110 protein-coding genes and 3 tRNA genes are annotated in these 110,716 nt (G+C 64.9%); 25 read left to right on the top strand and 88 right to left on the bottom strand.

The window, feature by feature from the left end:
• From VGM20_11185 to VGM20_11170, 4 genes are all read right to left on the bottom strand, one after another.
• A partial coding sequence (locus VGM20_11185; GenBank protein ID HEY4101424.1) for a hypothetical protein occupies positions 1-1,115 on the bottom strand: 1,115 nt, incomplete at its 3' end.
• The gene (locus VGM20_11180) at positions 1,115-1,942 is read right to left on the bottom strand and encodes a prepilin-type N-terminal cleavage/methylation domain-containing protein (GenBank protein HEY4101423.1); all 828 of its coding nucleotides are present in this window, start codon (positions 1,940-1,942) and stop codon (positions 1,115-1,117) included. The genes VGM20_11180 and VGM20_11185, both read right to left, overlap by 1 nt.
• The gene (locus VGM20_11175) at positions 1,942-2,334 is read right to left on the bottom strand and encodes a hypothetical protein (protein ID HEY4101422.1); all 393 of its coding nucleotides are present in this window, start codon (positions 2,332-2,334) and stop codon (positions 1,942-1,944) included. Before VGM20_11175 ends, VGM20_11180 begins: the two co-directional genes overlap by 1 nt.
• Positions 2,331-2,951, bottom strand: a complete 621-nt coding sequence (locus VGM20_11170; GenBank protein HEY4101421.1) for a hypothetical protein — start codon at positions 2,949-2,951, stop codon at positions 2,331-2,333. The genes VGM20_11175 and VGM20_11170 overlap by 4 nt, the downstream gene beginning before the upstream one ends.
• A gap of 260 nt (positions 2,952-3,211) precedes the next feature.
• On the opposite strand from VGM20_11170, the gene VGM20_11165 reads away from it, so the two are divergent.
• Positions 3,212-3,982, top strand: a complete 771-nt coding sequence (locus tag VGM20_11165) for a hypothetical protein (GenBank protein HEY4101420.1) — start codon at positions 3,212-3,214, stop codon at positions 3,980-3,982.
• Here VGM20_11165 and VGM20_11160 read toward each other — a convergent pair.
• The 6 genes from VGM20_11160 to VGM20_11135 all read right to left on the bottom strand — a co-directional run bounded on the left by VGM20_11160 (position 3,979) and on the right by VGM20_11135 (position 11,611).
• The gene (locus VGM20_11160; protein ID HEY4101419.1) at positions 3,979-4,236 is read right to left on the bottom strand and encodes a hypothetical protein; all 258 of its coding nucleotides are present in this window, start codon (positions 4,234-4,236) and stop codon (positions 3,979-3,981) included. The two genes, VGM20_11165 and VGM20_11160, sit on opposite strands and share 4 nt — an antisense overlap.
• A gap of 88 nt (positions 4,237-4,324) precedes the next feature.
• On the bottom strand, positions 4,325-6,100 hold the full coding sequence (locus tag VGM20_11155; GenBank protein HEY4101418.1) for an alpha-amylase family glycosyl hydrolase: 1,776 nt from the start codon (positions 6,098-6,100) through the stop codon (positions 4,325-4,327).
• Positions 6,101-6,119: 19 nt separating this feature from the next.
• On the bottom strand, positions 6,120-7,811 hold the full coding sequence (locus VGM20_11150; GenBank protein ID HEY4101417.1) for a M28 family peptidase: 1,692 nt from the start codon (positions 7,809-7,811) through the stop codon (positions 6,120-6,122).
• A gap of 26 nt (positions 7,812-7,837) precedes the next feature.
• Entirely contained in the window at positions 7,838-8,842 is a 1,005-nt protein-coding gene (locus VGM20_11145) for a transketolase C-terminal domain-containing protein (GenBank protein HEY4101416.1), read from the bottom strand.
• Positions 8,839-9,744 carry a transketolase gene (locus tag VGM20_11140; protein HEY4101415.1) on the bottom strand — a complete coding sequence of 302 codons (906 nt, stop codon included), beginning with the start codon at positions 9,742-9,744 and terminating at the stop codon, positions 8,839-8,841. The genes VGM20_11145 and VGM20_11140 overlap by 4 nt, the downstream gene beginning before the upstream one ends.
• Positions 9,745-9,790: 46 nt before the next feature.
• Positions 9,791-11,611, bottom strand: a complete 1,821-nt coding sequence (locus VGM20_11135) for an amidase family protein (GenBank protein ID HEY4101414.1) — start codon at positions 11,609-11,611, stop codon at positions 9,791-9,793.
• Between the two features lie 1,074 nt (positions 11,612-12,685).
• Between VGM20_11135 and VGM20_11130 the strand changes: the two genes are divergently transcribed.
• The gene (locus VGM20_11130; protein HEY4101413.1) at positions 12,686-13,435 is read left to right on the top strand and encodes a hypothetical protein; all 750 of its coding nucleotides are present in this window, start codon (positions 12,686-12,688) and stop codon (positions 13,433-13,435) included.
• Positions 13,436-13,706: 271 nt separating this feature from the next.
• On the opposite strand, the gene VGM20_11125 is transcribed toward VGM20_11130, so the two are convergent.
• Positions 13,707-14,276, bottom strand: a complete 570-nt coding sequence (locus VGM20_11125) for a hypothetical protein (GenBank protein ID HEY4101412.1) — start codon at positions 14,274-14,276, stop codon at positions 13,707-13,709.
• Positions 14,277-14,829: 553 nt separating this feature from the next.
• Positions 14,830-15,141: a hypothetical protein gene (locus VGM20_11120; GenBank protein HEY4101411.1), complete on the bottom strand. Its 312-nt coding sequence runs from the start codon at positions 15,139-15,141 to the stop codon at positions 14,830-14,832.
• Positions 15,142-15,360: 219 nt separating this feature from the next.
• On the opposite strand from VGM20_11120, the gene VGM20_11115 reads away from it, so the two are divergent.
• A complete protein-coding gene (locus VGM20_11115; GenBank protein HEY4101410.1) occupies positions 15,361-16,140 on the top strand; it encodes a PEP-CTERM sorting domain-containing protein in 780 nt (259 codons plus the stop codon).
• A 102-nt stretch (positions 16,141-16,242) separates the two neighbouring features.
• Here the strand turns inward: VGM20_11115 and VGM20_11110 are convergent, their stop codons facing one another.
• From VGM20_11110 to VGM20_11095, 4 genes are read right to left on the bottom strand one after another with little or no spacing between them, the layout of a single operon-like run.
• Positions 16,243-16,947, bottom strand: a complete 705-nt coding sequence (locus VGM20_11110; GenBank protein HEY4101409.1) for an amino acid racemase — start codon at positions 16,945-16,947, stop codon at positions 16,243-16,245.
• The gene (locus tag VGM20_11105) at positions 16,944-18,539 is read right to left on the bottom strand and encodes an amidase (GenBank protein HEY4101408.1); all 1,596 of its coding nucleotides are present in this window, start codon (positions 18,537-18,539) and stop codon (positions 16,944-16,946) included. The genes VGM20_11110 and VGM20_11105 overlap by 4 nt, the downstream gene beginning before the upstream one ends.
• Entirely contained in the window at positions 18,536-19,675 is a 1,140-nt protein-coding gene (locus VGM20_11100; protein HEY4101407.1) for a hypothetical protein, read from the bottom strand. Before VGM20_11100 ends, VGM20_11105 begins: the two co-directional genes overlap by 4 nt.
• A complete protein-coding gene (locus VGM20_11095; GenBank protein ID HEY4101406.1) occupies positions 19,672-20,139 on the bottom strand; it encodes a DUF1801 domain-containing protein in 468 nt (155 codons plus the stop codon). The genes VGM20_11100 and VGM20_11095 overlap by 4 nt, the downstream gene beginning before the upstream one ends.
• 204 nt (positions 20,140-20,343) lie before the next feature.
• Here VGM20_11095 and VGM20_11090 point away from each other — a divergent pair, with 204 nt between their 5' ends.
• Positions 20,344-20,703 (top strand): YciI family protein, encoded by a 360-nt coding sequence (locus VGM20_11090; GenBank protein HEY4101405.1) that lies wholly within the window; start codon positions 20,344-20,346, stop codon positions 20,701-20,703.
• A 6-nt stretch (positions 20,704-20,709) separates the two neighbouring features.
• Here the strand turns inward: VGM20_11090 and VGM20_11085 are convergent, their stop codons facing one another.
• From VGM20_11085 to VGM20_10975, 23 genes are all read right to left on the bottom strand, one after another.
• Positions 20,710-23,406: an ABC transporter permease gene (locus tag VGM20_11085; GenBank protein ID HEY4101404.1), complete on the bottom strand. Its 2,697-nt coding sequence runs from the start codon at positions 23,404-23,406 to the stop codon at positions 20,710-20,712.
• A gap of 2 nt (positions 23,407-23,408) precedes the next feature.
• On the bottom strand, positions 23,409-23,762 hold the full coding sequence (locus VGM20_11080) for a PadR family transcriptional regulator (protein ID HEY4101403.1): 354 nt from the start codon (positions 23,760-23,762) through the stop codon (positions 23,409-23,411).
• 53 nt (positions 23,763-23,815) lie between these two features.
• A complete protein-coding gene (locus VGM20_11075; protein HEY4101402.1) occupies positions 23,816-24,559 on the bottom strand; it encodes a thioredoxin domain-containing protein in 744 nt (247 codons plus the stop codon).
• Positions 24,556-24,984, bottom strand: a complete 429-nt coding sequence (locus VGM20_11070; protein ID HEY4101401.1) for a hypothetical protein — start codon at positions 24,982-24,984, stop codon at positions 24,556-24,558. The genes VGM20_11075 and VGM20_11070 overlap by 4 nt, the downstream gene beginning before the upstream one ends.
• Positions 24,985-25,012: 28 nt before the next feature.
• The gene (locus VGM20_11065) at positions 25,013-25,666 is read right to left on the bottom strand and encodes a dihydrofolate reductase family protein (GenBank protein HEY4101400.1); all 654 of its coding nucleotides are present in this window, start codon (positions 25,664-25,666) and stop codon (positions 25,013-25,015) included.
• A gap of 53 nt (positions 25,667-25,719) precedes the next feature.
• Positions 25,720-26,232, bottom strand: a complete 513-nt coding sequence (locus VGM20_11060) for a DinB family protein (protein HEY4101399.1) — start codon at positions 26,230-26,232, stop codon at positions 25,720-25,722.
• Positions 26,233-26,277: 45 nt separating this feature from the next.
• Positions 26,278-26,868: a GNAT family protein gene (locus VGM20_11055; GenBank protein HEY4101398.1), complete on the bottom strand. Its 591-nt coding sequence runs from the start codon at positions 26,866-26,868 to the stop codon at positions 26,278-26,280.
• Positions 26,869-26,910: 42 nt separating this feature from the next.
• Complete coding sequence (locus VGM20_11050; protein HEY4101397.1) at positions 26,911-27,426, bottom strand: hypothetical protein; 516 nt, start codon at positions 27,424-27,426, stop codon at positions 26,911-26,913.
• An 86-nt stretch (positions 27,427-27,512) separates the two neighbouring features.
• Positions 27,513-28,301 (bottom strand): hypothetical protein, encoded by a 789-nt coding sequence (locus VGM20_11045; protein ID HEY4101396.1) that lies wholly within the window; start codon positions 28,299-28,301, stop codon positions 27,513-27,515.
• Between the two features lie 721 nt (positions 28,302-29,022).
• A complete protein-coding gene (locus VGM20_11040) occupies positions 29,023-29,718 on the bottom strand; it encodes a hypothetical protein (protein ID HEY4101395.1) in 696 nt (231 codons plus the stop codon).
• Complete coding sequence (locus tag VGM20_11035) at positions 29,715-30,431, bottom strand: hypothetical protein (GenBank protein HEY4101394.1); 717 nt, start codon at positions 30,429-30,431, stop codon at positions 29,715-29,717. The genes VGM20_11040 and VGM20_11035 overlap by 4 nt, the downstream gene beginning before the upstream one ends.
• Before the next feature lie 581 nt (positions 30,432-31,012).
• Positions 31,013-32,179: a hypothetical protein gene (locus tag VGM20_11030; protein HEY4101393.1), complete on the bottom strand. Its 1,167-nt coding sequence runs from the start codon at positions 32,177-32,179 to the stop codon at positions 31,013-31,015.
• 457 nt (positions 32,180-32,636) lie between these two features.
• Positions 32,637-32,709 (bottom strand) — tRNA-Gln (locus VGM20_11025).
• A gap of 92 nt (positions 32,710-32,801) precedes the next feature.
• Positions 32,802-33,377, bottom strand: coding sequence for a PEMT/PEM2 methyltransferase family protein (locus tag VGM20_11020; protein ID HEY4101392.1), 576 nt, complete (start codon positions 33,375-33,377; stop codon positions 32,802-32,804).
• A gap of 4 nt (positions 33,378-33,381) precedes the next feature.
• Positions 33,382-33,957 (bottom strand): LysE family translocator, encoded by a 576-nt coding sequence (locus VGM20_11015; protein HEY4101391.1) that lies wholly within the window; start codon positions 33,955-33,957, stop codon positions 33,382-33,384.
• Positions 33,958-34,016: 59 nt separating this feature from the next.
• Positions 34,017-36,488, bottom strand: a complete 2,472-nt coding sequence (locus VGM20_11010; protein HEY4101390.1) for a hypothetical protein — start codon at positions 36,486-36,488, stop codon at positions 34,017-34,019.
• 368 nt (positions 36,489-36,856) lie between these two features.
• Complete coding sequence (locus VGM20_11005; protein HEY4101389.1) at positions 36,857-37,135, bottom strand: hypothetical protein; 279 nt, start codon at positions 37,133-37,135, stop codon at positions 36,857-36,859.
• A 101-nt stretch (positions 37,136-37,236) separates the two neighbouring features.
• Positions 37,237-37,309, bottom strand: a tRNA-Ala gene (locus VGM20_11000).
• Between the two features lie 59 nt (positions 37,310-37,368).
• The gene (gene rnz / locus VGM20_10995; protein ID HEY4101388.1) at positions 37,369-38,283 is read right to left on the bottom strand and encodes a ribonuclease Z; all 915 of its coding nucleotides are present in this window, start codon (positions 38,281-38,283) and stop codon (positions 37,369-37,371) included.
• Positions 38,280-38,834 carry a GTP cyclohydrolase I FolE gene (gene folE / locus VGM20_10990; protein HEY4101387.1) on the bottom strand — a complete coding sequence of 185 codons (555 nt, stop codon included), beginning with the start codon at positions 38,832-38,834 and terminating at the stop codon, positions 38,280-38,282. Before folE ends, rnz begins: the two co-directional genes overlap by 4 nt.
• A 9-nt stretch (positions 38,835-38,843) precedes the next feature.
• Complete coding sequence (locus VGM20_10985) at positions 38,844-39,725, bottom strand: MlaD family protein (protein ID HEY4101386.1); 882 nt, start codon at positions 39,723-39,725, stop codon at positions 38,844-38,846.
• A complete protein-coding gene (locus tag VGM20_10980) occupies positions 39,722-40,483 on the bottom strand; it encodes an ATP-binding cassette domain-containing protein (protein ID HEY4101385.1) in 762 nt (253 codons plus the stop codon). The genes VGM20_10985 and VGM20_10980 overlap by 4 nt, the downstream gene beginning before the upstream one ends.
• A complete protein-coding gene (locus VGM20_10975) occupies positions 40,480-41,271 on the bottom strand; it encodes an ABC transporter permease (GenBank protein HEY4101384.1) in 792 nt (263 codons plus the stop codon). Before VGM20_10975 ends, VGM20_10980 begins: the two co-directional genes overlap by 4 nt.
• 51 nt (positions 41,272-41,322) lie before the next feature.
• Here VGM20_10975 and VGM20_10970 point away from each other — a divergent pair, with 51 nt between their 5' ends.
• Positions 41,323-41,997 carry a hypothetical protein gene (locus VGM20_10970; GenBank protein ID HEY4101383.1) on the top strand — a complete coding sequence of 225 codons (675 nt, stop codon included), beginning with the start codon at positions 41,323-41,325 and terminating at the stop codon, positions 41,995-41,997.
• A gap of 6 nt (positions 41,998-42,003) precedes the next feature.
• Here VGM20_10970 and VGM20_10965 read toward each other — a convergent pair whose 3' ends face one another.
• The 6 genes from VGM20_10965 to VGM20_10940 are packed head-to-tail and all read right to left on the bottom strand — an operon-like array spanning position 42,004 to position 47,264.
• Positions 42,004-43,245, bottom strand: a complete 1,242-nt coding sequence (locus VGM20_10965) for an aminotransferase class V-fold PLP-dependent enzyme (protein HEY4101382.1) — start codon at positions 43,243-43,245, stop codon at positions 42,004-42,006.
• Positions 43,242-43,703: a hypothetical protein gene (locus VGM20_10960; protein ID HEY4101381.1), complete on the bottom strand. Its 462-nt coding sequence runs from the start codon at positions 43,701-43,703 to the stop codon at positions 43,242-43,244. Before VGM20_10960 ends, VGM20_10965 begins: the two co-directional genes overlap by 4 nt.
• Positions 43,703-44,131, bottom strand: coding sequence for a DUF2203 domain-containing protein (locus VGM20_10955; GenBank protein HEY4101380.1), 429 nt, complete (start codon positions 44,129-44,131; stop codon positions 43,703-43,705). Before VGM20_10955 ends, VGM20_10960 begins: the two co-directional genes overlap by 1 nt.
• Positions 44,128-44,946, bottom strand: coding sequence for a patatin-like phospholipase family protein (locus tag VGM20_10950; GenBank protein ID HEY4101379.1), 819 nt, complete (start codon positions 44,944-44,946; stop codon positions 44,128-44,130). Before VGM20_10950 ends, VGM20_10955 begins: the two co-directional genes overlap by 4 nt.
• A 5-nt stretch (positions 44,947-44,951) precedes the next feature.
• Positions 44,952-45,425 (bottom strand): acyl-CoA thioesterase, encoded by a 474-nt coding sequence (locus VGM20_10945; GenBank protein HEY4101378.1) that lies wholly within the window; start codon positions 45,423-45,425, stop codon positions 44,952-44,954.
• Positions 45,426-45,482: 57 nt separating this feature from the next.
• Positions 45,483-47,264, bottom strand: a complete 1,782-nt coding sequence (locus tag VGM20_10940) for an NAD+ synthase (protein ID HEY4101377.1) — start codon at positions 47,262-47,264, stop codon at positions 45,483-45,485.
• Between the two features lie 77 nt (positions 47,265-47,341).
• Here VGM20_10940 and VGM20_10935 point away from each other — a divergent pair, with 77 nt between their 5' ends.
• The gene (locus VGM20_10935; protein ID HEY4101376.1) at positions 47,342-47,818 is read left to right on the top strand and encodes a sulfur transferase domain-containing protein; all 477 of its coding nucleotides are present in this window, start codon (positions 47,342-47,344) and stop codon (positions 47,816-47,818) included.
• Positions 47,819-47,880: 62 nt separating this feature from the next.
• On the opposite strand, the gene VGM20_10930 is transcribed toward VGM20_10935, so the two are convergent.
• The 12 genes from VGM20_10930 to VGM20_10875 form a co-directional block, all read right to left on the bottom strand.
• Positions 47,881-49,134, bottom strand: a complete 1,254-nt coding sequence (locus VGM20_10930; GenBank protein ID HEY4101375.1) for a DUF4384 domain-containing protein — start codon at positions 49,132-49,134, stop codon at positions 47,881-47,883.
• Between the two features lie 161 nt (positions 49,135-49,295).
• On the bottom strand, positions 49,296-49,715 hold the full coding sequence (locus tag VGM20_10925; protein ID HEY4101374.1) for a nuclear transport factor 2 family protein: 420 nt from the start codon (positions 49,713-49,715) through the stop codon (positions 49,296-49,298).
• A gap of 69 nt (positions 49,716-49,784) precedes the next feature.
• On the bottom strand, positions 49,785-51,260 hold the full coding sequence (locus VGM20_10920; GenBank protein HEY4101373.1) for an ABC transporter permease: 1,476 nt from the start codon (positions 51,258-51,260) through the stop codon (positions 49,785-49,787).
• The gene (locus VGM20_10915) at positions 51,257-51,931 is read right to left on the bottom strand and encodes an ABC transporter ATP-binding protein (GenBank protein ID HEY4101372.1); all 675 of its coding nucleotides are present in this window, start codon (positions 51,929-51,931) and stop codon (positions 51,257-51,259) included. Before VGM20_10915 ends, VGM20_10920 begins: the two co-directional genes overlap by 4 nt.
• A complete protein-coding gene (locus VGM20_10910) occupies positions 51,928-53,118 on the bottom strand; it encodes an ABC transporter permease (protein HEY4101371.1) in 1,191 nt (396 codons plus the stop codon). The genes VGM20_10915 and VGM20_10910 overlap by 4 nt, the downstream gene beginning before the upstream one ends.
• The gene (locus VGM20_10905) at positions 53,115-53,978 is read right to left on the bottom strand and encodes an ABC transporter permease (GenBank protein HEY4101370.1); all 864 of its coding nucleotides are present in this window, start codon (positions 53,976-53,978) and stop codon (positions 53,115-53,117) included. The genes VGM20_10910 and VGM20_10905 overlap by 4 nt, the downstream gene beginning before the upstream one ends.
• Before the next feature lie 6 nt (positions 53,979-53,984).
• Positions 53,985-54,758: a transporter gene (locus VGM20_10900; GenBank protein ID HEY4101369.1), complete on the bottom strand. Its 774-nt coding sequence runs from the start codon at positions 54,756-54,758 to the stop codon at positions 53,985-53,987.
• Positions 54,755-56,143, bottom strand: coding sequence for an Nramp family divalent metal transporter (locus VGM20_10895; GenBank protein ID HEY4101368.1), 1,389 nt, complete (start codon positions 56,141-56,143; stop codon positions 54,755-54,757). The genes VGM20_10900 and VGM20_10895 overlap by 4 nt, the downstream gene beginning before the upstream one ends.
• Complete coding sequence (locus VGM20_10890; GenBank protein ID HEY4101367.1) at positions 56,143-56,820, bottom strand: metal-dependent transcriptional regulator; 678 nt, start codon at positions 56,818-56,820, stop codon at positions 56,143-56,145. Before VGM20_10890 ends, VGM20_10895 begins: the two co-directional genes overlap by 1 nt.
• A 46-nt stretch (positions 56,821-56,866) precedes the next feature.
• A complete protein-coding gene (locus VGM20_10885) occupies positions 56,867-57,451 on the bottom strand; it encodes a CoA pyrophosphatase (protein HEY4101366.1) in 585 nt (194 codons plus the stop codon).
• 2 nt (positions 57,452-57,453) lie between these two features.
• Entirely contained in the window at positions 57,454-58,290 is an 837-nt protein-coding gene (locus tag VGM20_10880; protein ID HEY4101365.1) for an alpha/beta hydrolase, read from the bottom strand.
• Positions 58,290-59,249 (bottom strand): LD-carboxypeptidase, encoded by a 960-nt coding sequence (locus VGM20_10875; protein ID HEY4101364.1) that lies wholly within the window; start codon positions 59,247-59,249, stop codon positions 58,290-58,292. Before VGM20_10875 ends, VGM20_10880 begins: the two co-directional genes overlap by 1 nt.
• A 46-nt stretch (positions 59,250-59,295) precedes the next feature.
• Between VGM20_10875 and VGM20_10870 the strand changes: the two genes are divergently transcribed.
• Positions 59,296-59,856, top strand: coding sequence for a hypothetical protein (locus VGM20_10870; protein HEY4101363.1), 561 nt, complete (start codon positions 59,296-59,298; stop codon positions 59,854-59,856).
• A 5-nt stretch (positions 59,857-59,861) separates the two neighbouring features.
• Here the strand turns inward: VGM20_10870 and VGM20_10865 are convergent, their stop codons facing one another.
• Positions 59,862-60,752, bottom strand: coding sequence for a hypothetical protein (locus VGM20_10865; protein ID HEY4101362.1), 891 nt, complete (start codon positions 60,750-60,752; stop codon positions 59,862-59,864).
• Positions 60,753-60,866: 114 nt separating this feature from the next.
• On the opposite strand from VGM20_10865, the gene VGM20_10860 reads away from it, so the two are divergent.
• From VGM20_10860 to ppaX, 3 genes are read left to right on the top strand one after another with little or no spacing between them, the layout of a single operon-like run.
• On the top strand, positions 60,867-63,809 hold the full coding sequence (locus VGM20_10860) for an N-6 DNA methylase (protein ID HEY4101361.1): 2,943 nt from the start codon (positions 60,867-60,869) through the stop codon (positions 63,807-63,809).
• Positions 63,784-65,895 carry a DEAD/DEAH box helicase gene (locus VGM20_10855; protein HEY4101360.1) on the top strand — a complete coding sequence of 704 codons (2,112 nt, stop codon included), beginning with the start codon at positions 63,784-63,786 and terminating at the stop codon, positions 65,893-65,895. Before VGM20_10860 ends, VGM20_10855 begins: the two co-directional genes overlap by 26 nt.
• Before the next feature lie 57 nt (positions 65,896-65,952).
• Positions 65,953-66,600 carry a pyrophosphatase PpaX gene (ppaX, locus tag VGM20_10850; GenBank protein HEY4101359.1) on the top strand — a complete coding sequence of 216 codons (648 nt, stop codon included), beginning with the start codon at positions 65,953-65,955 and terminating at the stop codon, positions 66,598-66,600.
• On the opposite strand, the gene VGM20_10845 is transcribed toward ppaX, so the two are convergent.
• The 9 genes from VGM20_10845 to VGM20_10805 are packed head-to-tail and all read right to left on the bottom strand — an operon-like array spanning position 66,597 to position 75,933.
• The gene (locus VGM20_10845) at positions 66,597-67,085 is read right to left on the bottom strand and encodes a hypothetical protein (GenBank protein HEY4101358.1); all 489 of its coding nucleotides are present in this window, start codon (positions 67,083-67,085) and stop codon (positions 66,597-66,599) included. The two genes, ppaX and VGM20_10845, sit on opposite strands and share 4 nt — an antisense overlap.
• The gene (locus VGM20_10840) at positions 67,082-68,458 is read right to left on the bottom strand and encodes a lyase family protein (protein HEY4101357.1); all 1,377 of its coding nucleotides are present in this window, start codon (positions 68,456-68,458) and stop codon (positions 67,082-67,084) included. The genes VGM20_10845 and VGM20_10840 overlap by 4 nt, the downstream gene beginning before the upstream one ends.
• Positions 68,455-69,516: a M20/M25/M40 family metallo-hydrolase gene (locus VGM20_10835; GenBank protein HEY4101356.1), complete on the bottom strand. Its 1,062-nt coding sequence runs from the start codon at positions 69,514-69,516 to the stop codon at positions 68,455-68,457. The genes VGM20_10840 and VGM20_10835 overlap by 4 nt, the downstream gene beginning before the upstream one ends.
• Positions 69,500-70,435: an acetylglutamate kinase gene (gene argB / locus VGM20_10830; GenBank protein HEY4101355.1), complete on the bottom strand. Its 936-nt coding sequence runs from the start codon at positions 70,433-70,435 to the stop codon at positions 69,500-69,502. The genes VGM20_10835 and argB overlap by 17 nt, the downstream gene beginning before the upstream one ends.
• Complete coding sequence (locus VGM20_10825; protein ID HEY4101354.1) at positions 70,432-71,475, bottom strand: N-acetylornithine carbamoyltransferase; 1,044 nt, start codon at positions 71,473-71,475, stop codon at positions 70,432-70,434. The genes argB and VGM20_10825 overlap by 4 nt, the downstream gene beginning before the upstream one ends.
• Positions 71,472-72,626 (bottom strand): aminotransferase class III-fold pyridoxal phosphate-dependent enzyme, encoded by a 1,155-nt coding sequence (locus VGM20_10820; GenBank protein HEY4101353.1) that lies wholly within the window; start codon positions 72,624-72,626, stop codon positions 71,472-71,474. The genes VGM20_10825 and VGM20_10820 overlap by 4 nt, the downstream gene beginning before the upstream one ends.
• Positions 72,620-73,645: an N-acetyl-gamma-glutamyl-phosphate reductase gene (gene argC / locus VGM20_10815; GenBank protein ID HEY4101352.1), complete on the bottom strand. Its 1,026-nt coding sequence runs from the start codon at positions 73,643-73,645 to the stop codon at positions 72,620-72,622. Before argC ends, VGM20_10820 begins: the two co-directional genes overlap by 7 nt.
• Positions 73,642-74,724, bottom strand: coding sequence for a hypothetical protein (locus tag VGM20_10810; GenBank protein HEY4101351.1), 1,083 nt, complete (start codon positions 74,722-74,724; stop codon positions 73,642-73,644). The genes argC and VGM20_10810 overlap by 4 nt, the downstream gene beginning before the upstream one ends.
• 6 nt (positions 74,725-74,730) lie before the next feature.
• Positions 74,731-75,933, bottom strand: coding sequence for an argininosuccinate synthase domain-containing protein (locus VGM20_10805; protein HEY4101350.1), 1,203 nt, complete (start codon positions 75,931-75,933; stop codon positions 74,731-74,733).
• A gap of 385 nt (positions 75,934-76,318) precedes the next feature.
• Here VGM20_10805 and VGM20_10800 point away from each other — a divergent pair, with 385 nt between their 5' ends.
• A complete protein-coding gene (locus tag VGM20_10800; GenBank protein HEY4101349.1) occupies positions 76,319-77,908 on the top strand; it encodes an AAA family ATPase in 1,590 nt (529 codons plus the stop codon).
• Positions 77,909-78,083: 175 nt separating this feature from the next.
• On the opposite strand, the gene VGM20_10795 is transcribed toward VGM20_10800, so the two are convergent.
• The 4 genes from VGM20_10795 to VGM20_10780 form a co-directional block, all read right to left on the bottom strand.
• A tRNA-Pro gene (locus tag VGM20_10795) sits at positions 78,084-78,166 on the bottom strand.
• Positions 78,167-78,206: 40 nt separating this feature from the next.
• Positions 78,207-78,740 (bottom strand): protein-export chaperone SecB, encoded by a 534-nt coding sequence (locus tag VGM20_10790; protein ID HEY4101348.1) that lies wholly within the window; start codon positions 78,738-78,740, stop codon positions 78,207-78,209.
• 16 nt (positions 78,741-78,756) lie between these two features.
• Positions 78,757-79,356 carry a type II toxin-antitoxin system MqsA family antitoxin gene (locus tag VGM20_10785; protein HEY4101347.1) on the bottom strand — a complete coding sequence of 200 codons (600 nt, stop codon included), beginning with the start codon at positions 79,354-79,356 and terminating at the stop codon, positions 78,757-78,759.
• Entirely contained in the window at positions 79,353-79,688 is a 336-nt protein-coding gene (locus VGM20_10780) for a type II toxin-antitoxin system MqsR family toxin (protein HEY4101346.1), read from the bottom strand. Before VGM20_10780 ends, VGM20_10785 begins: the two co-directional genes overlap by 4 nt.
• A gap of 108 nt (positions 79,689-79,796) precedes the next feature.
• On the opposite strand from VGM20_10780, the gene VGM20_10775 reads away from it, so the two are divergent.
• Together VGM20_10775 and VGM20_10770 are read left to right on the top strand one after the other, a co-directional pair.
• Positions 79,797-80,804 (top strand): IS1595 family transposase, encoded by a 1,008-nt coding sequence (locus VGM20_10775; GenBank protein HEY4101345.1) that lies wholly within the window; start codon positions 79,797-79,799, stop codon positions 80,802-80,804.
• A gap of 32 nt (positions 80,805-80,836) precedes the next feature.
• A complete protein-coding gene (locus VGM20_10770) occupies positions 80,837-81,229 on the top strand; it encodes a hypothetical protein (GenBank protein ID HEY4101344.1) in 393 nt (130 codons plus the stop codon).
• 137 nt (positions 81,230-81,366) lie between these two features.
• Here the strand turns inward: VGM20_10770 and VGM20_10765 are convergent, their stop codons facing one another.
• Positions 81,367-82,059: a hypothetical protein gene (locus tag VGM20_10765; GenBank protein ID HEY4101343.1), complete on the bottom strand. Its 693-nt coding sequence runs from the start codon at positions 82,057-82,059 to the stop codon at positions 81,367-81,369.
• Positions 82,060-82,267: 208 nt separating this feature from the next.
• Here VGM20_10765 and VGM20_10760 point away from each other — a divergent pair, with 208 nt between their 5' ends.
• Positions 82,268-83,530: an OmpA family protein gene (locus tag VGM20_10760; protein ID HEY4101342.1), complete on the top strand. Its 1,263-nt coding sequence runs from the start codon at positions 82,268-82,270 to the stop codon at positions 83,528-83,530.
• A gap of 102 nt (positions 83,531-83,632) precedes the next feature.
• Here VGM20_10760 and VGM20_10755 read toward each other — a convergent pair whose 3' ends face one another.
• Together VGM20_10755 and VGM20_10750 are read right to left on the bottom strand one after the other, a co-directional pair.
• A complete protein-coding gene (locus VGM20_10755; protein ID HEY4101341.1) occupies positions 83,633-84,637 on the bottom strand; it encodes an AI-2E family transporter in 1,005 nt (334 codons plus the stop codon).
• A complete protein-coding gene (locus VGM20_10750; protein HEY4101340.1) occupies positions 84,624-85,337 on the bottom strand; it encodes an arylesterase in 714 nt (237 codons plus the stop codon). The genes VGM20_10755 and VGM20_10750 overlap by 14 nt, the downstream gene beginning before the upstream one ends.
• An 86-nt stretch (positions 85,338-85,423) precedes the next feature.
• Here VGM20_10750 and VGM20_10745 point away from each other — a divergent pair, with 86 nt between their 5' ends.
• Genes VGM20_10745 through VGM20_10725 form a run of 5 tightly spaced genes read left to right on the top strand, consistent with a single transcriptional unit; the run spans position 85,424 to position 90,587 of the window.
• Positions 85,424-86,038, top strand: coding sequence for an ABC transporter ATP-binding protein (locus VGM20_10745; GenBank protein HEY4101339.1), 615 nt, complete (start codon positions 85,424-85,426; stop codon positions 86,036-86,038).
• Positions 86,035-88,629, top strand: coding sequence for an FtsX-like permease family protein (locus tag VGM20_10740; GenBank protein ID HEY4101338.1), 2,595 nt, complete (start codon positions 86,035-86,037; stop codon positions 88,627-88,629). Before VGM20_10745 ends, VGM20_10740 begins: the two co-directional genes overlap by 4 nt.
• A gap of 44 nt (positions 88,630-88,673) precedes the next feature.
• Entirely contained in the window at positions 88,674-89,582 is a 909-nt protein-coding gene (locus VGM20_10735) for an enoyl-[acyl-carrier-protein] reductase (protein ID HEY4101337.1), read from the top strand.
• A 19-nt stretch (positions 89,583-89,601) separates the two neighbouring features.
• On the top strand, positions 89,602-89,976 hold the full coding sequence (locus VGM20_10730; protein HEY4101336.1) for a DUF423 domain-containing protein: 375 nt from the start codon (positions 89,602-89,604) through the stop codon (positions 89,974-89,976).
• Positions 89,973-90,587 carry a YkgJ family cysteine cluster protein gene (locus tag VGM20_10725; GenBank protein ID HEY4101335.1) on the top strand — a complete coding sequence of 205 codons (615 nt, stop codon included), beginning with the start codon at positions 89,973-89,975 and terminating at the stop codon, positions 90,585-90,587. The genes VGM20_10730 and VGM20_10725 overlap by 4 nt, the downstream gene beginning before the upstream one ends.
• Before the next feature lie 36 nt (positions 90,588-90,623).
• Here VGM20_10725 and VGM20_10720 read toward each other — a convergent pair whose 3' ends face one another.
• The 5 genes from VGM20_10720 to VGM20_10700 all read right to left on the bottom strand — a co-directional run bounded on the left by VGM20_10720 (position 90,624) and on the right by VGM20_10700 (position 95,462).
• Positions 90,624-91,001 carry a cytochrome C oxidase subunit IV family protein gene (locus VGM20_10720; protein ID HEY4101334.1) on the bottom strand — a complete coding sequence of 126 codons (378 nt, stop codon included), beginning with the start codon at positions 90,999-91,001 and terminating at the stop codon, positions 90,624-90,626.
• A complete protein-coding gene (locus tag VGM20_10715; GenBank protein ID HEY4101333.1) occupies positions 90,998-91,621 on the bottom strand; it encodes a heme-copper oxidase subunit III in 624 nt (207 codons plus the stop codon). Before VGM20_10715 ends, VGM20_10720 begins: the two co-directional genes overlap by 4 nt.
• Before the next feature lie 13 nt (positions 91,622-91,634).
• Complete coding sequence (gene ctaD / locus VGM20_10710) at positions 91,635-93,506, bottom strand: cytochrome c oxidase subunit I (GenBank protein ID HEY4101332.1); 1,872 nt, start codon at positions 93,504-93,506, stop codon at positions 91,635-91,637.
• A gap of 22 nt (positions 93,507-93,528) precedes the next feature.
• Positions 93,529-94,638, bottom strand: a complete 1,110-nt coding sequence (gene coxB, locus VGM20_10705) for a cytochrome c oxidase subunit II (protein ID HEY4101331.1) — start codon at positions 94,636-94,638, stop codon at positions 93,529-93,531.
• A 131-nt stretch (positions 94,639-94,769) separates the two neighbouring features.
• Positions 94,770-95,462, bottom strand: a complete 693-nt coding sequence (locus VGM20_10700) for a M15 family metallopeptidase (GenBank protein ID HEY4101330.1) — start codon at positions 95,460-95,462, stop codon at positions 94,770-94,772.
• A 186-nt stretch (positions 95,463-95,648) separates the two neighbouring features.
• Here VGM20_10700 and VGM20_10695 point away from each other — a divergent pair, with 186 nt between their 5' ends.
• From VGM20_10695 to VGM20_10685, 3 genes are read left to right on the top strand one after another with little or no spacing between them, the layout of a single operon-like run.
• On the top strand, positions 95,649-96,125 hold the full coding sequence (locus tag VGM20_10695) for a GreA/GreB family elongation factor (protein HEY4101329.1): 477 nt from the start codon (positions 95,649-95,651) through the stop codon (positions 96,123-96,125).
• Positions 96,126-96,500 (top strand): co-chaperone GroES family protein, encoded by a 375-nt coding sequence (locus tag VGM20_10690; GenBank protein HEY4101328.1) that lies wholly within the window; start codon positions 96,126-96,128, stop codon positions 96,498-96,500.
• Positions 96,497-96,901 carry a DUF983 domain-containing protein gene (locus VGM20_10685; protein ID HEY4101327.1) on the top strand — a complete coding sequence of 135 codons (405 nt, stop codon included), beginning with the start codon at positions 96,497-96,499 and terminating at the stop codon, positions 96,899-96,901. Before VGM20_10690 ends, VGM20_10685 begins: the two co-directional genes overlap by 4 nt.
• Here VGM20_10685 and VGM20_10680 read toward each other — a convergent pair.
• From VGM20_10680 to VGM20_10665, 4 genes are all read right to left on the bottom strand, one after another.
• Entirely contained in the window at positions 96,898-97,407 is a 510-nt protein-coding gene (locus VGM20_10680; protein HEY4101326.1) for a hypothetical protein, read from the bottom strand. The two genes, VGM20_10685 and VGM20_10680, sit on opposite strands and share 4 nt — an antisense overlap.
• Positions 97,408-97,429: 22 nt before the next feature.
• Positions 97,430-98,755 carry a hypothetical protein gene (locus tag VGM20_10675; GenBank protein ID HEY4101325.1) on the bottom strand — a complete coding sequence of 442 codons (1,326 nt, stop codon included), beginning with the start codon at positions 98,753-98,755 and terminating at the stop codon, positions 97,430-97,432.
• Positions 98,756-98,788: 33 nt separating this feature from the next.
• On the bottom strand, positions 98,789-99,403 hold the full coding sequence (locus VGM20_10670) for a hypothetical protein (protein HEY4101324.1): 615 nt from the start codon (positions 99,401-99,403) through the stop codon (positions 98,789-98,791).
• A gap of 99 nt (positions 99,404-99,502) precedes the next feature.
• Entirely contained in the window at positions 99,503-101,833 is a 2,331-nt protein-coding gene (locus VGM20_10665) for a TonB-dependent receptor plug domain-containing protein (protein HEY4101323.1), read from the bottom strand.
• A gap of 426 nt (positions 101,834-102,259) precedes the next feature.
• Here VGM20_10665 and VGM20_10660 point away from each other — a divergent pair, with 426 nt between their 5' ends.
• Positions 102,260-103,327: a radical SAM protein gene (locus VGM20_10660; GenBank protein ID HEY4101322.1), complete on the top strand. Its 1,068-nt coding sequence runs from the start codon at positions 102,260-102,262 to the stop codon at positions 103,325-103,327.
• 81 nt (positions 103,328-103,408) lie between these two features.
• Here the strand turns inward: VGM20_10660 and VGM20_10655 are convergent, their stop codons facing one another.
• Both VGM20_10655 and VGM20_10650 read right to left on the bottom strand, forming a co-directional pair.
• Positions 103,409-105,700 (bottom strand): M28 family peptidase, encoded by a 2,292-nt coding sequence (locus VGM20_10655; protein HEY4101321.1) that lies wholly within the window; start codon positions 105,698-105,700, stop codon positions 103,409-103,411.
• Positions 105,701-105,787: 87 nt separating this feature from the next.
• Positions 105,788-106,747 carry an NAD(P)H-quinone oxidoreductase gene (locus VGM20_10650; GenBank protein HEY4101320.1) on the bottom strand — a complete coding sequence of 320 codons (960 nt, stop codon included), beginning with the start codon at positions 106,745-106,747 and terminating at the stop codon, positions 105,788-105,790.
• A gap of 99 nt (positions 106,748-106,846) precedes the next feature.
• Between VGM20_10650 and VGM20_10645 the strand changes: the two genes are divergently transcribed.
• Positions 106,847-107,515, top strand: coding sequence for a YceI family protein (locus VGM20_10645; GenBank protein ID HEY4101319.1), 669 nt, complete (start codon positions 106,847-106,849; stop codon positions 107,513-107,515).
• Between the two features lie 43 nt (positions 107,516-107,558).
• On the opposite strand, the gene VGM20_10640 is transcribed toward VGM20_10645, so the two are convergent.
• Complete coding sequence (locus VGM20_10640) at positions 107,559-108,155, bottom strand: hypothetical protein (GenBank protein ID HEY4101318.1); 597 nt, start codon at positions 108,153-108,155, stop codon at positions 107,559-107,561.
• A gap of 41 nt (positions 108,156-108,196) precedes the next feature.
• Here VGM20_10640 and VGM20_10635 point away from each other — a divergent pair, with 41 nt between their 5' ends.
• Complete coding sequence (locus VGM20_10635) at positions 108,197-109,189, top strand: DUF72 domain-containing protein (GenBank protein ID HEY4101317.1); 993 nt, start codon at positions 108,197-108,199, stop codon at positions 109,187-109,189.
• Positions 109,190-109,201: 12 nt separating this feature from the next.
• Here the strand turns inward: VGM20_10635 and VGM20_10630 are convergent, their stop codons facing one another.
• Together VGM20_10630 and VGM20_10625 are read right to left on the bottom strand one after the other, a co-directional pair.
• Complete coding sequence (locus VGM20_10630; protein HEY4101316.1) at positions 109,202-109,849, bottom strand: hypothetical protein; 648 nt, start codon at positions 109,847-109,849, stop codon at positions 109,202-109,204.
• A gap of 75 nt (positions 109,850-109,924) precedes the next feature.
• The coding region (locus VGM20_10625) for a 4-hydroxy-3-methylbut-2-enyl diphosphate reductase (GenBank protein ID HEY4101315.1) at positions 109,925-110,716 on the bottom strand (792 nt) is incomplete at its 5' end.

Below are 110,716 nucleotides of genomic sequence, written 5' to 3'. Positions count from 1 at the left end.
CCAAACTTCAGGAGCGCCTCGCTGATATCGCAGTTGTTGTACTGCACCAGGACGTTGCCGTTGCCGACGGTCCCGGTGCTGACGTTGGTCCCGACCTCTTCGTTGAGGCCGGTGAAGAGCGTCCCCCAGACGTTCGCCTTGGACCCCGACAAGGTGATCTGACCGCCCACCAGCACGATCCCGTGCCAGATGAAGTTGGAAAGATCCGCGTCGCCGGTGACCACCAGCACCCCTTCACCGGCGCTGACATTGTCTCCGTTGGTGATGTTCCCCTTCACCAGCACCACCGGCCAGTTGGCGAACTGCGACGACGTGGGCCATGAGCCGGTGCTCTTCTTCCCGGTGCGGTCAAGCACGAAATCCGGCGCGATGCTCCCCGACAGCACTCCCGCCCAGTCGACATCGACTGCCTGCACCGCAGTGCCGCTCGGCCCGGAGGTCCCGATGTAGAGTGGGGCATTGTCGGGATTGCCGTCGATGAAGTTGGTGTTGTTGCCGTTCATGTCGAGACTCGAGTTCGGCACGGCGAGGCCGGCGATCGACGGCTGGCCACCAGCGCATCCGGTCACCGGATCGGCAATGTCGACACCGCTGACCGTCCCCGACGAGCCGTTCTTGATGTTGAGCCCCGACAGCGAGGTGAACGCGGCGTTCGCGTCGATCGACCCGGTCTGCCATGTCAGCATCTGCGAAATCGTCCGCTGCCCCACCGGCGTTGACGACGACCGGCGCAGATTCGCCGTCGTCGCCTTCCCCACCGACGTGAGCACATAGATCGAAGCGACCGACGGACTTGCCGAGTTGCGGAAGCGGTTCAGCGTCACCGTCGCACTTCCGCCGGTGACCGCGATCGTCCGCGCGTCCGGGAAGGTGGTCGGCAACGAGGTGACATCGGTGAGATACCGTTCGATCCCCTCCTGCGCCACGGCGTACGCCTTGAGCTCCGCATCGTGATCGGTGCCGACATCATGCTCGTTGTTGGCAATGATGAATGCGGCGCCCACGGAGATCGACAGCATCAGCGTGAGCAGCAGCACCAGCGGGAGTGCGATGCCACGGCGATCGTGGACGCGAGCTCGCGCGGCGGGGCGTGGGCGTGTCGTCGTCTGGTTCATCAGTTGGGCCGGTTCTGGAAGAAGACTGACGTCGTGAACGGCGCCTGCACCGGCGCCGTCGATGTCCGGGGCGTCAAGCGACTCTCGGCGGTCAGCACGAACTGTACGCCGCTCAGGTCCTCGAAGTCGGTCGGCAGCGTATCGTCCGGCTCCGTCGCGCCGAGGATGTACCAGCGAAAACGCGCACCAGTCGCGAACGGCGATGCGATTTCCTCGGGTGTACCGGCACCAGCAGTGCGGTACAGTCCGCGGCGCCCGGGGAGCGCCGTCGACACGCGCAGCGAATAGGTGAGCTGCCGATAGAGGAAGGCGACCGTTCCCGACGCCAGCGAGACTCCGGACGGCACCTGCACCACCCGTCCGCTGCTTGCAGAGAACGTCGAGATGTTCGACGCGGTGCACGTGCTCGCGGTGCCGCTGGTGAGCGACGTTGTGGGCTGGTACTGATACGTCCCCGTCGAGTCGCGGTACGCCCACCCCGCATAGCCAGCGACGGTGAGCGAGCCCGGCAGGTCGGCACTAGGCAGCAACGAGATCACGGCATTGCCGCCGGTCACTCCGCACACCAGCCCCATGGCGATCGGCTGATTGAACGTGAGCGTCGAATCGTCGGTCGGCGCGATGACACCGGACGGTTCCGCCATCCGCATCTCCGACTCGACGATGTTGAGCGACGTCCGTGCGATGCCGCGCGCTTCGCGCCGTGCATCGACCGCTTCATCGGTCACCGAACTCTTCACCACCATCACGGTCAGCGTCGACGCAAAGAGTGCCAGGATGACCAGCGCGATCATCATTTCCACCAGCGTCGTTCCGGTGCGTTTCATCAGCTCCCCAGGTCGAGTGGACCGACGTTGTTGGCGCGATCGAGGACGATGGTGTCGCCCGGGATCGAGGAGAGGTTGATCGGAAGCACCACCACCGTCGCGCGCTGGAGGCGCGTCGTCACGTTGGTGATCGTGACGCACCGCGAAAACTGGATCGGTAGCGCCGCCGCCGTGTCGCAGGTCGTCCCGGTGAGCATCGCCGCAGCCGGCGTTGCGTTGATCCGGTTGATCGCCTCCGCCGACAGCGCCCAGCGATACGTCTCCGCCGTCGCCAGCCGCTCGCTCCGCGCGCGCATCACCAGCGCCGGCGACAGCCCGGCGATTACGATGGCGAACATCGAGATCGACAGGATGACCTCGATCAATCCGACGCCCCGCCGATCGCGGATCACTGAGTCCTCTGGATCAGACCGATTCGGGTCATCGACACGTGCCGCGTCGTGTTGCGCGCCGTGAGGGTGACGCCGAGGGTGTCGCTGGCGACGCCGTTCGGCTGGATGGTGATGCTGGTGTTGGAGAACGTCATCGTTTCGACGCCGAATTCCTGGCCCAGCGACAGGCGGCGCGTCAGGCGCACCGAATCGTCGGTCTGGTCCTTGACCTGGTAGATGTGCTGCGTGTTGTCCGCGGTGAGGACCATCGGCTGCCGCAGGCGTGCCGCCAGCGCAAAGCTCCGCTCGAGGTCCTGCTGCACCACCATCGCGGCGCGGCCCGCTTCGCTCTTCTCGGTATACCTGGAGACCTGCGGGACGACCATCGCCGTCAGGATGCCGAGGATGACGACGACCATCGTGAGCTCAAGTGTCGTGAATCCGTGCAGGTCAGTTTGTGACACCAGTCGGCCAGTCCGCTCGGCACGTTGCCGTGGACTGATCGCCACGGCTGGTCCATATGAGCCAGCGCCGAACGCGCGCCACAGATCGCCGACACGGGAGGTGTGCCGTGCCCGCCACAGCAGCATCGACCACCCTCTAACTGCCGACTCCACCGCCATTTGGATGATCAACATCGTCCCTCTCTCCTGGGTCTGCGCCGGCGACCCTGTCGCGGCGCTAACATCAAACTGTCCAACGCCTTACACGTCCGCGCCGTCGCGGGTCTCTGCCACCACCCATAGGCGACTTTCATGCCCCTCGGGTTCACCCGCTCCGGTAGCCCCTTCGTCCGCGATTTGGCTCGCCCCGTCGACGGATTCGAGCAATGACTGGCTTGCCGTCCTGCCGGCGTCGCGGCGAGCGTCTCCCAGACAAATCATCGGAAGAAGACCGAGTGCTCGAAATCGCCTTGACGCTGCTCATCGCTGGTTCTGCGCAGGCTCCAGCCAGGCCCGACACCGGCCGGGTTGCGGTCCGCTTCCCCGAGGGGACTGCCCATGGCTTCCTGGTGATGCATGCGGCCGATGGCCGGGAAATCGCCCGGGGAGATCTGGTGCAACGGGGGACCAGCAGCGGGGTCGAGTCGGTACTTGCGTTCGACTTCCACGATGGATCGCGGTTCGAGGAGACGGTCGATTATTCGCAGGACCACGGGTTGGCGATGCAGCGCTACCACCTGATCCAGCGTGGCGCCGCGTTCGACCGCGACCTCGATGCGACGATCTGGAGGTCGGGGCGGTACCAGGTCCGCGCGACCTCGCACGACGACGGCAAGGTCAGCAACTACACCGGATCACTGGATCTTCCCGGTGACGTGGCGAACGGCCTCCCGCTGATGATCGCCAAGAACCTGCGCCCCGATGAAACGCGCGACGTGCACGTGGTCGCGTTCCTGCCCAAGCCGCGCGTCATCGGTCTCGAATTCATTCCGTCGGAGCCGGCACGCGTGAAGTCCGCGTCGCTCGAGTCGACGGCGCACTACACCCTCAAGCCGAAAGTGGGTGGCATCACCGGCGTGCTGGCGAAATTGCTGGGGAAGATTCCACCGGACAGCCACATCTGGATTGCCACGAGCGGCGCGCCGGCATTTCTCAGGTTCGAGGGTCCGATGTACAGCGGGCCGGTGTGGCGCATCGATCTCGCCACACCGACCTGGGTGCATTAGTCGGCAGTCACGTCACCATCGTTGTCCGGAACCTTCGGCTCCTCGTCGTCGACGTCGGAATCGGGATCTCCGTTGCTCCCGCCGTGAAAGCCATCGGCAAAATGCTCGGCGTCATCATCAGCAAAGAGTTCCGGAAGGCCATCGGTCGTCTCGCTGGCGCGGCCGGTCAGCTCCTTCGGCAACGGCTTCCCATCCTTCAATTCGGTGAATTCCGGCGGCCGCGGCTTGCGTCGTGAATCAGTCGGGTCGGTCACGGTTTCGCTCCATGATCGGGTGGACGTCACCCCGAACGACGTCGACCCCACGCCGCCCAGACACAGCCCGAGGCGCTCGCGACATGGCTCACCCGCGGAGTATCATCACCGACCAGCGCCCCACGCCGAGATGGAGCGTCCCGCCGATCGATGCCGGATGTTCGTCACTCGCCGATTCGTCGCCGCCAAACGCTCGATCCTGTGAATCGAGGACCTTCCGCCAGGAGCGATCGTCTCCGGGCACCGGGAGGGCATAGCCGCCGACGGGCCATGAGTTATCGCTCACGTTGATCACCACCAGCACGGCGTCACCGCCAGCGTCTCGACGGAACGCAACCACGCCGTTGGCGCCATCGACATGTACGATGTCGAGCGACCCCGAACGCAGCGCTGGGTGATCCCAGCGCACCCGGTTGGCTGTGCCGACGAGCGCCCGCATCTCCCCGCCGAAGGCATCGCCGCATCGCTGCCAGTTGAATCGATGATCGCCGTGTGCCGGATTGTCGTCGGAACGCGGGTGCCAGTACCCCGGCTGCAGGCATTCCGCGCCCATGAAGCACATCGGCGTGCCGGGGAGCGCGGTGCAGAGCACCCAGCCGATTCTCGCCTTGGCGCGAGCGTGCCAGTTGTCGCGCCCCCCGGCCAGCTCGACAAAGTGACGGAACCCTGTCCGCCGGCCGCTGTCGTTGTCATGCCCCGTGTCATGTGAGCCGAGGAGGTATCGGATCCGGGCCCCACCAGCCGGCAGCGTGATCAAGTCGACCAGCCGGTCGGTGCGCTCGGTGGCGTCGGGCACGCGGTCATCATTCACGGCCGAGAGGAAGATGGAAGGATCGCCGAGCGCCCAGAGACGGTCGAAGCCGATCTCGTTGATCAGCCGCCGCGATCCGCCGACATCCCCTCCAGTCCATTCGGCGATCATCAAGCTGGACCGGCCATCGGGGCCGCCGCGCACCGCCCGCAACACGTCGATCAGCAATGATGCCGACAGCTCGTCGGCGGCGTCGACTCGCAGCCCGTCCACGTGATACTCGTCGAAGCACATCTGCGCATTGGCCACGATCAGGTCGCGCACTTCGCGCTTCCAGAATGCCAGCCGCGGTCCCCACGGCGTGCGCCCGGCCACTTCGAAGAAGATGCCGCCGTCCCTGGTCATTCCGTCGAACTCCCAGAGCCGGTTATCGAAGTCGCTCATGTGATTCCAGACGACGTCGAACACCACCGCAAGTCCGGTGTCATGCGCCGCGCGCACCAGGTGCCGCAACTGGGCCGGCGATCCGTACGACGATTCCGGCGCGAACAGGTGCGACGGCCCGTACCCCTCGTTGCCGTCACCGGGATTTTCGTGGATCGGCAGCAGCGCGATGGCGTTAAACCCCAGCGACCGCACGTAGCCCAGCTTCTGTTCGAACTGCGCGAACGTCCCGGTCGCCGTCGGACCGGTGTCCACCAGGTCGCCGCCGCCGACGAACGACCCGACGTGTACCTGGTAGATCACCCAGTCGGACGCCTCCGGCGTGACGAATCGATCATCGCGCAAGCCGGACTCCGCCAGCTCCCGGTCAACATCGACCACCACGGCGTTGCCCCCCGAGCCGCGCGTCGCCCGCGCCCACGGATCGACCCGGCGAAGCCCTCGCTGCCCGGGATTCCATTCATCGCCGCCGCGATTGTCGATCACGTAGAGGTACTCGTCGCCGGCCCGGACACCGGCAACCTCCGTCTCCCAGATGTCACCGTCCTGCCGCACCAACTGGTACTCGTCGTCGCGCCAGGCATTGAAGCTTCCCATCACCGCCACCCGCGATGCGTTGGGCGCCCACACGCGAAACCGGCATCCGTCGGCGGTGAGCGAAGCCCCCATCACCACGGTCGCAACGTGCTCACTGCACACACCGGGCGTGTGGATCGCCCTTCGGCTGGTCGAGCCGCGGCGCATGATCGAGATTGCCGATGCCAAGTGCCGCATCGTGCACCATCTGCACCACGCGGAGCATGTCGTCGTAGTCGATGTACTGCGGCTCGTCGGTCACCTGGTGATAGTCGAGGTGCTCGCCACGCGAGAACGCCACACTCGGGATGCCGTAGCGCGCGTAGCTGTAATGGTCGGCACGACAGTAGTACTGCAATGGATGATGCGGCGCGTCGAACTCGTAGTTGAAGACGAACGGCACGCGCTGCTTCCGGTTGGCTGCTTCGAGGAGGTCACCGAACTCGTTGGAGAGGCGGCGCGCGCCGACGACCTCGAGATAGGTCGGACCTCCCTTCGGAAGGTCCCACGCTGTCCCGCGCCCGACCATGTCCTCGTCGATCTCGGCCACGATCGAATCGACCGGAACCGTGGCGTGATCGGTGAACCACGCCGAGCCGACGAGGCCGCGCTCTTCCGCCACATGTGAGACGAAGAGGATCGATCGCCGCGGCCGCTGCGCCATCGGGAGCGATGCGAACGACTCGGCGAGTTCGAGAATCGCCGCCGTCCCCGATCCGTCGTCGTCGGCGCCGTTGCAGATCGAGTCCGCACGCGGCGGGTGAAGCCGGCGCATCGAGTCGATCATCGCGTGAATCGTCGCGTCGGCCTCGGGTGTTTCGTTCCAGTTCCTGGTGTCGGCGCCCATCGGTCGCAGCACATGCAGGAACGCGCGCATCGAGTCGTGATCGACCGCCGACATGCAGATCCCGACATGATCGTTGTGCGCGGTGAGCGAGACATACTCGCCGCGAAGCTTCGGATCACTTCCCTCGACCACGCCGATGACATTTCGCGCCGGGTACGCCACCGGCACGTAGTGCAGCGAGATCGATCCCGTGACGCGACGGCCGGCGTCGCCGACATGCCGCGCGCCGGCCGCTGTTCCGAGAAGGAGATCGGCTGCGTGCATCGTCATCAAGATCATCGCCGGGCGTCCCGCGAAGCGCGTCGTGTCGGGCCTCGGCGTGTAGCGCATGAAGTTGGCTGTGGCATCCGGCGTCAGATCGGGCCGGGCCAGGGCAATGCCGGCAGCGCCGGCGAAATGCCGTGATGTGGCAATGGGATTGAGCTGGACCGGAGCGTCGCCGTTCGTCGCGCCGATGTCGAGTACCACCAGCTTCCCCGCCGCATGCGCCGCGTCGATCCACGCCGCCGAGTCGTAGACGGAGCCGCCGTAGACCACATCGAACGGCCCGGGGCCAGCCGCGGCCGGCCGCCCCAGGACGACCTCCACGTAATCACGGCCGAAAGCGATCGTCCCGCCGCCGTCGATCGAGAGCGATCGCGACTCGGGCGCGGGAATCCAGAACGGGACGGTCTGGAACCAGTCGCCGTCCTCGCCCTTCGGGATCATCCCGAGTCGCTTGAATTCCGATGCGATGTAGTTGGCGGCGGTGAAGTCGCCGATCGAGCCGGTTTCGCGGCCCGCCATCGAATCATCGGCGATGAGGAAGAGGCGCGTCCGCAGGTCGGCGGCGGTGATCGCGGCCGATGTCCGGTTGCTGCCGGCATGGGCGCGGGTCGCCCCTTGTCCTTCCATTGCACGCAGCCCACCGGCCGCCGCAAGGACCACTACCATCGTCGTGGCGCGGAACGATCGCATCAGGTCGCCTCATCGGAACGGGATCGCTAAACATGCACCACGTCACGGATCGCCGCCACGATGTGCGGCGTGTCCATCCCGTAGTGCGCGATCAGCTCCTCAGGCGTTCCCGATTGCCCGAAGTCGTCCCCCACGCCGATGAATCGCTGCGGTACCGGCATCCGTTGCACCAGCAGCTCGGCGACCGCGGACCCCATCCCGCCGGCGACCTGATGTTCCTCCACCGTGACAACCCGCGGCGCGCGCCGTACCGCCGCCAGAATCCCCGCTTCGTCGATCGGCTTGATCGTCGAGAGGTTGATCACGATCGATCCGATCCCGTCGGCGGCAACCTCCCGCGCGGCGACAAGCGCCTGGTGCAGCAGCGCGCCGGTGGCGATCAGCGTCACCTGCGGCTCGAGCGCCGGCTGGCCGAGGCTCGTGTCCCAGACACACTGCGCCTTGCCGATTTCGAACGGAGAATCGTCCGTGGTCATCACCGGAGTCTTCTCACGCGCCAGCCGCAGGTAGACCGGCGTCCCGGTGCTCGCCGCGGCGATCGTCGCCTTGCGCGCCTCGATCGCGTCGCACGGCGAGAGCACGATCATCCGCGGAATGACGCGCGTGATCGCGATATCCTCGATCGCCTGGTGGGTGCCGCCATCGGGTCCCACCGAAATCCCGGCGTGCGATCCCGCGATCTTCACCGGCTGGTCGTTGTAGCAGATCGTCGTCCGGATCTGCTCCCAGTTCCGTCCCGGCGAGAACATCGCGTACGACGTGATGAACGGAACTTTCCCCATCGCCGCCATGCCGCTTCCCACACCGGCAAGATTCTGCTCGGCGACGCCGACCTCGATGAACCGATCGGGATACTTTTCCTTGAATGGCAGCATGTGCGTCGAGTCGGTGAGGTCGGCGCAGAGACCCACCACGTTGGGATCGCGCTCACCCGCGAGCACGAGGCCATCACCGAACCCGCTGCGAATCGCCGCCATCGCGACGTCCTTCTCGAAGATCCGCGCGTCGAAGTGCTGGTCCGGAACGATCATCGCGACCCCTCGTGCTCGGCGCGGATTCTCCCGTCGAGCGTGCGAAGTTCGTCGAGCGCCATCTTCCCCTGCTTCGCGTCGGGCGGCTTTCCGTGCCATTCGTACTTGCGCTCGAATTCGCGGACGCCCTTCCCCGGAATGGTGTGCGCCACGATCATCGTCGGATGTTCGTAGATCGCCTTCGCTTCGCGGATCGCGCCGTCGATCGCACGGAAGTTGTGCCCGTCGATTTCGATCACATGCCAGTTCCACGCGCGCCACTTGTCGGCGATCGGTTCGAGCGGCATCACCTGCTCGGTGAAGCCGTCGATCTGGATGTTGTTGCGGTCGATGATCGCGATCAGGTTGCGCAGCTTCTCCTTGCCGCCGAGCATCCCCGCTTCCCACGTCGCCCCCTCGTCGTGCTCGCCGTCGGAGAGGAGGCAGTAGATGGTGCGATCACTCGACGGCGAGTCGATCCGGTCGGCGATCGCCATCCCCACCGCCTGCGACAGACCCGAGCCGAGCGGACCGGAGCTCGTTTCGAGTCCCGGCAGTCGCTCGCGATGTGGATGGCCCTGCAGCCGTGAGCCGAACTTGCGCAGCGTCTGCAATTCCTCGATAGGGAAGTATCCGGAGTGCGCCATCGCAGCGTACAGCACGGGACAGATGTGTCCGTTGGAAAGGACCAGGCGGTCGCGCTCCGGCCACGCCGGATTCGAGGGCTGGTGCCGCAGCGCATGCATGAAGAGGTAGGCAAAGATGTCGGCCATGCCGAGGGGGCCGGCGGTGTGTCCGCTTCCGGCGGCGAGGAGCATGGAGATGATCGACTCACGCATCGCGTTCGCGGTGAGTTCCAGCCGCTCGATCGTTGCGTCGTCGAGCTCGAACAGTTCGCTGCCGCTGATCGGTCCGGGTGTCATCACGTCGGACGACGATCCGGCGCCGCCCGGCCCCACATGATCCGCATCAGAACCCCGGCGGATGCTCGCCCACGACGCCGAATGCCCGCTCGAGCGCCAGCCCCGCCTGCGCCACCCGGCCATCCTCGAAGAGGCGTCCCAGCAGGGTGATTCCGTGCGGTACCCGTCTCGGCGGCGAGAACTTCGGCAGCGGATGCGCCGGGTCGGGCGCCCAGTCACTGCGCGCTTCGGCGACCTGTACGAACCCGGCGCGCATGGTGAGCGACGGATGCCCGGTGAAGTTGGTGATCGTCAGCTGTTCATCGCGAAGCGACGGCACGATCAGCAAGTCGACCGATGCGAAGATGCGGGCCATTTCCAGCGCGACCTTCCGGCGCATCCGGTCGGCCTGCACCATGTCGACCGCGGAGAGGAAGCGTGCCTGACGGAAGAGATTCGGCCACGCATCCTTGACCTGCATCCGCAGCGTGTCCATCTGGTTGGTCAGCGTGAGCTCCTCGAACGATGCCGCGCCTTCGGCGAAGAGGATCGGCATCATCGAATCGTACGGCCAGTCGGGGAGGGTCACTTCCGTCGGGATCATTCCGACCGACCTGATCGTGTCGAGTGCGGCGCGATCGACGTCGGTCGCGGGCGCTTCCTTCATCCACGATGCGATGTATCCGACCTTGAGCCCCTTCACGCTCGCGGTGGCGTCGAAATCGAGATGGCTGGGAACGCTCGACGGATCGCCGGCATCAGGTCCGCTGATGGCGCGGAGCACCAGCATCGTGTCTTCGACCGCGCGCGTCATGGGGCCGAGCTTGTCGAGCGACCAGCAGAGCGTCATCGCGCCGCTTCGCGCCACCCGTCCGAAGGTCGGGCGAAAGCCGGTCACGCCGCAGCGCATCGATGGACTCACGATGCTCCCATCGGTTTCGCTGCCGATCGCGAATCCGACGAGACCGGCGGCGGTCGAAGCACCCGGACCGGCACTCGATCCCGATGCACCTTCTTCCAGGAGCCACGGATTCATCGTCTGCCCGCCGAACCAGATGTCGTTGAGCGCCAGCGCGCCGAGTGACAGCTTGGCGAGGAGGACCGCGCCGGCGTCGTCGAGACGCTGCACCACGGCGGAGTTCGCTGTCGGAATCCGGTTCTTGAACGGCTCCGCGCCGTAGGTCGTCGCGATGCCGGCGGTGTCGAGAAGGTCCTTCACGCCATACGGGATGCCGTGCAGCGGGCCGCGATACTTCCCCGCCTTGATTTCGGCGTCTGCCTGCGCCGCGCGTGCAAGTGCCTGATCGCGCGTCAGGGTGATGATCGCGTTGACCTTCGGGTTGAGGCGATCGATGCGCGAGAGATAGATCTGCGTCAGTCGCGTCGACGTGAGTTGCTTCGATTCGATCCACTTCGACAGCTGCCACACCGGCGCGAAGGCGATGGCGTCGTCAGTGGATGGCAACGGCGCCCTCGTCGCCGCGCTGCGGACGAAGTGGTCCTTCGATGGGCCAGGAGCGACACCCGGCAGCATCGGATTCCAGAGTGTTGCGGGTGCATCGGTCGGCGCGATCGCGAGTTTCCGCGGGCCGGTTCGCCGCTCGAGGTACGGCGCCATCGACTGGCGCCAGGAGTCCGCTGCCTGCGCCTGCTGTGCCGGCGTGAGGGTGACCTGCGGGAGTTTTTCCGCTTCGGCAAATGTCGCCGCGTTGACCGGTGGCCCCGACCCGGCGCCGGTGCCGAAGGTCGGCGGGGCGCCGGGAGCCGGCGTGCCACCGCTCGCGCTCGACGGTTGCTGAGCTGTGGAGCCGCCATCCTGGCGGCATCCCACCGCGACGGTGAGAAGCGCCAGCGGGGTCTGGATCAGGAATTGACGGCGAGTGTTCATCGCGCGGCTCCCTGGGATCTGGGTTGGAGAAGAAGATGAATGTCGCACCGGAAGGGAGGCGTTCTCAACTATCGACTTCATCGGTGGCGCCGGGGGAATGCCGTTCTCAACCGCCTGAATGCCGTTCGAGCTAGAAGGAAATCGCAGCGCCGCCGGATCACCCGACTCGATATTCACGGCAGTCATCCGATGCCGCGATCGATGCCACCCTGAACTCGTTGCGCACCGTTCGGCCATCGGCTGAAGCCTTTCGGCCGTTGGCGGGGACCCTGCGCCGTCAAGCAACTGTGCCGGAGCGGAAAACGCTTCCCTGACCGATTTCAAATCCGTCGGGGAAGCGCGAGCCAGCCGATCATTCGCATCCGTTCGCTGTCACCGACCTGCCGGACAGATTGTCACTCGCGCCGTCGACAGTCACGCCAGATCCGATTCCAGGCCTTTCGCCTCCGGAAGCACTACGCTCGGCGACGACCGGGTCCCCGGAAGGGGAATCCGGACCTGCAATCGTCACGGCGCCCGATGCTTTGCAATCGCCCGTCTGCCGTGCCGGACGGCACGACTCGCTTCACAAACGCCGGCACCCATTCTCAATCCGGTCGAGCCTGCTTTCAAATCGGGGGTGCCCCTTTTCAAATCGGCCGACCCGATTCTCAACCCGGTGGCACTGGTTTTGGATTCGGCCGGTTCGACTTCGTGTCGGCGGCATCAGTTGGTTGCTGGTCAGCATGATGCGTATGCGACCGAAAGCATTCCGGACCGCAATTCGAATTCGACGAGCGCACAAATAGCAGTGGTTGACGAAAGTTGCTCCGAATCACGACAACATGTCCTAAAAACCGGACACTTTTCGACGGTCGAAATCGCTGGATTTCCGAAGGCAGAAAACCGGCATATTGGCCGCAACCCCAGTGTCCATGCGGCTCTCACACGAATGAATAATGATTTTTCGTTGCGGCACGAACCCTGCCCACCAGCTGGCGTCGGCCGGCCGCTGGGGTGCCTGCCGATCTCCGTACTCACTTGCAGTTCACTGGCTCGGCTCCCAATGCAGCCGCGTCACACGCAGGAGGATGTATGAGAGCAGACATACGCAGGAAGCTGGCGATGGCAGCCCGGGTGCTCGATTTCGCCCAGGCGCATCCCGCGGCGGACGACATCAGCCATACCGGGCTGGTGTCGCGTCTGGCCGACCGTGTAGCGCGCGGCGACGCGCTCGCGGTGCAGCAACACAATGGGCGGGAGATGGAGCAGGCGGCGATCACTCGCCGGCAGGAGTTGCGCACGGCGGGGATCCGCGAACAGCTGGAGCATGTGGCTGTCACGGTGGAGCTCGCATCGCCGGAGCATCCCGAACTCGCCGGGCAGTTCGTCATGCCGAAAGCGAGTGTCCCGCTCAAGGAATTCGCGACGGCAGCGAAGACCTTCCTGGCGGCGGCGCTCGCCAACAAGGATCTGCTCCTGTCGTACGGGGTGGGAGACACCTTCCTCGACCAGTTCAGTGCATCGGTCGCGGAGTTCGACAGCACCACCCTCGCGGCGCACACCCATGCCGGCAATCATGTCGGCGCAAGTGCCGAGCTGGGGCTCATCACGAACGAATGCACCAGGATCGCGCGAATCCTCGACGGGACCTACAAGGCCCGTTTCCGGAGCGATCCGGAATCGCTGGCGGCGTGGAACAGCGCCAGGATCATCATCGCGCTGACCAGGCACGACGATGCAACGACGCCGGAGCCCGATCCCACGCCGGTTGCGCCGCCGGTGCCTGTCCCGGCTCCATTGCCGGTGCCGGTGAATAGTGCGCCGCCGGAGCCGCATTCGTGACCCCGGACCGCATGATCCAGGAGTGAGCGATGCTGCGAGCTCCTGGGTCGTGTGGCGGGGTTTTCAGTGGTTCGGAGACGCGCCGTAGGGGGGTCACTTTGAGCCGTGACGGATCCGCTTGACAAGGTTCCAAGCGTCCGCAGAACCAAGACCCTCACCTCGCAGCTCCCGACGTGCTCGCCCGGCTGACCGGCGAAAAGCAAACGCGCCCCCCGGCGAAGCCGAAGGGCGCGAAGAAGGCAACCAAGCCTCAGCGAAGCAACGGCCGGTACTAGGCAGTACTCAACCCTTGAGTACCGACATTCTCCGCCAAATACCGAATCCGCTGCCGCATCTCTTCCAACGTGTTCCGCACCCGCGCGACGCAGTACCAACCGATAACCCCGCAGAGAAGGATCGGGCATCCAAAGAGGGTCAGCGCCGGAGACATTAGGAGAATGTGGACCAAGACCGCGTTGCTCATCTCGTCGCTTAGGCTCACCAGCCGCCGATGGAGCTCGGGGTTTTCCGTCGCCAATTCACGCATCCGAATGCCCCACTCGTCGTCGCGAATCATCTTCTCCGGGATGATGACGGCAAAGCCGATTGCGGCGGGGATACTGAGGCGGTGGGCATATCGAATAAACCCATTCATTCGGCGGCGCAGAACGGTATAGGCCGGATCCTCCGTATGAATCGCTTCATCCACGATGAGATCGAACAACTGGTCGCGCAGCTGAAAGGCTTGGTCGCGAAAGCGATCAATCTCAGCTTGTCGGAGAAGGTAGTAATACACAAACACCAGCCCGACCAAGGTAAAGCCTGTTGTGACCGCTACCCCGAATCCTTCCGGTGTGATCACTTGTCCTCCGGGTGAGTGTCGCCTGACTTCGTGAGGCGGCTTGAACTTCTCCGCTTGTCCCACCTGGTTTCCAAATGCACGATCCGTGCTTCCAGTCGCTTGATCGTTTTTCCTTTCAGCATCCGTTGCGAGGCACCGTAACCACTTGCCAACGTCGCCAACAACCATGCGAGGCCCTTGCTAATGCCGACGCTTGCAAACAAATGTACGACGACTGCAAGCAAGGTGGTAGTACCGGCGACTACCGTTGCGGTCTTGTAAACGCAGATTGCTACGCCGAGCACGGTAAGGCCGACGATTAGCCATCGAAACGTCTTGCACGTTTCCTCCCATCGGCGAACGCCGCCAGCGATGCGCACGATTTCCGCTGACGGTGGCTTCTGCTGGCCCCACGTCGGATCACGACGTGGCTTACCTTTGTTTGCCAAAGCGACATCGCTGAGTGAGGGAGCACTAGAATACCCCTTCGCGCGTCGCCCCGGCAATTCCTGCGTAGGTGACGATTACGGCAATCGGCCTACCACCCCGCTTGGTTACGGCCCAAACTGAACTACTACCCAGTAGCCGTGAATCGCTTGACGGTTTCTTCGGTCCCGCTCGTGAGGAGCAGGTTGCGCAGTGCAGCAGGATCGATCGCCGACCAGATGTGGCCACAGGCCGCACAACCGTGCGCCGTGCTGCCCTTGGGACTAGTGATCGGCAGCGTGATCCCGTCGCTTATGAAGGCACTCTTCACGGCACCCCATGCACTGAGGCCTTCGGGGAGGAAGCCTATCGCCCTGGTTCCACCCGACATGAGTTGGCCCGCGACGATCTGATCGCTGGCGCATGCGGGGCAACGGAGGGGATCGGGTGAGGTGGTCATGCTGATGCTCCCGTCAGTGTTGGTTCGTGCGGCGCCAGTTGGTCGCCACGTCGCCTGTCGCGATTGTGACAACTCCCCGTGGCCCAGCTGCAACGCCGCCTCAGTATTCCTGCCCGGCTGATTCGCCAACCTACTGTACCGCAATGACTTGGGACGTGCCATTCGCTGGCCCACCGCTTGCTTCTACTGGGTGCGTCCCCAACCCAGAGCACGCCACTGATGAAGCTCCAGTCAGCTCTTGTGACCCTCGCCCTCGCAGGCGGTGCAGCCACGGCCCAGGCCCAATCGTGGTCGTCGGTCGGCTCCCCGAACAACGTCAGTAGCGGGCAGCAATTCTGGGACAACACTTCCGCCGACGGCGCGCACTGCAATGTCGGCTACATCCTGACCGGTGTCGCCGGCACCAGCGGCAACGCCTGCGCCAATCAGCGTCCGACGGGATGGCTGCCGTACACCGGTACGACGCCAACTACCTATCTCAATAACGGGTCGGGTGGCTTCCAGGCGTATTCGTTCGGTGCCGGCACCTACACCTTCTCGCTGCTCTCCGGGACTTCAGCGCCCGGCGGCGACGTGGCCGGCGCGAACCAGGACTGGGGATACTTCGACATCCTGACCGGCGTCAAGACCTCGCTCAATACGACGATCCCGAGCGGCGACGTGACCATGGCTGATTCATGGGGGCTCTACATCCTGATGACCAATGGCACCTACGCCTATTCGAACCATGACAACCAGTTCGCGCTCTTCGGATTTGGCGCGACCGGCGCGACCTCGGCGACGGGCCCGTCAGGGACCGCGTGGATTGGCGGTATCGAGGACATCTACACCGGGCACAGCGGCGGCTCGGACGTTGACTATCAGGACGAGCTCATCCGCATCGATGCCGATGACATCGGCATCCCGGAGGAAGCGACTCCGGAGCCGGCAACGATGACGCTGATGGCAACGGGTCTCGCCGGACTCGCCGGAGCCGGACTGCGCCGCAAGCGCCGCTAGTCGACGCCGCTTCACCAGACGCAACGAGGGCGCGATCAATCGATCGCGCCCTCGTTTCGTTTTGCCGATTCATCAATTGGCCCGGCTTCTCGACGCGGAGTCTCATCCGCTCTTGTCGCGCAACCGCGCCACAATCGCGTCGACGTGCAACGCCGTCGTGTCGAGCGCCGGCAAACCGGCGACAGTCGCGTCGCGCAACAGCAATGGCAGTTCGGTCCCACCGAGGATCACACTGTCGATCTTGTCCCGGCTCGCCATTGTCTCGATCAGCGCCACGATCTCCGCCCGCGTCGAATCCTTGAAGATCCCCGGAATGAGCTCGCCGACATAGCGTTCGTGGACCATCGCCCGTTCGGCGTCGTTCGGCCGCACCACCGTGATCCCGCGCCGTGCGAAGACCGTGGGATAGAACTCGCCCTCCATGGTGAAGCGCGTGCCGAGGAGCGCCGGCCGCTTGAGGGCGAGTCGCCGCGCCTCGTCGGCGCACGTCTCCACGATGCTGAGCAGCGGGATCGGCGCGCGCGCCGCCAGTTCGTCAAAGACGATATGCGGCGTGTTGGCGGTGAGCGCGGCGAAATCGACGCCGGCACCAGCGAGGCGCTGCAGCGACGCGAGGAGATAATCGGTCAGTGCGGCGCGGTCGCTCTCCACCAGCCGCAGCGCCACCTGCACGTCGAGCGAATCGATCACGATCGATGGCGCGCTCCCGGGCTCGAATCGCTGCCAGCATTCGAAGATGCGCCGGTAGTAGTCGATCGTCGATTCCGGGCCGAGGCCGCCGACGAGTCCCGCGATCGATGGCGTCATGATTCCCACGTTCCCACGAAGCGTCGTGATTGCTGCTCGTATGCGTGCGCCAGCGCAAGCAATCGCGCATCGTCTCCCGGCAGTCCGACGATCGAGAGGTTGAGCGCCGGCATTCCATCGGCGCCGATTCCCGCCGGAATCGAGATTTCCGGAAGTCCCATCCAGTTGCCGTATCCGAGTGCGACCCGGACGTTGGGCCACTGGTCGACGATCCTTACCGCATTGAACGGCATGGTGGGATACACCATCGCCGACACGCCGGCAGTGCGCATCGACGCGGCCAACGCGGCCACCACCTGCGCTCGTGAACGCGCGAACGACATCCCCGCCGGATCATGCGCCATCGGCTGCGTCAGCAGCGGAATGCAGGCGTCGAAGGTCGCCGGGAGGACGTCGTAGTACGACCGGTACGCGTCGTAGCCGCGACGCACGGCGTCGCGCGGATCGTGGCTCCGCCGTGCGAAGTAGCGGTACAGCGCGTTGGCGGTCGGTGCCGGCGAACGTGAATTGGGTGCCACGTCGCCACGCTGCTTCGCGGTCGCGGTGAACATCGATCGATAGTTCACGGTGGTGACCGCAGCATCAAACGAATCGACGACCGCTCCAGCGGCGCGGAGATCGCTCACCGCGCGATCCCAGATCATGAGCGCTTCCGCCGTCATCTGGGCGCGGGGCACGTGCGCGTCGACAATGCCGAGGCGGACGCCGTGCAGCGCATCATCGCGCAATCCCTCGAACGTGCGGCGATCGATCTTCTCGGTGCGCACCAGTGGATCGGACTTGTCGGCTCCCGCCACGATGGCGAGCAGCAGCGCCGCATCGGCGGCGCTCCGCGCCAGCGGGCCGTGGGTGTCGAGGTATGGCCAGGTCGGGATCACGCCGCTCCGCGGCACCAGCCCGAACGTCGGCTTCATGCCGACGACGCCGACGAACTGCGCCGGAATCCGGTTCGATCCACCGTCATCGGTGCCGAGTGCGGCGAACGCCATCCCGGCCGAGACAGCCACCGATGAACCGGCGCTCGAGCCGCCGGGTGTGCGCGTTCCGGTCGGGTCGTGCGGGTTCAGCACCTGGCCGGTGTGCGTCGACGTTCCGTTGCCGTGATACGCAAAATCATCGGCTGCGGTCTTGCCGAGGACGATTGCACCGGCGGCGCGCAGTCGCTCGACTTCGAGTGCGTCACGCGATACCGGGTCGGGAAAGAGGCGTGCCCAGTCGGCGTTCGAGCCGGTGGTGGGGAGCCCCTTCATGTCGTAGATCGCCTTGGCAAAGACCGGCACGCCGTCGAGGGGTCCGCGCAGGTGGCCGCGGCGGCGACGATCATCCGCCGCGCGAGCGTCTGCCAGCGCCGTCGCGGAGAGCGCGTCGATCGCGTGAAAGCGCTGGCCGAAGGTGCTGCACCGCTCGAGCGCGTGACTGGTGACCTCCGCAGCGCTCCAGTCGCCACGAAGGAGACCGGCGCGGTAGTCGGCGACCGTCCCGTTCAACGGCTCGGTCGCAACGGAACGCCACCCGCGCAACGGCACCGCAGCGACCGCGGCGAGCTGCGCCAGCTGGGCGACAACTTCCCGGCGGGTCCAGGTGCGGGTCACCGCCGCGTCACCCGGAATCGCACCACACTCTCCACGTCATCCATGTTCTTCTCCGTCCCCCAGACCACGCCGTGTCCCAGCACCTGGAAAACCACATTCGCGGGTGCCATTGCCGTACCGACCACGTCACCGCGCGGAGAGAGCATCACCCACGCCTTTCCGGCCGGCGTCGCGCGCAGTCCAACCCATGCCGTGCCATCGGCGCCGACGATCACGTTCTCGACCGCCGGGTAGATCGTCGGCGGACCGAAGCGCGGCGCGTACGCGGGCCTCACAGTCGGTGTCTGACCCTTTCTGCCGAGTTCAGCGAGCGAGTCGCGGATCCGCTTCGGAATCGGCTGGGCTGCGAACGGATAGGCGCGTGAATAGATCGTCTTTCCGTCGCGGCCCACCATGGTGATCCGATAGGTCCCCGAATCGGGACTGGCATACGACATTGCTGCCCACCCGAAGCGCTCGGCGGTCGGATCGATCCCGAGCTTGGGACGGCCGCAGAGTTGGTACGTTGGCAACGGCACCATTCCGCAGACATCGTGCGGCTCGAAGGTCACGAGACGATCGAACTCCCCGTTCGCCTTGACGGCGATCAGCCCCAGACGCGAATCGAGATATTGTGGATCACGCGCCCAATGCGGCCGCGCCTCCGCAGTCGAAGGGACAAGCACCACGACCAGCTGGGATCCGTCGCGATACAACCCTTCCGGGCCGAGGATCTGGGTCTCGCCTCCGGAATCGCCCATCGCCTTGATCGCAACGATCGCCGGCACGATGCGCAGCAACTTCCGGTCGGGGCCGATCAGCGTGAATCGCCGCGTCCCATTGTCGGTGACCCACATCGTGTCACCGATCCATCCGGCACCGTACAACGTCAGTTGCCGGAACTCGCCCGGTCCTTCCCCCTCCCGCCCGAACGTGCCGAGCGACTTTCCCATCGCATCGAAATAGCGGATCAGGTGATCCTGCTGCTGCCCAACGGCGATCGTCCCCCTGGGGCTCACGGCGAGCCAGGTGACCGGGCTGAGATTCTCGCTGACGCCGTCGATCGTGACTTCACGGGTGAGCTGGAACTGCGGCGCTGTCTGCGCCCCGACCGCCGCGGGTAGCGCGAATGCGAGGATCAGAGCTGCGAATCTCATCGCTCAACCCGCCGGCGCGGCCGCTGCTTCGGTGCCACCGCGCGAATGACCAGCGTACCGCGCCCGCTGGCGGGAAAACCAACCTTCGATCGTGCCATCGCCGCCGCGATCAATGTTTCGATCGCGGGTCGCGCCAGATCCCGTGCTGACTCAAGGCGAACGAACCGCGTCTGCTTCCCTCCGCCGAGGAGGATCTTGTCGGGGTCCGGGAGTGTCGCACCATGAATGAAGCAGATGCTCACGCTGTCCGCCTGCGCCACGATGGAGACGACCGCGTCCGATGGCCGCAGCGTTGGCGAGTAGCCGATCACGAAGAAGTTGTAGTTGTCGTAGACCAGTTCGTGCGCCGCGGGGAGCCGCTTCCGCATCGCCTGACGGACCGCCTTGATCCGCTTTCCGTCGCTATCGTTGAACTTGCCGATGAAGGTGTCGAGTTGCGTCTTCGCGTCGCCTGAAGGCGTCATCGGCGGTCCCAGGTCGAGGATCAGTGCTATCGCGGCTGCGTCTCTGCGTGCAGGCGGGAAGCCCAATAATGATAGTCCCGGACGGCGCCGCGGCCGGGAGTTTGGCGCCCTGTCGATTTCTTCGCCCCTCGTTCGACGTTAACACAGAACCACCAATGGCGGGCGGACTCTCCGCCCCATTCACCAATACCGGGGAATCAAGCAATGCGCTTCCTGACGATCGTCAGTTCCGTCGAAGACCAGGGCCACCCACCAGAGGCGCTGGCCGGCGCCATGCAGGTGTACATCCAGGAGTCGCTCGCCACCGGCGTGCTGGTGCAGACCGGCGGGCTCGGGCCGAGCTCCCAGGGCGCCCGCCTCAAGCTCAATAACGGCGTCCTCACGGTGACCGACGGCCCCTTCGCCGAGACCAAGGAAATCCTCGGCGGCTACGCCATCATCGACGTCCCATCGCGCGAAGCGGCCCTCGAGGCGGCGCGGCAGTTCATGGACCTGCATCACCTGCACTGGCCGACGTGGAATGGCACCTGCGAGGTGCGGGAACTGGTCTTCCTCGCGCCCTGAGCGTCGTCACTCCCCGCGGCAGGCCACCGCCGGATCGATGCGCGTCGCCCGCAGGCCCGGGAGATAGCATGCGATCGCGGCGGTGACGAGGATGATCGCGGCAACCCCGGCGAACGTCCGGGGATCGCGCGCGTGGATGCCGAAGAGCAGCGCGTCGAGGAAATGGCCGACCACGATCGACGCGCCGACGCCCGCGACGATGCCGATCGCCACCGGCGTCATCCCCTCGCGCACGACCATCCATCGCAACGCCGCAGGTCGAGCGCCGAGGGCCATGCGGATGCCAAGTTCACGGCGTCGCTGCTCGACGGAGTACGCCACCACACCGAAGATTCCCAGCGCGGCGAGGATCAGCGCGCTCGCCGCAAAGATGATCGCGAGTGACGCCTGGAATCGGCGTCCTGCCACTGAGCCGCTGACGACGTCGTCCATCGATCGCACTGCCGTGAGCGCGACAGACGGATCGGCATCGTGCACCACGCGCCGCACTTCGCCGGCGATCGTGAGCGGCGGCAGCGACGTACGCACCACCAGCGAACCCGCACTCGACGCCCATTGCATCGGCGGTGCCCACTCCGGCAGGAAGACCATCAGGGTCGGCGGCCCGTCGAGCTGCACGTTGCGCATGTCGCCCACGACACCGATCACCTCCTGATCCGTCTCCGGGCCCCATTCCGTACGCAGCCGTCTGCCGATCGGATCGGCGCCGGGCCAGAAGTGCCTGGCGACATTCGCCGAGATCAGGATCACGTTCCGCCCGCGATCGCTCTCGCTGAAGAGCCGCCCCGACTGGAGCGGAACGCCGAGAACGTGGAAATACGACGGCGAGGCGATCCGGTAATTCGCCAGCGGACTCGGCTCGCCCTTCGGTGCACCCGGGATGCTGATTTGCGAGATCGATTGCTCGCCGGTGAGCGGCAGTCGACTGACCCATCCAACCGTCGTGACCCCCGGAACACTCCCCACGTCGCGGATCACCCGGTCGTAGAATTGCTGCCGTGCGGCGGTCGAGGGAAGCGCCGTCGGCGCGATCGTCATGTCGGCCGCGAGGACATGGTCGGCGCGAAAACCGGTGTTGACGTCGAGAACCTGCAGCAGCGAGATCGTGAGAAGGCCGCCGACGATCAGCAGCACCGTGCTCACCGCGACCTCGAAGCCGATGAGCGCATGGCGCCACGTCCGGATCGTGCCGCTTTCGCCGGCGCGCGCGGTGCTCGACCGCAGACGGGCCGCCGCTGCCGCACCACCGATTCTCCACGCTGGAAGCGCGCCGAAGAGGAGCCCGGTCCCGATGGAGATCGCGACCGCGAACGCCAGCACGCGACCGTCGATCCCGATTTCGTCGAGACGCGGGAGCGATGACGGCGCGAAGGCGAGCAGCGCGTGCAGCCCGAGCGACGCCGCCGCAATCCCCAGCGCGCCGCCCAGCACCGCAATCACCGTACTCTCGGCCAGCAGTTGCCGCATCAGTCTCCCCCGCGACGCGCCGAGCGCTGCGCGGATCGCCGCTTCGTGCAGCCTTCCGGGGACTCGCGCCAGCAACAGATTCGCGAGATTGACGCAGACCAGCACCAGCACGGCGCCGACGCCCGCCAGCAGGAGCAGCAGTCCGGTTCGCGACGACCCCACCAGTTGATCATCGAGTGGCCAGAGCGCACCGCGCAGCACGGTCCCGCCGCCGGCGTCGCGCGCGATCTGCTGCTGAACCACGTTGAGTTCGGCGCGGGCGCGGTCGGGCGATACGCCGGGCTTGAGCCGCGCGATTGCCGCATAGTCGAAATCACCGAGTGCGCCGAGGGGGCTCGCCGCGACTCCGAGCGGAGTGAAGAACTCCGCTACATCGCCGAAGCGCGTCAGCGGTCCGAGCTGATCGCCACGGGGGAAATGAAACGACGGCGGCAGCACACCGACGATTGCGTACGACTCGCCATCGAGGCCGATGTGCCTGTCGAGAATTCCCGGGTCGGCGTGGAATCGCGTCCGCCAGGTGTTGTCGGTGAGAATCACCTCGTGATCGCGGCCGGGATCGTCTTCGTCGGCGCGGAAGAGCCGGCCGATCCGCGGCGTCACGCCGAGCGTCGCGAACAGCGTGGACGACGACTGGACGCCGTGGAGGAGGACCGGGTCTCCCTCGCCCGACAGGACCATGCCGCGCGCTTCCGCGATCGCGACCTGTTCGAACGATTGCATCTTCTGCTGCCAGACCCTGAAGCCCCAGAGGTTGACGGGAAACGAGGGATACGCCGCGCCGATGTCCGGCATCACTTCCCGAACCAGGAAGAGCCGCTGCGGTTCGCGGTACGCGAGTGGCCGGAGGAGGACGCCGTCGACGACGGAGAAGACCGCGGTGTTGGCGCCGATCCCCACGGCAAGCATCGCGATCGCGCTGATCGCGAAGAGCGGCTGGTGGCGCAGCTTCCGCAGCGCCATCCGGATGTCGTCTCCCAGGCCGCGCCACCATTCGCCGCGCTCGGCCCGTCGCACGCGCCGCGACGAACGGAGCTGCAGTACCTGACGAGTGGTCTCGACGTCGCCGAATTGGGTTTGTGCAGCACGACGCGCGTCAGTGGGCGTCATTCCCTGGGCGCGGAACGATCGTTCGAGTTCGTCGAGATGAAAGCGCAGTTCGTCGTCGACGTCGGCGCGCGGATCGGGGCCGAGGAAGCGGAGATATCGCCGCCACAGCGGTTCGCGGCGCGGCATGGTCAGGCGTTCCGCGGCATTGGCGTGGTCACCTTCAGCGCGGCGAAGATCGCACCGGCGTACGTGGTCCATCGCGCGGTATCGTCACGCAAGCGGCGCCGCCCGGGGGCGGTGATGGTGTAATACTTGGCGCGGCGGCGGTCATCGGTGAGGCGCCAGTCGGCGGTGATGTAGCCGCGCTCCTCCAGCCGGTAGAGCGCCGGATAGAGCGATCCGTCCTCGAGATGCAGGACGTCGCGGGTGGCGCGTTCGACCCACCGCGCGATCTCGTAGCCGTGGGCCGCCTCGGCGCTGACCGCCTTGAGGATCAGGAGGTCGAGAGTACCGCGGAGGATCTGCTGCGACAGGTCGGCCATCGGTTCCGTCCTAGAGAGTCTAGGTTGAACCGTGCCGTGACTGTCCTAGAAAGTCAAGGGCGGTGCGTGCCGCCCGCTGCATTGGCCGCACTCGACGCCGCGATCAGCGAATCGACGAGGTGTTCCATCTGATCGCTTCCCAACCCTTCATAGATCCGGCCGCCGATCAGGAACGACGGCGTCGATTTCACCCCGATCGCGGTCCCCTCTTCGAGCGATGCCTGAATCCGGCCGGCGTACTTCGCCGATTTCATGCACGTCGTCCAGACGCCAACGTCGCCGCCCACGCCCTTGACGATATCGCCCAGAGCCGGCATCGGATCAGGGAGGCTCGCCCAGCTGTCCTGCGTGGCGAACATCTTTTCGATCACATCCCAGTTGTGTCCCTGATCATTGGCGCACGCCAGCGCATGCGCCGCGACGCGAGGATGGCGATGCAATTGATCCCATGGAAAGTCGCGGTACCGGAGCCGGATCTTTCCGGTGTTGATCAGCCGCGTCTTGACATAGGGAAACTGGATCTGGGAGAAGCCGGCACACCCCGGACACTCCAGGTCACCGTATTCCGTGACTTCGACCGGCGCCGTCGGCGATCCGAGGAAGTATCCGTGAAAGCCGCTGGTATCCGCCGTGGTCACGGCAACATTCGCTGGAATCGACACGACTGATGCAGCGTGCACCCGCGAGAAGATGAAGGCACCGCCGCCGATCACGATCACGGCGAGTGCGATGTAGAAGGGTTTCTGATTCGACGCCGTAGTCTTCGGCGGCGGCTGCTTCGGGCTGCGCTTGCTCATGAACGTTTCCTGGTCGGGCGTGATGGTGTGGTTCGGCGCGCCGCTCGGCGCGGCGGATCGACGTCGATCAATTCCTTCGGCGCCTGACAGCGCCACGCTTCGGTAATCAGCGGCCGCAGTTCACTGACGGTGACTTCGTCGAGACGGACGAGCACTGCGGGATAGCCGTTGTAGTGCGGTTCGGTGAAGAACTTCTTCTGGTCGAGCGCGAGCAGGAATTCCTTGTCGTCGAGGGACGCCGTTCGCAGCCCCAGCACCTTCGGCTGTGGGACCCGTGCTTTCTTCGGGTCGATCCGCTCGCGCCAGACCCAGATGAACGGCTTGAGCTTTCCCTTGTTCGAAATACCGAACGCGAATCGGTCGGGCAGTTCCTCGGCGCCGGGAAGCGCGAGCGCGATCCGTCGCACATCGGCCTGCGTCGCCATCAGCGGAATCTCGGCCGGGCGTCAGTGGTCACGTGCGCTTGCGCAATGTGACGTGAGTGGCGCGCTCGCCGCACCGACTGTCGGCGCATTCGTAGCCGAGCGCCGGGAGATCGAGTCCCTGCATCAGTGACTCGCCGCGCCCGAGCAGGACAGGTCGTTCGGCGAGGTGGAGCTCGTCGATGAGTCCCGCCTCGAGATACTGACGGATCGTTGACACGCCGCCGCCGATCCGGACATCCTGATCGCCGGCTGCATCCTTCGCCTGATCAAGCGCAGAACGGATCCCGTCGGTGACGAAGTAGAAGGTCGTCCCGCCGGCCATCTTCAATGGTTCGCGCCGATGGTGCGTGAGGACAAAGACGGGAGTGTGATACGGCGGTTCGTCGCCCCACCACCCTTTCCACGAATCGTCGCGCCAGGGACCGCGAACCGGCCCGAACATGTTCCGGCCCATGATCCACGCGCCGATGTTGCGGAAACCATTCTCGGCCACTTCGTTGTCAACGCCGGTTTCACCGCTGGCGCTGTCGCCACCGTGCATCTGCTGCCAGACGCGAGTCGGGAAGAACCATCCCATCAACTCGGGCCCACCAGCACCGAGCGGGTTCTCGAGCGACTGATCGGGACCGGCGCCGAACCCGTCGAGCGAAACCGCGAAGCTTTGTACGCGAACCTTTGACATGGTGCCATGACCTCACGGCCGAATGCGACGACCGGATGAAGATGATTCGACAATCACACTCGAACAGCTACCGGCAACTGCTTTCGGTGATGACGGATGTGAATCGCCTGAAACCTAGCATACGAAGCGATCGGAATTGTCCCGAATGTCGAGGTCGCAATCGTCTCGCCGCTCGATGCACGCCCGCGACACGCCTGCTCGAATCGCTGCACCGCCGCGTCGAGGCGAGCCTTCGCCGCTGCGGAATTCGGAGGGCCCTCCGTCGGATTCAGCGCCTTGAATGTCCGGCTCCTCGGGAATGCTCCGCGCTTGACCGTACGATTGAAAAAGAAGATGCGCAGCAGCGGCCGAACGACCACCGGCAGATTCGGGAACGGCGACGGCGTGCCGTCCACGACGTTCGCCGCACCATCGAGCGTCCGGGCGAGATGCTCGACCTGCTGCGATGGAGACCACTTCCCCGGCGCGACCGGCACCGCCCATACCGATTCCGCGTTGCCTGCCGCGTCGAGAAATTCGATCGCCGCTGCGTGAAGCTCAGCCAACTCCGGTTCCACCGCTGTCACTGGGACTCCGTTGTCATGGGGGAAATGATGGCTGCTGCAACACGATCACCGTTCGAAGTCGCTCCGCAACAGCCGCCAGATCATCAGGTCGCGCGGCGCGCCGCTTGGCGTGGTCCCGACGTCACGACGCGTCTCGATCAGTTCGAAGCCGAGGCGGCGGGCAATCGCAGCGCTCGGCAGATTGAGCGGATCGCAATGCAGCTCGACATGCGTGATCTCGTCACGAGTCATTGCGAGATCCACGAGGATGCGCGCGAGTTCAGTCGCCAGCCCCTTGCCGGCGTGGCCGCGATCGATCCAGTACCCGATCTCGACTCCGCCAGGTCCGATGCGCGGATAGAGCCCGATGCCGCCAAGAATCGACGATTCATCGAGCGAGAAGATTCCGTAGATCCAGCTGCTCCCGTTCACGAAACCGGTCGCGTAACCGTCGAGGCGCGCGCGAAGCTGCTCGACCGTCGTCGGTTCATCCCGCGCCCACGGAATCCATGGGAGGAGATAGTCGAGGTTGGCGTCGATCGTCTGGCGCAGGCGCGGCGCGTCGTCGGAACACCAGGCGCGGAGGAGCGCCCGCGGCGTCGCGATCGTCGTCGGGAAGATCATCGATTGGGCTGGTCCCGCAGCAGTTTCCGGCATCGGTGATAATGCTACCGTGGATCAGCGCGATTCGCTCGGCCGCTAACGCCGGCGGCGCTGCACCTCGGATGCAGCGCTGGTGGATGGGTCGAACCGGATCTCACCCTCGCCAAGTTGCGACGGCTCATCGCCCGAGGAGAGCGCCGCAGTGGCGCGTCGTGCGACGAAGAGGGTCGCCGCTGCCCCGCCTGCGCCCATCACGATCAGCAGGAGGAAATTCCCGATGGCGTCGGCGACGGACCAGACCCCGATCCCGTTGGTCGAAATCAGGGCGAAATACACCAGACCGGCGCCCGCGCCGAGGCCGCTGACGAGGCGATAGGAGACGCGACTGAGGTCACGTCCGCGCGCGATCAGCGCCAGCACGCCGGAGAAGGCGACGCCCAGCAGAAATGACGCGAAGGTGAGGTGAGCGACGAACGACACGAAACCATGCCGGGAGAGCGCGCCCGCGAGCCAGGCAACGCCGGCGACAAGGCCGCTGAGCGCACCGACCCCGATGGCGAAGGTCAGCCCTGTTCCGAGCATTCCGCGTGCGATCTTCAACCACCGACCCATTGCTGATCACTCCCGATCGAGTCCCGCCGCTGGTGGGCGGCGCGGGGACGTACGGGCGAGGGGAATAGGAGTTTCGGCTGGAAACGTCATGCGGGATCAGGCGTTAGCCCTGACGCGGACGGTCGAAATGAGGTCGCGACGACCCACCCGGCGGCGGTCAGCGTCCATGACGAGATGAATTCGGTCCAGTCGGATGACGCGGCGTGGCCGCTGGCGAGGATCGGAATCCAGACGATGATGGTGAAGAGGAGGAGTTGCAGCACGGAGAGGTCGGCGGCGAGCGGCGCGCAGACGTTGACGATGAGTGCGATCCCTGCGGCGATGAAGGTGAGGCCGGTGATGTATGCCCAGGCGTCGTGGAATGGCATCCACGACGGGATGAATTCGATGGTCCGTGCGAGGAAGGTGAAGTGCGCGATGCCGAAGAGGATCAGTCCGGCGCCGTAGATCGCGGCGGCGATCCGTTGTCCGGTGTAATCGATGCGGAAGAGCGGGAGTCGTTTGGTGCGCTGATCGGCGAAGTGAATGTAGATGATCCATGCCGCTGCAATCATCACGGCACTGTCGCCGACTTCCCACCACGCGCCGCGATCGAGCGGCGAGATGACGATGTATGGCAGGCGAAAGAGGAGGAACCAGAGGACCAAAGCGAGGAGAAACAGGCGCGATGCGCGCGCCCGGGTGCGGGATGCAAGGATGACGGTGCCGCACGCGAGAGTGATGATCGCGGTGGCAATGGCGAGGAGAGTGCGCGCCGGCAACCAGTCGGGGACACCAGCCCACGTCGTGGTGAAGTCGCGGGTGCCGAGGCCGATGATTCCAAGCCCGATCAATGTCAGCGCGAAGAACGGGATGCTCCAGCGGGTGGTGCGCATTGGGTGCGCCGGTTGGTGGAAGGCGGAATGTAGGATCGCGTGGTGGGCGGCTGAGGGGGGTGGTGAGGCTGTGGGGTCAGATCTCGGTCAGATGTATCGTGATGAGGTCCAGACACCAACCAAATCTTCAGCAACAAGACAACTTGGCCAGTGTGGAGTTGAGCAGTTCGACTCATTCTGCGGGTGTGTGACTCATGGTGGGGCTAAGAACCCTTCCCAATCATCTAGCGGAGTGCACAGCACTCGCGGGTGCTCTGACGTAAGCGCCGATCAAGCATGGGAGAGAAACAGGTGTATCGATGGACACATCTTGTCTACGGATTCTTTTCGTCAAAACACCTCCTCAAGTCGTCAGTACCGACTAACGCTCGAACGGTATTAGCGATCCGCCGAGCCTCGCTGATATTCCCCGGCGAACTTGCTGACGCGAGGTCATAATCTGCTATTTCGCGAAGCTTTTTTAGATCACGAAGAATTCGGCCGGCAGCTCGCAAGTCTTCCGCATCTCCGGGGGCATATTGGAGCGCTTTAACAACTGCATCATGCGCCTTATTCGGAGGAAACGAAAATCCGCGCTTTGTCTTGAGTTGGTCGCGCGTTTCCAAGAATGCAGAGTAGTAATATCGGGAAATCGCGCTCCGCTCTCGGGCTTCAGCCGTTGCACCAGACGCCGTCTGGAGCCAATCCGCCAAGGAGAAGAATTCTTGTGTGTCCACGAGCGCTAGAATTGTAGCACGAAATCGGTCCCGTCAAATATATCTTGCGGGAGGGCCCGAATCAGCAGCCGGTAGAATTGTTCGCGGGCACCGTTCGCACGTGCGTTCGTCGTTTGATCGGAATCATGTTCCGACAAGTCGAGGATGACTTTCACCAGGAAGTCAGCGAATGGATCGGTTAGTGGTTCGAGTCGCACCTGCGGCGCAAGGCCCCCGAATGCCTGACAGCATAGATCCTTTATCATGGTCAAGTGTTCGCCGAGGCGGGCGACGACCTGGGATTGCTTGGCGCGGCGTTCTGCCTCCTGGCGAATCGCCAACTGTGAATTCGCAAGCTGCGTTATCTGGTCCTGCAGCTGCTCGAACCGACCGTCAACGGCAGCGCCAATCCACGCCCTGGCGACAAACTGCTGAACCACTGTCGCCAGGAGAGTCGTCGGCTGAACAACATGAAAGTCGGCCGCGAAATCGACACTGAAGGCCTCAGCCTTTCCCAGATACATGCCCCAACATCCAAGTGCGGCCCGCTTTTCCGGAAACACTGTAAACTCCGACGAATCAAAGCGCCGCTCCGGTGAGCACACCCACTTTGAGGTGAACGCGTCCAAGACGTCGCTATCGTGCCAAACCGGCCGCGAGCTTTGAGCGTTTGAAACAGCGACCAGTTTTGTGCGGCGCTTCGGTGCTATCGCGGTTGTCATGTCGCTGCCTGCTGTTGACGCTCGATGGCAAATGATGCTAGGAGCTGAACGCATACATCCACCAAGCTCTGTGGCGTTACCGATTTGAAACTAGCACTATGGGTCGCGAGCAGGCGCACAAGCAGTCGCTCAATGCCGTCATATGTGCTGATCATACAGCGTCGCATACTTGTGTCGGTCGCGGGACTATCCGGAAAGGCAAACTCGATGCCCGCTATTTGAGGCAAGCCAGCGACACCATCAGCGATACCAGCAGAAGAAAACGGCAACCGAATGGTAGGCTTCCACTCCTTGAGCGACAAATTGAATCCTACACTCAGCAGCATCGGTTGCGGATTCTCGGCGGCTGGAATGTATCGCAGAATGAGTTCCGTCAGTTTGTTGCACGTCAATCGCCTATCTGGCAAATTCCCGTGCTTCGATCCAAGGACTTCATATTCCAATTCCCAACTGGTCTTACGTCCAGATTTATCTCGAAGTAACGAGAGGTGAACGTGACTACCGCGCAACGCTGACCCTCCGATTGCAACCGTGCGGATGAGGTCGTTCTCGCGGAATTGGACGAGGGGAGTGGCGGCTTTCACCGCTTTGGCAAATCCCAGAAAATCGACGTCAGATCGCTGAAACCTGGCCGTCAAAACGATGCCGTCGAGACCCTTTGGAATTGTGCCGGGCTTCGGCCGTACTGCCGTCGAGTTGGACTTCTTTGTCACAGGAGGATCGTCCTAGGCATTTGTCTTGAGTACCGGGGCGTGCCCCTGGTCGCAACGGGACAAGTAATGACAGAACTCCATTGGCGCCTAGAAAACGGTCTCACGCATAGGCTAATACTACGCAACTTGGCCTCTCGAACAAGCGCCGCCCCTACTTACAGCGGGTCGGAGGCACCTCGTCCCACCCGTGACGGATTACGAAATGGTAGGGCCCCTCATCATTGCGCGGCCGCCCGGGCGAGTTTCCATCGTCGAGGTATCTATCGCCGGCCCGAATCGAGCGGGATATTTGCCGGTGCGAGTTTGGAGCTCCGGAGCTTGGCCCGGGGAAATGTCTCGGCCTTACCTTCCGCAGAGGGACGATGTGGGTTCTTGACCAGATGGCCAGCCCTCTTGCCGAGGCGTGCCTTCGAATGGCACGAGCGTTCTGGCGATGATGACGAGCGCTCGAAGCTCATTCGTTGCGGTGCTGATTCCGAAGTGCTCGGAATCCTTCCGCCTTCGATCGACGAATCGGAACACCAGCGATAGGCCCTCGAAACCCCGGTCGGGAATTGCCGAGTACGATGTTTGCGCGCGTCCTAGTCGGCGGGCGGAATTGTTTCGAGGCCGCCATTCGCCAGCTTCAATACTTTCGTGAAGAGAATCTGAGCAAGCGCGGTCTCCTGAGCGTCCCTATGTCGTCGGAAATGGCTTATGGTCCAGCCGTTCGCAATAGCCCGTTCGATGCTTCTCTGAATTGAACCAGGGATTCCGTTAGCGGCCTGTTGGCGAGAAATCCCATTCTTTTCTCGATACGCCGCTGCATCTCTCGCTGCGCGCCAGATAAAGCAGAAGCTTTGACCAATTGAGTAGTGCGATAGTAGCTCACGCACAACCAACATCGTCTTTTCGCCTGGATGCAACGCCATGTCGTAAGCGGCAAGCTCACACCTCAAGAATTCCAAGACCTCTTCAATGGCAAGCCTCCGGTGCAGCAGACGGGCGTCGGCTCTCCAGAGTACTGGCCAATTGCCGCCAGCGAGCACCGCGCTCAAGGCTTCAACAAAACGCGGAGTACTTGGCCCCCGATTGGGCGATGGAACAACGTAGGAGACCATCGTTGGATAGTATCGCCAGGAGTGCTCGTCGTCCCCGGGCAGAATTGTCCCTGGCGGCGAATCCGGATGAACATGTATCAATTGGTGCTTTTCAAGACGAGTTAGAATCTCCTTGTCCCAATCAAGTGAAGGCGTGAGCGCCAACGGGTACTCGCCGAGTGGACTGATGTGGCTGAGATCTTCCGATCCTCCTGCACGTACAACCGATAGGAGGTAGATCGCGTCAGTGAAGCTCAACTGTTCAAACTGAGCACCTTCGTCGCGAATGGCGGCAATGTTCGATGCGATCAACTCCCTTGTCGATTCTTCCCGTTGCTGCTTGGCGCTTGCAGCCTTCTCCAATGCCTGTTGTTTGCAAACACTGCAGGTCCACAGCGGGAGCGGCGACTTGACGAGAGCAAGAAAGTCTGATCTTGACTGGAGAACGTAAGAGGCACCGCAGGAGGAGCATTCAAGATCAAGGAGAGATGCGGTGCAAGACGATTGAACCGTCGAGGGTATTTTCCCGTGTGCAATGCCGCAGGTGGCTGCCAGGTCGGCGATTCCGATGTCAAAGGCTTCTTGCTCATCGTCCAACCGCCAGTAGTCGTAGCATAGTTGGGCGATTTGGGACTCATCGGTCCAGATTTCGATGTGAATCGTGAGCATCGCGAAAGGCTAGGCAGGTACTTGGTTCGGTGCAACGGGGGTCAGGTGGCGTTCGACTGGCGACCCGGGAACCGGAGCGAGTGAGCGGCCGTGCGAGGGTGGGCCAGGATTGGCCCGAGGTCTTTATGGTATGGATTGATCATCGCACGGTCCGCGAGGTGGTAGCCGTACCTCTTCAAAGAGCGTCGGTCCTCTGACGCCAGCTCCACCCACCGTGTCTGATTTGATCGAGTCGCCATTCTGGCACGAGGCAAAGCGGATAAAGATCCAGCCTGACCTGAGGAGGGCAAAGCAAATTGTCGCTGGAGAATTAGGGCCGAGAAGCAAGGGGGCGGGACGCGTAGCTGGTAGCGGTCGCGGGAGGGCTCCGCGTATAGCTCGCGCGCCAGCGGCGCGGAGTCAAATGGACTAGGGGTGATCGATTGGCGAAATCGTTCAGCGGTAATGCCTTACTCTATTGCCCCGCCTGGGGTCGAACCAGGACTCTTCTGATCCAGAGTCAGACGTGTTGCCAGTTACACCACGGGGCACTGTTGGGTGGGCAAAGCTAGGGGGCAAACGCTGTCGGCGCAATTCTTCCAGCCACTCCCCCGCTGCACCGCATCCCCGCCAGCAGCCCGGCCTAGACCTGCTCCGGAAGCGCGTCGTAATGCGGCTTTTCCACCAGCAGATGAAACGCCAGAATCGCTCCCTGCGCCACCGTCGCCCCGACCAGGCCGGGCCACGACCGGAGCACCAGCGCCAGCCCGTATGCCTGGGCATATCCCACCGTGTACATCGGGTTGCTGAGATAGCGATATGGGCCCGGCCGTTTCAGCGGAGCCCGCGGTGTCGGAACGAAAAAGTTGCGCCAGTAATACGCGTCGCCGCCGAGACACGCCGCAGCCCATCCCTTGATGCCCAATCCGACGATTGCCAGCAGAATACCGGCGCCGGTCAACACCCAGGGGCTCACACCGCGCAGGTGCAACGTGTCGCGCGTCACGACCGACAACAGAATCAGTGCGAACGCGTCGTGATTCATGACGATGCTCGACCAGCGGCGGAAGTGCCGGTATCTCGCCTCACACGCCGCGAGATCGGCGCGGTCCGCAACCGGCCGCCGCGCCTCGCGCGCCAGCACCACTCCGACCGGCACGACATACGCCGCGCGACTCGCCAGCTGATACACGAACGCCACAATCTGCCATCCGGTCACCGGATCATCCGATCAGTTTCCACGTGGTTTGCGCCGCCAGCAGCAGGAACGCCATCCCGGCAATCGCGCGCATCACCTGGCGGAAGCGCACGCCGCCGGTCTGCATCTTCCCCGCGATGCCGGTCACAACGGCCACCGTCATCATCACGGTCAGCGTGCAGGTGTTGAAGGTCAGACCGAGCTTGAGCAGCTGCAGCGAGATCGGACCATCGCCGACCACCACGAACTGCGGCAGGAACGCGAGGAAGAAGAGCGCCAGCTGCGGGTTGGTGAGGGCGATGGCCACGCCACCCGCGAACGCCCGCGACCCGGCGTCGGGAAGCGGCGGCGGCGGGCTCGTGTCGCGGGCTCGGCGCAGCAACCGCACGCCGAGCCAGATGAGATAGAGGGTACCAGCAACGCGAATGGCGATGAAGATCGCGGGCCGTGCTGCAATGAGCGCCGAAATCCCCACCGCCGTCATCACGGTGTAACACACGCCGCCGAGTACGATGGCGAGGGCCGCGAGCGCACCGGTGGCAGCTCCGCGCTGCGCACCGGTGGTGCCGACGTACATCATGTTGGGGCCCGGCGTGAGAATCGTGCTGAATGCCGTGCCGAAGAAGACGCCGGTGAGGATCTTGGCTGCTCCCGGGACTGCTACTGGAGTCGAACCGCCAGGGCTTCGCTGTGCGGGATCGCGAGTGTCGCCGACCCAACGGTCACATCGGTTTCGGTGGCGGTGTCGTTCACCGTCGCCGCCACTGCCGACACCGGCGCGCTTCCGCACTGCAGGACCGTGACGACGAGATCCGTCGCGCGGCCGGGTGGAATCGACACCGTCACGGCGTTGCTGCTCTGCGCGCCACCACCACCGAGATTGAACGACTGCGTGCCAAGGGCGGCATCGGTCGGCAACAGCACGGTCCCGCTGCAGAAGCCGTTGTTGGTCGGATTGGAGAGCGTGAAGGTATTCCCCGACACCTGCGGCACACCCTTCATCTGCCAGCGCCATACCTTCTGCGCCGATGGATGGACCGCCGTCGCGCGATCGACGATGACGAAGACGTCCTGCTGCGGAAGATACGCAACGGTGCGCGCATAGTCGCTGACGATGTTGCGTCCACCCGCAACCCCGGCCGGATGTCCGTAGGTGTCCTTCGCCTGCGACCGGATCACGACGAGCTGATCGCTGACCTGCTTGTCGGTGATGTGCGCATCATTCCCGCCGTAGAGCGACTGCCCGCTGTCGCCGACGGTGAGGTTGTCGTAATTCCGGGTCTGCTGTTCGATCCCGCTGGCCGAGTAGATGTTGCCCGTCGCCGAGATCCACGACGAGCCCTTCCAGATCATCAGCCCGTTGCCGTTGAGCGAATTGTGCCCGTCGCCCACGATGCCGGCCTGGTAGACCATCACGGTCGACTTCGGGTCGGTCCAGCTCTGGCGGTAGACGAAATATCCCGGTCCGGAGGCGAGATAATCCTTCGGCAATCCGGTGAGATCGGCGGCGACTGACTGGGCGGGGTTGTAGTGGATCAATTCGTCGGTCGCGAGCCCGGTACCGGTTTCGCTCGACGGGACCTGGCCGATCCAGTTGAGCCAGTACTGCACCTGTGATGCGAGCAGCGGATTCGCATTCGAGCCGGCGAGGATGTCGAGCATCGCGTCGCGGTCGTAGGCATACTCGGATCCGTCGCTGACCCGGGCCTGGTCTCCGAGCGGCGCCTTGTACGCGCCACCGGGCATCGTCGATTCGATCATCCACTGCAGGGCCGCGTTCATCCAGTCGCTGTTGATCGGCGCGCCGGCAGTCGCGAAGGCATCGACAAAGCGGCCGAGATACCACGCGCTCCCCACGCCATATCCGGTTCCTTCGTCCCACGCTCCGCCGGCACCCTCGCCGGCGAAATACGGCGCCGCAACGCTATTCCAGTGCGTCATCGCGAGCGCGCGATGGAATGCCGGCCGGTTGGTGCCGCTGATGACGCTGCTGCCGGTGTCGTCACCCGCCGCGGCGAGTGCGGCCGGCCCCGTCATCATGAAGCCCCAGTAGTAGTTGTTCGAGGGCCAGAGTCCCCAGCCGCCGGTGCGCGACGGATTGGTTTCGGGCCAGACCCAGTCGGCGCGATTCATCAACCACGTCGCCGCCTGATGGCGCTGGGCGACGGTCAGGCCGTTGTAGCACCAGTCGAGGCCCATGATGAAATCGGGGAGGTTGAAGCGGTACGCATAACCGGAATCGCCCTGCAGATTGTTGCCATCGTTGGCGGAACCGGCGATCACAAGACCGGCGCGCGTCGCGTACGCCTGACTTCCGGTCGCGAGATACGCCGCGCAGAGTGCGGGCAGCGAAAACTCGTCGCCGCCGGCGACATTGGTTCCCTTGGCGACTGACGCGTCGGCCGTCGACTTGATGACTCGCCAGCGCGAGGTGTTCGCGCCTGCCTGGGCCTGCAACTGGGCCACACGTGCGGCATTCATCCAGACTCGCGGATGCGCCGCCAGGTCGGTCGACGGTGGTTGTGCCGATGCCGAATACGTCACGACCACGTTCTTGTTGTCGCCCGCAACCAGCGTCGTCGATTGCGTTGTCGACGATGCGGCATATGCCGCCGGCGGCGTCGTCACCCCATCGGCTTGCACCGAGTAGTCACCCGGCTGCAGCGAATCGAGCGTCTGCGACCCGGTGACCACGTGGGAATAGCCGGCGGGTCCGTTGACGGTCACCGCCGCGGAAGCACCGGGCGGAAGTCCGCTGACCACAACGGTGAGAATGGCGCGATCGGGAGCCGCCTGCGGCGCCTGCACGGTAATCCTGGCGGTATCGACCAGACCGCAATCGCAGGCCGCGACGACCAGATATTGTCCTGATTGGTTGCCGGCCTGATAGAGTCCGCCGGTCGAAATCGTTCCACCGGTCGCGGTATAGGTGACCTGCGACGGATGCTGGGTGCTGTCCGACCACGAAACGGTCGTCTGGAACTGGGTGGTATTGGTGGTATCGAGCTCGGTCGTGCCAGGGGTCAGGACCATCCCGGTCGCAACCGGAATGGAGTTCACGGGGCTCACGATGTCGTGAGTGCACCCGGAGAGGCAGAGGGCCGCGAAAAGCGTAAGCATGACAGTTCGCATCAAGGATATCCTTGCTATCGTTGCACGGAAATGCGCCCCGGGCGGGGAAGCATTCCAGTTGGCTGGGTATGGCCGGGGAAACAACCCGGCAAATGACATGCTGAGTATCGACCAGAAGTGGCACAGCCCCGACGGGGCAGACCACCTCAAACGTCGACGGACGAAATGAAACGGATGTATCAGAATCTGCGCGGCGGACCCGATAGATAACCCGGGCGGCGCGCGAGCGAAATCAGTGCGCCACGGCCGGAAAACGCAAGACGTCAATCACGGGGCACTTCGCTGGTGTCACCAAACGATACAGTGACCAGATCAGCGCCGGCCACGCCCTCCCAAGGTCGCCGGCGCTGCTGCAATCAACGACAATTCTAGTCCTCGGCGCGCCGCCGGTAGCGCCCGCGAATCGGGTGCAGATCGACCATCACCGCGATGATCAATCCGACGATGGGGACCAATCCGCCCCACGCACCTCCGTACCAATGTTGGACCGCGGTGTACCAGAGGAAGGTGGTCGGCAGGAAGACGAAGCCGAGGACCGGGACGACCGGCGTCGCGAACAGCCCGTCGAACCAGTGGCTCAGCAGCCAGAGAAGGATGATCACCAGCCGTGGTGTGGCCAGTGCGAGAATCAGGAGGAAGCACGCCATGGGATTGATCTCCTTGCGACTGGAGACGCCGGTCACCGCGGAGCGGCGACACCGGCGTGACCGGGCAAAAAAATCGCCCGGATCCATAAGGATACGGGCGATGGAGCTGAGGGGAATCGAACCCCTGACCTCTGCAGTGCGATTGCAGCGCTCTCCCATCTGAGCTACAGCCCCGGAGGGGTGACTAAGGTACGAGCACGACGCTCCGAACACAAGAAAAACCGCTTCCCATGCTACACCGCGAAGGCGACGTCGATCACCATGCCGTCGCGGGCGACCTCGGTCGCCGGGAAGAGATCGCGCGCTTCGGCGACGAGTTCCGGCGCGTCGCGCGAGTAGCGCGCGGAGAGGTGGGTGAGGACCAGCCGTCGCACGCCGGCGTCGCGCGCCGCGGTGGCGGCATCCCGGGCGGTGGAATGGTTGGTTTCGCGTGCGCGCTCGACTTCGTCGGCGCCGAACGTCGCCTCGTGGATCAGGAGGTCTGCGCCCCGCGCCAATTCCACAATCGCATCGCTCGGCGCAGTATCACCCGAATACACCAGGCGCCGGCCGGGCCGCGTCGCACCGACGAGCTCGTGCGGCTCGACGACTCGTCCGTCCGCCAGCGTCACCGATTCGCCACGGTGAATCCGGCCCCACAGCGGACCTTCGGGGATGCCAAGCTCGCGCGCCCGCTCGGGATCGAATCGTCCGAGGCGTTCGTGCTCCACGATGGCAAACGCGAGGCAGTCTCCCTTGTGCTTCGCCGCACCGACCACGAGGTCGTAGTCGCCGCGAGGAATCACGTCACCCGGCTGCACCGCAAAGATTTCGACGGGAAATTTCGGACGCTCCATGCCGAGCGCCGTGAGCGCGCCGAGATGACGCTGCGCACCGCGCGGGCCGTGGAGCCGCAACGGCGCCGTTCGACCCTGCAGGCCCATGGTGCGGAGCAACCCGGGGATGCCGAGGGTATGATCGGCGTGATAGTGGGTGATGAAGACGTCGTCGACGGCGAATCCGGCGCCGTAGCGCATCATCTGGCGCTGCGTTCCCTCGCCGCAATCGAAGAGAAAGAGGTCGCCTTCCCGCTGGACCATGAGCGCCGAGACATTGCGATCGACCGTGGGCACTGCGGCACTGGTGCCGAGGAAGGTCACCTGCATCATCGGCTGGCATGCACCAGTCGAAGAAACTCCTCGCGGGTGCGCGGATCCTCGAGGAACGACCCGCGCATCGCCGAGGTCGTGGTGCTCGATCCCTGCTTCTCGACGCCGCGCATCATCATGCAGAGATGGGCCGCTTCGAGCACCACGCCGACACCGGACGGGTGCAACTCTTCCTCGAGCGCGGCGACGATCTGGTCGGTCATTCGTTCCTGCACCTGGAGGCGGCGGGCAAATACATCGACCACGCGCGCCATCTTCGACAACCCGACGATCTTCCCGTTGGGGATATAGGCGACGTGCGCCTTGCCGAAGAACGGCAGGAGGTGATGTTCGCAGAGCGAGTAGAACTCGATGTCGCGGACCAGCACCATGTTGCGATGACAGTCCTGGAACAGCGCGCCGCCGATCACGGCACCCGCGCTCTGGTGGTAGCCCTGCGTCATGAACTGCAGCGCCTTCTCCACCCGTTCCGGAGTCCGCGCCAGTCCCGGACGGTCGGGGTCCTCTCCGAGGTCAAGCAGGATCGCGCGAACGTGTTCCTTGATGCTCACGGCAACTCCTCAGAAGATCTTGACAGTGACCCCGACCTTGCCGGGATTCTTGCGGATGTCGTTGAGCAGGTCGGTCATCGACTGCATCGTCTTGCGCAGGTCGCCGTAGAGCGCGGTATCACTGATCAGCTTCCCCATCGTGCCCTGTCCGCTCTGAATCCGCGCGAGGAGTGAATCGCTGCGAGCCGCCATCGCAGCGAGGCGGTCGGCGGCGCTGCCGGCGGAATGCATCGTCGAATCGAGCCGCGACTGGAGCATCCTCGGATCGATCCCCGCGAGCGTCGTGTCGAAGCGCGCCGTCGCCTGCTGCAATCCGGCGAGCGTTGGTCCGAGCTTCGAGGTCGGTCCATGCGCCGTATCGGCGAGAAAGGTCATCATCCGGTCGGCGGAGCGGAGCGTGTGCCGCAGGTCGGCGATGACCTGCGTGTCGAGCATCGCATCGATCCGCGACATCGTCTCCGCTGCCTTCTCTGCGAGGGCGTTGGCCTTGTCCATCACGCCGCTGGCCATGGTCCCCTGGATGGTGTCGCCGCGAGGGACCGCGGCCCCGGTGCCGGGATCAAAGACGATCATGTAGTCGCCGAGCACGCCGACCGCGGTCACGACCGCCTTCGCACCGGTGGTCACCTGGATGTGGTCGTGCTTGTCGAACTTGAGCCCCACGATGACCTTGCCGGGCGCGACATACGAGATCCCGTCGACGCGCCCGACCTGCGCGCCGGAAATGCGCACCGACGACGCATCCTTGAGCGTCGCGACGTCGCTGTACGCCACGTAGATGTCATCCTTCCCCGGCGTCTTGCCGCGCAACCAGATCGCTCCGGCCACGAAGCCCGCCACCGCGAGGAAGACAAGGCCGCCGACCGCGGCTTCCTTCTCATACGAATTCATGAGGCCGTTCCGTTCGGAAGGTTGGTCTCGAAGTCCCGTTCGAGAAACGCCTTGACGTCGGGCACCTGCGATTCGCGGAATTCATCCGGCGGGCCGATCGCCACGATCTTGCCATGCGTCAGCAGCGCGATGCGGTCCGCCGTGCGAAAGGCGCCGCGCACGTCGTGCGTCACCGTGATGCTGGTGACACCGAGTTCGTCCTCGAGGCGCTTCACCAGTGCATCGATGACGTCGGCGTTGACCGGATCGAGCCCGGACGTCGGCTCGTCGTACAGCACGTATTTCGGCTTCCCCGCGATGGCGCGCGCGATGCCGACGCGCTTGCGCATCCCGCCCGAGAGATCCGCCGGCATCACCTTCAACGTGTCGGTCTTGAGGTTGACCAGCCGCAGGCACTCGACCGCCCGCTCGCGCGCGTATTCGATGTCGTCGAATTCGCGCGGATTGGTGAGCCCCAGCCGGATGTTCTCGAAGACATCCATCGAGTCGAAGAGCGCGCCGTTCTGGAAGACGTACCCGATCGTGGCGCGCAACTTCGCCAGCTCGTCGCGCTTGAGCTTCGCCACGTGCTGGCCGTCGACGACGACCTCGCCGCGCTCGGGGCGGACCAGCCCGATGATCGACTTGAGCAGCACGCTCTTGCCGGTGCCCGAAGGTCCGAGCAGCGCAAGCGTCTCCCCTTCCTCGACGACGAGATTGACGTCGTCGAGTACGACCTGCGACCCGAACCGCTTCGCCAGATGACGGACTTCGATCATGTCGTGAGCAGCAGCTTGGCCAGGAGCGTGTCGAGCAGGAGGATCAGCACCGAACTCGACACCACCGCGCCGGTGGTCGACTTGCCCACGCCCTCGGCGCCGTGCCGGGTGGTGAAGCCGCGATAGCAGGAGATCAGTCCGATCGCGCCGGCGAAGAAGAAGCCCTTGATCACCGAGTACCAGCCGTCGAAGACATGCCAGTACGCGCGCGATCCGTAGGTGAAGTCCTCCGCTGAAATGGAGATGCTCGAATGCGCTGCGATGAACCACCCCGAGAAGACGGCGATGATATCGGCGAAGATCACCAGCATCGGAATCATCAGCAGGCAGCCGAGCACGCGCGGCAGCAGCAGGTAGCTCGCCGGCGACCGGCCGAGCGATTCGAGCGCGTCGATCTGCTCGGTGACGCGCATGGTGCCGAGTTCGGCGGCGTAGCGCGCCCCGACGCGCCCGGCGAGGATCAGTCCGACGAGGACGGGTCCGAGTTCGAGCACCACCGATTCGGTGACGAGCGATCCGACGACATAGACCGGCACGTTGCCGGTGAACTGGTAGCCGGCCTGCAGCGCCGTCACCGCACCGGTGAATGACGAGATCAGCACGACGATGAAGAGCGAGCCGCCGCCGATGCTCCACGCTTCATCGACGGTGCGCGGCAGCCAGACCCGCCATTCGACCAGGCCGCGGGCCATGTCGACGAGCATGCGCGAGAAGCGGCCGAGATCGGCGAATGCATCGACGACCGCGTGCCCGGCCCGGCGGAGCAGGCGGCTGAACGGCATTCTCATCGGGATGCGCCTGCTCGACGATTCATCATTGAACCTTTATCTTGCCCTGCGGTGCCCAGAAAGTCCATCCTCGACGCACGCGTGCAACGGTTGCAATTCCGCCGCGCCCTGGTGCGATGGTTTCGGCGTCACGGACGCGACCTGCCGTGGCGCCGCACACGTGACCCGTACCGCATCCTCGTGTCGGAAGTCATGCTCCAGCAGACGCAGGTCGCTCGCGTCGCCACATTCTGGGTCGAGTTCCTCGACCGTTTTCCGACGATCCACGCGCTTGCCGCCGCGTCCCCCCGCCGGGTCCGCGAAGCATGGGACGGCCTTGGCTATTATCGGCGCGCCGCGAACCTGCACCGTACCGCGCGCGATGTCGTGGAGCGGCATGACGGGGTCGTTCCGCGCGACCCTGCTGTCCTGCGGACGCTTCCGGGGGTCGGCACGTACACGGCGGGCGCCGTGGCGAGCTTTGCCTACGAGCGCGCCGAACCGGCGATCGATACCAATGTGTCACGGGTGCTCCGCCGTGCGTTTCACCCACGGCTTCCGCGCGGCGCCAGCGGCGAGCGCCGCCTCCAGGCGACCGCACGCGCGCTGCTCTCCCGCGCCGGTCTTCCGGCATGGACCACCAATCAGGCGTTGATGGAACTCGGCGCGCTGGTCTGCACTGCGCGAGTGATGCACTGCGATCGGTGTCCGGTGCGATCGTCGTGTCGGACCGGCATGACGCGCTGATCCCATTCATCGCGCCGGCGCACCGCGCAGCAGTTCGACGGTGCGATCGACGTCGCGAGCGAGCACGTAGATGTGGGTGCTGAGGCGGAGGTATTCGTAGCCGAATTCCGAGACGCGTCGCGTCCGGATCCGCGAGGCGCCGAGGTATCCCTGCAACGCTTCGGCTGTGGTGCCATCCATCTTGAACGACACCATCGCGCTCCGCAGCGATGCCGCCCGCGGCGAGACGAGCCGGACGCGGGGAAGCGTGGCAAGCGCATCGTAGAGCCGCGTTGCCAGCCACCGGGTTCGCGTTTCGATCGCCGCCCGGCCGATGGTATTCTGAAACGCGACCGCCGCCTGCATCCCCGCGACGAGTGAAGTATTGGTCGTGCCGACATCTTCGAAGCGCCGGATGTCGGTCGCGCTCCAGTCGCCGGAGCCGATCAGTGGCCATGTCGTTGCGATGCGATCGGGACGGACCACCAGCAGGCCGGTCCCTTTCGGCGCCAGCAGCCACTTGTGCGTGGAGGTGGCGTAGAAGTCGGCGTCGATCGCCTGCAGGTTGGTCTGCAGCATGCCGGGGGGATGGGCGCCGTCGATCACGGTGACGATGCCGCGCGGCCGCGCCCACCGCACCAGCTCCGCCACTGGCTGGATCATCCCGGTACTGAAGAGGACGTGCGAGATCGACAGAACGCGCGTGCGCGGCGTGACCTGCGCTTGCCATGCCTGCACGAGTTCGTCGGGCGATGCGGGATCGAGCGGCGGTGCAAAGGTCCGGTAGACAATCCCCCGTCGCTTCGCGAGCAACTCCCAGCAGCAGCGGCCGCCGATATGTTCGTGCGTCGTCGAAAGGACTTCGTCACCGGGCGCAAGATCGAGTCCGGCAGCGGCGTTGTTCATCGCTTCAGTCGTGTTGCGCAGCACGGCGACACTTCCCGGCCACGCGCCGATGAATGTCTCCAGGTCGCGCTTGACCGCGGGATAGCCGATCGGTTCCTGTCCGATGATCCGTTCGAATGCCCGGAGGTGTTCGATCGTCGCATCGAGCACCGGCAGCGGACAGGCACCGTACGTCCCGGTGTTCAGGTGCAACCCGTCGATGACGAATTGTCCCTTGATCCGCTCCCACGCAGCCTCGTCGTCGGGCAACGGATTGTGCGGAAGTGCGAGGTTGCGCGGAACGGGGATCGACGCGCGGGCGATGCCGCCAAAGGCGGGAAACGCCGCCGCGATCCGCAGCAGATCGCGGCGCGAAACGGTCATACGTGCTGGTAGAAGGCGCCGGCGAGGAGGGCGATCAGTCCGAGCGTTCCGCCGATCGACCCGGTGATGGCGAGTCGGACACGCAATGCATCGAACGCGGCAGCCTGGGAGCCGAGCGGCTCGATTCTCGACAACTTCATGGCAGCCGGCATCGAGCCCAGGAGCGTGATCAACGGCCCCACGATCCCGGCGGCCTGCATCGTGCCGAGCCACGGCCCTGCCTGCCCGCTCGACAGGCCGTTGTACATCTCCATCGTCATCACGATGCCGGATCCGATCACCACGATCGCGCCGGGACCGATCAGCGTGCGATAGACCGCCGCCTGTACATCGACGACCGCTCCCCAGAGTGCACGATCCATCCGCTTCATCGCGATCCCCGAGACCATCACCGACAACGCGCCGCCGAGCCAGGCGGTAAAGGCGAGGTAGTGCAGGAAATGCCAGATGCCGCTCATCATTGCGTGGTCACCGGGAAATGAAAGGGATCGAGAGGCTGGCGACCGGCGTACCCGCTGTCGAGCTCGTGCCAGTGCTCCACGCGAGGCTCATCGTATTGCCAGCAGAGATACACGTCGCGGCCGTCAACCTGGGCCGGAAAATCGACCAGCCCGGCGTCGAACCCCTTGAACACACAGCCGACCTGTTCGAGTTCGTCGAGGCACGCCTCGATCTCACCGGCAAGCCGGCCCGCCTCCAGCCGCTGCGCCTTTGCCTCGTCGGTTTCGCCCGCCGACGATACGCCGGCCTGCGCCGATTCAAAAGCGGCGACCGCCGCGCGCCATCGTGGGTGCAATTGCAGCATGTCGCTGACGATGCGCCGAACCAGCGGCAAGGTCGCGTTGGCCTGCTCCACGCTGAAATAGCGGATCACGGCGTCAGTCATGACATCTCCTCGAGCACCTTGGTCATCTCGCGATACCCGGCTTCGGCGTACGCCGCGGTGCGGTCAGCCGCGAACATCGCGCCGCGATCGGTCACGGGACGAAGCCAGATCAGCGGCGGCCTCCCCGGAATCGCGGCCCAGCGTTCACGCTGCAAAGCCACCGTACCCGCCATCAACCATCCCATCGCAGTATCGGCGGCCGCAATCAGTGGTGGCGGAACCTCGACTCGCTCACCGTGTTCGTCGAACCCCGGCGCGGTGTCGATCGCGATCACCGCATTGCACTCGATACCGGCCGCACAATCGATCGGGACCGGAGCGCGAATTCCACCGTCGTAGAATCGGCGCCCGTTCACCTCCACCGGGGGAAAATACGGTGGGAGCGCGCACGCTGCTGCGAGGGCGTCAATCAGCGGCGCATCCTCACCGCCCGCGCCAAACGCCACTTCGGCGCCTGTGGCGATGTCGACCGCGGTCACGGTACACGGCGCGGGGAGTGCCGCGAACGTCCTCGCCGGGACCAGCGATTCGATCAGCCGTCTGACCGGCTCCGGCTTGAGGATCGCCGGCGCCCAGATCCCCCGAAGGAACCCGCCCCAGTCATTGTGCAGCACGTCGGCACGCCGCACGGCGGTGACCCGTTCAAGCAGCGCCTCCGGGGTCTCGCCCGCGGCGAGCGCCGCCGCCATCACCGCGCCCATCGAGGTGCCGATCCAGTGCACCGGTGTGATCCCGGCATCCCGCAGCGCGCGCGCCGCGCCGACGTGCGCCGCCGTCTTGGCGCCGCCGCCGCCGAGGACCATGACCACCTGCATCGGCGTCACCGGGTCGCGTGATCCTTCCGGTACTGCTCAGCCGCGGCGTAGCGCTCCTTCTCTTCCTCGGTGGCGGGGATCAGTCGCGGAACTCGCTTCGGGGAGCCGTGTTCGTCAATCGCGACGAAGACGACGTGCGCAGTGTGGGTGCTGCGCCGTTCGCCGGTACTCGGCATCTCGGCGTACACCTCCACCGTGATGTCCATCGACGAATTCCCCACGAAGTCCACGGTCGAGCGGCAAGTCACCAGTGAGCCGATCGGGATCCGCTCACGGAAATTGACCTGATGAATCGAGGCGGTGACCGCCGGGCCCCCGGAATGCCGGATCGCGGCGATTGCCGCGGCCTGATCGACCAGCGCCATGAGGTTCCCGCCGAACAGATCGCCGAGAAGATTGGCCATGTGCGGCATGACGAGCGTCGAGATCTCGCCACGCGAGTACGACATCGACCGGGATTCAGGGAGTGCGGCGTGCATTCGGGCTCCGCGGTAGGCAGTGGTTCGCGGTGCAAGCACTCGCGGTGTCCATCAACGTCAGTAGTCGAGCGGGCGGAGGTAGTATTCGCCGATCGCGGTCTGCGACACCATCGCCACGCTCGGCATCCGCCGCTTCCAGTGTGTGCCGTCAAGGCGCTTCCGCACCAGCGCGATCTCCTCCGTCGTGAATCCCGCCGACGCGATCTCGGCGTCATCGTGTCCGCGCAGGAGGAGTTCGAGGATCGGGTCGGCGCGATCGTAGGTGATGCCGAAATCACCCTCGTCGGTCTGGCCCGCGATCAGGTCCGCAGAAGCGGGCTTGTCGATGATCGATTGCGGGACGCCGAGCGCCCGCGCCAGCGCCCGAACCTGGGTCTTGAAGAGGTCGCCGATCGGATTGACCGGTGGAGCATCATCGGCGTGCCAGGTGAAGTATCCGAGGAGTCGCTCGGTCTTGTTGCCGGTGCCGAGCGGCAACGCATCGCGCGCGGCACCGACATCGAACAGCGCCGCCATCCGGACTCTCGCCATCACGTTGCCGAGGCGCCGCGGCGTCGGCGCCATCGCACTGGCTGCAGCGTAACCGTCGACCGCCGCGCTGATGTCGATCGTCTGCTCCTCGATGCCAAGCGCAGATGCGAGACAGCGTGCGTCGGCCAGCGAATCGGGACTCGACGTCCGGTACGGGAGTCGAAGACCGACAACGTTTTCAGCACCGAACGCCTCGACCGCAAGATGCGCCACGACCGCACTGTCGATCCCGCCGGAAATCGCCACCACGGCGCGATGGAATCCGCGGCTGCGCGTCACTTCGTCGCGAAGGAATTCGACCAGCCATCGGCGAGTCAGCGATGGGTCGATCGCTAGCGACGGTCCCACGACGCCGGCCGCGCCGGTGCGATTCGGTGCGACGGCAGTCGCGCGCTCCGCATCGTCTCGCGGCGACCGCTTCGCGACTCGCCGAGCGTCAAAACTGGAGAGGAGGTGTGGCAACTTGAGTTCGAGATCGGCGAGCAGCGGCGATGCCGATCGAACCCGCACGATCTCGTCGAAGTCGATCGTCGCCGGGACCATTGCCTCTTCGAAAATCGGCGCTCTCGCGATGATGGTACCGCTCGGCGCTGCCACCACTGAACCACCGGGGAATCCCTTCCCCCCTTCGAAACCGACCAGCTGCGTCAGCGCGACGAAGACGCCGTGCTCTCCGGCGATCCCCTCCGCAATGCTGTCCCATCGTGCCAGCGAACCCGGCTGGCCCGGATGCAGCGCGCTCGGCTCCAGACCACGTGCCGGCGACGCCGACACCACCGCTATCAGCTGTGCGCCATCGAGTGCCGCCAGCGTTCCCGTGATCGAGTGCCAGGCATCCTCGCACACCAGCATCGCCACACGACCGATCCGTGCCTCGAACGCCCGGACCTCTCGCCCCGCTTCGACGAATCGCTCTTCGTCGAAGACCCCGTATGTCGGCAGGAAGACCTTGCGATGCACGTGTCGAATGCCGGGATCGGAGCCGCCAAGAGCGACCCAGATTGCGGAATTGTGCAGCCGCTCCTCAAACAGCTCGTAGCAACCGAGGCAGATCTCCACTGGGGGGGCACCGCTCCGGGCATGCCGCTCCTGGAGTGCGGCGAAGACCTCGTGCGCGGTGAGCGCGAGTTCACGCACGCCGCCTTCGAGGAAGTAGCCGGTTAGCGAGGCTTCGGAGAAGATCAGCACGTCGGGAACGAAAGGGGCGGCAGCCGCGGCGCGAAGCACCCGCTCGATCGTATCGAGGTTCGCTGACAACGATCCCTTGGTCGGCCGGAACTGACACAGCGCGACGGTAATCGGCGGCATGGCGAAAGATACACGTATCTTTTGGCCCGGTTGAATCCGATGGAAACCAGCACTATCGACGCCGAGGTCGCTGAACGATGGAATCACCGGTATCACTCCTCGAAGCAGCCGCAGGAATCATCAATGCATCGACACCGCTCCCGTGGCTTCTGGTAACAGGCCAGCCTTCGGCCGAGCAATTGGCCGCGCTTCAGGCGGCCGGAGTGTCGACGGTCATCGACCTGCGCGAAGCGATGGAACCACGACCGTTTGACGAACCGGGAATCGTGCGCGGACTCGGGATGCGGTACGTGAACACGCCGGTCGTCTCGGGCGCAGTAGACGACCCGACAATGGATGCGATTCTCGAGGCGCTGCGGACCGCATCCGGCACGCCGACGCTGATGCACTGCAATAGCGCCAACCGGACTGGTGGCGCATTGATCGCCTATTTGATGCTGGATGAGGGGCTCGACGAATCTTCCGCGGTCGACGCCGCCATGCGGTCGGGGTTGCGCAGCGCCGAGTATCTCGAGTGGGCCACTGGATATGCGCGGGATCATCTGAGCAGTTGATCCGAACAAAAAAGAGAGGGCAGCGCTGCTTCGCTGCCCTCCCCCTCATCTGCTATAGCCCGCTATCTGCCGTGGTGCCCACCACCCCCGTGACTACTGCCACCACCGCCACCACCACCCGACGGGCGAGAACGTTCACCTCCGCCTGAAGGCGGTGCCGAGCGGGGTGGTGGCGAGACCCGCACCGACGGCGGCGGGGATGAGGGACGCGGCGGTTCGCGATACACCGGCCGTGATTCGGGCTGACCCGTCATCGGCCGCCGGTCGACTTGCGGTGCCGGAGAACCCGCCCGCGGCGGCTCGCGGAAGATCGGGCGCGACGACGGCTGTTGCTGGTAAGGCATCCGGCTCGGCATCATCGGCTCATTGTTCGGCCGCGGCCGGGCACGCGTTCCAACGGGGCCGGACGGAGCGGTCCCGCGAACGGCGGGCTGCCCCGCACCCGACGGCGACGGATGGAATCGACCAGACCCATTTCCCGGCATCGGCATCGAGCCGCGCGGGCGAGCGCGCGTTCCGGGGGGAAGCGGACGAAACGGACGCGGGTTGATGATCACCGGGAATGTGCCGGGGAAAAACCCGCCACCGTACCGGTAGCCGTAGTTGTAGGCCCACGGCGAGAAGAGGTACGGATCGTAGAACGGCGAGTATCCGAAATCGAGGCCGAAGGAGATGTCGCTCCCCGGATACGCCCAGCCGCAGCCGAGGCAACGCCACGCCGGATCGTAGTATGGATCATAGAAGCCGGGATAGTACCCGTCGCCGGCCGGCGGCATGCTTGCGATCGGCGACAGATCCTGGACCCGGTACCCCACCGCGTCGTATTCGAACCGTGCGTGGTTGGTCATCTGCGCCACCAGCTGCGTCAGGTCATTCTCGGCGTCGGTACTCGAATCCGGCAGACGCAACGCATTGTAGTCCCAGTGCCCGTTGGCGCTGAAGTCCGCGATGACGAAAGGCTCGTGGGAGATCGCGGCGTAGATCAATCCATTGCCGGCACGATCGTCGGCCATGAAGGTCTGCCGGTCGTCGCGGCCGCGAAGCTCGTATTCCTTGCCGCCGCGGACGAAGGTGTCGCCCTCAGGATCGAGCGGGAAGAGGACGCGAATCTGTCCATCACCGTCGACGCGGAGGACAAGGAGGTAGCCGTCGTCGTTGGTCTGGACTCGAACGTCGGCCCGGCCGCCGGCGAGGTAGTTGCCGTCGTTGTTGAGCGAGACCTGAATGGCTGGAGCTGGATCGGCCGGGGGAGCCGGGTATCCGCCGGTGTCGGCTGGCGGGGCGGCGATGAGCATTGAAGCGAGCAGTGTCAGCATAACGAATCCTCCACCCTGAGTTGCAACGGATGCGGCGGACAATATCCAGATCCGTGCCACAGCTAAGTGGTTGAAAATTCAAGACTTACAAAAACAGGCCTGGCGTGGTTGTCGTGTAGCCGGACAATGTTGTCCGAATTCCGGACGTTTTTCCCACGCCGCTATGGCTGCGATGTCTCGCGACCGCCGTTCCATCGGTGCCAATACATCCGCAATTCGGTAATGCGTTCGCCATCGGTCTCGGCAAACAGCGCCCCGCGGGCATCGACCCATTCACCGGTCGTCCGCCGCCGGAAAACCAGCTTGAATTCGGTCGAGAACCACGGCCCGGCGACAAAGACCTCCCCAACCGTGAAGGTCGCCTCCGACTGATAGTAGGGAATATCCCCCGCCCATTGTCGGATGGCGTCGATGCCGCTGATCGGCGTGGAAAACGGAGTCTCGATAAATACCGGCTCCGCCGCGAACACTTCCGTCATGATGTCGGGGCGTCCCTTGGTCCATCCCTCGGCAAGCCGGTCCGCCAGCTGCCGGGCAACGGCGCGCATCGGCTCAGGCTGTGGTGTCGTCCCGGTCGTCATCGCCAGCCCCCTCCACGCAGTTCGGTTGGGCGCGCGTGCCGATCGAGCGCCGCGTGTACCCCTGGTTCGTCAATGATCACGTGCGCCGTTGTCGTGAGAAGCTGGCTTCAATCTAGTGGTCGGCGCCGATGCCAGCGGCACCCAGGTTTCGAAGAATCCCGAGCCCGAATCCGCGACCGCGGCCCCCGCGGCCGTACCGTGAGCGCGCCATCTCCCCCGCATCTGCAGGAAGGCCCGGTCTTTCCCGGCGGGGGCAGAACGTGACGCCACGGCGTCGATCACCGCAATGGTGATGACCAGTGAATCTCCGGTTCGGGTGGCCAGGATGCGGAGCGAGTCGGGAGCCTCGACGCCCTCGATGCCGGCGGCGTGATGCGAGCCGATCCGGGTGACGCTGCGAAAACGGTAGGTCTGCTCCAGACCGATCGAATCGTCGAGCAACAGGAAGAAGGGGACTGCGCCTGGCTGCTCGGCAACGATTATTCCGCCGTAGAGAAGGTCGTGCGAAGTACCGTGTCCCATCCCCCATTCCCAAGTGGCAGCCCGCCATTCCCCCCAGTTGTGATCATGATAGGCAGGGCGATCCACCACGACGGTACACGAACCCGCGGTGCAGAACTTCCCCGACGCGGTCCCCGCCAGTGCCGCGACGGCGTACCCGGAGGGGATACTGTCGTGGCCGAGTTCGACCGGCGGGAAATAGTGGTGCGGACGGGGGTGAAGCGAGAACTGGAACGTCGCCGCGCCAGCGTGACCATGCACGTCGTACACACCGTCGTGCTGCGACACCGAGCTCGAGCCGACCGTGAGTGCAGCGTGAGCGGTATCGATCCGGATGCTGTCCGTCGTGATCGTCTGGAACCGCTGATAACCGCCGTCGGGGCGGCGATGCGTCACCAGGATTTCGCCGCGGCTACCGGACGGATTCTCAGCGCCAACAAGCAGTGTCACGTACCACCACTCGGCCGGACTGACGACCACATTGAAGTAATCCCACTCCGCCCAATCAGACGCATCAGGCGGAGGACGATGAAAGCGATCGATCCCATCGTACAAAGCCTCGCGAGTCGGCGCGATCCACTCGAGGTCCGCGCTGTCGTCGACCCAGCGGCCACTGAGGATGCGGAGGCCGGCACCGGCGGCTGCGGCCTCGCTCGGAATGTTACCGGCTGCGCGCACCGCCCACGTCGTATCGTGCACGCGGACCTCGACGAGTTTCTGCGTGACTTCGGGCGACACCGCATCGACCATCGCACGATGCCGAGGTCCGCCGAGCAGTTCGCGGCTCACGAAGCGGGCGCCGTCGATTCCGAAGAACATTCCTGCGAGCCCGCCAGTGCGCATCGCCTCGATGTCGATGCCGTGCGGCAGCGCCGTCAGGTCACCACCGCCTATGAGCGGGACGTCGCGGGACTGGTCGAGCATGGCGTCGCCGATCGACAGGAGCACGATCATCACCGCGACGCCAAGCGCATAACCCAGGAGCAGCAGTGCGGCGCGCCCCGGCCGAACCAGCAGGTGACGCAACGCCAGCGCAATGATCACGACACCACCCGGCCGTCGAGCAACTCGATCACGCGCCTGGCGTCCGCCGCGAGCCTGGCATCGTGCGTGACCACCACGATCGTGATGCCGTCGGCGTGCAGCTGCCGGAAGAGCGCGAGAATTCCAGCGCCGGTGGCGGCATCGAGCTCACCCGTTGGTTCATCGGCGAGAATCAGTGATGGTCGGTTGGCCAGCGCCCGCGCGATCGCAACGCGCTGCATCTCCCCGCCGGACAACTGGGTAGCGCGGTGTGCGGCGCGCAGCGGCAATCCGACGTATTCCAGCAGCTCGAGCGCCCGCGCGCGACGCTCTGCCTTGCCGACTCCCCGCTCCGCCATCGGCAACTCGATGTTCTCGCGCGCGGTCAGCACCGGCAGCAGGTGAAAGCGCTGGAAGACGAACCCGACCTTCTCCAGCCTGAGACGGGTGAGCGCTCGATCGTTGAGGAGGTGCAGCGGCTGGCCAAGCAGCTCGACATGCCCGGCGGTCGGTGCGTCGAGCCCGCCGAGCAAGGAGAGCAGCGTCGACTTGCCGCAGCCAGATGGCCCGACGATCGCGACGTATTCTCCGGCGTCAACTTGAAGCGAGACGTCCTGTACCGCGCGGACAGTCTGACCTGCAAGCCGGTATTCCTTGCTCAACCGTTCGGTGGAGATGACGCGATCGGTCACGGTGCCTCGCTTCGCAGCGTTGTCGCGATGGGTGCGTGTGCTGCGCGCACGGCGGGCCAGATCCCCGCGGCGACGCCGGTGACGATCAGGATCACTCCGGCGATGATCAATTGCCGCGCATCCGGCACGAAAAACGAAATCGCCGCCGGAAGCCCGGGAAACGAAGTGAGGATGCGATCGAGCCAGTGCGCGGTCACGAGGCCAAGCCCGACGCCGGCGACCCCGCCAAAGACGGTGAGGAGAAAGCCGGCGGCAAGGATCTGTCTCACGACGGTGCGCCTGGCGATGCCGATCGCCCGCAGTGCCGCGATGTCGGCGATCTGTTCGTTGACCGTGATGGCAAGGAGGGTTCCGACCAGGAGCACCGTCACGATCAATGCAATCGATCCGAGGATCAGCGACATCTGCCGGAAGTAGCTCAGGCGCAATCGAAACTGCGCCACCATATCGGCAATGCTGCGCACGCTCACCTCGGGAACGGCTGCGGAGAGCCGGGCGGCGACCACTTCGGGTACTGCCTGCGGCTTGACACGTATCATGAGAAACGACGCACGATCATCGGCGCGCGGCCCAACCAGGTATTGCGCCACGCTCAACGGCACGGCGATCGATGGCTGATCGGCGGCGTCGTAGGTGAATCGAGCGATCCCTCGCACCGTGACGACGCGGTCTCGCAGCCCGGCTGCAACCTGCGGATCGAGATCTCCGGTGAGGCGCACCGTATCGCCGACGGCGAGGCGAAGGCGTCGCGCCGACGGCGCACCGAGGAGCACGCCGGTGGTGTCAGTCCGGTCAAGGTCGGCACCGCGCTCGACCTCATACATCCCCTGAACGGTGGGATTGACGCCATACACCACGACCGGAACCAGACTGGCATCCCTCTTCGCAAACAGCGACGCGCCGAGCACCGGTCCGACAGCCGCGACACCAGGGTCAGCGGCAAGTGTGTGAGTCAGCTGTCCGAGATGGTCGAGCATCGCATCGGTATCGAACGGCAAGGTGCCCTGCGGAGAGACCCGCAGTTCGAAACCGCGGCTCGCGAGGAGCCGCGCGAACGACCGCTCGATTCCGCCACTGAGCATCACCATGTCGAGGAGGAGTGCCGTGGCAACGGCGACGCCGAGGAGCGACAGCACGGTACGGGCCGGGTGGCGCAGGAGGTCTTTCACGGCCCAGTCCCACGTCATGCGGCGCGGCTCCACAATTCCAGCGGTGGCAGGCGCACCAGGCGCCACGCCGTGATCGCGCCGACGATCAACCCCAATGCGATCGCAAGTCCGACGGCGAGGAAGATCGTTCCCGGGGTGAGCTCGGAAAAGATCAACGCCGTATCGAACGCACGCCGGTAGTACGCGTTGATGATGGCGCTCGCGACCGCGGCGATCATCGCGCCGAGCAGCGAACCTGTGAGGGCGACGACGGTCGCTTCGAGCTGCAGCGAGAGAAAGACCGTCCGCCGGGAAATGCCGATGAATCGGAGCACCGCGACGTCCCGGCGCCTCGCTTCGATCTTGAGCATCATCAGGCACAACAGGAAGACCGTGCTCGCCAGGATCGAAATCAGGGCGATGGCGCGGTGGAAACTGCTCACCACGACAAAGGTGGTCGATGACTGCGCGGCGATCTGCGCCGACGGAAAGAGATCGTAGCCAAACGCCGTGTGATTCAGCTCCGCCGCGACGTGAGCCGGATCGGTACCGGCATGAAGTACCACGCCGATCCGGTCGACGCGGTCCGGCTCACCGAGAAGGGCGGCGAGCTCCGCAAGATGGAAGTGCACGTGAAAATCCCGCCGCATGATCGTCGACGGATCCGGTGCGGGTTCGTAGACGGCGCTGACGATTGCCGGTGAATTCCTGACGGCGCCGGGTAGCGAGAGGGAAAGAGTGTCGCCGACGCGGAGATGCGCGGCGATAGCGAAGCGGCGTTCAATCGCAATCGAGAGCGGCGGCGTCCGCGGCGGCGCCGGACGCTGCGTTGGAGGCGATTGCCCCGCTGCGGCACCGATGAGTTGTATCGACAGTTGAGCAGCCTGGAGCGTTCTCATTGACACTCAGCGACGAACGGCGACCCCCGCACCCACGAAGTACCGGTCGGCTTCCTGGTTGAGCCCCACACCGGCGCGCGCATCGACCTGCAGGTTTCGCGACAGCAGGACAAGAATGCCGGAATTGGCATACTGCTCCGCACCATCACCGGCCCCGATCGGACGGACGCTGAAGCATTCGCCGTAGAACTGCACCCGTGCGGTCGCCTGGTACTGCACTGAAAGTGACGCAACGCCTTGACCATGCGCGCCGGCTGTCCGCGTCGCGAACAGTTCGATACCGGCGGACCATGGTCCCGATGATTCCCATCCGAGAAGAATTGCACCTCCCGGAAGGAGATGTCTACCGGTGTTTCCCGACACGGCACCTTGTCCGGTCGGGACGCGCGCCTGTGCCTCGACCGAAAGTGCTGGCCGCACGCCGTGTTGATCGATTGCACCGATCTTGGTGCCGAGATAGAGATCGTCGAATCCATTGGAAGTTGCGCCGCCAGAACCCGCGTCATGGTCAACGAGATAATTCTCGCCGACGCGAAGTTCCGCGCGGGGCGTGATGCCGACGCGGATCAGCGCCTCGGGGAAGGAACGAGAGTTCGCGGCATTGGACCCGCGACCCTGCTGGTAGGTGTACCCCGTCTCGAGCTGGATCCTGCCGGGTGCCACCGAGTGGACACCGTCGGTGAAATCCGGCCGGTCAGTATCGATTGGCAGTGAATCGGGTTGTTGCGCTGCGAGACGAGCCACAGCGACCAGCGCGATCGCTCCCGCCCAACCGATCACGCGAACCACTTCCCCGCCATCTGGATGACCAGCCATCCGTTGAGGCCGGCGATTGCAATCGCCACCACCCACGACGCTGCTGCCGTCACGCGATGATTGACGAAGGCTCCCATCTTCTGACGGGACGAGGTGAAGGCGACGAGCGGAATGACCGCAAACGAAAGCTGCAACGACAGGATCACCTGACTCAGGATGAGCAGCGTGCCGATCCCCTTCTCACCGTAGAGGATCGTGACGATCACGGCCGGGATGATGGCGAGCAACCGGGTAATCAGCCGCCGGAGCCACGGCGGCAGCCGGATGTCGAGAAAGCCTTCCATCACGATCTGCCCCGCGAGGGTCCCCGTGATGGTGGAATTCTGTCCAGATGCCAGCAGCGCTATCGCGAAGAGCACGCTCGCAAGCGACGTTCCCAGCAACGGGCTCAGCAGCCGATGAGCATCACCGATATCGGCGACGTTGTCGTGCCCGGTGCCATGGAAGGTTGCGGCGGCCAGGACCAGGATCGCGGCGTTGATGAAGAAGGCGATGCCGAGGGCGACGGTCGAATCGATGGTGCTGTGCTGGATTGCCTCACGCTTTGACGCCGAATCCGCTCCAATGCGCCGCGTCTGCACGATGGCGGAGTGGAGGTAGAGATTGTGCGGCATCACGGTAGCGCCGAGAATCGCGATGGCGATGAACAGCATGGCGGGATCGGTGACGAGCTGTCCCGACGGAATGAGCCCGCGTGCCACGTGGGCGAGGCTCGGATGCGAGAAGACCATCTCGGCGGCAAAGCAGAGGCCGACCATGGCGACGAGCGCGATGATGAAAGCCTCGAGCCAGCGATATCCGCGCTGTTGCAACAGGAGGATCAGCAGCACGTCGAGCGACGTGAGCAGCACGCCGGCCACCAGCGGAATATGAAAGAGGAGATTGAGCGCGATCGCCGAACCGATCACCTCGGCGAGGTCGCAGGCAGCGATGGCGATCTCGCACAGGACCCACAGGGCGAAGGAGACTGGTCGGGAAAAGTGATCGCGGCACGCCTGCGCCAGGTCGCGACCGGTCACGATGCCAAGCTTGACGGCGAGGGACTGCAGCAGAATCGCCATCAGATTGGAGAGGAGCACGACGCTGAGAAGCTGGTAACCGAATCGTGCGCCACCGGCGAGATCGGTCGCCCAGTTGCCGGGATCCATGTATCCCACGGCCACCATGTATCCCGGGCCGGCGAAGGCGAGCGCCTTCCGCCACCACGATCCGGTGCGCGGCACATCAACGGTGTGGAACGATTCCGGCAGCGAGGGACGGGTACGACCGCGGCGCCAGCCATTCGAGCTGGTCGCCGTCGCGGCGTCGTCACCGAACTTTGCGACCGGCGGGTTCGATGCCGTGTCCATCAGCGCGTCCGGGCGCAGAGAATCTGCTGGGCGAGATCGCGCCCGATCACGCGCCGGTCGCCATTGAGCGAAAGGGTGATCGGTCCGTTGAACGGCTGCAATTCGAGCATGGTGACACAGGCGCCGGGTATCAGGCCGGCGTCCGCGAGCCAGCGCAGTCGATCGGCAGCGCCGGTATCGACGCGCGCAATGATCACCGTTTCACCGATCACGACCGACGGCAACGGCGTCGTGTCGACTCGAGCCATCTGGCCATTGGCGGCCGGGATCGGATCGCCGTGGGGATCGAAGCGCGGATCGCCCAGGGCCCGCGACATCCGTTCGACCAGTTCGTCCGAGACGGCGTGCTCCAGCTGCTCGGCCTCGTCGTGGACGTTGTCCCAGCTATAGCCGAGCGACGAAACGAGGTAGCTCTCGATGATGCGGTGGCGCCGAAGGATCTGGAGTGCCGCACGGGCACCGTCGGAGGTGAGCGTGACGCCCTTGTACGGGAGATGCTCGACGAGTCCGGCCTCGGCGAGTCGCTTGATCATCCCGCTCACGGACGGGGCTGCCACGTCGAGGGACTCAGCTATGTCATTTGTGGATGCCGACTTACCGGCTTCGGTCAGGTGGTAGATGACCTTGAGGTAGTCCTCGACTGAGCGGGAGAGGTCGGAGGCCAGATATTTAGGCACGACGAAATAGTTGTCTAGTTAGACAGCAAAGTCAATCGCTGTAGCACTAAGTCTTCCGGGTGCCCAACCGCGCTTCCTCCCAGAGTGCCAGCACCGGTGTCACGATCCGCTCCGTCATTCCCCAGAGCAAGCCATCGCCGATCGCGTATCCCGCGACATCGCGAAGTGATCCTTTGACATCGATCCGCCGCGTGACGACTCCGGCGCGAGCGAGCGCCTCGATCGAGGTCCACATCGATTGGACGACTTCACCGCTCGTTCCCGGTTCATGCGCGCGGTCGATGACAAAGACGAACGGACGCACCACAATCGGCGGGAGGGTCGGCGTGCGGGGGACGAGATCGTCGAGCTGCGCGACGCACCATTCGCGCTGGAGCTGTATTCCCGTTTCCTCGAACGTCTCACGAATCGCCGTCGCAAGGAGATCGGGATCGTCGTCCTGCCGCCGGCCGCCCGGAAGCGCGAGATGTCCCGACCACGGATCACCGACCCGCTCGGCTCTCCTGATGAGGAGGATCTGATCGGGGTTCGGCGCAAGGGCGAGGGCGACTGCGGCGCGCGGGCGGTCGAGATCGTCGGCGTGTCGAGGTGTCGATGCACGCAGCCGTTCGATCAGCCGTTCAAGTGGCATGATCAGCGCAGATGCTGCGCGAAGAATCGCACCGTCGCGTCGAACAATTCGGTCGTGGCCGCCGTGCCACCGCCCCAGGGATGCACCGCACCAAACGTGTGACTTCCGCCCGCGATGAAGCACGCCTCGAACTCGGGATTTCGCGCTGCGGCCGCAAGCTCATGCGCCTCCGCGACGGGGACCGTTTCATCCGCGTCACCGTGGATCAGCAGCCAGGGCCGCTTCAGTGCGGCAGCCGCGGCGAGGATGTCGAATCGATCCGGATGAGCGAGGACGTCCTCGACAATTTCATAATCCATCGGGAGCACCTGCCCCGTCCGCGCGTTGGTGACGCTCATCGTTCGCCTGCGCCGCCAGAGTTCGACCTGTGCGTCGGTGTAGCGCCGAACAGTGGAGATCGCGGCCCATGTCACCACGGCCGCGATTCGCGGCGTCTCCCGCGCGACGCAGATGACGACACCGCCGCCGCGGGAATGGCCGAGGATACCGACGGTAGTCGGTCGCGGGAGCGCGAGGGTGCCGTCATCCAGCGCAGTGAGGACGGCGGCGATGTCGGCGAATTCCCGAGTGTAAGTGTTGTGGGCAAAGCGATCGGGAAAGACGAAGTTGCCGTGCTGGTCGACACCCGAGCCGCTCACTGAAAAGGTGACGGCCGTGAACCCCGCGCGCGCAATCCGCTCGGAAATCACCGGGAGGAATGCGTAGTCCTTGAATCCCTTGAACCCATGCATCACCAGTATCGCCGGCTGCGCCGTCGTTCGATTGGCGGTCCGCACATCGACCAGGATCGGGCCGAGTGCGCCGGGAAGCTCATGACGCGAGAGGATGGTGGTGGCCATCAGCAGACCGCAGCCTCGAGGAGCGAGAGTGCGCCGGCGGTCGCATCGAGTGCGGCTCGCACGCCGATCGGCAGCGTCCATTGCTCGCGAATGTGACCGATCGGAAACCCGTGCGCGACAGGAATGTTGAGTCGTTCGAAGTAATTTCGCAGCACCTGATCGAGTCCGAACGCCCCTTCCACCGTTGCGTGCCTCATCCGCGACAGGCGACCGATCGCGACACCCGCGAGGCCCGCCAGGAGACCGGCCATCTGCAGGTGCGCCAGCATGCGGTCGATGCGGTAGAGGTCTTCGCCGATCTCCTCGAGAAAAAGGATTGCCCCGGTGAGATCGGGGAAATAGCGCGTGCCGATGAGTGCCTGCAGCAGCGTGAGATTGCCGCCAACGAGCGTCCCGACTGCGCAGCCTGGAATCACCGTGACGATGCGGCCGCGTTCGGGAATCAGGATCGCTGGATCCGGTTGTAGCCGACCAAGTTCTCCTGCCGGCTCGGGGTTGGTGAGGACCAGGTCGAAATGATGCCGCGAAAACTCCGGCATCGCGGAACGCGCCATCGGACCGTGGAACGCCACCACGCCGGTCTCGCGCATCAATGCGAGAAGCAGGAGCGTGATGTCCGAATAGCCGATTACCGGTTTGGGCTGCGCCGCGAAGCCGTCGAAGTCGACCCGATCGAGAATGCGGTTGAGTCCGTCGCCGCCGCGGAGACACCAGACCGCATCAATCGACGGATCGATAAGCGCAGCGTTGAGGTCGGCGAGTCGTTCGGCGTCGGTCCCGGCGAGGTATCCGTGCACGGCGCCGGCGTTGGGCATCACCCGTGGTGCGTAGCCCAGGGCGCGGCAGAGCGCTTCACCGCGCGCCAGATGATCGCGCTCGAGCAACGGCCCCGACGGCGCGATGAGTGCTACGCGCGCGCCGGGTCGGAGTCTGGGAGGAAGGATCGGCTTGGGTGTCATGGAGAGTCCGATTACGATTGATCCACTCTGTTCTGGAGACGATCGATTGCGTTCGTCCCACCCCACACAGCTGGCCGCAGCAAAGGCCACGCTCGATGCGCGCGATGCGATGGCGGCCGAATGGGCCGACTGGCTGGTCGACCGCGCCGGCTCCAGCACCATTCCACGCGCCACGCTCGAGCGCCAGTTCCGTCTGGTGATCGAGACGCTGGTGGAAATGCTAGGGCCACTGAAGCGCGAAGCCAAGCTCGTCTGGCAGCACGTGCTGGAACATTACGGACGGAGCGCCGCCGCGCGCGGACTGGCGGCGGGCGAAGTGGTGGAGGAACTGCAGCAACTGCGGGTCCTGTTGATCAAGTACATCGGGCCCTTCGTGGCGGCGATGCGGCCCCGCCGAGCGGTCGCCGTCTTTCTCCGGCTCAATGCGATCGTCGATCGCGGCATTGCCGCGGCCGTGGTGGGATACACCGACGCGCTGGTCGCCTCGCTGCTCCTCAAGGACCGCGATGGCCAGCTGCTCACCGAGACGAATGCCGAGGATCTCGGCCGCCAGCTGGAAGGTCTCGAAGCCGAGCTCGAACCGATCGCGGGGAAAAACGGCCGCTAGCCGGGCTACGGTGTCGTGGTCGAGTGGCCGGCGAGCGCTTCGTCGAGGAGACGGGAGAAGATGGCCCGCGACACCGGATCGGCCGGTATCTCCTTGATGACCGCCAGCATCGCGTCGCCATCCTGCGCGATCTGCGCGGCGACTGTTCGATAGACATCCCGCTTCCCCGCAACACGCGCCGCTTCGAGCCGAGCCGCTTCGGCGTCCACGGTATCCCGCTCGGACAGGAAGACCTTCAGCAGCGAATCGTTGCGCGGTCCGGCGTTGAATCGACGAGCGGCGGCGAGCGGTCGGTTTCCCAGCGAGATCGCCAGCGCCACCTGGCGCGTGGTCTCGGCATCGAGCCATCCATCGGGAGGATAGCTGATGCCACGCTCGAGGAAGGCGAGCTCCGGATTGTCGTGAGCGAATGGCCCGTACGGCGAATCGATGAACCAGACGTGCGTCATCACCAGCCGATGGCCCGGGATCGACAGCGCTGGATGTTCGTGCCACATCGCCGCCCCGTCGAACCCATCCGGGGTCGGTGCCCCGGTCTTCACTTCGTAGGTGTACGCCACACCCACGAGCTTCTGCGCGCCACCGATCGGCGCGAACATCAGCGTCGGCGGATGCTCGATGTCAAACTCGCCGCTCAGGACGAGCGCGGGATTGCTCCAGTGCTCTCCCTGCATCGGGACATCGCCAAACCGCGGCCGGTACCCGGCGGCGCGGGCTTTTTCGGGCGAGTCGAGTTGCGACGCGACCCTGCGGGCTTCGGCGATCTGGTCTTTCGCCTTCTGCGTCAGTGGATGGTTCATGATCATCATCTGACCGTGATCCATCGCCATCGACGATTGTGCGGCGAGGGCGCCTGGGAATAACAGCAGCGCCGCCACGCTCAGTTGCATCCGCATTGATACCTCCGAATTCACGGTACGGCGTGACCTGGAACGAAGTTCCGCGTCGCCAAGTACCGGTCAGCCGACTTTCGCACCGTCCCAACGATCGCGGGCTGCGAGTCTACCCGCATGGAATCCTCGTCGAAGGCCGAGTCGATGGCGGAGTTCGCCGCGCTCGTTCGCCATCTCGGTGGCGAAGCGTTGGCCCTTCCGCGAGTGTTTCTCGGCCCGATTCCGATTGCCGCGATCGGTACGCTGGCGGCGCTGGACGTCTGGGGCGTCATCGGTTCCTCACATGAGACGGTCCACACCGCCAGACGTTTAGCTCGGTGCGGGAGGCTTGGATTGGTCGTCGGATCGGACCCGGCAACCGATCGCTGGAGTGCGGTGATCAATGTCCATCCGATGCGTCCGGTCGCAATGCTCCGCGGCGACGTCATGGCGCTGCCATTCCGCCGGCTTGCTCGCGCGGTGCGAGCTGCCTCCGTCACGTCGCTGGAGCAGGCGGTCGCGTTCGCCGAGGCGCTCGACGTCGATGCCGAAGGCCGCAGAACATTTCGTCTCCTTCACGGCCTGATTCGCGCCGGCGTGGAGATGCTCCCGCGGTCGGTCCGGCTGGAAGATCGTCACGCATGGACCCTGGCCCAGCTGACTCGCCTTCTCTTTCTGCGGTTCGTCGAATCGGAAGGCTGGCTCGACGGGAATCCGCGCTTCCTGCTCGATGGCTTCGACCGGTGCGCTGCTGCTCGTCGTGACCCCACACGCTATTTCCTCGATCCGCTCTTCTTCGGCACGCTCAATCGGCCCGCTCACGAACGAAGTGCGCTCGCGCGGTCCTTTGGTGCAGTTCCGTTCCTCAACGGCGGCCTGTTCGAACCACACGTGATTGAGCGGCGAATCAAGATGCGACTTCCCGTTTCGTACTGGCAGCATGCGTTCGAAGCGTTGGTCGAGCGGGTCGACGTGACGCTCGATGCCGATGCCGACGATGGACGAGTCGCCCCGGAACTCCTTGGTCGCGTGTTCGAAGGAGTCATGCAACCTGCGGAACGCAAGGAGCATGGCACGTTCTTCACGCCACCGGCGCTGGTCGAGGCACTGGTGCGGGACGCCTTGACGTGCCACCTCGCGTGGCGAATGCCCCGGGGAGAATCGGAACTCGCCAGATCGCTCGACGATCCAGACCCCGTGTTGCGCCGGACGCTGCTCGACGTGGCCGTGCTCGATCCCGCGGTGGGATCGGGCGCGTTTCTGGTCGGTGCGCTGGCGATCCTTCACGGGCCGGGTCCTCGGCATGCCGGGCGCACTCGCTTTCTCGTCACCCGCCGACTCTATGGTGTCGACCGACATCCGGATGCGGTACGGCTCTGCGAACTCCGGCTCTGGCTCGAAGTCCTGCGAGCGATGCGCGGCCGATCGATTGCGGAGATTCCGCCACTGCCGAATCTCGACGCCAGGGTGCGAGCGGGCGACACGCTGATCGATCCACTCCATCATGAGACGGTCGGCCGTCGCGCCGCGCAGTTGATTGCTGCCCGTCAGCGGTCGATCGATGGAATGCATGGGCAACCGAAACGTGCTGCGATCACTTCCGCCCGCGCGAGTGAGCGACGGGCAGTCCTCGAGGCGCTCGAGCAGCGCCGAGATCAATTGCAGCAGGACATCGCCCAGTGGCTTGCGGCAGCACGCGCTCCGACTCTCTTCGGCGGACGACATCGTGTCGGCACCGCCGGTCGGCGCGAACTGGTCACCCTCCGAGCGGCAATGTGGAGGTGTCGCGCGGAGCTTCGCCGTCTGGCGCGTGATGCGTCTTCCGCGCCATTCGCCATCCGGACGGCGTTTGCTCCCGTCTTCGCACGCCGCGGCGGGTTTGATCTCGTCCTGGGCAATCCCCCGTGGATCCGGGCCGAGCGACTGGCGCCGTCGACTCGAGACACCCTCATGCAGCGGTATCGCTGGTGGCGCGGCAGCGGAACGGGGTGGCAACATCTCCCCGATATCGCGATTGCCTTCATGGAGCGGAGCGTCGAACTGGCAGCGCCGGACGGCACCGTGGCGTTGCTGGTCCCAGCCAAGATCGCCACGGCGAATTATGGTGCCGCCGCCAGAGCGTCACTGGCGACCAAGACATCGCTCCATTGTGTGGCCGACCTCGCCGACGATCCGCGCGCCGGCTTCGACGCGACAACGTATCCGCTTGCGCTGATCGCCAGCCGGCGACCGCCGTCGGCAACGGATCGCGTCCGTCTCGGGCTGACCCGCGACGCACCGACTGCACCGCAGCAGCAGTGGGGGAGCGCTGCGACGTGGAGCCTCGGGTCACCCGAGATCCATCGCATCGCCGCACGACTGTCGCGCGAGCATCCGCCGCTATCGGAGCATGTCGCGGCGCAGCTGGGACTCAAGACCGGCGCCAATGCGGCATTCATCGATCCGCCGGCGGCACTGCACGCGTGGGGACGCCCGGCAATCAGGGGACGAGACATCAGGCCGTTCTCTGCGCCGGCCGGCACGATGGTACTCTGGCCGGCGGACGACCGCGGCGTTCCGTGGGAGACGCTTCCCACGCCGGTCGCGGAATATCTCGAGACTCATGCGTTGCGACTCAAGCGTCGCGCTGATCATCACAACGGGCCCTGGTGGCAGCTGTTCCGAACGCGCGCTGCGACAGCGCCCCACCGCGTGATATGGCGAGACCTCGCTCCGACGTTGCAAGCCGCCGTGGTGTGGCGATCGTCCGACGTTCCGCTCAACAGCTGCTATGTCGCGGCGGTCCGGTCGGAACTCATCGCCGCGTCGCTCGCGGCGTGGCTGAATGCCACACCGATTCGCGTGCTGGCTCGGCTCGTGGCGGAACCGGCGGCCGGCGGATGCGCGCGCTATGCCGCCCGGGCCGTCGGCGCGATTCCACTGCCAGCGGTCGCGTTGGGCGATCCGGTCCTCGCGGCATTCTGCCATACGGCGGCCGGCCACGACGTACAGGACGCACTCGATTCGCACGTCGCGCAATTGCTCGATCTTTCGACGTCAGAACGCCAGTTATTCGATGCCGTGGCCGCGCGTCGTCGCTGAAGCGCTCCGATCGGTTGCGCATCCGGCGGAGATGGGCGCTGCCTCTCTCACCACCCATCCGCTCGCGACGACGCTGCAGCGCATCGCCGACGCAGAGAGGGCAGAATTGCCGAACGCGGCGGCGCCGGCGTTCCTGCTCCCTCACCAGATCGAGCCATGGCGGCGGGTGACCGCGGCGTTGCGAGGGTGGGACGGCGCCCTGCTGGCGGAGCGACCGGGTACCGGAAAAACCTGGATAGCGCTGGCCATCGCATCGCGGCATGACGGTCCGGTCGTTGCCATGGTTCCGGCCATCGTTCGTGGGCAGTGGGAGTCGGCCGCAGCGCGTGCCCAGCTCCAATTGACCTTCTGGACGCACGAGCGGCTGTCGCGCGGAAAGTTGCCGCCGATAGACGCGAGACTGGTGATCGTCGACGAAGCCCACCGCTTTCGGGACCTGTCGTCTCGGCGAAGCCGCACGATGGCACCATGGCTCGTCGGCCGGAAGACCTTGCTGATCAGCGCCACGCCAATCGTCAATCGCGTCGCGGATCTCATCGCGCTGCTCCGCCTGGTCGTGTCGGACGATGCGCTGGCCCTGGATGGCACCCAGCGATTGACCGACCTGCAACAGGAGATTCCCACGAATTCAGGGCTCCGCCGGGTCGTGGTGCGGTCGACCGCTGTACCGCCGGAGCTCTTCGCACGGCGAACGGAAGTGATCAACGCCGACGAGGAGGAGGTCCGCCGAGGAGAAGCTGCGGTCGCAGTGATCGGCCGGCTGGTGCTGAGCGAATCGGGGAGCGTCCGGCGACTGGTCCGGTCGGTGCTCCTCGATGCCGCCGCGTCGAGCGACGCCGCGCTGTGGAGTGCACTCCATCGGTATCGCGCCCTGCTGCTGCAGTCTCGAGACTCGGGGGGGGCGTCTCGCGCCATGCTCCGCCGATTCGCGGGAGAGGCACTCGACCAGCTCGTCTTCTGGCCGTTGCTCGAGGTCCAGCCGGCATTGGGCGATCTTCCCCATGGCGACATTGCATATCTCGACAGGATCCTCGCTCAACCGGCGCCGGCGGAGCGATGGATTGTCGACATCGCGCATCGGTGCGCGGACGGCGCGATTACGACCTGCTTTGCGCGCCATCGCGCCACCGCCCAGCGACTGCGGGAGACAATGGGTGATTCCGCGGCGTGGGTCACCGGTGGTGCCGCGGGAATCGGCCCGCATCGGATGGATCGCGCAACGGTGCTTGCCGCGTTCGGACCATCACGAGCGTCGTGGCAATCGCGCCGGCATGTCCCGTTGATGCTGATCGCGACCGACGTCGCCGCCGAAGGACTCGACCTGCATGCCGCGGGTCGGATCGTCCACGTCGATCTGCCGTGGACGGCGATGCGCATCGAGCAACGTGAGGGGCGACTGCTCCGGATCGGTCAACATCACCATCGCGTCGATGTGGTGGTGCGGATGCCGGCCCCTGCGATCGAAGCGGCGCTGGCGCCCGCGGCGCGGATCGACCGCAAGAGCGCACTGACACGGCAATGGCTCGCCGCACTCGAGTTTCATCCTCCAGCGTGCGGAGACGCCGCATCGCACGTCAGCACCACGGCGCTGCGCGACGGCGGCGCCTCTGCGACAATTGTCGCGGTCCAACTTGCGCGCGGATCGCGGCATGGACGGATGGTCGTGACGCGAATCGCCGGGACGCCGTGGACCAGCGATCTGCGGCAGGCCCGCGCGCTGATCGACCGAGCGCGGCGGGCGATGCCGGGTGTTGGCCGCGTCGACGAGCAGCGCCAGTTGATTGGCGAGGCAATGCGCGCCGCGCTCGGCCTGGCGTCATCGGAGCATCACGCGCCATGCGCCGGCCTGATCGCTCGCGTGCACCGCCTGGCGCGCCGTGCGGCGAAGGAGCGCGACGCGGCGGTACTGGCCAGACTCGACCGGTTGCTCCGCTTCGCAGCGGCCTCGCCGACCGCGGGCGCACGGTCGATCCTCTCCGACCTGTGCGCGGCCCGTGACGACGAACTCTGTCGAGCCGACGTTCCCGATTGTCCGGGTGTGAGTCCCGTGACCGCCTGTGTGGTCGGCGCGATCTTCCTCCAGTGAGCCGTTCCGTGTCGCTCGGTCCCCTACCTTCCGAGCGTTCGCTGGCTACGTTGACGCATGGCGCATTTCGACACCGTACTCTTCGACCTCGACGGGACGCTCATCGATTCGGTCGACCTGATCGTCGACAGCTACCACCACACCTTCCGGACGCACGGCCTCCCGCCCCGTTCGCGGGATGAGATCCTGGCGGGGATGGGCACGCCACTCCGCGCCGTCTTCGGCACGATGTCCGGTGACGCCGCCACAATCGACTCGTGGATCGCGACGTACCGCGAGTACAATCTGACGCATCACGATACTCGGATTCACGCATATCCCGAGGTCGTCATGATGGTGCAGCGGATCGCCGCCGGTGGGCGGCGGCTGGGGCTGGTGACCAGCAAGAACCGATCGGGTGCACAGCGCGGGCTCAATCTGATTGGGTTGGGAGCGGTCATGGAGGTCATCGTCGGCGCCGATGATGTCACGCACCCCAAACCGCATCCCGAACCGGTGGAGCGTGCACTCGAAGCGCTGGGTACGTCGCGTGAAGGCTGCCTCTTTGTCGGCGATTCACATCACGATGTGATCTGTGGACGAAATGCCGGCGTGCGGACTGCGGGCGTGACATGGGGCCCGTTCGACCGGACGCATCTCGAAATCGTCGCGCCCGACTACTACTGCGCCTCGCCGGCGGAGCTGCTCGCGATCATCGAAGGCTAGCGGGAATCGGCTTCGTCCATGTCGGTGCCGTCGTCGCCGCCGGCGAGCCCGCGCAGATGCCGGACGATCTGAGCCTGCGCCGCACGATCCCGGGTCGCCACGAAGATGGTATCGTCTCCACCGATCGTTCCGACCACCTCAGGCCACGCGAGCAGATCGATCGCGCTGCCGACGCGCTGTGCCTCGCCGGGCGGGGTGTGCAGCACCAGCAATGCGTCGCCCGCCGTTTCGACCGACAGCAGCGACTCGGCAATGCGGCGCTGATTCGGATCGACGATCTCCCGGATCCGCGCCGCGGCGGCTCGTTGATAAATGCCGTCGATCTTGATCAATCCAAGCGCCGCGATATCGCGGCTCACGGAGCTCTGCGTCACATCCCATCCTTCGCGGCCGAGCGCTTCGGCCAGATCCTCCTGGGTCCGCAGCGGGCGGGTGGCAACCAGTTCGAGGATCTTGAGGTGTCGCTGTCGCCGGCCGTGTGTCATCGACGTTTCCTGCCGCAGAGCCGGTCGAGCGCACCCTGGAACCGGCGGCGCTCTCCTTCGCCCCACCGACGCGCGGCGCGGGCCCTCGCCGCGAGTGCCCGCCACGGAATGTTCCCCATGCCGCCCGTGCTGGTGCGCTTCGCGGCAAGCGCTCGCGCCGACGGGCGTGGGAAGATCTCACCACGCGCACTCGCGGTGGCGACTTCATGGTAGGCGCGTCGAAAGGGGGCACCCGCACTCACCCGCCGCATCACCTCGTCGGTCGCGAAAACATCGTTGACGAGGGCCGCATCGCCGCGCGCCACGTTGACGCCGAGTTCCGGAATCGCTGCGGCCAGGATGTCGAGCATCTCGCGCGTCAGGTCGACACCGCGCCAGAGCGGCCCCTTGAGCAGCTGAAAGTCGCGGTGATATCCGCCGGCCAGTTTGGAGCGGAGCGCAAGCACCGCGGCGAGATCGCCCTCGATCAGCGCCGTCCGTGCGCGCGTCAGCTCGAAGAGATCGGGATTCCGCTTGTGCGGCATGATGCTGGAGCCGGTGGCCCACCGCGGCGGCAGCACCACCCATCCCGCTTCCGCCGCGCTGAACTGGATGACGTCGGTGGAGAGCTTGGCACATTCCTGCGCCGCACCGAGACACCAGAAGAGGACCGCTCCCTCGATCTGTCCACGAGCGTTCTGCGTGGTGGTGACGACCTGATCGACGCCGGCAAATCCCAGCGCACGCGCTGCGGCTTCGCGATCGAGCGGTAGCGGGACGCCGTACCCGGCAGCACTGCCGAGGGGCGACCGGTCGAGTCGTGGCCAGAACCCCGCGATCCCGTCGGCGGCGTCGAGGATCCCTTCGGCATACGCCGCGGCCCAGAGTCCGGCCGATGACGGCATCGCAATCCGATGATGCGTGTACCCCGGCCACACGACGGCGCGGTGTTGACGCCCGAACGCGAGGAGCACCTCCGCAAGGGCGATCATCCGCGCGTGGAGCGACAGCGCCTCATCCTTGAGCGACAGCCGCAGGTCGAGCGCGACCTGGTCGTTGCGCGACCGACCGGTGTGGACCCGTTCGCCGACGTCGCCGGCATGACGGGTCAACCAGAATTCTACGGCGCTGTGCACGTCCTCGTGCCGCGCCTCGATCCGCAATGCCCCGCTCTTCGCCGCGTCGAGCGCGGCCTGCAGCGCCCGGCGCATGCGACCATGCTCGCGCGCCGAGATGATCCCGCCGCCGGCGAGCGCCTCGAGATGCCCGAGCGAGCCGATCACGTCCCACGAAAGAAGGCGCGCATCGGCGACCCGGTCGTCACCGACGGTGTACGCCAGCATTCGCGGGTCGGGGCCGGCCGAGGAAGACCAGAGCGTTTCCGATCGCTTCATGCGAGGTACTCCATCGCGGTGCGGAAGTAGAAGGCGCGCGCTTCCGTGACTTCAGCGATTTCGACCGCCTCATCGGGCGTGTGCGAGCGTCGTGACGTCCCCGGTCCGACCTTGATCGCATCGAGGTGCCGCAGGTAGCACCAGTCGGAACAGGTCGGCGAGCCGAAGGTGGTGGCAGCCGGTGCCGCACGTCGCGCGGCGCCCAGGAGGCGTGATCCCGGCGGCGTCTCGCACGGCACCAGCCGCTTCGACGTTACGATCACCTCGCTCGACAGTCGTTCGCGAAGCGCCTCTTCCAGCTCGTCGTGCGACCAGGCCGGCGTCGAACGAACGTCGAGAATCGCCTTGGCTGATGGCGGCGTGACGTTCCGCGACACGCCGGCGTCGAGCATCGTCGGCGTGACCGTCGCCCGGCCGAGAACGGGGTGCACCCGCTCCCCCACGAGGTCGTCGAGCCGGACCAGATCGCGCGCCAGTGTCGTGATCGCGTTGTCGCCGTCACCGGCATATCCGGCGTGGCGCTGCGACCCGCGCGCCACGAGATCGACCATCATCAGGCCGCGTTGCGCGATCGCGAACTGGAGATTGGTCGGTTCGCCGACGAGCGCCGCGTCGATGGCGCCGGCACGGGCAATCGCATCGGGCATCGTGGCGAAGCGGGTTTCCTCGCCGTATGAGAAGATGGCGAGGAGCCGGCCGCGAAATTCCCGGCGCGACTGCGACAGGTCCCACACGGCGTGCAGCATCGCGCTGACGGAGGCCTTGGCATCCCCTGATCCGCGGCCGTACAGGAGCCCGTGTTCGATCTCCGGCACGAAGGGATCGCGGGTCCAGCCGTCGCCCGGCGGGACCACATCGAGATGCGATGCCAGCGCAAGCGTCGGCCCCGATGCCGCATCCCCAACGGCAATGCGCACGCTGGTCTCGTCGCGCACCACGTCGAGCCCGAGCTCCTGCGCGCGCGCCTCGACCAGCGCCGCTGCGGCGGCTTCGCCACCGCTGATCGACGGGACGGCAACGAGATCGCGGAGAAACGCGATCTCAGCTGGCCAGGTCAACTCCGAGATAGGTCGCCTTCTCCTTCCGCCCAACGATCATCGTTCCACATCCCGACCCGGTGAAGACCTCGAGCAGCAGCGCATCTGGCGCGCGGCCATCGATGATGTGGGTGCGCTCGACGCCACCGGTGGCGGCGCGGATGCACGATTCGACCTTGGGCCGCATTCCGCCCGCCACCGCACCGCTGGTGATGAGTTCCTGCAAGTCGTCCGGATCGGCGAACGTCACCAGCGTGGCCGGGTCCGTGCGATCGCGCAGCACGCCCGGCGCCCCGGTGAGGAAAATCAGCTTCTGGGCTTTCAGCGCGAGGGCGATCGATTCGGCCACGGTGTCCGCGTTGACGTTGAACACGTTGCCATCGGCGTCGCCGGCGAGCGATGAAATGACCGGAACAAATCGCGCATCCATCAACGTGAGGAGCACACGCGAATCGACGCGTTCGATGTCGCCGACATGACCGTAGTCCACCGTCCGCTCGACCCCCGCGTCGTCCGTGACCCGGACCGGCGGACGGCGCGTGGCGCTGAGCAACTCGCCGTCCACACCGGACAATCCCACCGCCTGCACGCCGCTTCCGTGAAGCGCCGATACCAGCTGGGTGTTGAGCAGGCCGCGGTAGACCATCTTGGCGATCTCGAGCGCCGCGTCGTCGGTGACGCGACGCCCCGCCACCATCACCGGCTCGATCCCCATTCGCCGGGACAGCGCGGTAGCCTGCGGTCCGCCACCGTGGACCACGACGAGCCGGATCGACAGCGACGCCAGGAGCGCGAGCTGTTCGGTCACCTGCTCGAGAGTATGCGCGTCGGCAAGGACCTCACCGCCGAGCTTCACGACAAACACATTGTCTCGATAGGCGCGGACGTATCGCAGCGCGCCCTTGAGACCGGTGACACCCTTGGTTGAATCGATCGTCACGCTGCAATCCCCGCACGAGTGGTCTGACCTGCATCGCCGATCATTTCCAGCAGCAGCGCGCGCTGCACGTGGAGGCGATTCTCTGCTTCGTCGATCACCGCGCTCTGCGGTCCATCGAGCACGGCGCCATCGATTTCCACGTTGCGCCGGACCGGGAGACAGTGCATCGCGATCCCCGCACCGCCAGCCGTTCGCCGCATCCGTTCCGCGGTCAATCGCCAGTCGCGCCGACCCTCCCGAAGAGCGCGCTCCGCGTCCGGCGCGCCAAAGTGAAGCAGCGAACCCCACGACTTGGGATAGACGACGTGGGCACCGTCGATCGCGCCGTCGAGATCGTCGGTCACGTCGACCGATCCGCCGCGGGCCTGCGCCAGCGTCCGGATCGCAGCGTAATCGTCGGGGTCGAGATCGAATCCCGGAGGACGAGCAATCGTGATCTGCATGCCGAGATGCGCCGCGGCGATCGCACCGCTTGCCGGGACGGCGGTCGGGAGGGCCTTCGGATGCCACGCCCACATCAGCACGAATCGTTTTCCGCCAGTCTCGCCGAGCTTCTCCTGCATCGTGAAGGCGTCGGCGAGCCCCTGGCATGGATGCCGGCGGGAGGATTCGAGATTGATCACCGGCTTGGTGCTGTACCTGGCGAAGTTCCGGATCGTCAGGTCCTGACGCTCGACGTTCCAGTCCGTCCCCTTGGGAAAGGTCCGCACGGCAAGCGCGTCCGCGTATCGGCTGAGCACGCGCGCCGCTTCGATGATGTGTTCGACCGTGGCGCCGTCCATCACGGCATCGACATCGGTCTCGAGCGACCAGCTTCCCTTCCCGGGTTCGAGGCAGAGGGCGTGACCGCCGTGGAGGAACATCGCCGTCTCCATCGACGACCGGGTCCGCAGCGACGGATCCATGAAGATCATCGCCAGCACCTTCTTCACCAGACCGCTGTCGATCTCGCGACGCTTGCACCGCGCCGCGAGCGCGAAGAGGTGATCGATCTCGTCCGCCGACCACTCTTCCATCGCCAGGAAATCGCGTCCGCTCATGCCAGCACCGAGCGCAGCGCCATGAGAAGCCTCCCCGCTTCATCCTGCGAGAACGAGAGCGGTGGGAGGAGGCGCAGCGTACGGGGATCGGTCGACGTACCGGTGAGCACGTGGTGCGCCCAGAGCGCGCGCTGCACCTCCGCAGCGGGACGATCGAGTTCGAGGCCGAGGAGGAACCCCAGCCCGTGCACCGCAACGACGTGCGGCAGGCGACGCGCCTCGGCGGCGATCCAGCTGCTCACGGTACGCACGTTGTCGAGCAGATCGTCACGCTCGATCACGGCAAGGTTCGCGAGTGCCGCCGCGCACGGCACCGGGCCGCCGCCGAAGGTCGAGCCGAGATCGCCGACCTTGATGTCGTCGACCAGCGATGGTGCGGCCACGACGGCACCGATCGGCAGCCCCGCCGCGAGCCCCTTGGCCATCGCAATCGCGTCGGGGACCACCCCGAACTGCTCCGCGGCGGTGAACGTTCCGGTCCGGCCGACGCCGCATTGCACTTCATCGAAGAGCAGCTTCGCACCGCGCTCATTACAAAGACGGCGCGCCGCCTCCAGAAACGCCGGTGTCGCCGTGCGCGCGCCGCTGAATCCCTGCACCGGTTCGAGCAGCACGGCAGCAACGGTATCGTCAACGGCGTGGTCCAGCGCCTCAACGTCGTTGAACGGAACCTTGCGCGACAACGGCACACCCGCTCGCCGGGCGCCCGCTTCATAGCGCTCGCCATCGGTGCACGCCAGCGTCGCCGCGGTGCGGCCGTGCCATCCACCGCGCATTGTCACGACCGTGGTGCGACCGGTCTTGCGGCGGGCGAGGCCCAACTGGTTTTCGTTGGCTTCCGCACCGGAATTGCAGAAGAAGACATGCGCCAGCGGATCGGGAGCGAGTCGCGCCAGCGTGTCGGCAAGCTCTTCACGCGCCGCGTGCGGCACCGCGGTCGAATAGAAGAGAAGCCGCGCCGCCTGATCTGCGATCGCGGCAACCACATCGGGATGCGAATGACCGCAGCTCGCTACTGCGTGCCCGCCGTAGGCATCAAGCCATTCGGTGCCGGTGTCGTCGACGAGCCACGATCCGTGGCCCGACACTGCGCGCAACGGAAAGGTGGCATACACCGGAAGCAGCGCGCTCGGCGCCGTCTCTGTCAGCATGGAAAGACTCCTGGCGCGGTGAGCCCCGCGGTTTCGTCGAGGCCCAGCGCGAGATTCATCGCCTGGACCGCCTGTCCGCCGGCGCCCTTGATGAGGTTGTCGATGACGCACATGACCTGGAGTTCGCGACGGTCGTCGGAAGCGACCGCATGGAGCAACGCGAAATTGGATCCGACGACCTGCGTGAGCTGCGGCGGCGCGTCGAGCACCCGGACGAACGGCCGGTCCGCAAACTGTTGCTGCAGATGCTGACCGACGTCGCTGACCGGTGCGCCAAGCTGGGCGTGGATCGTGGCGTGGATACCGCGAACAAAGGGCCCCGAGTGGCAGATCATCCTGGCGTGCGCCGCCGGATCGCTCCGCCACGCGCGCCACTGCTCCAGCACCTCGCCTTCGTGGCGATGGCCCATCCCCGGATAGGCGAACATGTTGTGCGCGCGAGCCGGGTGATGGGTCGTCGGCCTGGGCTGCTGACCCGCGCCGCTCGATCCGGTGACCGCAAAGACGACCGGCGGCGCCGCCAGCGGCAGATCGGCAAGTGCGCGCAGACCGAGTTGCGCCGCCGTGGCGAAACATCCCGGCGCGGCGATCGCCGTCGAGCCCCGCAACGCATTTCCCGCCACATCAGCGAGCCCATAGGCAAACCGGTGCACCATCGCCGCCGGGCGCGGCGCCGTGTAGTACCGTTCGTGCAGGCGCCCGTCACGGATCCGGAAATCCGCGGAGAGGTCGACGATCATGCCGCAGCCGGCGTCGACGAGCGATTCGACGAGTGCCGAGGATTCTCCGTGTTCGAGCGCGAGGAAGACGACATCCTTGCCGCGCGCGGCTGCCACCGGATCGTGCGCCGCGAAGCGAGCCGACGTGATCAGCGCCATCGCGGGATGAAGATCAGCGATCGGTTTCCCTGCGTGCGATCGTGAGGTGGCAGTCACCTCGCGCACCTCCGGATGCTGCAGGGCGATCCGCAGCAATTCACCGCCAGCGTACCCCGCGGCCCCCAGCACCGCAACTCTCATGCAGCGTCCGCCCGGCGGGATTTCCAGCGATCAATCGCCTCGCGCACCCGCAACACCAGCCCCTCCGCGTCGCGACGCGCGTTGTGCGCGGGGAGGTCGAGTTGCTGGTCGATGTATCGGCGACCGACATCGTTGTCGGTGGCCGGACCGGTGATCGCCGTGATCGGCAGGTCGAACTCATCGCGCATCAGTTCGCGCGCACCCCAGCACGCGACCGGATCGGGCGCCGCCACGACATATGCGGCCCCAATCGCCATCAGGTCGGGCGCGCGCAGAATGTCCTGGACACCGTATTCGCCGAGGATCCCGTCACCGAGTTCGGCGACAACGACGTCGGGTTTGGCACCGCGCGGATCGGCCAGCCGGTTGAACAGGCCGCGAGCGACCGGCACGGTCATCCCGGCGCGCGTGCTCGCGGCACCGGCATCGTTGAAGGTCACCGCGGCCACCGCACCGGCGTCGCGCATCGAGAGGGCATCGCGCATCAGCGACACCCCGGTGAGCTTGGCCGCGCCGACGCGCCAGCCGGCGCGAGTGAGACCACGCACCAGTTCGGTCGCCGCGACCGTCTTGCCGGCGTTCATGCACGTTCCCGCGACGTACACGACCGGGATGTCGCACTGCAGAGTCTCCGCCGGCGGAATGGCGTGATCGCGGATGTGCGCCGGCCGCCCGACCCGATCGCCAAGGTCCGGAAAGGCGAGCACCGCGCCGAGAACCTCCGCGTCAAACGGAGCGCCGATGTCGGGATTCTGCGACGTGCACCGGCCAAGAATGCCGCCGAGATTGAGGACGTTGATCACCTCGCCCACCGCAAGCGTCGCGGGCACCTCGCCGGCATAGCCCCGGAGCGCGCGTCGAACGCCCAGGGTACCGGCAAGGATGTCGCCGGCGCGCAGCGCAACCATCCGCCCGCTCAGGTCCTCGACTTCATTGTATGTGCTCTTGTCGTTAAGCAGGCGCACCGCGAGGACATATCCCTCCTCGGCCACGATTTCGTCACCGAGGATGACATCGGGCTGCAGCGCGGCATTCCGCGTCGACGACGCAATGCGATCGAGTCGGACTCGCGTGGTCACGACCACTCAGCCCTCACCGCGCGCGCGCGCGTCGGCCCGCATCGCCAGCAGCTCGGGAACCGCGCCGACTCGCGCGAAGGCGCGTGCCTCGTCGCCGGTCCAGAGCCGGTTCTCCTCGCCATACGTGGCGACCGCGCGGTCCATCATCGAGAACGGGGAACGCGCACCGGTCACGGTGAAGCGCCCGGCGGCGAGATGCACCCGCGTATCGCCACTCACGCGGCGCTGCGATGAAGTCACCATCGCTTCGATGTCACGCAGTGCAGGGTCGAAGTAGTGTCCTTCGTGCAGGCGATCGCCGTAGAACCGGCCGAGCTGGTCCTTCCAGAACGATTGCCACTTGGTGAGCACCAGCTTTTCGAGCTCGCGGTGCGACCCGATCAGGATCAATGCACTTCCCGCTTCGAAACCGATCCGCCCCTTGATGCCGAGCGCGGTCTCGCCGACGTGGATTCCGTGGCCGATGCCGTACGCCTCGGCGTGACGAGCGAGGGCGTCGACAAGTTCATGGCCCGCCATTGCCTGGCCGTCGATCGACGTCGGGATTCCCTCGTGCCATCCGATCACGACATCGGCGGGCGCCGGCGCGCTCGCGGGCGGGTCGAGAAGTTCAGGCGGCGGTCCAGCCCAGGTGTCGTGCGTCCAACCACCGCCCCAGGTGGTGCCCCAGAGGCCGCGATTGATCGAGAATGCTCCCGACTTGGGTGGCACCGGGAGTCCCCGTGATTCGAGATACGCGATGGACTGTTCGCGCGACAGTGATTCGTCGCGAATCGGCGTGATGATCTGTAGCTCGGGGGCGAGAACGCGGAGGGCGATGTCGAATCGCACCTGGTCGTTCCCCGCACCGGTCGACCCGTGCGCCACGGCGGTCGCGCCGACGGTGCGGGCGATGTCGACGACCGAGATCGCTTGCTGGGTCCGCTCCGCCGCCACCGAGAGCGGATAGACCTCACCACGCAGGACGTTGGCCTGGATCAGGACCCGGACGAAGCGGTCGAACACCGCGCTCCGGGCGTCGACTTCATGGTGCTCGGCGGCGCCGACGGCGAGGGCCTGGGTCCGGATCGCCTGGCGCTGTTCCGGCGAGGTGCCACCGGTATTGACGAAGACAGTATGGACCAGGAATCCGCGTTCGCCGAGGCGGGGAACGCAGTAGGAGGTATCGAGGCCGCCGGAGAAGGCGAGGGCGACGGTTGGTTTCTGCATATTGCATGAATATCGGGAGTATGTACCTGCCGCACAAGGGGGCCTTCCGGCCCCTTTTTCGTGCCCGGAAGTCTAGTCGAATTTCTGCATAAAACGGTGGCGCTGCATACTTGCCGAAAACGGCTTCGCTGTGCGCCATGTCCCTACTCCCGATATTCATGCTCCAATCGATCGGCCGATCGCTTCGTTTCCACCGGCGGCGCCCGGGCACAATGGATACGGCGCAACGCCTTACCTCTACCCAACTTGGCATCAGTTCATAATGAAATTCGGAACTTGACGCACCGTAGAAAGACCGGCTTTTGTTGGATAGGGCAACATTAGTTGCGTTTATCGGACTATATTAGCGGCGCTATGCACCTATGGAGCCGCGTTTTTGCGGTAGTTGACCACCTTGGGGGCCAAGTTGCCTTTGAATGATGAAATGCGCCGCCTCGGCGGGCGATGGGGTACTGGCAGCGGATGGCCGAAACGCCTTCGGTGGATCGAGATTGATGGCATCCGGGGCTGGCATCGGGAGCGGATCGAGTTCAATTATCCAATTACGGCAATCGTCGGCGAGAACGGGGTCGGCAAGAGCACGATCTTGCAGTGCGCCGCTGCGGTTTATGCCCCGACAGATCGCGAGACAACCAGTGGGAGATACGCGTCAGATTTCTTCCCCGACACCGCCTGGGAGCGGATCAGGCTCGCCGAGATCCGATTTCAGGTCCGCGATGGCAACACAGAGCGGCCGGGACGAATTAACCGCCCGAGTGATCGTTGGCGCGGAAACCGCGAGCGCCCTGAGCGACACGTCGAATACTACGACCTCTCGCGCGTAACGCCCGTCTCAGGTCGACCCGGATTCTCCCGATTGGCGAAGTCGGAGCACACTGAGGTAGGGGCATCACCGTTCGACCAGAAGCGGCTCGCTCGCTACAGTCAGGTAATGGGCCGTGCGTACGAAGGCGCTCGGGCTTCGGTGACCAACTTTGACGATCGGCGACCGGTGCCCGTGCTTCAATGGGACCACGCTCAATTTTCCAGCTTTCATCAAGGGTCTGGTGAGACGACGGTCTTTGAGTTGCTTCAGGCCGATGTACCGCCGACAGGATTGCTCGTGATCGACGAGATCGAGACGTCGCTGCACCCTAAAGTCCAGCGGCGGCTGATCGGCGAAATAGCTCGAATGTGCCGGGAGCGCGATCTTCAGGTAATCTTGACCACCCATTCCGCGACGATCTTGGACGAACTGCCTCCAGAAGCTCGGGTGTTCGTCCTTCCGCAACCGGGCGCCCGGCGGATCATCTATGGAGTTAGTCCGGAATACGCGATGAGTAGCATGGATGACGTGCCGCATTACGAATGCGACCTATTTGTCGAAGATATGCGCGCGAAGATCATGTTGACGGAACTACTGACAGCTGCTGATTCTGACATGGCGCGCCAATGTCAGGTGATACCGGCAGGTGCGGCATCGGTTTGCACTACACTTGGACTCATGGTGGGGGAAAACAAGTTTCCTCGGCCCACGCGAGTGTTTCTGGACGGAGATCAGGGCGGCGCGTATGGGTGCCACGTGCTACCTGGCGACGACGCTCCTGAGCCCGTCGTGTTCAAAGCCTTGGCCGAATTGAACTGGGCTGGCTTAGACGTTCGTGTTGGGCGCGCGCTGTCGGACGTGATTGACGCATGTCGAGGTGCAATGACCCTCACGAACCATCATGATTGGGTAGGTTCGGCCGCGTCGCGACTCAGCGTTGGCACCGAAATGCTTTGGAACCTGATGTGCAGCGAATGGGTGAAGCGGTGTGTAGCCGACGAAACGCTCACCGAAATTCGCGAGTCAGTAGCCGACGCTTTGCGCGGCCAGCGGTGGCGTCTGCCTGCCGCCCGAGAGACGAAAAGGTCGATTGTTCGCGGGGAGAGTTCGCAAACGATCGGCACCGCAGCGCAGCTTCTGCCGTTGTTTTCCGCGGAGGTAGGTGCCTAACGGGGTCGTTGCTTCAAAGTCGCCTCCGCAACGGGTTTCCTCGCTGCCGCTTTCTTGACAGCGTCTTCCCAATCACCATCGAGCTTCAATCGCTCTGGCTTTGGGCCGCGTTTATTGGAAGTCGCCTTCTTTGCCTTCTTCGACGCCATACGTAATCCTCAAGCCTTAGACAAAATGCGCTCGGCGGGATTCGAACCCGCACAGTTTACTCACTAGCAGCCCCCAATGCCGCCGCGTCTACCATTCCGCCACGAGCGCTTTGATACGCTAGATCGAGGCGGTCGCGTATTGCCGATCCTCACTGTGCCTCCGGGAGAGGAAGCTGTTGCGAGGGCGGGGCGGTCAGTGCACGCACATCGCCAAATGCCGCGCCTAGCGCGGGATTCTCTCGCAATTGCTGAGCGGCGATCGTGAGCGACATATCAAAATTGTCGAGCGTCGTCAGGTTGACGGGATCGAGGAACAACGGACCGAACGCACCTCGCGCGGTCAGGTTTGTAATTGCCTCGCGTGCATACGGGTAGATGAGCGACACGGCGCCCACCCGAACAAAACGCGGGAGAGCGAGGCCGGGAGGCGGCCCCTGTAGTTCAAAGCGACCGATCGCGAGAACGTCGACACGCTCCGGTCTCGCCGTGATCGGCTCTGTCTTCACGTTGACCATGACCTCAAATGCCCGGTCGCCGATGATACGCCAATTCCAAGTGAGGCCAATGGGCGTGCTGGGGCCTTGCTTGATCTCATCGGGATTCGACACACCTTCAAATCGAAGATGCGGGAAATAGACGCGGTTGAGGACGTAGCCACTCTGTGCGATTGTCGGTTCAGTCATTGGTCATATCCTGTGTCTAGCTCCAGACGGCGGAGGATGGGGGCCTCCCTCGTTCCGGCGGTCCGGTATCGTGGATCGTGCGACTCGGCCCCGTTGCCATCGCTACACCGGCGTACGCGGCCGCACCGTCGAAGTACATCGACGGCCCGAACGTCCGCTGGAACGACATCTGATTGTGCGCCTTCTGCGGCAGCTTTACGCCATGCAACGCTGCGAGGAACTCAGCAGTCCCCGGCACATTTGCGATTAACCGCAGCAAGGTGTCGGTCGCTCGGTTCTGAAAGACGGTTCCGCGTTCCCACCGTGTCACCGTCTTAGGACCAACTCCCAGCAGTCGTTCGAACGCAGCCTTCGATAGCCCGAGATCCTCGCGGATTTCGGTGATGGCTTCCGGCATCAGCAAACCAAGCTGTTCCCGGATCTGCGTGGCGACCTGTCGCTGTAGCTCAGTCGCTTCCTCCAGCGTGTACACCGTTTCCCCGCACGCATCGCAATACCTGTATTCGCCGTCAACGTTCACCGTTCGACGACCGATTGCGATCGCACGCGACCCCCGAATGCGTCGAACAGGCTTGCCGCACTCTGGGCATGCTGTGACGTCATTCTGATCGTTCACCGTGGCTTCCCTTTGTGGAATGAAATGAGCTCAACACGCGCCTGGTCGTTGACGCGCAACTTGACCAGCAACCACTTTCCCCGAAAGCAGCAGCGATAATAGTGCTGTATCAGTCCCGGCTTTTCCTCGGAATCCTTGGTGATGTAGTAGTCGGCCTCGCATAGCTTCTCCAAGCATTCCTGCATGTCCTCCGTATCCATCTTCATCATGAGCGCGTCGATGGTTGCTCGCCCGGTCGGGTCGATTCGCCCGGCGCGTGCCAGTTCCTTCACCCTCGCCAACGGGTGATTCGGATCCTTCCATCCGTCCCCCATGCCGCGGAACGGTAGCACGGTGCTACCATTATCGCAACAATAACGAATAACATGAGCGGAAGTTCCACAGACGTTGCCCAGTGGAACGGCGCTTGACTCTTGCTTATGCGTTATGTATTATAATATATGACAAACGCGCCGAAGATCGCCAACGACAAGAGCCCGCTGGTTGCCTCCCTTCCACTGGCCTGTGCCGACGAAGACGCCGCGGTGGCGTTCATCGAAGAGCAGCGGTGGGGTGGGGAGCCGGTTTGCCCGCACTGTGGGACGGTGAACGAAGCCCGGCAGATCGTTGGCAAGGACGGCCAGCGCGGACCGCGCTATCTGTGGCGCTGCACGGCCTGTAAGAAGCAGTTCACCGTCCGGATCGGGTCGATCTTCGGGGACAGCAAGATTCCCCTTCGCCATTGGTGCTACGCCTTCTGGGCGGCCTGTGCGTCGAAGAAGGGCGTCTCGGCGCTCCAGATTCGCCGCCAGACCGGCCTCAGCTACAAGTCGGCCCTGTTCCTCATGCACCGGATTCGGTTCGCCATGACGCCGGATTACGGCCCACAGGCGAAGCTGTCCGGGGTCGTGGAAGCCGACGAGACGTATGTGGGCGGGTCGCCGCGCCAGATGAGCCGGGCCGAGAAGCGTGCCGCCCGGATCGAAGCCTACGCGAAGGGCGCCAAGCGCCTCCCGCGCCGCACCGGCAAGAGCAAAGTCCCGGTGGTGGCGGTGGTGCAGCGGGACGGCGAAGTCCGGGCCTCGGTCATGCCGGTGGTGACCGCCGCCAACATCAAGACAATGCTGGTCGAAAACGTCGACCTGGGTTCCACCTTGATGACGGACGAAAGCCCGCTCTACACCAAGGTCGGGTCACCATTCGCCAACCACGAAACGGTGAACCATTCCTCGCATGAGTACGCCCGGGGTGACGCGCACAGCAACAGCGTGGAGTCCTTCTTCTCGCGGTTGAAGCGCCAGATGTACGGGACGCACCACGCGGTCAGCCCGCGCCACCTGCACCGTTACGTCGCGGAAGTGGCGTTCAAGCACAATACCCGGAAGATGGAAGACGGGGAGCGGACACTGGCAGCGATCAAAGGAGCAGTTGGGAAGAAGCTCGACAACCGGAGCAGCGCGGCGCTATGATCTGCTCCGTCTCTTAGGCCGGAGGGAATTCGATGCCGTTAGAGCGCGTTGGAAGCAAGAGCGTTCGTTGGGTCAGCGGCTTCTTAGTGCCCAACCGAGTTGAAGAACTCCGGCAGCTTGCCGAATCGGAAGCAGACCAATGGAGGGGCGCGTTTGGCGTCACCGCGACTGTAATCGGCTTTGTCGCGTGCCAGTATTTTTCTCAGGCCGTGAGCCGGTATCCGTTCGGACTACTCGCTGTGATTGCCACGATTCCGTGGGAAAAAGCGCGACACAATCGCCGGGCGCGTGAATTGATTTCTCGCCTGACAACTCGCGAGGCCGAAAACTTCAGCGGCGACGCCATACCGATTTCGGCAATCACTACCGATTGGCCTCACAAGCCGCGAATCTCAGTCTCCCAAGCCATGAGCGTAATCCGCTAAACCACGACGGGCCGGGAAAACTCCCCGGCCCGTTTTGCATACTCTATGCAGTTTCCCGGCGCGCCCGGCGATTCAGGGCTTGTGCGCTAGGTACATACTCCCGATGAATATGCAAGCGCCGGCCCACGATGCAAGCCCTACCGGGGCTTGGTCTGTAACGAAAGCCCGTACTGAATGTGCAGAGCGTAATTCATGGTGGTCGCGTGCCCGTCCACGATCCGCCCGCGCACGTACGCCGCGCTCCCCTGGATCGATACCTCACCAAACGTGAATGGGAGCAGCCGCAATCGCCGCGAAATCCCCGCCGCAATCGCTCCGCCTCCGAACTCGTAGCGTGAGTCGAAGATGCCGTTGGCGTTGTCGTATTCCAGCCCCCTGACCTTGCTCACCGGCACCACCATGACCGGCCCCGCACCGACGTTGAATTCCCAGCCGTGCCGCCGCCAAAGCCGCTCCGGCAGGAAGAGATTGACCCCGTTGGTGACCCGGAAGAACTCCACCCCCGGCGGCGGGTTGTCCATGTAGATCTTGTGGTGGAGGTACTCGAATCCCCAGCCGCTATTTCCCTTCCAGCTCGAGATCCTGCCGCCATAGTACCAGGTCGGATCGAACGGACGGGTCGACCAGTGGCCCGTCGCGCTGATATCCGGCTCCGAAGCCTGCATGAAGGTCACATTCGTCGGCGCACTCCACGCGTCGCCGAGCCACGCGTCGATCCGCCATTGGGCCCGCGCGGACCGGGGGAGAAGAACGATTGCGAGGAGAATCGCCAGGAGAGGCAGGACCGGCCCTCCCCGGCGAAAACGATAGACAGATGTGGGGTAAAGCATTGTTTAACCGTCGTTAGGACAAGCGCGGCCGCAATGTAATGACGGTCAGGCGAGGTTCCGCCGAGAGGTTTACCTTATCGCCCTGAGTGATACTGGTACCTCTCTTGCGATGAGTTCAGCAGGATGTTTCCATTGGGCACATTGACAATCATGTGCCTGACTTTGCTCCCGGCGGCCTGAGACCGGGAGCTGTAACCGGGGAGGTTGAATGCGTCGCGTTGCGTGGGTTGTGTTGGGGTCGCTGGCGATGGCGGGGCCGCTGGCGGCACAGGGAAACGGCATCGGCAAGGGAACGTGGGAGCTGGGCGGATTCGCCCGGGCCACCGATTACCCCGATGTCTACAAGGTTGAAGGCGGGTTCGGCGATCATCTCGGCGGCGGTGGGCGCATCGGCTTTTTCTTCGCCCATAATTGGGCCATTGAAGCCGACCTGTCGAGGAACGAGACCGATCTCTCCCACGGACAGGCGAATGTTCCGTCCACGCAGGGCCCACTGGCGTACCTGCAGCGCCTGGTCTACTGGCCCGCGCATCTCCAGCTCGTCTACAACGCACCGATCGGAAGTCACGTCAGCTGGATGATCGGCGCCGGTGGCAACCACACCACGTTGGCGGCTGGGATCGACCAGAAGGACTTCGGCTTCGGCGGAATGACCGGCCTGCGCTTCGGGCTCAGTCGGCACTGGGACATCCGCGCCGAGGGAACCATCGACGTCCTTCCCAGCGGATTCGATGACAAGAGCAACACGTACCTCGGAGCGCAGCTGGGCCTCTCCCTGATGCTCGGTGGCCACAACTGCAATCACAACAACGACGCCATCAGCATCATGCCGACGTCGGCGTCGCTCACACCAGGCCAGACGCAATCGTTCACCGCGACGGCGACCTATTGCGGCAATCCCGACGAGGTCACGTATCACCTGACCGGCGTTGGCACGCTCGACACGCTCACCGGCCTCTACACTGCCGGTGCCGTGGGGAGCGCGCAGGTCACGGCGCACAGCCGCAAGGGGAAGATGACGTCGACCGCAACCATCCAGGTTGCTGCGCCGGCGCCACCACCGCCCCCGCCGCCACCGCCGCCGCCACCCCCGCCGCCGCCGCCCCCACCGCCGCCGCCAGCACCGGCACGGTACACGTTCGATCTGCAGATGGTCCACTTCCGCTTCGACCACGCGGATCTGACCAAGGGTGGCCAGGACACGGTATCGGAGATCGCCGAGACGTTGAAGGCGCATTCCGAGGTGAACGTCGACGTCGTCGGCCACACCGACTGGATCGGAACCGAGGCGTACAACATGAAGCTCTCGCGCGCTCGTGCCGAGACGGTCCGCCGCCTGCTGATCAAGGACGGCGTCACCGATTCACGGATCACCGTGAAGTGGCGTGGCAAGGATGAGCCGATTGCCGACAACAAGACCAAGGACGGCCGGGCAATGAATCGCCGCGTCGAGGTCAAGCAGAACAACTGAGCAGGACTGCAGGTGTAGTAGAAGAGAAGAGAAGAGAAGCGTGAAGGAGAACGGGGTCCCGCGCAGGTCACGGGGCCCCGTTTTCCCTTTTCGTCGAGTCGGTCAGTGCCGCGAGTTCGGCAGATATTCCTTGCGATACATCTTCAGCAGCTCGAAGAAGTACGAGAGCGCCAGTGGTCCGATCAGGAGCCCGATGATCCCGAGATAGCTCACGCCCGCAATCGCGCCGATCAGGATGATGAACGGATGAATCTCGGCATACCGGCCGGATACCCATGGACGGAAGATGTGGTCGACGCCGGATCCGGTCGCCGCGCACCAGATGATCAGGCCGACCGCCGCGCCCGGCCGCGCCTTGGCGAAGAGCACCAGCGCAGCGGGAATCCAGACGAGCGCGCTGCCGATCACCGGCAGAATCGCCGCCACGACCACGACCGCGCCCCAGAAGACCGGATTGGCAAGCCCGACGACAATGAACGCAACGCACATCAGCGTTCCCTGCAGCAGCGCCGACAGGCCGCTTCCGATGATCGTCGACTTGGTGACCTCTTCGAATCGAACCTTCAGGATCTCGACGTTCTCGTCGGAGAACGGGATGTAGGGCCGCAAGCCGTGCCACGCGCCGTCGGGATCCATCAGCAGGTAGTAGAGGCCGAAGAAGGTGAACACCAGCGAGAGCACCGTTCGGGCCGCCGTTCCCAGCAGTGCGAAGGCGTTGCTTCCGAGAAACGAGACCGCCTGTTCGCTGACATTCTTGAGCTGCGGCCCGACGTCGTAGTTGCCGATCCTGAGCGCATCGAGGCGCTGCAGCGTGGTCGAGTGCAGCATTGCATCCAGCGCGCCATGGGCCTGGCCCACCAGCAGCGTCACCAGCCACACCAGCGGCAGAATCACGCTCACCAGTGCGATCAGGATCACCGCAATCGCCGCCAGCGCGCGGCTCCGCGTCCATCGTGCGATCCGTTTGTGCAGCTTGGCAAAGACGACGTACAGCACCGGCGCCCCGAGCAGGCCGGACGCGTACGGCAGCAGCGCGATGACCAGCACGACGCCAAGAATCGCGACCAGCCACGCCGCGCGCTGGTGCTTGGAATCAAAGACTGTCATGACGCATCCGATGGAGAGAGTCGAGGATCGGCTCGAGCAACTGCCAGACATTCTCTGCGACGCGGCGGGAACCGGTGGCATTCGGGTGAATGCCGTCACCCTGGTTCAGCGCCGGAATCCCTGCGACACCGTCGAGAAGAAACGGAAGATACCGATCGTGGTGCGCCCGGGCCTCGGCCGGGAAGATGCCCCGGAACGCCTCGCCGTATTGCCGGCCAAGGTTGGGCAGCGCCTCCATCCCGGCCACGATGATGACCGGTCGCGGCTGACGCTGATCGAGGCGCGAGAGAGTCGAATCGAGGTTGGTGCGGATCGAATCGACCGGAGCGCCGCGCAGTGCGTCGTTCGCGCCGGTTTCGACGATCACGACCGCCGGCGCGCCCTGCGACAGGAGCCAATCAATCCGGTGCAACGCATCGGCGGACGATTCACCGCTCACGCCGGCGTTGATGACCCGGAATCCGAGCCTGGCCGAATCAACCTTCTCCTGGATCCGTGTCGCCCAGGCATCGTGCGGGTCGAGTCCATACCCGGCCGTCAGCGATGTACCGATGAGGAGCACCGACGGTGTCGCGGGACTGAGCGCTTCGCCACTATTCTTCGCCGCCGTGGCAACAGGGCGAGAGCGCGCACCGCACCCGGCGAGAGTGCACGCCGTCATCACGATCTTCAGGTATTTCCCTCGTGTCGACCATCGCACCCGTTCGGCCTCCCCGATCTGGATCCCCGATCCTTGCCTGCGAAGGGATCGGGCATGAATACCTGTCCGGCGGGCGTCGCCTTCCGGTGCTCAAGGATATCACCTTCGCACTCGAGGCCGGCGGCTTTCTCGCGATCACCGGTGCATCGGGAAGTGGCAAGACAACACTGCTCGGCCTCCTTGCCGGCCTCGACCGGCCGACCGCCGGACGGGTCATCGTCGATGGCGTCGATATCGGTGACCTCGACGAGGACGATCGCGCCCGCTTCCGTCGCGGGCGAATCGGGTTCGTGTTCCAGTCGTTTCAGTTGATCCCGACATTGACTGCGCGCGAGAACATCCAGGTCCCGCTCGAACTCGCCGGCGCCGACGACGCGGGGATCCGGGCCGACGAACTCCTGGATCGCGTCCACCTCGGCGACCGCGCCAGCCACTACCCGGCCCAGCTCTCCGGGGGCGAGCAGCAGCGCGTTGCCGTGGCGCGCGCCTTCAGCAACCGGCCGCCCATTCTCTTCGCCGATGAGCCGACAGGGAACCTCGACGCCGAAAACGGCGCGAATGTCGTCGACATCATGACCGCGTTGAACGCCGAGTATGGTACGACACTCGTGTTGGTGACGCACGACCACGACCTTGCCTCCCGCGCGCGGCGGATCATCCGGCTGGCGAACGGATCGATCGTCGGAGATAGTGGCGCGTGACCGGAGCGGCATTCGCTCTTCGTCTGGCCTGGCGCGAAGCCCATGCGGCGCGGCGCCGGCTTGTCCTCCTCACGGGCTCGGTCATTGCCGGGGTCGGCGCACTCGTCGCCGTCAACTCCTTCACGCGAAACCTCACCGTTGCCGTCGCCCAGCAGGCCCAGGACCTTCTCGGCGCCGACCTGTCCGTTGCCGGCCGCATACCGGCCGACAGCAACGCCGTCGCGACCCGTCTGATCGATTCACTTCGGCGCACCGGTGGCCAGGCCGTTCAGGTCGCGCGTTCGGTGAACTTTGCAGCGATGGCGTATCGTCCCGGTGCGGGAGCGGGCCGACTGGTTCAGGTCCGCACCGTCGACCCCGGCTGGCCCTATTATGGCGAGATCACGACTGCGCCATCCGGCGCCTGGTCCGGGTTGCAACGCGGCGGGATCATCGTCGATCCCTCGCTGCTGACCGCGCTTGACGTACACCTCGGCGATACCGTTGCACTCGGCGCCTCCCGATTCCCGGTGATTGCGACCGCGACAAATGTCCCCGGTGACATCGGACTGCAGATGGCGTTCGGCGCGCGCGTGTTCATCTCGACAAGCGCACTCCCCGCGACCAAGCTGATCGCTTTCGGCTCGCGAGCGGATTACGAGACGTTTCTGAAGCTTCCGGCCACGATCAGTCCGCAGCAGGTCGCGACGTCCAACGCGCCGTCGATGCGTCGTGCACAGTTCTCCCTGCACACCGTTGCGGAAGATCGCGACAACCTCACCCGCGGATTGATCCGGCTCGGCAATTATCTCGGTCTCGTGGCGCTCGCCGCGCTGCTCCTCGGTGGTCTCGGTGTCGCCAGCGCGGTCCATGTCTTCATCCGCCGGCAGCTCGACAGCATCGCGGTGCTTCGGTGTCTCGGCGCCACCTCGGGGCAGATCCTCGCTGCATATCTGCTGCAGGCACTCGGCATGGCGTTCGTCGGATCGCTGATCGGTGCGGTTGTGGGAGTCGGCTTGCAGCAGCTGATGCCATACGTCGTGCGCGACTTTCTCCCGGTCGGCGTGCACGTGGTGCCGTCGCCGCACGCCATCGTGGTGGGGATCGCGAGCGGCCTCTGGACCGCGGCCGTCTTTGCACTCGTTCCGCTCCTGGCAGTCCGCTCGGTCGCACCGCTGGTGACGTTGCGACGCAACGTCGATCCGGTCGCGGGCCGGTGGGATGTTGCGCGGATCGGCGCGGCGGTGATCGTCGCCGCGAGCGTGGTGGCGCTCGCGACGATCCAGGTCGGCTCGCTTCGCCATGCGGCCGCCTTTGCGGCCGGTTGCGCCGTTGCCATCGCCGCTCTCTGGGTCGTCTCGCTCGCCGTGATCGCGGTCGCACGTCGCGGCACACCGCTCATCCGGCGCTACCTCGTTCGGCAAGGCCTCGCCAATCTTCACCGCCCCGCGAATCAGACGGTGACGGTCGTACTCTCCCTCGGGTTCGGGGCCTTCATCCTCACCACGCTCTTCGCCGCACAGCAGAACCTGTTGCATGCGGTGCAGATCGATGACGTCGGCGGCCACGCCGACCTGGTGTTGATCGACATCCAGAACGAACAGCGATCGATCATCGATTCGATTCTGCACGCCGACCATCTGACGTTCACGCCGTACGTTCCGATCATTCCGATGCGGATTCGCGAATTGAACGGCGTCACCGTGACGACCCTCGCGGCTCGGGACAGTACCCGGAATGCTGTTGGCCGTGACGGCAATGCTCGTGAACCGTCCGCCTGGGCGTATCGTCGCGAGTTCCGTTCGACCTATCGTGCCGACCGCACATCCAGTGAGCGAATCACCACCGGGCGCTGGTTCGACACATCATCGGGCGATGGACGAACAGCGGCACACCCCGTGGAGATCTCGGTCGAGAGCGATCTCGCTCATGAGTTGGGCGTCGGACTCGGCAGCAGCATCGCGTGGGATGTACAGGGCATCCCCGTCTACAGTCGCATCACCTCGCTGCGCGCCGTCAACTGGGCGCGCTTCGAGCCCAACTTTTTCGTCGTCTTTGCGCCCGGTGCGCTCGAGCGTGCGCCGCAATCGTGGGTGACCCTCGTGCACGCCGCCGACCCGCTGGTGCGCGGTCAGGTGCAACGCGTCGTGGCCGAGCACGCTGCCAACGTGACCGCAGTCGACATCGGCCAGATGGAGCAGGCTGTCGAGTCGATCATCGATCGCGTGATCCTGGCGATCAGATTCATGGCGCTTTTCTCCCTGATCACGGGAACGATCGTGTTGATCGGTGCGATCGCCACGAGCCGCTGGCAGCGGCTTCGCGAAGCGACCCTCCTTCGAACGCTCGGTGCCACCCGTCCGCAGGTTCTGGTCATCCTGTGCGTGGAATACGCGGCGCTCGGGTTGAGCGCCGCATTGGTCGCCGTTCTCCTCGCCGGCGGCGCGGGCTGGGCGCTGTCGAAGTGGGTCTTCGACACACATTTCATCCTGCCGATTGGTTCAATGGCGGCGCTCGCTGTATTGCTCGTTGTACTGACGACCGCGATCGGTCTTGGCAGTTCAGCGGAAGCGCTCCGCCGTCCGCCCCTCGAGGTACTCCGCGCCGAGTAGCGTGTCGAACTTCTCCCTGCCTCATTCCGCCTTATAATTGACCAATGCTTTCCATCGATCTATCGAATCGGCGCGCCTTCGTCGCGGGCGTGGCCGACGACGGCGGATTCGGCTTCGCGATCGCGAAGGCGCTTGCCGAAGCCGGTGCCACGGTCTGCGTCGGCACCTGGCCCCCAGCCATGGGGATTTTCGAGAACCTGCTCGAACGCGGCAAGATCGCCGCCTCCCTCGAGCTGCGCCGCGGCGGAACAATGACCTTCGAGCGGATCTATCCGCTCGATGCGGCATATGATACGCTCGCTGACGCGCCGGCGGAGATCCGCGAGAACAAGCGATACCGCGAGCGCGGTGACTTCTCGATCGCCGGCGTCGCGGCAGCGCTTCGTGCCGATTTCGGCGAGCAACCGCTTGACATCGTCGTGCACTCGCTCGCCAACGGCCCCGAAGTGAAGAAGCCGCTGCTCGAAACCTCACGTCCGGGATATCTGGCCGCGGTCAGTGTCTCCGCCTACAGCCATCTCGCGATGATTCGCGATTTCGCTCCGCTGATGCGACCGGACGGCTCGTTCCTCTCGCTCACGTACATGGCGAGCGAGCGCGCCGTTCCCGGCTACGGCGGCGGGATGTCATCGGCAAAGGCGGCGCTCGAGTCCGACACGCGCACGCTGGCATTCGAGGCTGGTCGGCGCTGGGGCGTTCGCGTCAACACCATTTCCGCCGGGCCGTATGCATCGCGTGCCGCGTCGGCGATCGGCATCATCGAACGGATGGTCGAGTACTGCCGCAGCAATTCGCCGCTGCAGCGCGACCTCGAAGCGGCCGACGTCGGCCACACCGCCGCCTTTCTCTCTTCGCCGCTTGCGGCCGGGATCACCGGTACCACGATCTACGTCGACAACGGCTACCACGCGATGGGCATGGCGACCGACCTGGTCCAGCCGGCAGCCTCATGACCATCGTCTTGCCGCACCAATGACGAGCCGCCTCGCCGCCACCGTCGGTGCCACCTTCGGCGCGCTCGCCGTGATGCTCGGCGCGTTCGGCGCACATGCGCTCCGCGCCAGACTCTCCCCCGGCGACCTCGAGATCTTCGAGACAGGGGTGCGATATCAGATGTACCACGCCTTCGCGCTCTTTGCCGCGGCGTGGCTCATCTCTCGCCAGGCACCCTCCGCCGCCATGGCCGCCTGGGCATTCATCGGCGGCGTGATCGTCTTTTCCGGCTCGCTCTACCTCCTTGTTGCCACCGGGCACCGCTGGCTCGGCGCGATCACGCCGATAGGCGGTCTCGCCTTCATCGCCGGCTGGATACTCCTCGGCATGGCGGCAATGAAGCTCCCCGAGTGACGTACAGCGCACTCCTCGCGACAATTGATCGGTGGTTTGCGGACGGCGTGGAGCGTGCCGGACCCGGCGTCGTTCTATGCCGCCGTGGCTGCTCGGCCTGCTGCCATGGACCGTTTGATATCTCCCCTGCTGATGCGGAGCTGGTAGCGAATGCGGTCCGCGGGCTTGAACCGCGGCTACAACGCGAACTGCAGCGTCGAGCCGGCGAACACGTCGCACACTATCGCGCGCGGGTCGACTGGGACGCCCCGTGGGACGTCGATGCGCTCGGCGACGAAGCGTTCGACGCTCTCGCCGAAGATCTCGAACCACTTCCCTGCCCGGCGCTCGGCGATGATGGCGCCTGCCGGATCTATGACGGTCGCCCGGCCACCTGCAGGATGATCGGCCTGCCGATCGTTGCGGCCAGCGGCGACGTCATTCCGAATCCCTGCCCGATCATCAACACCTCGCCGCGATATGCGGCGCTCGAGCCGGTCCCGTTCGATCTCGAAGCGTTCGAGACCGCCGCCGACCGCTGCGACGCCGAGGCCTCCTCCCGCGGGTGGGTCTCCACGACGGTTGCCGGCGCGATCATGCGGACGCCGACAAGCGAAGAGGCGGTCCCGTAGGAGCCGCCTCGGTAGATCAGCGTGGAGCCCGGCGCGTCAATGCCAGGCGCCGTTCCACCACCAGAGCGTCCGGTTGTAGGTGAACAGCACGAACAGCGCGAGGATCACCACCGACGCGATCATCAAGGAGAAACCGAACAGCCACGACAGGATCTTGATGTCGAACTTGAGGTGCATGTAGAACATCGCCACGAACCAGAACTTCATCGCCGACAGGATCAGCAGCACCGAGACGAAATGCGGCGCCAGCGACGCACTGAACGAACTCCCCGACAGATGGCCGAAGCACACTTCGTACAGCAGGACCTCCAGCGCCGTCAGCACGAAGAGAATGCAGGCGATCTGGACGTACTTCGATCCCGTGGCGTGCGGGATGTCGTGAGAATCGTGAACGACTGCGACGGTATCGCTCATTTGTGCCCCAGGCTCATCAGGTAGACGACCGGGAAGATGATGATCCACACCACGTCGACGAAGTGCCAGTAGAGCGCAGCGATCTCGAGATTGAGCGACTTCTCCGGCGGAATCCGCCCCTTCCATGCGTCCTTCAGCAGCGTCGCGAGCCACAGCGTGCCGATCGCGACGTGCGTGCCATGGAAACCCGTGAGGGTGAAGAAGCTCGTCGCAAAGAGATTGGTGGTGTATCCCATTCCATCACGGACGAAATGGGTGAATTCGTACACCTGCATCCCGGCGAAGAAGAGGCCGCACAGTACCGTGAGCGAGAGCCAGGTCAGCAGCTTTTTCCGATTCCCCTGCTGCGCGCCGTTGAGCGCCATCACCACGAAGAACGACGAGAAGAGGAGCACGGCGGTACCGGAGGTCACCAGCGGCACACCGAGGACATCCTTCGGCCCCGGGCCGGTCGCATGCGAGTCGCGATAGATCACGAAGGTAGTGATCAGCGACGCGAAGAACATGCACTCCGAACCGATGAAGGTCCAGATGGCCAGCTTCCGGTTGTTGACCGGAAGCGAGGTGTGGTGCTCCTCGTGGGCCGATGCGGAATCGTGCGGGAGTGCGGCGGCGGTCATCGAGTGCAATCCCTCAGTGAGCGATGTGAGACGTGTGATGGTCGGGCGGCTCGTACGACCACTTGAAGATCGAGAACGCTGCGATCGCGAAGCCTGCCGCCGAGATCAGCCCGAACGGAAAGGCGTGGCTCACCGGCCCGCGCACCAGAATCCCGACCATGAAGACGAGCAGGCCGATTGCCGTGAAGAGTGGCCACCACGATGGGCTCGGCAGGTGAATCCCCTGACCGCTCACCCGCGGCGGTTCGGGGAGCATGCGCACTCCGGCAGCGCGCTTCATCGCCCAGAGAGCATCCTTCTCGTGCACTTCCGGCTCGACCGCAAAGTTCCATTCCTGCGGCGGCGACGGAATCGACCACTCCAGCGTCGCGCCGCCCCACGGATCAGCCGGGGCCGGTTCGCCGCTTCGCCAGGTCGTGATGATGTTGTAGATGAACACCAGGAACGAGAAGCCGAGGATCAGCGCGCCGACCGTCGACAGGAGATTCAGCCAGCCGAGGCCGAGCCCCGCGGGATAGGTGTAGATGCGCCGCGGCATCCCCAGCAGTCCGGAGAAGTGCATCGGGAAGAAGGTCAGGTTGAACCCGATCAGCATCAGCCAGAAGTGCGTCTTCCCGAGCGTTTCATTGAGCACCCGGCCGAACATCTTCGGCCACCAGTAGTACGCACCGGCCGCCAGCGCGAAGATCGACCCGCCGAAGAGGACGTAGTGGAAGTGCGCCACCACGAAGTACGAATCGGTCTGCTGCAGGTCTGCCGGCGCGACGGCGTGCATCACGCCCGAGAGTCCGCCCATGATGAACATCGCGATGAAGCCGAGGGCGAAATAGAGCGGCGTCTTGAACTGCAGCGATCCGCCCCAGATCGTCCCGATCCAGTTGAAGATCTTCACACCGGTCGGAATCGCGATCAGCATCGTCGCCAGCGAGAAGAACGAGTCGGCGAGCGGGCCCATCCCGGTGGCGAACATGTGGTGCGACCAGACGCCGAATCCGAGAAATGCGATGAATGCCATCGAGAAGACCATCGCGCTGTAGCCGAAGAGCGGCTTGCGCGAGAAGACCGGCAGGATCTCCGACACGATGCCGAACGCCGGCAGGATCAGGATGTACACCTCGGGGTGGCCGAAGACCCAGAAGAGGTGCTGCCAGAGCATCGGATCGCCGGCAGCCTTGAGCTCGAAGAAGCTCGCGCCGTAGATCCGGTCCGCCATGAGGAGAATCAGCGCCACGGTAATCACCGGGAACGCCAGCAGCACCAGCACCTGCGTCACCAGCACCGACCAGACGAACATCGGCATGCGCATCAGGGTCATCCCCTTGGCGCGCATGTTGAGGATCGTGGTGAAGAAATTCACTCCGGCGGCCAGCGACGCGATACCGAGGATCTGGAGGCCAAGCATCCAGAAATCCATGTTCACGCCGGGCGAATACTCCCGCGATGACAGCGGCGCGTAACCGAACCAGCCGCCGTTGGGCGCCGAATTGAGCAGGAACGAGAAGTTGATGAACAGCCCGCCGAGGATGAACACCCAGAGGCTCATTGCGTTGAGCCGGGGGAACGCCACGTCGCGCGCGCCGATCAGCAGCGGCACGAAGAAGTTGAAGAACATCGCGCTGATCGGCATCACCGCGAGGAAGATCATGGTGGTGCCGTGCATCGTGAACAGCTGATTGTAGAACTCCGGCGACACCAGGTGATTGTCCGGCTTCATCAGCTGGAGGCGGATGATCTCGGCCTCGATGCCGCCCATCAGGAAGAAGATGAACGCCGACGCACCGTACAGAATGCCGACCCGCTTGTGGTCGACCGTGGTGAGCCACTCCACCAGCACGCTGCGCTTCGCCGTTGTGGCGTGGGCTGGTTCGAGAACAGTAGTTGCCATAGGTCTCAGTATCCTCGTCCCGTCAGCGCATCGTGCGCAGGTACGCGATCAACGCCGTCACGTCATCGTCCGACACCGGCAGCGGCAGAACCATCTTGACATCGGGCTTCACCTTCTGCGTGTGCTCGATCCAGTCGCGCAGGTTGGCGTCGGTATTCGGCAGCCATCCAGCCCCGATCATCTTGCGCGTCCCGATGCCGCTCAGGTTCGGGCCGATCGTCGAGAGCAGGTGCATCGATGAGATCGAATGGCAGGTCGTGCAGGCTTTCGCCGTGAAGAGCTGGCGGCCGTGCGCCACCAGCGAATCCTGCGCGGTGGCCGGTACCGGCATCATCGACGCGGCGGTCGCCGCCGTCGCTCCCATCGGGAGCCCGTTATACGCCATCGCCGTGTCGCTGAGCCGGCGATTGACGAACGCCTTGAACGAGTCGGGCGAATCAACCATCAGGTAGAAATCCATCCGCCCGTGTTCTGTCCCGCAGAACTCGGCGCACGCGCCAGGAAACGCGCCGGTCACCTTCGCCGTGAACCAGAGCCGGGTCTCGCGATTCGGGAAGACGTCGCGCTTGCCGGCGAACTGGGGCACCCAGAATGAATGGATCACGTCGATCGACTTCATGCGGAGGTCAACGGTCCGGTTCACCGGAACGTGGAGCTCGTTCGCGGTCGTGATCCCCAGTTCGGGATACCGGAACTCCCAGAACCATTGATGACCGACCACTTCCACCTTGAGCGGCGGCTGGCCGTCAGGAGAGCTGGCCGGCACCTCCGCCGTCCTGAAGATCGTCTGTACCGTCGGCACCGCGACGATCGCGAGGACCACCGCCGGAATGATCGTCCAGACGATTTCCACGACGGTGCTGCCATGGATCTGGTGCGGTTCGGCGTCGTCGGGCTTGCCGCGGAACTTGAACACCGCCCACAGCAGCGCGCCTTCCACCAGCACGAAGACGATGGTCGCCAGGTAGACCGTCTTGGAGAACACCGCGTCGACCATCTGCGCGAAATCGCCGCGCGGGTCGAGGGTGGACTGCGGATAGGGGCCACCGCAACCGGCGACGAGCACCACCGCAAGGACAGACAACAGACCGAGTGGTTGCAACCACCGTCGCGGCACGCGCAATTGTCGCATCAGCAATACATCCCGGCTTCGGGTTCCGTCGATGGGAAGGCGCTCATCACAGGGATTTCGGGGGTACAGGATACCCGGTTGACGCGTTTCGGTCAAGAAAAACGCGCGTGCGACATCGCGCGCACGGCGTGTCACCAGCGCTCCAGTGGCAGATCGAACGGCACCGGATCGGGAACATCGAACGAGAAATGCCACCACTCATCGACGTAATTGACGAAACCAGCGCGGCGCATCGCGTCGCCTAGGATCTTCCGGTTCGCTGCCTCGGCTCCCGACGCGTTCGCCGTGTGCGCCCGCTCGGAGAATTCGTCGAACCCCGTCCCCATGTCGAGCTCGCGTCCGTCCGCGAGCCGGACCACCGTCAGATCGATCGCAACGCCCTGATTGTGTCGCGAATGGCGCGCGATGTAGCCCTGATCGAGCAGATCGACGCGATGATTCGCCTCGCACCAGGCGACCATACCGAGGGTAGCACGGACCGGGCGATAGCCATCCCAGACCTTGAGTCCCATCCCGTGACGCTCGAGATCGCGTTCCACACGCGCGAGCGCAACGGCGGCTTCCCGCCGAAGGAGTGGCCTCGCGGCACCGTATCCCGGCAGCACCGTGCCGGTGAAGTTATCGGGGGTGGCGTAGCGCAGATCGAAACGAACACCCGGTGCCGCCGTGGCTAGATCGGCCAACTGCATCCGCGCGACCGAGTCTGGGGCTGTCGCCTGAACCGGAGCGTTCGCCTGGGTCGCCTGGATCGCCTGGGACGCAGCCGCAGCGGGGTGGCCCGCCGCGAGTACTGCGAGCGATGCCATCGCAAATCTGGTCACCATCCCGCCAATCTAGCGCCCGGTGGCGCGGCAATGGTCCCCCTTTCCCGGGGAACCGAGTACTATTGATGAGATCACCAAGCGGTCCATCCGGGACGAGCCGGATGGACCGTACCTTGTTTTTCGAGTCCTCACCAGCACTCGGTCCGTTCCGGCCGCCGTGCCGCGGACCTTGCCAGGAATAGCAGCATGATCCGGGAAATGCGCGAACAACTCGGCCGCGAGATCGAGGAGCTCACTCACGAACTCGCCGTCACCCTGCCGCAGGCGATCGCGACCGCCGTCGAAATGGGCGATCTGCGGGAAAACTCCGAGTACAAGGCGGCGCTGGAGCGGCAGCAGTTCGTCCAGGCACGCCTCGGTCAGCTGCACCAGCGGCTCAATCAGCTGACCCAGCTCGCCAACACCGAGGCCCCAATCGACCGCGTTGGCCTCGGTTCACGGGTCAAGGTGGAGGACGTGAAGACGGGAGAGGAAGAGGAATACACCCTCGTCCTCGCGGAGATGATGGACATCGATGCCGGTCACATTTCGCTGGCATCGCCGCTGGGCCGCGCCCTCAAGGACCGGCAGGTCGGCGAGGAAGTGCAGCTGCAACTTCCCACCATGCGCCGCCAGCTCCGCGTGACCCACCTCGTGACGATCCATCAGCAGGGCGGCGCCTGAGTGGATCCGTTTCCGAAGGAGCTGATCGTCGTCGGCGACCGGGTGCTGATCACCCTCGAAGACGGTGAGGAGCAGCGGACTCGTGTTGGGCTCTACCTCCCCGCCAGCGCCGTCGACAATCTGGCGGTGCAGACCGGGCTGATCGTCGCCACCGGCCCCGGAGATCCGCTTCCTGATCCGACCGCCTTCGAGAACGAACCGTGGAAGGTCGACGACCGTCCGGCGCGTCACCGGCCGCTCCAGGCGCGGATCGGCGATCACGCCATCTTCTTCCGCAAGGCGGCGGTCGAGATCACCTTCGAAGATCGGCATTATCTGGTCGTGCCCCAGGCAGCGATCCTCGTCCTGGTCCGCGACACCGTGCCGCTCCCCTGAATCCGGCGGTCGTCCTCCGGCGGGCACTCCTCCTCCAGTGCGTCGCCTGCGGTCGCCGGCCGGTCCTTCTCAGCTGGTTTCTTGAAGCCCCGAACTGTCCGCGCTGCGGATTCCGGCTCGATCGCGCCGAGCGCGGCTACTGGCTCGGCTCGCTCACGGTCAATACCAGCATCACGCTGACTGTAGTAACCGTTGCCATAGTCGTCGCGATCTGGCTCCAGTGGCCCCGTCCCGACTGGACGGCGATCACCATCGGTGCCGTGGTGGTGGCGATCGTCCTGCCGTTCGCACTCTTTCCGTGGACCAAGACCCTCTATCTCGCCCTGGATGTGATCTTTCGCCCGCCGACGGAAGAAGACTTCGCCGCTCCGACCGAACCGCCGCTCAACCTCGAGCGCTAGAGATACCGCGCCGTCGCCATCGCCAGCACCGCGATGATCATGAAGATCGAGCCCACCATGCCGGAGGCCTTGAGTCGGCTCCGAAGCGCGTCGATGCGGGGCATGAACGCTCCGCGGGCTTCGGCCGGAGATTGTGCCATTTCAGCACCGAGCTTCGACATCCGCACCATGGTCGGCTTGATGACGATGACGCCGATCAGGAAGGCAATGATCGCCGCGATCATCCCGGCCGCAATCCCGCTGCCGAACGGCGATCGGAACCAGCTCGGCGTGAAGCCGGCCGAGTCACGATTCACGAGCTCGAGGCCCGCAAGGATCGTGAGCAGCCCTGTCGTGAGGACGACGTCGAAGTAGTGCCGGCGATTCATTTCCTGCACCACGCGGATCCCGTCGGGCCCCGTCGCTGCAAGCGACGGTCCGACCAGGAAGTTCATGAACAGGACGCCGCCCGCCCAGAACACTCCGCAGCCGATATGAACGATTCGCAGGATGATGAGTGTCGCCACCAGATTCTCCTTTTGATTGAAATCAGCGCGCCTTCTTGTCCTGATCCTGCCGATCATCGGCGTCCTTCGTCGGCCCTCCGTCCAGCATCCCCGACCTGGAAACCAGCTGCGCGGCAACGATCGTCTGGATCACGCTCGCGATGTTGCTGGTCGTGGTCTCGGCCGCTCCTGGTCCGCCGCCGCCTGAGATTGTTACCATCTTCGCCGCGGAGAGCGCGTCGGCGATCGCCGGCGCAATCTGTGGCAGCATCTCGATCTGGCGGTACCGGAAGTAGCTCTCGCCGCCGGCCTGGATCGCCTGGTTCACCTTCTGGATGCTCTCGGCGGTCGCGTCGGCGATCTTGCGGATCTTGATCGCCTCCGCATCGGCGGCGGCTTCCGCTTCGAGGCGGACGCGCGCGGCATCGGCCTTGGCCTGGGCGATCTGCGTGGCATCGAGCTCGGCGACGCGCTGCAGCCCGGCGGCTTCCTGCCGCTTCGCTTCGGCCTCGGCAACCAGTGCCGCGTTCGCCGCCTTGGTTTGCTCCAGTTCACGCTGCTTGTCGGAGATCGCCCGCTCGGCGTCGAGCTGCGCCTCCTTCGACCGGCGCGCCTGCATCGCCGCCACGATTTCGGAGTTCGCCTGCGCTTCTGCCGCCGACTGCCGCCGCCGAGCCTCCGCGACCTCCGACTGCACGATCTTGATGTTGAGCGAATTGAAGATCAGCCCGAGATCCGTCAGTTCGCGCGAACACGCCTTGCGGATGATCACCGCGAGCGGATCGTCGTCGTCTTCGATCACCGTCGGTTCGGTCGACACGATAACCGCTGGCTGGATCTTGACCGGCAGCGGCTCGACTCCCGCAGGCGGCGGGAGCAGTGCACGCGACGCACTCGGCGTTGCCTTCGCCGAGAAAAGCTGGTCGTGCGTGAGCAGATTGATCGCGCGGCGCCCCGAACTCGAGAGCAGGTCGGTCAGCGTGCTGAGCTGATCGGCGTCGCTCTTCGAGAAAAACCGGTTCGCCGCCGTGCGAATCAGGACGTCGCTGTCGCCGACCGAGACGATCGCGCTGGCGAGGACCCGGACCTTGATCGGCCGCGGCGTCCCCGTGTCATCGATATCGGCGGTCTGGTCGGTGATGTCGAGGTCGACGTTGATCACCTTGCTCGAGATCGTCGTGCCCGTGGTGAGGAGCGGAATCTCCTTCGATTTCCCCGGCCCTCGATAGATCACCGTGCCGCCCTGGAGCCAGCTGACCATCCGGATCGTTCCCGCTTCGACATTGCGCAGGAAACCCGCGACGACCATCGGAATCACGACGACGACGAAGACCACCCCGCCCACCAGAATCAGCAGCCCCGAATTCATCTCTCCTGCTCCGAATCGAAAAGAGTGAACATCCTACAACGACGAGACCACGCATCGGTGCCGCGCCGGATCGACCTCCTCCACACGCACCAGCTCGCCGGCGCGCACCCGCGCGCCACGGGCGCGATCGGCTTCGGAAAGCGTCGCGAGGATCTGCCGTACCTGGCCATCCACTTCGACCGCCACGATCCCCTGCCCGTTGCGGTCGAAATTCGAGACGACGGTCGCCTCGGCAAAGGTCGCCGATTCAATCGTCGTGGCGGGGTTCGATGCGAATCGCATCGTCAGTTTCCACAGCGGCGCCACCAGCAGCCGCTCGATCGCGATGCCGCCTGCGATCGCTGCCACGAGGAGCAGCGTGCCGCCCACCCATGAATGCAACGCCACACCGATCAATCCGAAGCCGAGGAGTGCGGCAAAGAGATAGCGCGGCGACATCAGCATCCACAGCCCGATGCGCGACGCGCCACCGATCACCGATCCGTAAGCATGCCCTGCTGTCACGTGTCCCTGCCCGGCGTGGCCGCCGTGACTGGCATGCCCACCGCCGTGACCGCGCGCTCCGCCACCGTGCCGCCCGAGTCCGGAGAACGCCATCACGCAAAGACCCACCGCGCCGATGATCAGCGCCAGCTGATAGATGTCCATCCTGCTTCGAAGGTAACGCGTTTTGGCAGCGACGATCGTGATGCACGAGCCCGCCCCCGCCAGTGCGCGGAGACGGGCTCGACAGGGAACCGACGAACGTTACTTCAGCTGATACGACAGTCCGGCGCTGGCGTAGACCCGGGCGCTCGGATTTCCCGGAAGGATGTAGCCGTCGCCGGTCCCTCCGTCCTGACTTTGCGCCAGTCCCTTGTAATTCGGCCCCACGAACAGGAAGGTGTAGTAGGTGCTCCCCGTGAGGTTGTCGCCGCCGACGGCGAGATTGAGCTGCCAGAGAGTGTTCAGCTTCGCCTGGTAGCCAAGCCTGGCACTCAACAGGTTGTAGGAGTGCACCCAGGTGGAGTTGTCGTAGGTCACCGGCACGCGATCGACGAACTGATACGTCCCGTCAAGCGTGAAGCCGCTCTTCGTCGCGGCATCGAGCCCGATCGCGTATCGGTTCTTCGGCACGCGCGCGACGTAGTTCCCCGAAAAATCGACGGTATTGGCGGTGTTGTTGTTGTCACTCTTGAACGAGATGTACTTGGCGTTCGTGTAGGTGTACGACACCCATGGCCGCACCAGCGAGAGCTGCTTCGCCGGATCGGAAATCGCTGCCCAGCTGAGCGAGACCTCGGCACCCTCGTTCCGTTGCTCGCCGACGTTGATCGGCGACGTGATCGAGTTGATCGTCTGCGACGTCAGCTTGTCCTTGTTGTCGAGATCGAACAACGCGATCTGGCTGTTGAGGTGCGGAGCGATGTCTCCCTGGAAGCCGACCTCGTACTGCACCGCGCGCTCTGGCTTGAGAAGCGTGTCGACGGTGCCGTCGGTCGAAATCGCGTTGGTCAGCAGCGGCGGGGTGTAGCCGGTACTCACACTGGCGTAGATCAGTCGGTTCGCCCCGATCCCCTTGGCCACCTCGACGCGAGGGGCGAAGACCGTCGCGAACGAATTGGTCCGGACCACCGTCGTGTCGAACAGCTGATTGTTCTTGAGCAGGTTCTGGATGCTGAATGAATTCTTGATCAGCGAACCGCCGGCGGTCACGCTGAACGCGTGCTGGAATGCGAAGGTCCATTCGGTGAACTCGTACGAATTGACGGCATAGTTCTCCGAAGCGCTCGGCCGCTCCGTGAATGGCGGCGCCGGCGTGATGAAGACGCCGTTGCTCGTCACGTTCGACCGCTGCGCCATCACGCCAAGGCTCCCGCTGATCCCGACGTTCCCCGCCCGGCCGGTATATCCGAATGCCGACCGCACTCCGAAGTTGAATTGCGTCACGTCGGTGAATCCGTGCGCGAACGGCTGATTCGCGAAGCGCGAGCTGCCGAACACCGACGTCGAATTGGTGAAGTGCGCGCTGATCCGCTGGTCGTCGGTGATCCCGGAGAGGACGCTGGTGAGCTGGATATGGGAATTGTTGGCGAGGTAGTTCGCGTCGCTGACCGGCTTCGCCGCGTAGAAATCGGTGCTGTCGATCTCGCCAGCCAGTTCCTCATATGACCTGTTGTATGAGAAGAATCCCCTCAGCGTCGAGTTCGACGAAATCTGGTAGTCCCCCGAGGCGCGCGCGTAGTTCTTCTGCGACTGGCTGTGCGGCCGCCAGGAATCGTCGTTCTGGTAGCCGTAGTTGAGCATGTAATCCGAGGTTCCGTCGGAGCCCTGCAGGTTGGTGTTCGAGCGGATCAACCCTGTCCCGCCGCCGAGGAAGTTCTCGCTGGCGGTGGTCTGACCCGGAGTCGGACGGACCGTCGTCAGCAGCACCGTCCCGCCGATGGCACCGCCATAGAGGCTTGAGGCGGGGCCCTTGATGATCTGCACATTGCCGAGCGACGAGAAGTCGACATCGTCCATTACCGTGTTCCCGCTCGCGTCGGTGATCGGAATGCCGTTGAGGAAGACATCGGCGCCCATTCCGTTCGAATTCGGCGAGTTGCCGCTCACGCTCGGATAGTAGCCGCGGATGTCGATGTGCATTCCGCCGAACGGCGTCCGCGACTGCATGAAGACGCCTGGCACCGTGTTGATCGCGTCGACGAGATCGATACCGTTGAAGCGGTTGAGGTCGTGCCGAGTCACCGTCGACGGAGATGCCTTGGCCTTGGTCGCCGTCGCCTCGAGCCCCTGCAATTCCACCGGCGTCGGCGTGAGTTCGATGCGAATCGACTCGGTCGATCCCGATACCGATACCGACTTCGGCAGATATCCCACGGCCGTCACCGTGATATCTCGGCGGTTCTGGCGGACCACCAACGTGAATTGCCCGGCATCATCGGTCACGGCGGCATTGGTGGTGCCATCGGTCGTGACTCTCGCCCCGGTGACGGCCGAGCCGCTGACGTGGTTGACGACGGTGCCGCGGAGCGTGCCCTGCGCGTGCAGCGTAGCGGGAACCAGGAGGAGCAGAAGGAGCCGACAAAGACGACGCATCGATGTGCCTTCCGAAAAGCAGCAGGATGTGACAGGGGGAATTCGCAGAGCCATCGTTCGTGTCAGCATCCCGACAGCTTTGCGGTGCGGCAGAAGCTAACAAATCTCCGAAGAAATGAGAAGCGCGTACAGACTGAAACACAATGCTGACTTGGACTTACATCTATTTGGCTGGGACAGGGACTCCCAGTGCCTGACCCTCCTGTGAGTCCCCCAGATTGCGCCTCACTTTTGTTCGGCATTTATTCGGTTATGTTGCGGCGCGAGCAGGAGACACCGGTATATGGAAACGCCGCATGAGTCCAACATTCGCATCAGTTCTAACGTGATATCGACCGAATCGGTACCGAAAGTGCCGGTCGCGGCAAACTGTCCCGATTGCGGCTCCGCACTCGCGCACACGTCGGGCTGCGTTTCCCGTCCCGCATGTGGATGGGCTCGCTGCGGATGACGATCTGGCCGGAGCTCGATCGCCGCCAGCGGGGCACCAGCTTCATCGGGATCGAGGCGAAATCGATCGTCAACGCGTCAGCCGCGACGCAGATGATCTTCGCCTCGGTGAACCCCTACATCGGATGCGAGTTCGGTTGCGCCTATTGCTACGCCCGCGACACCCACCGATGGACGGTCGAGCGTGCGACGCAGCGCGATGACGCTGCCGAGGTAGTCCGGGAAATCTCCGCACTTCCCCCCGCCACGGCGTTCGAACGACGAATCCTCGTGAAGCAGAACGCCGCAGCGCTCCTCGCCACGACACTACACCCATCGCGCTTGAGGGGCGATCCGCTCGTGATCGGCACTGCCACCGACCCCTATCAACCTGCCGAACGCATCTTCCGCATCACCCGATCGCTCCTCGAAGTGCTGCTCCAGTACCACGATCTTCGTCTCGGCGTGATCACCAAGTCACCGCTGATCGCCCGCGACGCCGCGCTCCTCGCGCAACTCTCCGAACGTCACAAGGTCACGGTATCGCTGTCGCTCGGTTCGATCGATGCGCCGCTCCTTCGCCGCCTCGAACCTCGCACACCAGCGCCGCACGCACGGTTGCGCGCCATGCGGACGCTCGTCGCCGCGGGCGTTCGCGTGGGATTGCTGATCGCACCCATCCTTCCAGGGATCACCGATGATCGCGCGGCACTCCGCGCGCTGATCGTTGCCGCGAAGGACGCCGGCGCCGCGTGGGTCGCGGGGTCACCGCTCAGGATGGGGCCGGCGACCCGTGCCACGCTCATTCCGTGGCTCCTCCGCGAGCGCCCCGACCTCGCCGCTCGCTATCAACGTCACTACGGCGATCGACACTGGGTCGCGCGGTCGTACGCCGACGCGCTGCATCGGCGGCTCGTCGACCTGCAAACCGAACTGGGCATCGTTCCCGAAGAAGGAAGTCGCGAAAAGCGGAACTTCTCGCGAACCCGGCGTCCGCCGGACCAGCTCGATCTCTGGACGGCGGTGCGTGATCAGACCGCTCGCATGTCGTCGGCACAGACGTAGAACGCCCCGGGCTCAGTCGCCAAGTGTGGCGATCAGCTCCCGGGGCGCTTCGCGGCGCGTGCGCCGCGACCTACACCACCCCTATCTGCGACTGCACACCTTGTCGAGCGCTGGTCGTACCGGACGATTGGCCACATCGACCAGCAGGTCGCGGATGTAGCTGTCGATCAGCGCGTAGTGCGGGTAATCGATGTACTGCGGCTCGTCGGTGTTCTGGTGATAGTCGCCATGCAGGCCGGTGAAGAAGAAGACGATCGGAATGCACTTGTTGGCGTAGTTTGCGTGATCGCTTCGGCCATAGATGTTGTTGTAGCCGGGCCAGGAAACCGGCCTGCCATCGACGCTGAGACCCAACGTCGGATCGTCGAACCGATAGTCGATGCGCAGCCTCTTCGCCGCAGGCTCCGCGGCGTTTACTGCAAGCATCTCGTGATTGAGATCGGCCGACAGGCGCTTCGACCCCACCGCGCCGACGTACGTCGGACCGCCGCCAACCATGTCCTCCGCTCGGCCGCGGCCGATCATGTCGATGTTGATCTGCGTCACGATTGAATCAATCGGCACGGTGGGATTCGCGGTGAAGTACGTCGATCCGAGCAATCCGGCTTCCTCACCGGTATGCCACACGAAGATGATCGATCGCTTCGGCTTGACCGGCATCAGTGCCACCGCTTCGGCGATCTCGAGCACACCCATCGAGCCCGACCCGTCGTCATCGGCGCCGTTCTGGATCGAGTCCAGACGCGGCGTGGGGAAGAGCTTGCGGATCGAATCCATGTTCACATGGATCGTCGCCGACTGTGCCTCGGTCAGCGAGCGAAGGTCGCCCTTCACGACCTGCATCTCGAGCTTGATGCGCGCGTCACGATACGCCTTGGCCGAATCGTGATCTTCCATCCCGCGAATGCCGTTGTGGTCGTTGTGCGCGCCGATTGCCACGAATTCACCCGCAAGCTTCGGATCACTCCCCCGGACGATCCCGACCACGTTCCGCGCCCAGTCACTCGGCTCCTGCACCCAGCCGAGACGGGCCGTGACCATACCACCGGTGGCGCCGGGCTGCGCGCCGCCGATGTCGGCGCCAAGCAGCTTCGCGGCCGCGGCACGGCTGATGTGAAATTCCGCCGCCGGCGGGCCCGTCTCCACCGCAGCGCCCGCACCGCGCCCACCGGCACCGCGCCCGCCTCCACGACCACCCGCGCCCGCACCCCGGCCTCCACCAACCGCGGCGCAGCCGAGAGCCAGCACTTGCGTGCTGTCGAGTCGCGTGACTGTGCCGCGGAAGCTCGCGTTCGCCATGAACTGATTCGCTTCGAGTGCGCTGCGCGCGGCGGCACGCAGTGTATCAGTGCGGTCTACCGCGGTCCTCGCCGAGTCGGCTGACGTCGCCGAATCGGCTTGATGCCTGGCGACAACCATCGCCGCCGTCGTTCCGCTCGGAAGCGTTCCGGCGACGAGGGCTCCGTTGCGCACAATCGCGATCGAATTGCCGTTGGTGACGACGAGATCTCCGGCCACTCCCTTGAATGCCGGGTTCGGCGTCGCGACAGCGGCGGCCGCAAGGAGCGTTGGATCGCCGGCGCCACCGCGGCCACCACCCGCTGCCGTTGCTGCGGGATCAGTGACGCACTGACGGATGATCATGGGCGACAGGTCGACGATGGCGATCCCAGCTGCATCCGGGAATCGCACGGCCCCTGCACCGCCCGCTCCACCACGACCGCCGCCGGCGGCTCCGCCGCGCCCCCCGCGCCCGCCAGCCGGCGCCGTGCATGCTGCGGGTAGCGCCGCAATCGCACCCGCGCCACCGTTGCCGCCGCCGCGGTTGGACCCGCCGCCCGCTCCCGCATCACCAGGCGACATGATGACGAACTTCCCCGCCGCCTGTGCCGGCGTGATCTCCCGCGCCGTATCTCCTTCGACTCCGCCGTAGATCACCGCGACGTTTGCGATCGCCCTCGGCGCAGTCGCGCCGGGCACTGCGACGAAATCCGTGTTGGGTGTGAGCGCAGCGCCGTTCACCGTCAGAGATGCGTTGGTGAAGTGCCGCATGACATACGGCAGGCGCTGGAAGTAGCTCCCGTTGTCACCGCCCGGTTCGACGCCGAAGCGTTTCAGTTCCGACGCGATGTACGAAGTCCCCTTGTAGTTGCCGAGGTGCGCCACCTGCCGGCCGCGCATCGAATCGTCGGAAAAGATGTACAGCCGGGTGCGCAGCTCTTCGGCCGTGATCGCTGCTGTGGTCGGCTTGGCGGGGTGCTTGAATGGATTGCCGTACTTGTTCACTTGCTGGCCATGCGCCGCCGTGATCGACGCAAGCCCAAGCCCTGCCGATAGCGCAACGACGCGCCCCTTCATTCGAGCAGTGAACACGAAGAGCTCTCCGAGGGATGATGTGGTGGCGCGCACCGAGCGGCGCGCGCCATAGAAATAGCGATGCGGCTGTCAAAGCGTCAGGGGCTACCAGCGGAGCACGATCTTCCCGAACGTCTCATTGGCGGCGAGGGCCCGGTATGCCGCTTCGATCTCGCGCATCGGTACCACCCGGTCGATCACCGGCCGCAGCGTACCATCGCTGAACATCGGCAGAATGTTACTGGAGAATCGTGCGGCCAGTTCGATCCGTTCCGGCCGGTCGCGGACACGCATCGCCGTTCCGATCACTTCCAGCCGCCGCCGAAGAATCATCCCGAGGTCGGCACTCGGCGCCTTGGCTCCGGTCATGGTGCCGAGCAGCACCAGGCGGCCCTGCGGCTCGAGCAACGACAGGTTCGCCTCGAACGCCTGGGCGCCGAGCGTATCGACGACGACCTGCACCAGTCCGCCGACGCGGTCGGTCCATTCCGGTTCACTGGTCAGGATCCCGTGCGCCATCCCGAGCTCGGCACACCTCTGCAACTTCTCCGGCGTGCGGCTGGTGCCGATGATGGTGATTGCCAGCGCCCGCCCCAGTTGCGCCGCTGCCGTTCCCACACCGCTGCCGATCGCGTGCACCAGCACTCGATCGCCTGCCACGGCCCGTCCCCGCATCACCATCGCGTCCCACGCCGTCAGGAACGCCTCGGGAATCGCGGCGGCGTCGGTGAACGACATCCCATCCGGAATCGTGATTGCCTCGTCCTCATGCACAGTGAGGCGCTGCGCATGACCGCCGCCGCCAACCAGTCCCATGACGCGATCACCAATTGACCAGCGCCGCACCTGCGAGCCAATCGCGTCGATCGTGCCGGCGTACTCAAGCCCGGGGATATCAGCGGGCCACCCGGGAGGTGCGGGGTAGCGTCCGGCACGCTGCAGCAGGTCGGCACGATTCAACCCCGAGGCATGTACCGACACCGCGACGTCGTTCGGACCCGGCACCGGATCGGGGCGCGTCACGATCTCGGTGACATCCGGCGCTGGATGAGTTACGGCAAGCATCGATCCCTCGAAGACAATTGCCTGTGAGCAAGAACCTGAATGAACCAGTCGACGTATAAGGCTATCATACCGCAGTCGGACGATCGAGGAGAGGCCAGAATGACCGGCAGGGCACTGCTTACGCTGATGATGACGTTGGGAGTTTGCGCGACCGCAAATGGCCAGGCCCGCGCCCGGTCGCCTCGGACGCGATCGACGCCGCCCGCGTCGCTGGTGCCGGCGGCGCAGCGGTTTGTGCTCGCGCCGTCCGGTAACGAGGCCAGCTTTACGGTCCGCGAACAATTGATGACGGTCCAGTCTCCCAGCAACGCCGTCGGAACGACCCACGCAATCACCGGAGGAATCACCGTCCTTCCATCCGGGAAGGTGGACCCCGCACAGTCACGCATCACCGTCGATCTGAGCACACTGGTTACCGACAAGGAAAATCGCGATCGGTGGATCAAGAGTCACACCTTGCGCACCGATTCGTTTCCGAAAGCCGTGATTGTCGTGCGCGATCTTCCCGGGCTACCCGCGACCCTTCCGATGTCGGGCACTTTGTCGCTTCATCTGGTCGGTGATCTCACCATCCACGGCGTGACGAGACCAAGCACCTGGGATGTGACGATGACCGCGAACGGCAATGAGTACACCGGCACCGCGTCAACGCACATCAAGTTCGAGGAGTTCGGCATGGAACAACCGAGGTTGATGATCGTGGTGAGCGTCGTCGATGACGTGCAGCTGCAGTACAACTTTCATTTCGTTCGGTCCGCGACGCCCTGACCTGCTGAGCCACGACAGGCGGATGGCGAAGCTCCCGACCCCGTTACGGCATGTGATTGACCAGCGGGACGTCGGCCGACCACAGGATCTGTCTCGCCCGCTTGACGACCAGGCGCACAGCAGGGTGGTCGAGCTGCATCGCCATCAGGAGCCAGCGACTGTCGATGATGGCAATTTCGATCGATCCGTCGACGTCGCGGACCAGGCCCCTCGCCAGCCGGCTGCACGAAATCACCAGATCGTTGGTTCGCTGGCAGCTGCGAAGGTCCCCGGCCATGTAGACCTCCTTGATCGAACCGAACCGGTGGATCAGCAGGCTGTCGTTCGGCGGCACCACGAGCGCCGTCAGCAGCGCGGCATCGTGACCCAGCAGCGCGACGCGCCACTCATAGCCCGAGAAGAGGTCGGCAACCGGCATTTCCCGGGTGATCGAGTCGGGCGACATGAAGCGCGGAAACCGCACCACGACACCCGAATCGCTCAGCGTTGCGCTGGCGACGCTGTCGTTCCCCTGCGCGACAACCATTGCAGGGCAGACCAGACCGGCCGCGATCACGACCCTGATGATCCGGAACAGATCACCCGGCGAGCGTCGAATCGCGGTCACCATCTTCGCCCAGACTGCGAAGGTTCCGTGCACGGTCGGTCCGATTCCGAGTGAAGCAGCAGTGTGAAGTTATCATGCAGGACCTCCCCCATCGCGGAGATCGATCGCCGATGCACGCCGACGTACCACTCGACGGCACTTCTCCCCCTTCCAGCGATGAGATTCGAGCCCTCGCGACGACGTTGCCGCCCGAAATCCTCTTCGGGACGTCGTCGTGGACGTACCCCGGATGGAGCGGGCTGATCTACCATCGGAAGTATCCCGCCACCGGAGCGGGGGCTCGCCAACTCGAGGAATACGCTCGATGGCCGCTCTTCCGGACCGTCGGGATCGATTCATCCTTCTATGCCCCGCCCACGCCGGCAACGCTGGACGCCTACAGCGCGGCGCTCCCGCCCGGTTTTCGATGCGTCAGCAAGGTCTGGAACCAGATCACGGCGCACACCTTCGCGACCCCGCGATCGGCGCGGCACGGCGAGCGTAACCCCGACTGGCTCAATGCCGAACTGTTCGTTCGCGACGTACTCGATCCGATGCGACAGCACTTCGACGACCACATCGGACCGCTGGTCTTCGAATTCCAGGCGATTGCGCGAAGCAGCGGCGTGGGTGGGAGCGAGTTCGCCGCGGCACTCGACACCTTCTTCGCACAGCTGCCGAGCGACGTGCCGTACGCGGTGGAGGTCCGCAATGCCGAGTTCCTCGTCCCGGAGTACTTCGCCGTGCTCCGCGACCACGGCGTGGCCCATGTATTCAATTCATGGACCCGGATGCCGTCGATCGGCGAGCAGTTCCTCCTCCCCGATGCGATGACTGCGCCGTTCATCGTCGTCCGCGCGCTCCTCAAGCCGGGACGGACCTTCGACGCAGCCATTGATGCATTTGCGCCGTACGATCGCATTCGTGACGTCATTCCGGAGCTCCGCAACGACCTGGTCGCCGTGGCACACACGGCGATCAACCTTCGCATTCCCGCGTACGTGATCGTGAACAACCGCACCGAGGGATGCTCGCCGCTGACGATCGCCGCCGTTGCCCAGATGCTCCTGGCAAGCGCGGCGGCCTAGGGCGCGCCGCCGCTACCCGCCGAGAATCTCCGCCAGCGGAGCCCCGGCGATCAACTCCGCCCCCTCGACATTGCGCTCGGCTGCCGGGGTCCGCGTTCGCCACATCGCCCGCGCCGTCTCGACGTCGTACGCAATCACGTGCAGCGCCACACCGAACGTATTGCACATCGAGCTGGCGCTCTGCTCGAGGCGCGGGCGGAGCAGTTCCAGGCCCGTACGGTCCGATCCGATGACCACGAGGTCGATGCGATCTCCGATCCGTTCCTCCCGTCGCGCCACGCCGCCCACGAGCGCGGCACTGACCACTGTCGTCAGATCGGAGTGACGGAAGGCCGCACGCAACTCGGCCCGAAAGGCAGCGTAGAAATCGCCGTCGGCCTGGAGAAGTTGCATCAGCGTCGGAGCCAGCCGATGCGACGTGCGCAGAAAGACCCGGCGCTCCCTCCCCCCCGCCACTTCCTCAACGAGGCCGATTTCGAGCAAATCATTCAGCGCGAGATCGATGCTCCCGTATGCCATCCCCGAACGCCGGACCACTTCCCGAAACGGCACTGGGACGCTCGCCCGCCAGAGAATCCTGAGAACGGCGATCTTTGCCTGAGTACCCAAGGCCGCAGCGAGCGGATTATGGAGCCAGCCAGTCACAGCGTTCTTTGACATTATTATAAACTAGGCTATTGCCTAGTTTATACAACCACGCCTCAAGACAATACCGATTTGAGTACAACTGGCCCCTTATTTGTCCATGGATACGCCGGCGGTGTCGCACACCCGTGCGACCGTCTCGCCAATCTTGTTGTTGGGGGTAGATGCACCTGCGGTCACGCCGATCACAGCGGCGTTCCGAAGCCAGTCCTCTTCAACGACCTCTTGCTTCGATCCCACCGGTTGATACCGGATCGACCGGTCATCGGCGTGAATATTCCCGGCATCCTCGATATGGTACGTCCGCACGCCGTGGCGCTCCGCGAGCGCGGCCAGCGCACAGGTGTTCGACGAGTTGTACCCGCCCACGACGAGCATCACGTCCACCGGCTCGGCGAGCATCTTCACCACGGCGTCCTGCCGCTCCTGTGTCGCCGAACAGATGGTATCAAAGGCTCGAAAGTGTTCCTGGACATGGTCGTCCCCGTACCGTTGTGCCAGCGACTTCCGGAATTCTCCCGCGATCGCCAGCGACTCACCGGAGAGCATTGTCGTCTGGTTGGCGACTCCGACACGCACCAGATCACGATCGAAATCGAATCCATCGGATGCGGCGTGGCCCAGTGCCGCGACCAGCGAATCGGTGCTGCCGCCGTGCTCGATGTGATCGCAGACGAGCCGAGCCTCGGCCATGTCGTAGACCGTCAGGTACTTGCCGCCCGGATAGCGCTTCACCTGACTCGCCGTCGCCCGCGTCTCTTCGTGATAGTGCTTGCCGTGAATGACAGAGGTGAATCCGTCGCGGGCATAACTCTCGACGCGCTTCCAGACATTGAGCACGGAGCCGCAGGTGGTATCCACCACGATACACCCGATCGCCCG

Source organism: Gemmatimonadales bacterium (assembly GCA_036500345.1).
Classification (GTDB): Bacteria; Gemmatimonadota; Gemmatimonadetes; order Gemmatimonadales; family GWC2-71-9; genus Palsa-1233.
Note: the sequence above shows the minus strand (reverse complement) of the source record. Positions and strands in the feature narration are given on the sequence as shown.

Bases quoted from the DNA above. Each gene is read 5' to 3' on its own strand.
- VGM20_11180 (HEY4101423.1), bottom strand. From the start codon at position 1,942: ATGAAACGCACCGGAACGACGCTGGTGGAAATGATGATCGCGCTGGTC.
- VGM20_11170 (HEY4101421.1), bottom strand. From the start codon at position 2,951: ATGTTGATCATCCAAATGGCGGTGGAGTCGGCAGTTAGAGGGTGGTCG.
- VGM20_11155 (HEY4101418.1), bottom strand. From the start codon at position 6,100: ATGGGGGCTTCGCTCACCGCCGACGGATGCCGGTTTCGCGTGTGGGCG.
- VGM20_11150 (HEY4101417.1), bottom strand. From the start codon at position 7,811: ATGCGATCGTTCCGCGCCACGACGATGGTAGTGGTCCTTGCGGCGGCC.
- VGM20_11145 (HEY4101416.1), bottom strand. From the start codon at position 8,842: ATGATCGTTCCGGACCAGCACTTCGACGCGCGGATCTTCGAGAAGGAC.
- VGM20_11140 (HEY4101415.1), bottom strand. From the start codon at position 9,744: ATGACACCCGGACCGATCAGCGGCAGCGAACTGTTCGAGCTCGACGAC.
- VGM20_11135 (HEY4101414.1), bottom strand. From the start codon at position 11,611: ATGAACACTCGCCGTCAATTCCTGATCCAGACCCCGCTGGCGCTTCTC.
- VGM20_11130 (HEY4101413.1), top strand. From the start codon at position 12,686: ATGAGAGCAGACATACGCAGGAAGCTGGCGATGGCAGCCCGGGTGCTC.
- VGM20_11120 (HEY4101411.1), bottom strand. From the start codon at position 15,141: ATGACCACCTCACCCGATCCCCTCCGTTGCCCCGCATGCGCCAGCGAT.
- VGM20_11115 (HEY4101410.1), top strand. From the start codon at position 15,361: ATGAAGCTCCAGTCAGCTCTTGTGACCCTCGCCCTCGCAGGCGGTGCA.
- VGM20_11110 (HEY4101409.1), bottom strand. From the start codon at position 16,947: ATGACGCCATCGATCGCGGGACTCGTCGGCGGCCTCGGCCCGGAATCG.
- VGM20_11100 (HEY4101407.1), bottom strand. From the start codon at position 19,675: ATGAGATTCGCAGCTCTGATCCTCGCATTCGCGCTACCCGCGGCGGTC.
- VGM20_11095 (HEY4101406.1), bottom strand. From the start codon at position 20,139: ATGACGCCTTCAGGCGACGCGAAGACGCAACTCGACACCTTCATCGGC.
- VGM20_11090 (HEY4101405.1), top strand. From the start codon at position 20,344: ATGCGCTTCCTGACGATCGTCAGTTCCGTCGAAGACCAGGGCCACCCA.
- VGM20_11085 (HEY4101404.1), bottom strand. From the start codon at position 23,406: ATGCCGCGCCGCGAACCGCTGTGGCGGCGATATCTCCGCTTCCTCGGC.
- VGM20_11080 (HEY4101403.1), bottom strand. From the start codon at position 23,762: ATGGCCGACCTGTCGCAGCAGATCCTCCGCGGTACTCTCGACCTCCTG.
- VGM20_11075 (HEY4101402.1), bottom strand. From the start codon at position 24,559: ATGAGCAAGCGCAGCCCGAAGCAGCCGCCGCCGAAGACTACGGCGTCG.
- VGM20_11070 (HEY4101401.1), bottom strand. From the start codon at position 24,984: ATGGCGACGCAGGCCGATGTGCGACGGATCGCGCTCGCGCTTCCCGGC.
- VGM20_11065 (HEY4101400.1), bottom strand. From the start codon at position 25,666: ATGTCAAAGGTTCGCGTACAAAGCTTCGCGGTTTCGCTCGACGGGTTC.
- VGM20_11055 (HEY4101398.1), bottom strand. From the start codon at position 26,868: ATGCCGGAAACTGCTGCGGGACCAGCCCAATCGATGATCTTCCCGACG.
- VGM20_11050 (HEY4101397.1), bottom strand. From the start codon at position 27,426: ATGGGTCGGTGGTTGAAGATCGCACGCGGAATGCTCGGAACAGGGCTG.
- VGM20_11045 (HEY4101396.1), bottom strand. From the start codon at position 28,301: ATGCGCACCACCCGCTGGAGCATCCCGTTCTTCGCGCTGACATTGATC.
- VGM20_11040 (HEY4101395.1), bottom strand. From the start codon at position 29,718: ATGACAACCGCGATAGCACCGAAGCGCCGCACAAAACTGGTCGCTGTT.
- VGM20_11030 (HEY4101393.1), bottom strand. From the start codon at position 32,179: ATGCTCACGATTCACATCGAAATCTGGACCGATGAGTCCCAAATCGCC.
- VGM20_11010 (HEY4101390.1), bottom strand. From the start codon at position 36,488: ATGCGAACTGTCATGCTTACGCTTTTCGCGGCCCTCTGCCTCTCCGGG.
- VGM20_11005 (HEY4101389.1), bottom strand. From the start codon at position 37,135: ATGGCGTGCTTCCTCCTGATTCTCGCACTGGCCACACCACGGCTGGTG.
- rnz (HEY4101388.1), bottom strand. From the start codon at position 38,283: ATGATGCAGGTGACCTTCCTCGGCACCAGTGCCGCAGTGCCCACGGTC.
- VGM20_10985 (HEY4101386.1), bottom strand. From the start codon at position 39,725: ATGAATTCGTATGAGAAGGAAGCCGCGGTCGGCGGCCTTGTCTTCCTC.
- VGM20_10980 (HEY4101385.1), bottom strand. From the start codon at position 40,483: ATGATCGAAGTCCGTCATCTGGCGAAGCGGTTCGGGTCGCAGGTCGTA.
- VGM20_10975 (HEY4101384.1), bottom strand. From the start codon at position 41,271: ATGAGAATGCCGTTCAGCCGCCTGCTCCGCCGGGCCGGGCACGCGGTC.
- VGM20_10965 (HEY4101382.1), bottom strand. From the start codon at position 43,245: ATGACCGTTTCGCGCCGCGATCTGCTGCGGATCGCGGCGGCGTTTCCC.
- VGM20_10960 (HEY4101381.1), bottom strand. From the start codon at position 43,703: ATGAGCGGCATCTGGCATTTCCTGCACTACCTCGCCTTTACCGCCTGG.
- VGM20_10955 (HEY4101380.1), bottom strand. From the start codon at position 44,131: ATGACTGACGCCGTGATCCGCTATTTCAGCGTGGAGCAGGCCAACGCG.
- VGM20_10950 (HEY4101379.1), bottom strand. From the start codon at position 44,946: ATGCAGGTGGTCATGGTCCTCGGCGGCGGCGGCGCCAAGACGGCGGCG.
- VGM20_10945 (HEY4101378.1), bottom strand. From the start codon at position 45,425: ATGCACGCCGCACTCCCTGAATCCCGGTCGATGTCGTACTCGCGTGGC.
- VGM20_10940 (HEY4101377.1), bottom strand. From the start codon at position 47,264: ATGCCGCCGATTACCGTCGCGCTGTGTCAGTTCCGGCCGACCAAGGGA.
- VGM20_10935 (HEY4101376.1), top strand. From the start codon at position 47,342: ATGGAATCACCGGTATCACTCCTCGAAGCAGCCGCAGGAATCATCAAT.
- VGM20_10930 (HEY4101375.1), bottom strand. From the start codon at position 49,134: ATGCTGACACTGCTCGCTTCAATGCTCATCGCCGCCCCGCCAGCCGAC.
- VGM20_10925 (HEY4101374.1), bottom strand. From the start codon at position 49,715: ATGACGACCGGGACGACACCACAGCCTGAGCCGATGCGCGCCGTTGCC.
- VGM20_10910 (HEY4101371.1), bottom strand. From the start codon at position 53,118: ATGACGTGGGACTGGGCCGTGAAAGACCTCCTGCGCCACCCGGCCCGT.
- VGM20_10905 (HEY4101370.1), bottom strand. From the start codon at position 53,978: ATGAGAACGCTCCAGGCTGCTCAACTGTCGATACAACTCATCGGTGCC.
- VGM20_10895 (HEY4101368.1), bottom strand. From the start codon at position 56,143: ATGGACACGGCATCGAACCCGCCGGTCGCAAAGTTCGGTGACGACGCC.
- VGM20_10885 (HEY4101366.1), bottom strand. From the start codon at position 57,451: ATGCCACTTGAACGGCTGATCGAACGGCTGCGTGCATCGACACCTCGA.
- VGM20_10880 (HEY4101365.1), bottom strand. From the start codon at position 58,290: ATGGCCACCACCATCCTCTCGCGTCATGAGCTTCCCGGCGCACTCGGC.
- VGM20_10875 (HEY4101364.1), bottom strand. From the start codon at position 59,249: ATGACACCCAAGCCGATCCTTCCTCCCAGACTCCGACCCGGCGCGCGC.
- VGM20_10865 (HEY4101362.1), bottom strand. From the start codon at position 60,752: ATGCGGATGCAACTGAGCGTGGCGGCGCTGCTGTTATTCCCAGGCGCC.
- VGM20_10860 (HEY4101361.1), top strand. From the start codon at position 60,867: ATGGAATCCTCGTCGAAGGCCGAGTCGATGGCGGAGTTCGCCGCGCTC.
- VGM20_10855 (HEY4101360.1), top strand. From the start codon at position 63,784: ATGCCGTGGCCGCGCGTCGTCGCTGAAGCGCTCCGATCGGTTGCGCAT.
- ppaX (HEY4101359.1), top strand. From the start codon at position 65,953: ATGGCGCATTTCGACACCGTACTCTTCGACCTCGACGGGACGCTCATC.
- VGM20_10845 (HEY4101358.1), bottom strand. From the start codon at position 67,085: ATGACACACGGCCGGCGACAGCGACACCTCAAGATCCTCGAACTGGTT.
- VGM20_10840 (HEY4101357.1), bottom strand. From the start codon at position 68,458: ATGAAGCGATCGGAAACGCTCTGGTCTTCCTCGGCCGGCCCCGACCCG.
- VGM20_10825 (HEY4101354.1), bottom strand. From the start codon at position 71,475: ATGAGCGGACGCGATTTCCTGGCGATGGAAGAGTGGTCGGCGGACGAG.
- VGM20_10820 (HEY4101353.1), bottom strand. From the start codon at position 72,626: ATGCTGACAGAGACGGCGCCGAGCGCGCTGCTTCCGGTGTATGCCACC.
- argC (HEY4101352.1), bottom strand. From the start codon at position 73,645: ATGAGAGTTGCGGTGCTGGGGGCCGCGGGGTACGCTGGCGGTGAATTG.
- VGM20_10805 (HEY4101350.1), bottom strand. From the start codon at position 75,933: ATGCAGAAACCAACCGTCGCCCTCGCCTTCTCCGGCGGCCTCGATACC.
- VGM20_10790 (HEY4101348.1), bottom strand. From the start codon at position 78,740: ATGACTGAACCGACAATCGCACAGAGTGGCTACGTCCTCAACCGCGTC.
- VGM20_10775 (HEY4101345.1), top strand. From the start codon at position 79,797: ATGACAAACGCGCCGAAGATCGCCAACGACAAGAGCCCGCTGGTTGCC.
- VGM20_10770 (HEY4101344.1), top strand. From the start codon at position 80,837: ATGCCGTTAGAGCGCGTTGGAAGCAAGAGCGTTCGTTGGGTCAGCGGC.
- VGM20_10765 (HEY4101343.1), bottom strand. From the start codon at position 82,059: ATGCTTTACCCCACATCTGTCTATCGTTTTCGCCGGGGAGGGCCGGTC.
- VGM20_10760 (HEY4101342.1), top strand. From the start codon at position 82,268: ATGCGTCGCGTTGCGTGGGTTGTGTTGGGGTCGCTGGCGATGGCGGGG.
- VGM20_10755 (HEY4101341.1), bottom strand. From the start codon at position 84,637: ATGACAGTCTTTGATTCCAAGCACCAGCGCGCGGCGTGGCTGGTCGCG.
- VGM20_10735 (HEY4101337.1), top strand. From the start codon at position 88,674: ATGCTTTCCATCGATCTATCGAATCGGCGCGCCTTCGTCGCGGGCGTG.
- VGM20_10730 (HEY4101336.1), top strand. From the start codon at position 89,602: ATGACGAGCCGCCTCGCCGCCACCGTCGGTGCCACCTTCGGCGCGCTC.
- VGM20_10720 (HEY4101334.1), bottom strand. From the start codon at position 91,001: ATGAGCGATACCGTCGCAGTCGTTCACGATTCTCACGACATCCCGCAC.
- VGM20_10715 (HEY4101333.1), bottom strand. From the start codon at position 91,621: ATGACCGCCGCCGCACTCCCGCACGATTCCGCATCGGCCCACGAGGAG.
- ctaD (HEY4101332.1), bottom strand. From the start codon at position 93,506: ATGGCAACTACTGTTCTCGAACCAGCCCACGCCACAACGGCGAAGCGC.
- coxB (HEY4101331.1), bottom strand. From the start codon at position 94,638: ATGCGACAATTGCGCGTGCCGCGACGGTGGTTGCAACCACTCGGTCTG.
- VGM20_10700 (HEY4101330.1), bottom strand. From the start codon at position 95,462: ATGGTGACCAGATTTGCGATGGCATCGCTCGCAGTACTCGCGGCGGGC.
- VGM20_10695 (HEY4101329.1), top strand. From the start codon at position 95,649: ATGATCCGGGAAATGCGCGAACAACTCGGCCGCGAGATCGAGGAGCTC.
- VGM20_10675 (HEY4101325.1), bottom strand. From the start codon at position 98,755: ATGAATTCGGGGCTGCTGATTCTGGTGGGCGGGGTGGTCTTCGTCGTC.
- VGM20_10670 (HEY4101324.1), bottom strand. From the start codon at position 99,403: ATGGACATCTATCAGCTGGCGCTGATCATCGGCGCGGTGGGTCTTTGC.
- VGM20_10665 (HEY4101323.1), bottom strand. From the start codon at position 101,833: ATGCGTCGTCTTTGTCGGCTCCTTCTGCTCCTCCTGGTTCCCGCTACG.
- VGM20_10660 (HEY4101322.1), top strand. From the start codon at position 102,260: ATGTGGATGGGCTCGCTGCGGATGACGATCTGGCCGGAGCTCGATCGC.
- VGM20_10650 (HEY4101320.1), bottom strand. From the start codon at position 106,747: ATGCTTGCCGTAACTCATCCAGCGCCGGATGTCACCGAGATCGTGACG.
- VGM20_10645 (HEY4101319.1), top strand. From the start codon at position 106,847: ATGACCGGCAGGGCACTGCTTACGCTGATGATGACGTTGGGAGTTTGC.
- VGM20_10635 (HEY4101317.1), top strand. From the start codon at position 108,197: ATGCAGGACCTCCCCCATCGCGGAGATCGATCGCCGATGCACGCCGAC.
- VGM20_10630 (HEY4101316.1), bottom strand. From the start codon at position 109,849: ATGTCAAAGAACGCTGTGACTGGCTGGCTCCATAATCCGCTCGCTGCG.